Genomic DNA, 115,343 nt, shown 5'->3' with positions numbered 1-115,343 from the left:
AATGGACAACAGACGCTCACGCTCGATCAGCGCCTCTCGCACAAGGCGGAACTCGTAATATTCCAGATAGCGCAGCCCGCCATGGATCAGCTTTGTACTGGCTGACGAGGTGTGACTTGCCAGGTCATCCTGCTCGACCAGCAGGACCCGCGCGCCGCGACCGGCGGCATCACGTGCGATGCCGCAACCATTCACCCCGCCGCCCACGACCAGCAGATCGTAAGGCACGGAGCGGAGATTGGCAGAGGCGGCTTCATTCATCGACGACATAAGACTCTCCCGTCATTGTTGTTCGCATACGAACATCATGACGAAAATTGCGGCCCAAAGCGAGCAGGACCGAACCAATGCGCGCAACATAACATGGATATGTTTTAATAGAAACACATAAACAGCATCAACCCGTGGTGATGTGACGGTTATATGTGAAGAGCGAAGGCGCGCGAATGAAAACGCGCAGAAGCGCGCGCCGTCACCCCGGTTTTTCAGGGATTCGCGATATGCAGAGCCACGTTTTCAGCCTTCATCCGCGCCAGGAATGCAGGCGGCGGCATCCGGTCCGTGACGAAATCGTCGATGTCGGACAGGTCGCCGACCCGTCCCATGGGATGACGGGCGAATTTCGTATTGTCGGACAGAAGAATGACACGACGCGAATTGCGGATGATCGTCCGCGCGCACATGACTTCATCCATGTCGAAATCAAGCAGCGTGCCGTCCTCGTCGATGCCGCTGATGCCGATGATGCCGAAATCGGCGCGATAGGTCTCAAGAGACTCGATCGTACTCGCCCCGACGATGCCTCCGTCATGCGGCCTCACGAAACCGCCCGCGATGATGGTCCTGAAATCCGTGCGTCCTGAAACGATGGCGGCGACATGGAGATTGTTGGTCACCACACGCAACTCCCGCCGACCGGTCAGCGCGCGCGCGAAGGATTCGGTCGTGGTGCCAATGTTGATGAAGAGGGTCGAACGATCGGGAATCAGCGAGGCCGCGACCTGCCCGATCGCATCCTTGGCATGCTGGTTGAGAACCTGGCGCTCCGTATAGGCGATATTTTCGACCGATGACGGCAGGCTCGCTCCGCCATGATGGCGCGCCAGATAACCCTGATCCGCAAGCTGGTTGACGTCGCGACGGATGGTCTGGACCGCGACGCCGATCTGCTGCGCCATGTCTTCGTTGGAAGCGTATCCGCGTTCCTGAAGATGCGCGAGAATCTGGCGATGGCGCGGCGTCGCGGGGGGCGGAAGTGCGGACATCCGCCAGTGATGACGGTCAGCGGGAGAGAAATCAATCTCCCGCTGAGGGTTGGCTGATCAACGCGCCTTGATATTGGGGCTGATCATCGTGCGGGGATCGACGAATTTGTCGAAATCCTCGCCGGAAATCGCATTCAGCTTGAGCGCGGCCTCACGCAGCGTCGTGTCATGGTCCATCGCGTAATGCGCGACCTTCGACGCCAGATCATAGCCGATCTTCGGCGCCAGAGCAGTAACCAGCATCACGGACTCAGCCACGTAACGCTCGATGCGCTTGAGGTTGGGCTTTGCGCCTTCGAGCATGAATTTGCGGAAATTATCGCAGCCGTCATGAATGAGCGTGAGGCTCTGGGTGATGTTGTGGATCATGAGCGGCTTGTAGACGTTCATCTCCAAAATCCCGCTGGCGCCCCCGAAGCCGACCGCAACGTCGTTGGCCATGATCTGGATCGCCAGCATGGACAGGGCTTCGGCCTGGGTGGGATTGACCTTGCCCGGCATGATGGACGAACCCGGCTCGTTTTCCGGCAGGTGCAGTTCGGCGAGACCGGCGCGTGGACCACATCCCAGAAGACGGATGTCATTGGCGATCTTGTAGAGCGCGTTGGCCACCGTTCGCAGGGCACCCGACAGGTGCACCAGCGCGTCGTGGCTGCCCTGCAGGGCGAATTTATTGGTCCCGCTCACGAAAGGCAACTTGGTCAGGCGGGCGATTTCCGCGGCCGCGCGTGTCGCGAAATGCGCGTCGGCATTGATGCCGGTGCCGATGGCGGTGCCGCCGAGCGCCAGCGGATACAGCCCGTCGCGGGCGGCTTCGAGACGCGCGACGTTCTCGTGGATCAGCCCGGCATAGCCGTGGAATTCCTGACCGAGCGTCATCGGCGTCGCATCCTGCATGTGCGTGCGGCCGATCTTGACGATGTCCTTCCACTCTTCCGCCTTGGCATCCAGAGCCGCCGCGAGCCTGCGCAGGGCGGGCAGCGCGAAGCGTTCGGCGCTCAGGGCGGCCGCGATATACATGCCTGTCGGGAAGGCGTCGTTCGAAGACTGCGACATGTTCACATGATCGTTCGGGTGCACCGGCTTCTTGCTGCCAAGCGGCTCACCCGCGATCTGCGACGCCCGGTTCGCGATCACTTCGTTGACGTTCATGTTGAACTGCGTGCCCGAACCCGTCATCCACACATGCAGGGGGAACATGTCCGCATGCTGACCGGCGAGAATTTCGTCCGCAGCCTGCAGGATGAGCTTGTACTGGACCTCGCCCAGACGCCCGCTCTGAAAATTGGCTTCCGCCGACGCACGCTTGATCATCGTCATGGACTCGATCATCTCGCGCGGCATCAGTTCCTTGCCGATGCTGAAATAATGCAGCGAACGCTCCGTCTGAGCCCCCCAGAGCTTGTCAGCCGGCACCTGGATTTCGCCCATCCCGTCGGTTTCGGTACGCATTTCCGTCATGTTGCTTTCCTCCGGGCGGGCGACGAAGCCTCACCCCTTCCTGTAGACCTGATATTGCGGCGTCCAGACGAAGCGATCGATGAGACGACGCAGGTCGCCATCCTCGAACGCTTCGCAAACGCCTTCCGCACGCGCCTGTCGCGCGGTCGCCTCGGCGACGGCGATCGCGACTTCGCGCATGTCCGTAAGCGGCGGCAGCAGATTGCCGTCAGGGTCGTTATTGGCCGGAGAGACCTCCGCAAGACCCTTCGCCGCCGCGATGATCATCCCGTCGGTGATGCGCGTCGCGCCACAGGCGAGAACGCCCAGACCGACACCGGGGAAGATGTAGGAGTTGTTGGTCATGTCCACACGACGTGTACGACCGTCATGCTTGACTGGTGGGAACGGGCTGCCTGTGCTCACGAGAACACGCCCGTCCGTCCATGCCACGAGATCGCGCGGCGTCGCTTCCGCATGCGAAGTCGGGTTGGACAGGGGAAGAACAATCGGCCGCTCGCAATGGGCCGCCATATCCCGAACGATTTCTTCGGTGAACATGCCGCCGACGCCACAGGCACCTACGAGGACGGTCGGGTGAACCGTGCGGACGACCTCCGCCAGATCGGCTCCCCTGCTGCCTTTCCAGTCCTCGCGCGCAAAACGACGCTGACCCGTGCTGAGTGCGGGGTTGTTCTGTTCCAGCAGGCCGTCCTTGTCGATCATATAGAAGCGCGACCGTGCCTCCGGCTCGGCGGTGCCTTCCGCGATCATCATGGCCAGGAGCAGATCGGCGATGCCGACCCCAGCCGAGCCACCGCCCAGCAGGACGATGACGTGGTCGCTGATCTTTGCCCCGCTCAGGATATTGGCCGCCAGGATCGTACCGGCGGTTACGGCCGCCGTACCCTGAATGTCATCGTTGTAAGCGCAGATTTCCGTGCGGTAGCGCTCAAGGATGGGCGCCGCGTTTTTGGCCGCGAAATCTTCCCAGTGCAGAAGAATATTCGGCCAGCGCTTTCCAACAGCGCGCACGAAATGCTCTATGAACGCGTCATATTCCGCGCCCTCGACCCGCTTGTGCTTCCAGCCAATATAATTCGAACTGGCGAGCAGTTCTTCATTGTTCGTGCCGACATCGAGCGTGATCGGGAGTGTCTGATGAGGCGCGATGCCTGCGCAGGCCGTGTAAAGCGAGAGCTTTCCGATCGGAATGCCCATGCCGCCGACACCCTGGTCTCCAAGACCAAGAACACGCTCCCCATCCGTCACAACGATCACGCGCACATCGTTCAGCGCCGGGTCGGAAAGAATCTCCTCAATCCGGTCACGCTCGGGCCATGAGAGAAACAGACCCCGTGGAGCATGCCAGATCTCAGAGAACTTGCGACAGGCCTCACCGATCGTGGGCGTGTAGACGATCGGCAGATATTGCTCGAGATCACGCTCGAGCAATGCGTAGAACAGTGTTTCATTGCTGTCCTGAATGGCACGCATGCGGATATGTCGCGCAAAAGGAGTCGCCAAGCCGTCCAGAAACGCCATGGCCGCATCGACCTGGCGGTCGAGCGTGTCGATATTGCGCGGCAGATACCCATGCAGACCGAACGCGTCACGTTCGGCTTCGGAGAACGCCAGCCCCTTGTTGAGAAGAGAGTCTGCGAGCAGAGCCCTGCCCTGTAGCAGAATGGTGCGTTCTTCCATGATGGATCTCCTTTTGAAGGGCGCGATGAGCCTGACGCCAAACTCCGGCTTCCGATGTCCGACTGATGTCAAGGCATCGTATACCGCTGTCTGGAGCGTGTTAAGCCAGGATCAGCGCACCCTTCGCCCCATCACTCCCGATCGACCTGCAGTTTCTTGATGTTGCCGATCGCCTTGGCGGGATTGAGTCCCTTCGGGCAGGTCTGCGTGCAGTTCATGATCGTACGGCATGCATACATGCTCATCGGGTCCTGGAGTGCCGCGAGACGTTCGGCCGAATGATCGTCACGGCTGTCCATGATCCAGCGATTGGCGGCGAGAAGCGTGGCCGGACCAAGATACTTGTCGCCGTTCCACCAGTAGGACGGACAGGAGGTCGTGCAGCAGAAGCAGAGGATACACTCCCACATGCCGTCGAGCTTCTCACGCTCTTCGATGCTCTGGCGACGCTCCTCGTCCGGCGGCGGCGCCGTATCGGCTTTGAGCCAGGGCTGGATCGCGTTGATCTGCGCATAGGCGCCATTGAGGTTCGGCACGAGATCCTTGACGACCGGCATGTGCGGCAACGGATAGATCTTCACCGCGCCCTGCATGCTGGCGATCGGCTTGAGACAGGCCAGCGTGTTTTCGCCGTCGATATTCATCGCGCACGACCCGCAGATGCCTTCGCGGCAGGAGCGGCGGAACGTCAGCGTCTCATCGACATGGTTCTTGATGTAGAGCAGCGCATCGAGAACCATCGGACCGACCTTTTCGAGATCGAGCTCATAGGTATCGACCGTCGGGTTCTCTTCCTCATCGGGAGACCAGCGATAGACTCTGAATTCCCGTGTCCGGGTGGCGCCTTGAGGCGCCGGATATCTCTTGCCCTCGCGAACCGTGCTGTTGGCGGGCAGGCGGAGTTCAACCATGATGACGCTCCCCAATGACCGGTCGTTCGACCTGGCGGTTGATGTTCAGTCGCTTCGTTCTCATCGGGCGCACTCAGTAAACGCGCTTCTTGGGCGGGAAAACGTCGACGTCCTTCGTCAGCGTGTAGAGATGCACCGGGCGATACTGGAGATGCACGGTTCCATCCGCATCCAGATAGGAGACGGTGTGCTTCATCCACTCCTTGTCGTCGCGATCCGGGAAATCATCATGGGCATGAGCACCGCGTGACTCGTGGCGGGCATTGGCGCTCTCGATCGTCGCCGTGGCATTGGCGAGAAGGTTTTCAAATTCGAGCGCTTCCATGAGATCGCTGTTCCAGATGAGCGAACGATCCTTGACCCCGATCTGCGGTACTTCTTTCCACAGTTCACGGATCTTGTCGCAGCCTTCCTGAAGCGACTTGGTGTTGCGGAACACCGCCGCGTGAGCCTGCATGATGCGCTGGAGACGCTCGCGCAGCTCGGCAACCGTGTATTTGCCGTTCGCGTTCCGAAGACGGTCAAAATTCGCCAGCGTCTTCTCACCCGCATCCTTGGGCAACGCTTCGATCTCGGCGTTCGGATCCACGACCTCGGCGGCGCGCCGCGCGGCGGCACGACCGAAAACGATCAGATCGAGCAGCGAGTTCGTGCCCAGGCGATTCGCGCCATGAACCGACACGCAGGCGGCCTCGCCTACGGCCATCAGCCCGGGAACGACAGCGTTGGGGTCGTCCTTGGTCGGGCGAATGACCTCACCATGAATGTTCGTCGGCACGCCGCCCATGTTGTAATGCACGGTCGGCAGGACAGGCGCGGGCTCTTTCGTGACATCCACACCCGCGAAAATGCGTGAGGTCTCGAGAATACCCGGCAGACGCTCGTGCAGAAGTTCCGGACCCAGATGTTCGAGATGCAGAAGAATATGATCCTTCTTCGGGCCACATCCGCGACCTTCGTTGATCTCGATGGTCATGGCGCGCGAAACGACGTCACGCGATGCAAGATCCTTCGCCGTGGGCGCATAGCGCTCCATGAAGCGCTCACCTTCCGAATTCGTCAGGTAACCACCTTCGCCGCGACAACCTTCGGTCAGCAGGCAACCGGCCGGATAGATACCCGTCGGGTGGAACTGGACGAATTCCATGTCCTGCGTCGGAATGCCCGCCCGCATCGCCAGACCGCCACCGTCGCCCGTGCAGGAATGGGCCGAGGTGCAGCTCAGGAACGCGCGACCGTAGCCACCCGTGGCGAGCACGACCATCTTGGCGTTGAAACGATGGATCGTGCCGTCATCCAGACACCAGGCCATCACGCCGCGACAATGACCTTTTTCATCCATGATGAGGTCAAGCGCGTAGTATTCGACGAAGAATTCGCACTGATGCTTGAGGCACTGCTGATACAGCGTATGAAGAATGGCATGGCCGGTACGGTCGGCGGCGGCGCAGGCACGCGGCACCGGCTCCTTGCCGTAATTGCTCATATGGCCGCCAAACGGGCGCTGATAGATCTTGCCGTCCTCGGTGCGCGAGAAGGGCACGCCGAAATGTTCGAGCTCGCGAACGGCGCTCGTCGCCTCGCGGCACATGAACTCGATGGCGTCCTGATCGCCCAGCCAGTCGGACCCCTTGACGGTGTCATACATATGCCACCGCCAGTTATCCTCGGCCATATTGCCCAGAGAGGCGCCAATACCGCCCTGTGCCGCCACGGTGTGGCTGCGCGTGGGGAAGACCTTGGTGACACAGGCTGTTTTCAGACCGGCCGCGCCCATGCCCAGCGTCGCACGCAGGCCGGAGCCGCCCGCACCGACAACGACCACGTCATAGGCGTGATCGACGATGCGATACTTCTTCGAAAGTGTTTCCGTATCCGTCATGACGAGGATTTTTCCCTAAACGTTCCGATGCGGCCCTCTGGAGGAGCCTACATCTCAGCCGCGGCTGTCCGCCTGCGGACGGTTCTGGAGAATCTTGACGATCGATGCCCCGCCATAGGCCGCGATCAGAAGGCATGCGAAACGGATGCCGAGTTTGATCGCCGTACGGCGCCAGCCACGCGAATAATCCGTCGCAACGACTTCCAGGCCAAGCTGCATGTGACGCGCGGCGAGCAGGATCATCCCCGCAAGCGGTGCCGCGTTATGCGGCTTGGCAGCCCAGGCCAGAATGGTCTGGCGATCATGCCCTGCCAGTCGCAGGATCTGAACGACGGCCCAGAGTGAGAGCGGCCCCAGAAGCACCGCGCCGATGCGCTCGGCCTCCCAGTGCTCGACACCATCGGACAGACCGCCCCGTCCCTTCGCGCGCGCCAGTGGCGTGCGCATGTCGGTGATATGATTAGCCATGAGAAATTACCCCTGCACCCGAGCTTTGCGGCGGCACCGCGACAGGACGAAGACCGCTCCCAACAGAACGCCCGACAAACCGCCCGTCACCGCAACCGTGATCCGGCCATCTTCGTTGATCTGATGCTTCTCGAAACGATGACCGTCGTCCCAGATCAGATGCCGGATACCGGCAACGAAATGATAGACCGTCGCGACGCCCCAGCCCGCAAGAGCCAGCTTGCCCAACGGATTGTTCACGACACGCTGGGCACGCCCATATTCCTTTGAACCCGCCGCCAGGGAACCCAGCCACGTCACGGCCAGACCAAACCCGACCGCCGACGCCACACCGCTGATGCGGTTGAGAATCGAAAGGGCCATCGACAGACGAAACCGATAGACATCCAGATGCGGAGACATCGGACGTCTCAGGAAATGACCGTCACTGTTGCTGCCGTCATACAGCGCTTCGCGTCCGTCCAAGCTCATAGCCGCCTTCCTGTACGATCATTGCTCACAGTATTCTCCATACCAAACATGGAAATATGAACAATATCGGGTTATTACATTTAACTTTAACACATTCAGATCATTATAAGTATCAAAGTCTTATTACATTTTATCAATTCTTAAAACGATCTGGTGATTATTTAAACTATGCCGAATTTCGATTTGAAGCCATCATCATTACTGAACCATCGTTTCCATGGAAGCCAATTCCCCCGCCAGATCCGGCGCCAGTGAAAGAAGGAAATTGAGAACCGTGCGCCGTCTCAGGCACGCATTCTGCGGTCCCGGATAAACAATGTGAAGATCCAGCTGCGGAATGGTCCACTCCGGCATCAACCGAACCAGTCGTCCGGACTTCAACTCGCGACTGACGGAGAACTCAGGCATGAGCCCGACTCCCATGCCTTCCACGAGTGCCCGGTGAACGACTTCGCTGTTGTTGGTCGCAAACGAACTGTGCATGGGCAGACAGATCTGCTGATTGCCCTTCCTGAAGGTCCAGTCCGGCTCCTGTGAGCCGTATGTATAGACGATCGGCGAAAGGCCGATCAGATCGTTCGGATGTGTCGGAACCGGATGCGTTTCGAGAAAGCCGGGCGATGCGACCAGAACACGGTCGACATCCGCGAGATGGCGCGTGATCGTCGAGCCCGACTGACACATGCCCACGCGGATCGCGAGATCGATCCCGTCCTTGACGATGTCGCCGAAGCAGTCCGAAACCACGAGTTCGACCGATAGTTCAGGATGCTGCTTCAGAAGCGTGTCCAGATGCGACGTCAGATACAGACCGAAGGCCGTCGGCGTAGCCAGGCGAATGTGCCCGTAAACCCGCGACTGCCGCTGGCTGAGGGCGAGATGCGCGTCTTCCAGCATCGAGTGAATGTTGTGGGCATGTTCGAGAAGCGTGCGACCGTCATCCGTCAATGCGAGGCAGCGCGTCGTCCGACTGAAGAGCCGAACGCCATAATGGTTCTCAAGAAGCAGGATCTGCCGGGAAATCGTCGGCTGACTGACATGCAGTTCACGGGAGACCACTGAAAAGGAGCCCGTTTCCGCAACCCTGATAAAACTGCGTATAGCGCTTAGAAGGTCCATGGAACTTGCTGACAACCCGGTCTTCAAAGGAGACCCCTTCATAGCGCCTGTTAGGGTGTCATGTGGGCACTGCTCAAAAACGTGAACATCATCACACATCGTGTGATCACCCGAATCTCCTGCTTTCTGGCCTTTTTTGCCGCAAATGGAGCGCAGATCAAATAACGTTGAGAGATCATATGAGCCGGACCCGGACTCGCCTAGCGCGTCAAAGACACGGGAACGTGAATATTTGGCGTTCATCTGGCGCGTCCGGGTCACGATTCAATCAGCGCAGATGCTGCACGATGGCGTCGGTCAGGTCTTTCGTGCCTGCCTGGCCACCGAGATCGCGCGTGCGCACGCCCGCGCCGAATGCGCCGTCAATGCCAGCCTGGACACGGTCCGCAAGATCCTTGCGACCGATATGCTGGAGCATGAGACCCGCTGCCATCAGCAGAGCCACGGGATTGGCCACGCCCTTGCCGGCGATGTCGGGAGCCGAGCCATGAACGGCTTCGAAAATCGCGGCCTTCTCGCCGATATTCGCGCCCGGCGCCATGCCCAGGCCGCCGATGAGGCCTGCGATCTGGTCGGACAGGATGTCGCCGAACAGGTTCGTCGTCACGATGACGTCGAACTGATAGGGGTTCATCACAAGCTGCATGGCGCAGGCATCGACGATGCGCTCGTCCATGGCGATGCGGCCTTCATACTGCTTGGCGACTTCGCGTCCTTCCTCGAGGAACAGACCCGTCAGCAGCTTGAGGATATTCGCCTTGTGGACGATCGTGACCTTCTTGCGGTTGTTCTTGACCGCGTATTCGAAGGCGTAGGTGACGATGCGGCGGGCTTCCTTGCGGGAGTTGTAGCCCGTCGAGATCGCGATGCCCTTCGGATCGCCGTCGGCCGGAATGTAGTGCTCCAGAGCCGCGTAATACCCTTCGAGGTTCTCGCGGAAGAGGACGAGGTCGATATCCTCGTAGCGCCCGCCGGGGACCAGGGTGCGAGCCGGACGCAGATTGGCGAACAGTTCGAATTCCTTGCGGAGCGTCACGTTGATCGACTTGAAGCCGCCGCCGACCGGCGTGGTCAGCGGCCCCTTGAGCGCGAGACCCGTCTTGCGGATGCTCTCGATCGTCGCCTTCGGGAGCGGGTCGCCGCTAGCGTCTACCGCGGCCATGCCCGCAAGCTGATGATCCCATTCGAAGGGCGCTTCGACTTCCTTCAGGATGCGGACGACCGCTTCGCTGATTTCGGGGCCGATACCGTCGCCGGGGATCAGTGTTGCCGGAATTTTCTGGGACATCGTTCTTGTCTCCTTCGTTATGCAGTGACGGACACGCGACCGTCAGATGTGAATCGCGCGACCATCGGCGTCGAGAGCGGCTTCCTTCACCGCCTCGCTCAGCGTCGGATGCGCATGACAGGTCCGCGCCACGTCTTCCGCGCTGGCGCCGAATTCGAGCGCCATCGTCAGTTCCGCGATGAGGGTGCCCGCATCGGGGCCGATGATATGGGCGCCGAGCAGCTTGTCGGTTTTCTTGTCCGCGAGGACTTTCACAAAGCCATCCGTGCAGCCCATCGCCCGCGCGCGACCATTGGCCGTAAACGGGAACTTGCCGACCTTGTACTCCGCGCCCTCGGCCTTGAGGTCTTCCTCGGTCTTGCCCACGCCCGCCACTTCCGGCCAGGTATAGACGACACCGGGAATGGCGCCGTAATTCACGTGACCCGCCTGACCCGCAAGGATCTCGGCCAGGGCCACGCCTTCTTCCTCCGCCTTGTGCGCGAGCATCGGCCCCGCGATCACGTCGCCGATGGCATAGAGGCCCGCGACGTTCGTGGCGTAATGCTCGTCCACCTTCACGCGGCCACGCTCGTCAAGCGCCACGCCGATCTCTTCGAGACCGAGGCTCTTGCTGACGGCCCGACGACCGACGCAGACGAGGACGATGTCGGTCTCGATCACTTCCGTGCCGCTGCCATCCACCTTCTCGATCGTCACATTGACGCCCGATGCGGTTTTCTCGACCTTGGTGACCTTGTGGCTGAGCTTGAACTTGAAGCCCTGCTTGGCGAGGATCTTCTGGAAGGTCTTGGCGACCTCGCCATCCATGCCCGGTGCGATACGATCGAAGAACTCGACGACCGTCACGGCGGCGCCAAGACGCCCCCACACGCTGCCCAGTTCAAGACCGATCACGCCGCCGCCGATGACGAGGAGGCGCTTGGGGATCGCCGGGAGTTCAAGCGCGCCCGTCGAACTGACGATCACCTTTTCATCGATCTCGACACCCGGCAGGGGCGAGCTTTCGCTGCCGCTGGCGACGATGATGTGCTTGGCCTTGTAGCTCTTGCCCGCGACGTCGATCGTATAGGGCGCCGTAACCTTGCCGAAGCCCTTGAGCCAGGTCACGCCGTTCTTCTTGAAGAGGAACTCGATGCCCTTGGTATTGGCGTCGACCACGCCCTGCTTGTTCGCCTGCATCTTGGCCAGATCGACCTTGATGCCCTCGATGATGATGCCTTCACGGGCGAAATCATGCGCCGCACCGTGATAGTCCTCGGTGCTCTGCAACAGGGCCTTGGAGGGGATGCAGCCCACGTTGAGGCATGTGCCGCCCAGCGTCTCGCGCTTTTCGACGCAGGCGACCTTGAAGCCGAGCTGGGCCGCGCGGATAGCGCAGACATAGCCGCCCGGACCGGCGCCAATGACGATCACGTCGAAATCCGTGTCCGACGGAGCATCGGCCGCAACCGGCGCGCTCTTGGGCGCTTCGGCCGCAGGCGGCGCGGTCGATGCCGAAGCTGCCGGAGCAGGAGCGGCGGCCTTGGCCGTCGCGGGCTTCGAGGGCGCGCCCTTGCCTTCCCCGACGGTGGTCAGGACGGTGCCGATCTGGACTTCCTCGCCTTCCGGCACGAGATGCGGACCGAGAACGCCGGCCGACGGCGCGGATACGCCGACATTGACCTTGTCCGTTTCGAGTTCCGCGACCGCCTCGTCGGCGGCGACCGCCTCGCCCGGCTGCTTGAGCCAGCGCGACACGACCGCGGAGGTGACGCTCTCTCCGAGCGCGGGAACCTTGATTTCAACAGCCACTGTGGCTTCCCCTTTCCTATGTGGCTTCAGGCTCGCAGGCCCGAAGCCATCTCGGACATTCAGGTCAGATGTTCAGCAGGAGGCGACGCGGGTCTTCCACGGCGTCCTTGACGCGGACCAGGAAGCTGACGGCTTCCTTCCCGTCGATGATGCGGTGATCGTAGGACAGCGCGATATACATCATCGGCCGGATCACGACCTGACCATCCACGGCGACCGGACGCTGCACGATGTTGTGCATGCCCAGGATCGCCGATTGCGGCGGGTTGATGATCGGCGTGGACATCAGGGAGCCGTAGATGCCGCCATTGGTGATGCTGAACGTGCCGCCCGACAGGTCATCGAGCTTGAGAGCACCGTCGCGCGCCTTGCGGCCCAGTCCGCTGATGGACTTCTCGATTTCGGCGTAGCCCATATCCTGAATGTCGCGCACCACCGGCACGACCAGACCGTTCGGACCGCCGACCGCAATGCCCATGTTCACGAACGGACGATAGATGATGTCCTGTCCGTCGATCTCGGCATTGACAGCCGGGAATTCCTGAAGGGCGGAGACGCAGGCCCGGGCGAAGATCGACATGAAGCCGAGCTTTACGCCATGCTTCTTCTCGAACGCGTCCTTGTATTCCGAACGCATCTTCATCGCGGCCGACATGTCGACTTCGTTGAAGGTCGTCAGGATCGCGGCCGTATTCTGCGCTTCCTTCAGGCGGTTCGCGATTGTTGAACGCAGACGCGTCATGCGCACACGCTCTTCACGCGGATCGTCCTTGCGCGGCGACTTCGGCGCGGCCTTGGCGACCGACGGCTTCGGTCCGGTCTCGATGAACGAAAGGACGTCGCCCTTGGTGATGCGACCATCCTTCCCAGAACCCGAGCCGACATCTTCCGCCTGGATGCCGTTTTCCTTCAGCATTTTGGATGCCGAGGGGAACGGAGCCACTCCGGCTGAGGGCGCGGACTTCGTTGCCGGAGCCGGAGCGGCGGCAGCGACAGGCGCCGGAGCGGGCGCTGCGGGCTTCGATGCGGGTTTGGACGCTCCGGCCTTGCCGGGCTCAACCGTCGCCAGAACCGCGCCAACCGCGACTTCGGTTCCCTCGGCGACCTTATGGTCTTCCAGAACTCCGTCAGTCGGTGCACCGACTTCAACGGAAACCTTGTCGGTTTCGAGTTCGACAACCGGTTCATCGGCCTTCACGGCGTCACCCACCTGCTTGAGCCAGCGTGCAACAGTCGCCGTAACGACACTTTCGCCCAGCGTGGGCACCTTGATCTCGACGGACATTTAACTCCCTCGCCTTATTCTCGGTCTGACGTGTTCTTGCTTTTTCGCGAACGATTTATCAGTTGACTGTCAGAGCCGCCTGCACCAGCGCGGACTGCTGGGCAGCGTGATCCTTGGCACTGCCCGTCGCCGGGCTGGCCGCCGCCGGACGCCCGGCATAGGCCGGCCATTCAGACGCGCGACCCGACTGACGGAGCACCTTTTCGAGGCGGCGGTCAACGAACTGCCAGCCGCCCATATTCTCCGGCTCTTCCTGACACCACACGAGCTGCGCGTTCGGGTAGCGCTTGAGCACCGCCGCGATCGCCTGGTCCGGGAACGGATAGAGCTGTTCGAGGCGCACGATCGCCACATCCTCGATCTTCTTCTCGCGGCGCGCGGTCAGCAGGTCGTAATAAACCTTGCCCGAGCACATCACGACACGTTTCACCCCGGCGGCCTCGATCGGATCGATCTCGTCGATCACGGGCCTGAACGTGGTTCCCGGCCCCATCTCGTCGAGCGTGCTGACGGCCAGCTTGGCGCGCAGCAGGGATTTTGGAGACATGTTGATCAGCGGCTTGCGGAAGTCCCGCACGAGCTGACGGCGCAGGGCGTGGAAATAGTTGGCCGGGGTCGTCAGGTTGCAGATGATCATGTTGTCTTCGGCGCACATCTGGAGGTAACGCTCCAGACGGGCCGAGGAGTGCTCTGGCCCCTGCCCTTCGTAGCCGTGCGGCAGCAACATCACGAGCCCGGTCGTCCGAAGCCACTTCGTCTCGCCCGAAGCGATGAACTGATCGACGATGACCTGAGCGCCATTGGCGAAGTCGCCGAACTGCGCTTCCCACAGCACCAGGGATTTCGGATCGGCCATCGTGTAGCCGTATTCGTAACCCAGCACCGCGAATTCGGAGAGGAGCGAGTTGTAGATCTCGATCTTCGCCTGGCCGTCCGCGATGTGATTGAGCGGCGTGTAGGGCTGCTGCGTGGTCTGATCCAGCAGGACGGCATGACGATGACTGAACGTGCCGCGCTGGACGTCCTCGCCCGAGAGACGGACGTGATGTCCGCCTTCCATCAACGTGCCGAAGGCCAGGGCCTCGCCCATCGCCCAGTCGAAGCCTTCGCCCGTGTCCAGCATGGCCTTCTTGGCCTCGAGCTGGCGTGCGATTTTCGGATTGAGGTCGAAATCGGCCGGGACCGTATGAAGGGCCGCGCCGACTTTCCGCAGCAGCGCCAGATCCACGCCGGTGACGACTTCCTTGGCGAGATCCTCGGACGTCATTGCGCGAAGCCCGGACCAGCTACGCTCGAACCAGTCCGCCTTGTTGGGCTTGTAGGTTTTCGCGACGTCGAAAGCCTTGTCGAGCGAGGCGTGAAAAGCGTCCCATTCCGCGGCCGAATCTTCGGCGCTCACCACGTTTTGCGCCGCCAGTTTCGCGGCATAGAGCGTCCGGCAGGATTCATGGGCGCGAATGGCCTTGTACATCACCGGCTGGGTGAATGCGGGCTCATCGGACTCGTTGTGACCGAAGCGACGATAGCAGACGATATCGAGCACGACATCGCTGCCAAAGGTCTGGCGATAATCCGAAGCCAGTCGTGCGAAGAAGACGACCGCTTCGGGGTCGTCACCATCGACGTGGAAAATCGGCGCCTGGACCGACTTGGCGACGTCCGTTCCGTAGATGCCGGAATGGCCGTTGACCGGATTCGTCGTGAAACCGATCTGGTTGTTGACGATGACGTGAACGGTGCCGCCCGTGCGATAGCCTTCGAGCTGACTCATCGACAGGGTTTCGTAAACGACGCCCTGACCCGCGAAGGCCGCGTCGCCATGCAGCATAATGCCGAGAACCGAGTGACGGCCCTCGACATCTCCCGTGAGATCCTGACGGGCGCGCACCTTGCCCGCGATCACCGGATCGACGGCTTCTAGATGAGAGGGGTTGGGCTGGAGCGAGATGTGAACCGCATGCCCGGCCAGCTCGACATCCGTCGATGTGCCGAGATGGTATTTCACGTCGCCCGAACCCTGAACATTGTCAGGCTTGAAGCTGACGCCACCGAATTCGCTGAAGATGTTGACGAACGGCTTGCGCACGATATTGGCCAGCGTGTTGAGACGCCCGCGATGCGGCATGCCGATCGCCACCTCGTTCACGCCGCGCCGCGCCGCTTCCCCGATGATCGCATGAAGCGCGGGGATGGCGACCTCGCCGCCCTCGAGACCGAAGCGCTTCATGCCGACATAGCGCTTCTGGCAGAAGGACTCGAAGCCCTCGGCTTCCGTCAGATATTTGAGGATGGTCTTTTTTTCGTCGGCCCCGGCCCAGCTGTCACAATCGGCCGTTTCCACGCGCTCGCGTATCCAAGTGCGCCGTGCGGTATCGACGATATGCGTGAACTCGATCCCCGCGGGGCCGCAATAGACCTTGCGCAGGGCGGTGACGATCTCCGACACCGTCGCGGTCTCGCGACCGAGCAGATCGGCCAGCAGCTTGCCGATATAGATGGGTCGGCTGAGATCTGCGGGGGTGAAGCCGTATGTCGCGGGATCAAGTTCCGGACGGGCGGGACGGTTCTGGAGACCGAGCGGGTCGAGTTTCGCTTCAAGATGCCCATGCGTGCGAAAAGCGCGAATCAGCAGGATGGCGCGCAGTGTATCTTCGGCCGCGGCCGTGGCGTCGCCCCCGATCGCGGCCTTCGCCGGCTTGACGGTATCTTTTTCGAGCGGCTTGACGCCAAGCTCGATCCCCGAGCCATCCTTCGCCCATTCGGCTCCGGCCGTGTCGGCCAGAATGGCGCGCTCCTCGTCGCCGAGAACCTCGAACAGGCTGGCGAAACTGGGGTCGACACTCCTGGGGTCCAGTGACCAGCGCTTATAACAATCCGCCAGAAAGGCGGCGTTACCGCCGCTCAGGGCTGTGGCAAGCACATCAACGCCCATCGATCCTCTCCTCTTCCCGCATGCAGCGCCTCTCGAACCCGATCGGCGGACCGGTCGCGGGCGCTATATATCGTCTGCATTGCTTCTGGGGCACACTCTTGCTCCGGCCATCGCGAAAGCACAGCCACATTTCGAGTATAAATCTTATTCAGGACCGGAGGGGGACAAACGCGAGAGCTTCACCCAAGATGTCGAACACAGGCTCGTCTGCTCGTAAGAGGAGTCACGTCCAGCAGCTGACGCAGAGATTGGAGATCAGCACGCCATGGGTACCAACAACACAGAGGGCGACGTTTTCACCCTCTCCACGCCTTCCGGCAAAGAACTGTCTTTTCCGCACGTCAAAGCCTCGGTGGGGCCGGGCGGGATCGACATCCGCAAACTTTATGCGGAAACGGAGCTGGTTGCCTACGATCCGGGCTTCGGTGACACGGGATCCTGTGAAAGCAAGATCACCTTCATCGACGGTGACAAAGGCATCCTTCTCTATCGGGGTTACCCGATCGAACAGCTTTCCGAAAATGCGACATTTCCGGAAGTGTCCTACCTTCTTCTGAACGGCGAGCTTCCCAATGCGGAACAGCTTGAGACGTTCAACGGTGACCTCAGGAAGCACACGATGCTTCATGAACAGATCCGTAACTTCTTCAACGGCTTCCGCCGTGACGCCCATCCGATGGCGATGCTCTGTGGCACGGTGGGAGCGCTTTCCGCTTTCTATCATGACGGCCTGGACATCACGAAGCCGGAAGATCGGGAGCTTTCCGCGATCCGTCTGATCGCGAAAATTCCGACGATCGCCGCCTGGGCGCACAGCTACTCGCAAGGATCGCCGTTCGTCTATCCGCGTAACGATCTCGGCTTCGCGGAGAATTTCCTCTACATGCTGTTCGCGCTGCCGTCGGATCCGACCTACAAGGTCAATCCGATCCTCGCCCGCGCGATGGACCGCATTCTCACGCTCCACGCCGATCACGAGCAGAACGCCTCGACCTCGACGGTGCGTCTCGCGGGTTCGACGGGCGCGAATCCGTTCGCCTGCATCGCCTCGGGCATCGCGGCCCTCTGGGGACCCGCCCATGGCGGCGCCAACGAGGCCGTTCTGAAGATGCTCGCCCAGATCGGCGACGTGAAGAACATTCCCGCCTTCATCCAGAAGGTGAAGAACAAGGAAGACGGTGTGAAGCTCATGGGCTTCGGACACCGCGTCTACAAGAATTTCGACCCACGCGCCAAGATCATGCAGCAGACCTGCAAGGAAGTGCTGGGCGAACTCGGAATCAAGGATGAGCCGCTGCTCGAACTGGCTGTCGAGCTGGAGCGGATCGCCCTTGAGGATGACTATTTCGTGTCGCGCAAGCTCTACCCGAATGTCGATTTCTATTCGGGCATCATTCTCAAGGCGATGGGCATTCCGACCAGCATGTTCACCGTCCTTTTCGCTGTCGCCCGCACGGTTGGCTGGGTATCGCAGTGGAAAGAGATGATCGAGCAGCCGGGCCAGCGCATCAGCCGCCCACGGCAAATTTACACCGGCGCACCGAAACGCGATTTCGTGCCCGTCGGCAAGCGCGGCTAAGCAGAATAGCATTCAGGAAGACCAAAAGGGGGTATTCATGAAATCGGTTGGACATGACAAACTGAAGACCGGTAAGGTCCTCGAGGTGGACGGCAAGCCGTACCATTATTTCTCGCTGCCTGAAGCCGGCAAGCACCTGGGCGATATCTCCCGGCTGCCCGTCAGTCTGAAGGTTCTGCTCGAAAACGTGCTGCGTTTCGAAGACGGCTCCAGCTACACCACCGTCGACGCCCAGGCCGTCGCGGACTGGGTGAAGGCCGGACATTCCTCCAAGGAAGTTCCCTTCAAGCCCTCGCGCATCCTCATGCAGGACTTCACGGGCGTTCCCGCGGTCGTCGATCTCGCCGCCATGCGCGACGGTATCGTCAACCTCAAGGGCGACCCGGAAAAGGTGAATCCGCTGGTTCCCGTCGATCTCGTCATCGACCACTCGGTCATGGTGGACGTCGCCGGTCGTGCGGATGCCCTGGAGAAGAACGTCGAGATCGAGTTCGAGCGCAACGGCGAGCGCTACGCGTTCCTGCGCTGGGGCCAGAGCGCGTTCGAGAACTTCCGCGTGGTTCCGCCGGGTGCCGGCATCTGCCATCAGGTGAACCTCGAATATCTCGCCCAGGCCGTGTGGACCGCCACGGTCAATGGCAAGGAATACGCCTATCCCGACACGCTGTTCGGCACGGACAGCCACACGACCATGGTCAACGGCCTGGGCGTTCTGGGCTGGGGCGTGGGCGGCATCGAGGCCGAGGCCGCCATGCTCGGCCAGCCGATCGCGATGCTCATCCCCGATGTCATCGGCGTGCGTCTCGAAGGCAAGCTGCCGGAAGGCGCGACCGCGACCGATCTCGTGCTGACCATCACGCAGATCCTGCGCGCTGAAGGCGTCGTCGGGAAGTTCGTCGAGTTCTTCGGGCCCGCCCTCGACCACCTGCCGGTGGCCGACCGTTCGACGATCGCCAACATGGCGCCCGAATACGGCGCGACCTGCGGCTTCTTCCCCGTCGACAAGCTGACGCTCGAATATCTGCACCAGACGGGACGCGACGAACATCGCATCAAGCTGGTCGAAGCCTATCTGCGCGCTCAGGGCATGTTCCGCGAGTCGCATACGGCCGAGCCGATCTTCACGAAGACCCTCTCCCTCGACCTCTCCACGATCGTCCCGTCTCTCGCCGGTCCGAAGCGTCCGCAGGATCGCGTCGATCTGACCGCGGCGGCTCCCGAATTCGAGAAGGTTCTGACCGGTGGCCTCGGCGTGAAGCCGGAAGACGTGCACAAGACCGGCAAGGTCGCGGGCACCGACTACGCCCTGACCCACGGCGACGTGGTGATCGCGGCCATCACGTCCTGCACCAACACGTCGAACCCGGCCGTTCTGGTCGCGGCTGGCCTCGTGGCCCGCAAGGCCCGTGCGCTCGGCCTCAAGCCGAAGCCCTGGGTGAAGACCTCGCTGGCCCCCGGCTCGCAGGTCGTCACGGACTATCTCGACCGCGCCAAGCTGTCGGAAGACCTCGACGCGCTGGGCTTCGAGACGGTGGGCTACGGTTGCACGACCTGTATCGGCAACTCCGGTCCGCTGCCCGATCACATCGTCGACGCCATCGAGAACAACAATCTCGTCGCGACGTCGGTCCTGTCGGGCAACCGTAACTTCGAAGGCCGCATCTCGCCGAACGTGCGCGCGAACTATCTCGCGAGCCCGCCGCTGGTGGTCGCCTATTCGATCCTCGGCACGATGCGCAAGGACATCACCAAGGAGCCGCTGGGTAAGGGCAAGGACGGCAAGGACGTCTTCCTGCGCGACATCTGGCCGACCAACAAGGAAGTCGCGGACCTCGTCGGTTCCTCGCTGACCCGCGAGAGCTTCGTCGAGCGTTACAGCCACATCACCGAGGGAACCCGCCAGTGGCAGGAACTCGACGTGGCGACCGGCACACGCCGCTTCGACTGGTCCGACAAGTCCACCTACATCCATCAGCCCCCCTATTTCGAAGGGCTGAAGATGGAACTGGAGCCCACGAAGGACATCGAGAACGCCCGCATCCTGGCGCTTCTCGGGGACAACATCACGACCGACCACATCTCTCCGGCCGGCGCCATCAAGCCGTCCTCACCGGGGGGACGCTTCCTTGAGGAGCATGGCGTCGCGCCGAAGGACTTCAACTCCTACGGTTCGCGTCGTGGCAACGATCTCGTGATGGTGCGCGGCACGTTCGCCAACATCCGCATCCGCAACGAGATGGTTCCGGGCACGGAAGGCGGCTTCTCCAAGCACCTGCCGAACGGCGAAGTCGCGGCGATCTATGACGTGGCCGAGCAGTATCAGTCCGAAGGCACGCCCCTGGTCGTGATCGGCGGCAAGGAATACGGCATGGGTTCGTCGCGCGACTGGGCGGCGAAGGGCACGAAGCTTCTGGGCATCAAGGTGGTCATCGCCGAGAGCTTCGAGCGTATTCACCGCTCGAACCTGGTCGGGATGGGCGTCCTGCCGCTGACCTTCCCCGAAGGCGTGAACCGCAAGACCCTCAAGCTGGACGGAACCGAGATCATCTCGATTTCCGGCCTGACCGACATCTCGCCGCGCATGGACGTGACGATGTCGATCAAGCGCGCCGACGGCTCCGTCGAGACCGTGAAGATGCTCTGCCGCATCGATACGATCGACGAAGTCGCCTATTACAAGAATGGCGGCATCCTGCCCTACGTCCTGCGTGGGATGACGGCGGCCTGAGGAGGCGCACACATCATGGAAAAGCGTATTCGCAACGCCGCGCTCGCCAGAAAAGTGGTGAGCGCCCATGAGGCCGCAAGCTACATCTCCGACGGCATGACCGTCGGGATGAGCGGCTTCACAGGATCGGGCTATCCCAAGGCCGTGCCGATCGCTCTCGCCGAGCAGATCGCGGCGGCGCACGCCAAGGGCGACCCGTTCAAGATCCGTGTCCTGACGGGCGCGTCGACCGGCCCCGAGCTGGACGGCGAACTCGCCAAGGTCAACGGCATGAGCTATCGCACGCCGTTCAATACGGACCCGACCTGCCGCAACCATATCAACAGCGGTGAAACCGATTTTATCGACATCGGGCTGGGACAGGTCGCACAATACGCCGAACAGGGCGTTCTGGGCGACATGGACGTCGCCGTCATCGAAGTGTCGGCCATCAACGAGGACGGCACGCTCGTTCCTTCGTCGTCGGTCGGCAACAACAAGACGTGGCTGGAGCAGGCCAAGAAGGTCATCATCGAGGTCAGCCACTGGCAGAGCATCGACCTCGACGGCATCCATGACATTTATTACGACTACGGTTCACCGCCCTCGCGCGGGCCGATCCCGCTGTCCAAAGCGGGAGACATCATCGGCAGGCCGTACCTCGAATGCGATCCCTCCAAGATCGTGGCCGTGGTCGAATCCGATCATCCGGACCGGAACGCACCGTTCAAGGCACCCGATGAAGGCGCGAAGCACATCGCAGGCTACGTGCTCGACTTCCTTCAGCATGAAGTGAAAAAAGGCCGTCTGCCGCCTTCGCTCCTGCCCCTTCAGTCCGGTGTCGGCAACGTCGCCAACGCCGTTCTGGCCGGGATGCTGGATGCGCCGTTCGAGGGCATGACGGCGTTCACCGAAGTCATTCAGGACGGCATGCTCGACCTGCTCGACAACGGAAAGCTCTCGGTCGCCTCGGCCACGGCGTTTTCGCTCAGCCCCGAAGCCGCCGAGCGCATCAACGACAACATGGCGCGCTACCGTGGCCGCCTGATCCTGCGTCCGCAGGAAATCAGCAACCATGTCGGTCTGATCCGTCGCCTGGGTTGCATCGCGATGAACAGTCTCATCGAATGCGACATTTTCGGCGCGGTGAACTCCACGCATGTCATGGGCTCGCGCATGATGAACGGGATTGGCGGATCGGGCGATTTCGCGCGCAATGCCTATATCTCGATCTTCGTGACCCCCTCGACAGCCAAGGACGGGAAGATTTCGTCGATCGTGCCCCATGCGTCGCATGTCGATCACATGGCGCAGGACAACGATATTCTCGTGACCGAGCAGGGCCTCGCGGATCTGCGCGGGCTCTCGCCGCGCCAGCGTGCGAAAAGCATCATCGCCAACTGCGTGCATCCTGACTACAAGCCCCTGCTCGAAGATTATTACGAACGGGCGCTGAAATCGTCCTATGGGCTCCAGTCGCCCATGATTCTGAACGAAGCGCTGTCGTTCCATCAGCGTTTCGTCGAAACCGGCAGCATGCTACCGGGCTGAGACTGAAGGCGGCCTGGCGGAATCCAGGTCGCCTTTTTCGTATCTGACCAACGCGACGGCTCCGGGTGGACGTGTGACGAACAAGACCGCACAGTCATCCCGAACCGTTGTCCTTATTTAGCGGAATCCCAGCCATGTCCTCCACTGCGCAAGACCGTCCCGATGTCGTCCTGATCGGCGCCGGCGTCATGAGCGCGACGTTCGCAGCGCTGCTGCGGTCGCTCGATCCTTCCCTGTCGATCGTCGCGTTCGAGACTCTCGACGCCTGCGGACTGGAAAGCTCGCAGGCGTGGAACAATGCGGGCACTGGACATGCCGGAAACTGCGAACTCAACTACACCACCCAGAAGCCGGACGGCACCGTCGATATCTCCAAGGCGCTCGACGTCAATGCCCAGTTCGACCTCTCTCGCAATCTGTGGACCTATCTCGTGCGCCAGGGCTGGATCGAAGATCCGGCCTCCTTCATTCGCCTCTGCCCCCATATGAGCCTCGTCTGGGGTGCGAAAGATGTCGCCTTCCTCAAGGCCCGTCATGCGGCGATGTCCTCCCACCCCGCTTTCGCGGGTATGGAATACTCCGAAGACCCGGCCACCATCGCTCGATGGGCGCCCCTGACCATGCAGGGCCGCAATCCGGACCAGCAGGTCGCGGCAACGCACTATGCCGGTGGTACGGATGTGGATTTCGGGGCGCTCACGCGGGCACTTTTCGGCCATATGGAAACGACCGGACAGGTCACGACCTTCTACAATCACAAGGTCACCGGCATTCATCGCGAGGCCGACCAGCGCTGGCGGATCGCGGCGCGCGGCCAGAATGGTACCGCGCCGGTTTCCGTCTCGGCGCGCTTCGTGTTCATCGGTGCGGGCGGGGCGGCGCTCGAGATGTTGCAGGCCGCGAATATTCCCGAAGCCCAGGCCTATGCGGGCTTTCCCGTCAGCGGCCAGTGGCTGCGATGCGACGACCCTGCCGTCGTCAGCCAGCACCGGGCCAAGGTGTACGGCAAGGCCGCCGTCGGCTCACCGCCCATGTCGGTCCCTCACCTCGATACGCGTATCATCGGTGGCAACTCCCATCTCCTGTTCGGCCCCTATGCCGGTTTCAGCACGAAATTTCTCAAGACCGGTTCATGGACGGATTTCTACCGCTCCCTGACTCTCAAGAATCTCATGCCCACGCTCCAGGTCGCGGAAGACAATTTTTCTCTGGTCAAATATCTGGTGCAGCAGGTTACGCAGAGCAGCGGCAAGCGCTTTTCCTCGCTGCTGGATTTCTATCCCAAGGCTCATCAGGATGGGTGGAAACTCTCGGTCGCCGGACAGCGCGTGCAGATCATCAAACCGAACGAGCAACATCGCGGCACGCTGAAATTCGGCACCGAGCTCGTGAAAAGCGCCGACAAATCCCTAGTGGCGCTCCTGGGAGCCTCACCGGGCGCTTCGGTTGCGGCCGCCGTAGCCCTTCAGGTCATCGAAACCTGTTTCGCCGACCGCATGAGCGATCCGGCCTGGCAGGCGCGCCTGCATGAGATCTTCCCGATCTACGGCGTCGATCTGAAGTCGGACGCGGAAGCCCTGATCGCCAACCGCAAGGAAACGGGCGCGGTCCTCAAAATCTGAAGGCATCCCTGTCGATGCAGGGCGTATCCTCCAATCAGCGGATAGTATCTCCGTTTGAAATATCCGCTTAAGGGAAAGCAGTCCAACCGCTTTGGAGCGCCCAGTCGACATGAGCGGCCATTTTTAAGTAGGCCCTGATGATCGAGAGATTATACCATATTTCTAATTATTGGGCCGTCGAACTGCGTTAGAGTCAACGTGCCTAGGAAATAGTCATGCTCAAAGACTCTGGTAATGGCGAGACAAAGCTGCAAGCGATGTCCTACGTTTTTCTGTGTATTTTGCAAAGGCTTGATGAGGCACAGCCCGGTCTCATAGCGGACGTCCTGGGGGGCGTAAGAGCGGATCGGGAGGCTTCACTTGCACAATCTCCCGCCGCCCTGCCAATTTTCGACGAAGCTATAAAGTTTCTGGAGCGCGCCAATCAGCAGAATGGGACTTAGCACCCTTGCTATATCGCATGATCGAGCATCAGCATTAGCCAGGCTCTCTCTGCCGGGCCGACCGCATACTTCTGGCTCTCGTCGCCTACGGTGGCCTGAGGTGGATAAGGTCCGCTTTCGGAACTTACAAAAGCAAGGTTGAATAGCCGGGTTGTAAGCGAAACCCGAATCCCACACTGAGACACGACCCGTCAGCGATGCGTCTTGACAAACAGGTCGCCGCGCCCAATCGTTACGATATGATACTTTTCCACGGCGCGCACCCATGACTGCTCTTTCCGTCAGCCATATCTCCAAAAGCTTTGGAAGCAAGCTGGCTGTTGACGATCTGAGTTTCTCCGTCGCGGAAGGGGAAACGTTCGGTTTCCTCGGCGGCAACGGCGCGGGCAAGACAACCTCGCTGCGCATGATGCTGGACATCATCCCTCCCGATCGCGGCGAGATCCGCGTTCTCGGCCGACCGGCGGCGCGCGAAAACGCCACGCAGATCGGCTTCCTGCCGGAAGAGCGCGGTCTTTACCGCAACATGACGGCGCTCGACACGCTGATCTATTTCGGTCGTCTCAAGGGACTTTCGGGCACGGATGCACGATCGCGCGGCCTGGCACTTCTCGAACGTTTCGGCCTGTCGGGCGAAGCCAGGAAAAACATCGCAAGCTTCTCGAAGGGAATGGCCCAGAAGGTGCAGATCGCAACGGCGCTGATCAACCGTCCACGCCTGCTGATGCTCGATGAGCCCTTCTCCGGTCTGGACCCCATCAACCAGGCGCTTCTGGAAGACGAAATCCTCCGCGCCTCGCGTGAGGGCGCGGCGGTCCTGTTCTCGACCCATATCATGCAACATGCCGAACGTCTCTGCGATCGTCTGCTGATTCTCGTGAAAGGTCGCAAACGGTTTGAAGGCACGCTGTCCGAGGCGCTGGCAGGCGTGTCGGGAAACGTCACGCTGTCCTGCCGCGCCGACCCGACGGCGCTCGCGGACGTGGCGGAAGCCCATATAGCGGTTTCCGAACATGCGTCCGACCCGGAATGGAAGCCCTGGTCCGTCGCCCTGAAGCCCGGCCGCACAGCTGCGGATCTTCTGGAGACGTGCACGCGGGAAGGTTTTGCCCTGCGGAGCTTCGAACTGCCGCGTCCGACGCTCCATGACGCGTTTATTGCCATTGCGGGCACAACCTCTGCCTCCGGTCCGGAGTATCCGGCATGAAAATTCCCCGCCTGAACTGGCGTCATGTGCTGCTGGTGGCATCCCGCGACTTCCGTCAGACCCTGCGCACCCGAAGCTTCTGGCTCACTGTCTTTCTCATGCCCATGCTGCCGGTCGTCGGTGGTCTCGCGGGGAGCCGACTGGCCGGAGACAGCGAACGCGAGAAAATCGTCGTCATCGATCCTGACGGCCATATGGAGCCCCGTCTTGCCGCCGCGTTGCATCGCGTGGCGCCGGACATCGACGTCACACCCGCGCCCGAGGCGCTGACGAAGCTCCAGACGGAAGCTCTCGACGACGCCTTCAGATCCTACATCGCACCTCCCAGAGAGGACCCGCATCCACCCAAAGGCTACGTGATTGCCGTTCCTCGAAACTTTCCCAATGACGTTCATGTACGGATCTGGGTGAGCCACAATCCCGGCCATACCATCATCACGACCATCAACGACGTGATGTCGACGGGCATGCGGGACGCGGCCATGACCCAGGCCGGTCTTTCACCAGCGGAAGCGGCCCGCATCAACGCGCTGGAACCGACCCTCTCGACGCGTATGCCGAAACACGGCCTGTCGGATGCGACGCTCGCGAAAATCGCGCCGACGGCTCTCGCCTATATCCTCATGCTGGCGGTCATCATGAGCGCGCAATGGTTGCTTCAGGCGATGGTGGAGGAGCGCTCCGGCAAGCTTCTGGAAGCTCTACTGGCCTGCATCACCCCTGACGAACTGCTTTGCGGCAAGCTGATTGCGACGCTGGAAGCCCTCGTCGTGCTGTTTGCCGCCTGGATTGGCGCGGGACTGCTGGCCGCCGCCATTTTATGCCCCCATCTCGGGCTGTCCTTCACCCAGATCGTGGCCCCGCTCACCTCGCTGCGCATGCTGATCGGCGCGCCCTTTTTCCTGCTGACCGGATCGGCCGCCCTTGCATTGATATGCCTCGCCATCGGGGCGCAATGCGAAACGCTGCGAGAAGCGCAGGGCATGATGATGCCCGTCATTTTCGTGCTCATGTTGCCCGTTCAGATGCTTCTCCAGATGCAGGTCGCGGGCACGGCGACCCAGGCGGTCGCTTTCGCACGGTGGGTGCCGATCTGGACGCCCTTCCTCGACCTTCCCGCGCTCAGCACCCAGGCCGATTGGAGCATTTTCGCTCAGGGCGGACTGCTTCTCGGCTTCTGCATCCTGGAGGCCGTCGTGCTGACACGCGTCTTCCGACACGCTCTGCTGCGGAATGACACGGGATCAAAATGGGGATCACTTGTAGCGGCGTTGCTGGGTCAGAAAGATCGCGCTTTGTAAAGGGGACGCGAGAACCTGACCGTTGCGGCATTGTCGTCTGGTGCGACGTGAGAGAAACACCACGCGTGAGAGACAAGTACGACAGTTTCAACTGCGGGGACGTTTTGACGGCATTTGTGATGATCCGCCTGACCTACCTGGTCCGCGACGGCTTTGAGGCAGGATGAAGAGGAAACGTCGGGCGGCGGGGGATGCGCGGATGGAGCTTTGTTGAAAATGGGTCGCAATTCCGTCATTCGAATTGAAGGACCAAGGAACTGACGCGGAAGAATGGCCTCCTGGAGCGAAAAATTCGGACTTTTGTTTCAGAAGCATAGAAACAAACTGGAAGCTTCCGTCACCAGACGATCCGTGCCGGGAGCCTCCGCCGCCGATCTGGCGATGGACGCCTTCACCCGTATCTACGTCGCAGGACCTAGCGCAACATCCGACGATCAGTGCGGATGCTCTATGTCGTCGCGCGTAATGCGGCTTACGATGCCCACCGTCACAATCAGGTCGTCGTGGCGTCCGCCGACACAATGGCGAGTCTTTACGGGGGCGCTGATCAGTGTGATCCCGAGAGATACGCGTCCGCGCGCGAAACGCTCGGGGTCGTCGATCAGGCTCTTTCGACTCTGAGTCCGCGATGCCGGGAAATATTCACCCTGCGTCGTGTTCACGGTCTGTCTTCCACCGTTATCGGCAACCGGTTCGGTATTTCACAAAGCGCTGTGGAAAAAATGTGGCCAGAGCGCTCCGCGCCTGTCAGAACGCAGTTGAGAACAAGTCATAACTGAAGAATTACCGTCGGTCGTTTTATGCAATCATGCACTTGCAATGGACGCGAACGGCCGGCGAGGCGTCATATATGACATCGTCTCGACAGCCCACTGAACGTCAGAAGGACGACGCCGCTCTCTGGGTCGCGAAACTGTCAGATCCGCATGTCACTATTGTGGAGCGGCAGGCCTTCCAAGCATGGCTTGACGAGATCCCCGTCATCATGGCGAAGCATTTTTTACTGTGCGGCATGATGAACGCAATCCGTTTTCCGTAATCGCTCACGGCTTCGATATTCAGGACGTCGGGACCGAATTCGATGTTTTGCAACGGAGTGACGGGATCCGTGTGTTTGTAAGCCAGGGCGCTGTGGATGTCAGTCGACATGGCGAGGCTGTCACGCCGACGCTACATGTCGGCGACGAGGTGATTCTTTCTGACGATAAGTCACGGACACTGGGGACAGATGTGCCGGATATCGCACTTGCCTGGACATCGGGGCGCCTCGTTGTGGAAAATACGTCTCTGGCCGCCTTTTCGGACCAACTGCAACGTTATAGCCGACGGAAAATCGTGGTTGCCCGTATGCTTCGTCCGCGTCCGATATCCGGGACGTTTCCGCTCACAGATCCGGACGGCGCTCTGACCACCGCGGCCGCTTCCATTGGCGCGCATGTCATTTTCCTCGGCCCCTGGCTTGCCATCGTGCATTGACGGTCCCGATAGGGTCAGGTTGATAAAATTAACCAAAACAATCCCATAGAGCATTTTCGGTTTAAAAAAGGCTCGCCTTCAAAAAGGGTTTGATAATTCTTCGCATTCGCAGATGCGGAAAAACCTCTCTCGCCCGTTTTGGAAAGTAGGAGAGGGCATGCCGCCCCCTGATTACGGGAACAAGCGAGAGAGCTTAGATGCGCCGTCAAAAAGGGTTTTTCTGTCGCAAGAACGCGCTGAGCAGCATCACGGCGTTGGCTTGTCTGGCGGGTCTTGAAGTTGTCTGTTCGCATCGAGCCAGCGGCGCATCGGTCACGCAGTCCTACCGCTTTAACGTTCCTGCCAGTTCTTTGGCCGTCGCGATCGCGCGGATCGGAAGCGCGAGCGGAGCAAAGATCGCATACTCATTTTCCTTGCCGCCGAATATTGTCAGCCGTCCAGTCACTGGATCGCTGACAACGGAAGCCGCGCTTCAGCAGGCTCTCGCGGGATCTGGCGTCGGGTTTGTTGCAGGTCCCGACGGTTCCTTTCTGCTGACCGCGCCCTCTCATTCCGCCATCGTCCTTGGCCCTATTCGCGTGCGGGGTAATCTGCCTCTGTCGCCTGGCGGCAATCTCCGCAGCCCCAGCGGCGATTCCGTGGCTCGTCGCCTGAATCCCCCAACGACCATCGGCTCCAAGGACCCCGTGAGTCTCCGAGAAATTCCGCAGTCGGTAACTGTCATCACGCAGGATGAAATCCAGACCCGCAATATGCTGACCGTCGATGACGTGATACAGGCCACGCCCGGTATGACGATCGCCGTAGTCAATCCAAATGATACTATGTATTCCGCGAGAGGTTTCCCCCTGACAGCCATTCAATTGGATGGTGTGCCGACGGTCATTCCCGCAGCAGGTCAGAGACGAAGCCCTGCCCTCCTCCCGCCCCTCCCTCTCATGTCACGTCTCGTCGCGGGCATTCCAGAAAGCCTGCCTTACGCCGGGAAGACGCTCCACCTTCTCCACGGCTTCATCCAGCTCCTTGACATTGACTGCGGTGGGGAAGAGCGTCAGTTCGATCTCCATCTCATCCGAACCCAGCGGATGGCTGTCCACCTGGCGAACCGGGAAGCCGGTATCGTCGAGGATGCCGAGAATATCCTCCCGAATGTCCGCGTTCAGATTACGCGCGCAGATCACGTACACCACATATAGAGCTTCGCTGCTTTCTTCGCTGAACGGGCGGCGATTGATCTGATTGACCAGTGGACGCAGAAGGGTATTGCTGGCGACGACGAAGAGGGCGCCGAGCACGGCCTCACCCAGTAAGCCAGCCCCCGAGCAAGCGCCGACCGCCCCAGATCCCCACAACGTCGCCGCCGTGTTAAGGCCGGAAACACTGGCCCCTTCCTTCATGATCGCACCCGCGCCAAGGAAGCCGATCCCTGAGACGACATAGGCGACGACGGCGATCGGCGTTTGCGAACCATGGTCGATTTCAAACAGGCGCGCGCCCAGCGACACGAAAATGGCCGCGCCGACGGAAACCAGCGTATTTGTCCGCAACCCGGCGGTGCGTTGGCGCAACTGCCGCTCGACACCGATCAGAGCGCCGAGGATAAAGGCTGTCAAAAGCTCGACAAACGTCGTTGCGAGCGACGCCAGACTGCTGAAATGAAGATCAAGGATCAAATCGGGACTCCTGAACAGATCGGCCCCGTCCATTTGGACACTAACCGGCTGAACCGGAGAATATAGAACTTTTTCATCGCAGTCGTGGCGCGACCTGCGCCCATTCATCGTCCCTCATGTCATGCGGGTAACGTTTCATGTCGACCTTGGCACGCGCTCTCAGGCGAGTGAGACGCCGCTCAACGTCAAGGCCAAAAGACGGCTTCACGCTCAAGAAACGAAAGGTGGCAGGACACGCCCCTGGTAAGCACGCGCCCTGCTCTGCGCCCTGAACTCAGCGCGAGGAAGCCACACACGCCACCGCAGCGAACCGCATCAGGCGCTGCCTGATTTCCTCCAGTTCCTCGCCGCTCTCGAGACGCGGCGCGCAGTAAGTCGGCGGTGCGGTTACCGCATCGGGGTAGAGACCGGCATATTCATGCGCGTTGAAGAACATGCCGCGAGAGCCATCATCGATGAAAGTCTCGGAAAGGGCCCCTTCGGCGAAAATCACGTCATGCGTCTCGAGTTCGAGATGCAGGTAGGAAATCGCCCCGACGGAGCGCGCCTGCGTGATGCCCTCGCCGTTCACGAGACACCCAGCCGGGATGAGCTTGCCGTCCACATACATCGCGTGAAGTGGCGAGACCGTGAGATCGCGCTTTGGCAGACCGTTCCCAAGCGAACCCGCCTCGAACGTCACCGGCAGGATATCCCTCCGTCCCGCGACGAAGCAACCGTCATAGGAACGGCGCCCGATCCATTTCAGATCACGCAGTTGACCGCCCATTGTTCGCAGGCGATCGCCAATTACCAGATCCTCGATGCGCACCTCACCGCGCTCCGTCTCGATCAGGGTGCCCGGGCAATAACAGGGCGTGCTGTCCAGAACAACCGTGACGCCGCCGTAAGACGCAGGATCGATGTTGAAATAGAGACCCGAATAATCTCCAGCGAGATCGATATCATAAGACTGCCCGTCATCGGCGACGGTCAGAATATCGGTCGTCGCATCGAAAGAAACGGCTGTCGTGGCATCAACGCTAAGACCCGTCAGAACAAGTTCCGCGCCAGTTTCGAGGTGCATGGCCTTCACACCCCCCGTATCAGTCATAAGCACGACGCCGCCGGATTGAATCGTGGCATCCACCAAGCCGGCGCCAGCACTGATAATGGCGGAACCTCGACTTTCGATCATGGAAGCGCTCGCCACGCCGCCGGAAGCGATCATTTCCTGACCGCGTATTCCGAATGTCGCAGAAAGGCTGACGCCACCGGAATCCACATGCTGTGCGGCTGATACAAACATCGCGTCGGACGAAATACCGCCGGAAAACACATGTTCCAGTCCCGCAATGCCGGAAATGGTCGTTCCGACGGCTCGGCCCCCCGCGTAGATATTTTCAGACCCCAGAGAGTAAAGCGTGGTTACGGTACCGTCGATTTTGGTGTCACGCGTCGTGCCGCCGGAAAGAACATAGATGGCATCTCCGATGACGGTTGAAAGACCGCTTGCGTCCGCGCCGACGACATCGCCTCCGACACCGTCATGATAGACGACCACACCGGTGGAAATGACCCCGCCACCGGAAAGAACCGTTCCGTTGACATGATTATCGCCCAGATCAACAAGATAGCCGCCGGATTCAATCGTGGTGCCGCTAACGAAAGAGCCGGACGACGCAATCAGGAAGCCGCCGGACTCAATGTCAGTCAAAAAGGCCCCGCCTCTCCCGGAGACAAAAACGCCACCGCCCGACTCAACCAGTGCGCTTTCCAGAAGAGACCCGCCACTCACCCACACTTCACCACCGAGTTGCACGTCGGTATCAAGGGCCGCGCCACCAGCGGCGAGCGATTGATGAGAGCTCATCGTGAGCGTCGTGTGATGCGCGACAGCTTCAGCAACAACTCGCTGATTGTTACCCGCTCCGCCGGTCAGACCGCTCACGACCGTATCGTATGAAACGCCGTTGGAATAAAGAGACTGCGTGCCGCCAATCACGACAGTGCCGTAAGCCACACCGGAGGCGCCCACGGCTTCTGTCGGGACGTAATGTCCGCTTCCCTTGACGATCGAGCCGGACGTCACACCGCCCTCGATCACCTGCATCTGTGCGCCGCCGCTCAAAACGATACCGGAACCCGCACCTTCCATAAGCAGGAAGTCGCTGAAACGCCCGCTGGCGACAACATCGACTGCCGTTGCACCGGACAGAACATCCAGTTCCGCGTTTGCTCCGATCGTACCGGAAGAAATAACGCCGCCGGACTGAACTTCCGTCAGCATGCCGGCTGCCACTGTCGCGTTAAGCAGCACGCCACTATCGAGCACCTCGATCAGGCCCGAACCATTTTCGACGAGATTTTCCGCTACGCCGGAATAATAGCTGGGACCGTTATGCGCCACGAAAACGCCTGTGGAGACAACGAGACCACCTCCATTGTCAGTGTCAGACACCGTACCACCCGCATCCACGACGATACCACCTGATGCAACTTCGACACCCGAAACGATCGAGCCGATCCTGGCGATAATAGCGGCACCCGATGAGACGACATCCGTCTGCGCAACCGAACCACTCTCGAAAATACCAATCGCACCAGATGTGAATGTCGCGCTCGAAACCACCGCGTAAAAACCGGCATCCAGCTGGCCACCACTCGTGACAGTCCCACCGACGATGGCACCGTCCGAGACACTCACGACACCAGCGTCTCTCGTGCCGGATGCAGACCCATGGCTGATGAGCATGGTGCCCCCCGATGCCACGACGGTGTTTGCCGCCCACCCACCGTCAATGATCACCTGTGACCCTGTAGCCTGCACCGTTGCGTAGTAAGACGATCCGCCGGAAACGGTTTCGAGGCTGCTGCGTCCGATGATGGTACCGCTGTCCACGCCACCCGAACGCACTTCCATCGACGCGAAGGCGACGAGCGCCGTCGCACTCGCCACGCCACCACTTTCGACATCGAATTTTCCGAGCAGGTTGACCGCCGCCGAGAGACTTTCCCCGCCGTTATCGACGATCTCCTCACCCCCACGCATGATAGCGTCCCCGGACGCAACGCCGCCATCGAAAATGGAAACGGCGGCTCCGCTACCGACCGTCGCAGAGAGTAGAAGGCCATCCCGCATCACGATGGCGTCGGCGTCCGTCAAATTCTGACCGCTCGTCGTATCCGACGCATAGGTCGTTTCAGATGAGACGATGAGCACCCCGGAGGACACCACGTGACCACCAGAGAGAACTGTATCGCTGATAGTCGCCCCTTCGACGGCAACGATATAGGCACCGCTCGAAACGATGCTCCCCGCGGCACTACCACCTATCACCAGTCCGAGCGCGCCGGTCTCCAACGTCACGCCTGACGTCACCGCTCCACTCGACACCACAACCGTTCCAGAGGATTCAACAACGCCGCCCGACGCAAGGCCGCCGCTCAGCATCAGTTCGCCGTCGGCCTTTATATACGCACCGTCGACCTCACCATGAGCGCGCACAAGAATTGTGCCGCCGGAAGCCACGACAGCGTCCTGAGCCCGGCCTCCGTAGTTGATTTCCAGCAAACCGCCGTTCTGTACCGTTGTCGTGGACACCACGCCTCCGGCGTCGACATACACTTCGCCTTCGATGGCGCCGTTCCTCGCCAGACCGCCGGACATGACGAATTCAGCAGCACCCGCGCTGACGAATCCGGAAACGTCCAGACCGCCATTCTCGATCATTTCCAGGCCGCCTGGGGCAATCGTTCCCGACGAAACTACACCGCCTGATAGGACAATGAGGGTCTGCCCCGAGCCAACAAACATACCAGACGATACGACACCAGAACTTACGACATCAGCACACATGGAACGAATCTCACATGATTTCGAGTTAGAAAGACTGTGATGAAAACAGTATATTATTTCTATTAAAACACGCTCTCTCTAAAGAACGATAAAGACGATTGCCTCTCAGGCAGAGTGAAAAACATGATCAAATCTTCAACAGAACAACAATCCTTATGGATATTCCCGCGATGCAACATTAATTATACGGAACGTTTATTGCAAATAAAACTCTAAAGCGGTGCAATACATAAGACGCATCAAATCTCGTCGAACCCTAACAGACCCTAAAATCGTCAGAATATAATCTGAAAATGGATATTTTTGGATGAAAACAATCTTAACAAATACAGTCTATATTCAGACAATTAGAGAAAAATACATTATGCCGCTCGAATACCTCAGTCTGGACACCTTAGACCACGATCAGAAAAGACCCAATTCCCCTCATTATTCACGTTTAAGTAAGCATAGCACATATGGAACTCAATACTTTCGCGTCAGGGATGTGGTTGCATTTCTTATAATGCATTAATTTTCTGTATCTCACACGTCATCATCTCACAATAAAGATTCACGGCACACTACGTTAAGTTTTCGTAACATGAAAATATCGAAAACATATCGTTCTGAATGATGACAAAAATTCACGCCCAGCACACTCAGATGAACGGTCTCGATCACTGTTTTTCATAGACTTATTGAGGAATGCATCTTTTTCACGCCGACTCGCCAGGCATCATATATGTTCCGATATAGGAATGGGAACGACAATTATGTATGAACGACACTGACCAGACCAATCCTCACGGTCGCCCGAATGCGATCGAAATATCCGTCAAATACATGGAGAGCGTCCGGATGGTGAATGACATGATCAGGTCGAACGACCAGGACTTCGAACCGCCGGATCGGGTCTGTATCCGATCAGAACGGAACAATGCTTCAAGCCGAACGCCGCGCCGCTTCAGACCAGCAAGACGATATTCAACATCCCTCTGATGCTCAAACCACGAAAAGAAGAAATTATGGGGAGTGACCCAAATTCTGGGAAGTTCCGAACACTCCGTATAAAGGAGGCTCACCAGCCTAGGCGATCCAGGGCGGAGACAGGCGCCTGAAGAGGCTCCCATCCCCGTGTCTGAGCCCGTGTCAGCCTGGCGTTCGCGTCATAATGATGAACGGTCGGCAGGATTTTCTGGACCTGAAGCCCCCCGATCGCCGCGAGAAGCTGGGCTTCGGCGACGATCGTATCGTGCCGGCTCGCCGCGAGATCGACCTGCGCCGAACGCAGGTTTTGATCGGCGTAAAGAACATCCGTCGTGCTTCTCAGACCATAGCCATATTCGAGCTGGTAGCCCTTCAGCGTTGTCTGGCCGGAACGAACCTGCGCTTCGCCCGCGCTGATCTCCTGCTTGCCGTTTTCCACCGCACGCCAGTTGGTCGTCACGGCCTGAATGGCGGTCCGGCGGGCCAGTTCGACATTCTGCCGGGCCAGCTCGTCCTTCTCGCGCGCCTGCCGGATCTGCGAATTATAAAGATCGCCATTATAGAGCGGCTGAACCAGCGATACGGTACCCGCAAGCTGCTCGCCATACTGACTGCCGTGAAAAGGAGATGCGGGACCGATCGTTCCGAACGTGCCCTGCACCTGAATTTGCGGCCCCCACTGCGATCGCGCCGTGTCGATGTCCGCTTCCGTGGCCGCTTTGGTTTCGCGCATCTGTTCCAGTTGAGGGCTCATCGCGGACGCCATGCCGACGGCCTCGTTGATGGACGCCGGGAGCCCCGGAAGCCCCGTCGGCATCACCAGATTCCTGGGCTCCGTTCCGATAACCGCCTGGAACGTGGCCACCGACGCCGCAAGCGTCGCACGCGCCTGCGCCAGCGCCACCTCCGCCGAACGCCGCCGCGTCTCGGCCTGCTCGACATCCGTGCGCGTCACCTGCTCGGAAGGGATTCCGCCGAGATTGTAACGTGACGTCGTGATCTTGACCTGCTCCGCCAGCATGCCGAGATCGGCCTTCCGGACATCGAGAATATACCGGTCTCGCAGGACATCCATATAGGCGGTGATCGCCTGCGTAAAAACCTGCGCTTCCGTCAGGCGCAACGCATGTCCCTCGGCCCGCGAACGCGCATCGGCGGCGCGCACGGTGTTGGCCGTATGTCCGAAGGAATAAAGTGTCTGTTTCGCATACAGATAACCTTCAGCGGAATTGGACGTCACCGAACCCAGCCCATAGGCGGAACTATAGGGGCCCTGCTGGTAATTCGCATCCATATTCATGGAAATCGTCGGTCGCCACGCGCTGCGCGCCTGCGCGGAGTTTTCCGTAACCGCCCGCTGATTCGCCTGTTCTCCCAGCAAAGTGGGATTTTTGCTGTAAGCCAGAGCAAGCGCCTCCTGAAGCGACTGGGCCGATGTGCTCCCCGGCATGGCGGCTACCGCCAGCGCGGCGAAAAGAATGGCTGTTTTCATCGTCGAAATCATTCCAGTGGCGAGAATGTCCGGCATGAGAGTCCACGCGGAACGTTGCTCGAAAGAATCAAAAAAAGGCGTGCGCGCCATCATGGAACTTTCGCCTCAGGGAGAGCCGAGCGCGACGGAAGGTGCACTCCATGCCCCTTTGCGAGCCTGAAGAAGCGTCGTTACGACCGCGAGCATCGCGACCGTCAGAGCCGTCCCCAGGAAATAAAAGGGCGATAGACTGATCCGCTGGTCAAAACCGGCGAGCCAGACACGCATCGCCCACCACGCGACCGGCCACGCCAGGCAGTTCGCCAGAAGCACGGGTCGCAGGAACTGGAACACGAGAAGGCGCATCACCTGCCCCGCCGTCGCGCCGAGAACCTTGCGCACGCCGATCTCGAACAGGCGTCTCTGCACGTTGAACGCGGCGATGCCGTAGAGACCGACGCAGGAAATGAAAAGCGTCAGAAGAGAGGCGATGATCATCAGCGTCCCGCGCTGCTGCTCCGGCCTGGTATCGTCGCCGACGATCTCCTCGACGCTCCGAAGATTCAGGGTTGCCTCGGGGAACACCTGTTTCCACACGACCGCCACGGCGTCACGCACGGCATTTTCCGGCGCGTGATCGAAACGTATGGACAGAACGCCATGGCCGATGGGTCCGGAAACCGCATAATAGAGAGCAGGCGCCACGACCGAACGGCTATCCCTGAGGCGCATGTCCGCCACCACGCCGATCACGGTCTGCGCCGTCTTTCCCTGAAGGAAGATCGGCTGTCCCAGGGCGCTGGCCGCATCGGGAAAGCCCAGGGCGCGGACGGCGGCTTCGTTGAGAACGACGTTATGCGCGCCGAAACTGAAATCGGATGCCCCGAAATTCGCGTCGAACGGCGCGATCGGCATCGGACGGCTGTCGTGATCGGTCCCTGCATCGAACAGACGTCCCGCCACCAGATGCGCGCCGAACACCGGAAGCGCCGACGGACGGGTTCCGATCACACCGACAAACACGGAGGTCTGGCGTCCGGGGCGTTTCGCATCATAGGACAGACCGGCGGAACCACCGCCGGGCGCGTCATCGGAAAGCGTGACATCCGCGATGCCCGGCACGCCACGCAGGGCATCCACGAGACGCTGCTGACGCTGCCGACTGGACGGATCGTCCGGAAGGATGTCGACCAGAAGGCCGGACTGGCGAAATCCGCGATCCATCGTCTGAAGCAGATGCGTCTGACGCCAGATCACCACCGTGCAGATCGTCAACGCGATGGCGAAGGCGAACTGGATGACGACCAGCCCTTCCCGCAGGCGGCTCCCGAGACGGCTGCTCCCCGGCAGGCGCGCGGAAGCCAGCACAGCCGCTGGCCGGAACCGCGACAGAAGCCAGGAGGGATACGCGCCCGCGCAGGCCCCGCCGATGATCGCCGCCAGCAGGAGAAGCGGCAGCGCGAATGAGAAATCAAGCCTGACGGGCCAGCCGCTCAAGGTCGCGATCCACGGCAGGGCGAGCTCCGTCGGTACGAGCGCCAGGCAGGCCGCCAGCAACGCCAGCCCGATCGCCTCTCCCGTAAACGACAGGGCAAGCATGCGCGGCGTGGCGCCAAGCACCTTGCGCATGGCCACGTCCCGCGCCCGCGTCGCCGCGAGCGCCGTGGAGAGATTGACGAAATTGATCAGCCCCGCGAGAAGCGCCAGAACGCCGATGACGCCAACGATGATCGGCAGGCGTTCGTCCGTGCCGCCCCAGCCGATCGTCGCATCGAAGAAATGTACGTCATCAAGCGGCCGCGCCTGGACGACATAGGGCCGCGCCTCGTCAGCCGACAGCCCCGCCGCGTGGCGCTGGACCAGCCCCTTGAGAAGTGTGGGCAACTGCGCCGCGACGGACGGCGAAAGACGGACCCAGACTTCGGTGTCGTTCATCTGCCAGAGATTGTAGCCGTGAAGCGCCTCGGACGAGGACGGCACGATCACATCGAAATACGGCGTCGTGTTCGACGGCATATCTTTCAGAACGGCGGTGACATGCACCTGCCGACGCTGCCCTTTCTGACTGATTTCGAACGTCCGGCCGAGAATGCCGTGGTCGGTGCCAAAAAATCGACGCGCCAAACTCTGCGTCAGGACGACGCCATCTGGAACCAGCGCCCGCGCGCGTTCACCTTCGATCAGGGGCAGTTCGAAAACGTCAAAGAAATGCGCATCCGTGCGCGCGATGGTCAGATCCGTCGCGACGCCGTGAACGAGCACCGTGGCGTTGGAAAAACCGCGCGGAATGGCCGTGGCGCGCCAGTCCGGATGTTCAGCCCGCACCGCGTCCAGCAGACGGATGCTGGAGACGGAGGCTTCATGATCGCGGTAGGCGTCGAGGCGATAGATGTTCCCGGCATCCGGAATCCAGCGATTGAAACTGAACTCGTAGCGCACGATCAAAGCGAGCGTGAGGAACGTGGCCATGCCAAGCGCCATGCCAAGAACGTTCAGCGCCGTGAAAAGGCGACGTCGCATGATGCCGCGCCAGAAGGCGAGAGCAATATGACCAAGCATGGGCGTTACTCCGCGCGCAGGGCACGCGCGGGTTCGGCGCGTGCGAGGGAAAGCGTCTGACCGATGACCGTGCATGCCGCAATCAGCAGGGCGCTCGCGCAGGCCATGAGAAACAGCGAGGACGTCAGGGGAATGCGTTCGTCAAAGGCCGACAGCCACGCGCGCATCGCCATCCACGCGACCGGACAGGCCAGCAGGCAGGCGATCACGACAGGCCGCAGGAAATCTCCGAGCAGCAGGACGATGATCTGCCGCCCCGTCGCGCCAAGCGTCTTGCGAATACCGATTTCATGCACGCGCCGCGCCGCCGAAAACGAAGCGAGGCCGTAGAGGCCGAGGCAGGCGATGACCAGAGCCGCCGCCGCGCCGAACGAAAACAGGCGGCCGCGTTTTTCGTCGCCGCTGTAATAGGTCGCCATGCGGTCGTCGGCGGCCACGAAATCTCCCGGCTGATCGGGTTCCAGCGCCCGCCATGCACGGTTGAGACGTTCGGCCATGACAGCCCGGGTCACGCCCGCATAGCGCACGGCCGGAATGGGATCGTCGAAAGGCGCCGCCGTCAGGGCATTGAAATAGGTGATCTGCGGCTTGACCGGGTCGCGCGGCGACAGAAAACGGATGTCATCCGTCACGCCGACGATGCGCGCTTTGACCTCCTCCGTGCTGACGATCTTGTCCAGGGCGTCTGCCGGCGAGGCAAACCCGAACGCCGCCACAGCCTTCGCATTGATGACGACATTATAGGTCGTCACCCCGGCCTTGATGCTCGCTTTGGACACGCCTTCGTCCTGCCCGCGCGCCGGATCGAACCACCGCCCGGCCAGCAGACGCGGTCGATAGGCTTCGAAATAACCCGCGCCCACACGGTCGCCAAGCAGTTGAACCTCGAGCATGCCGTGCGGGCTGGCCCAGCTATAGGTGCTGTTGTGGAGGCTGGGCGCGTGGGGTTCGAGTTCGCCAAACCCCGCGGCCGTCACGCCGGGCACGGCGCGCAGGGCATCGAGCATGCGCCGCTGCCTCGCGATATCTTCAGTCCGGAGCTGATTGCCGATCAGCAGTCCCGATTTCGCGTAACCCTGATCGGCGTTGCGCAAAAAAGCGGTCTGCCGAGAAATGACGAGCGTGCAGATGACGATGCAGATCGCAATCGCGAATTGCGCGGCGACGAGAACGTTCCGGAGCCGGGCCGCATTCCGCCCGCCAGACGGCATCCGCGTCGCCGCGAGAACGGCGGCGGGCCGGTAACCCGACAGGACGGTGGCGGGATAGAAACCGGCCGCGAACGTGCAGACCGGCACGAGACCCCCGAGAACAGGCAGAACGAAGCGATAATCGACCCGGACCGCCTCGCCCATCAGGCTCGCGACTTCAGGCATGAGCAGTTCGCACAGGGCGAGACCGAGGATCGCGGAGACGACGATCAGGACACACGCCTCGCCCATGAACTGAACGAAAAGCTGCTGGCGGGACGCTCCAAGCGTCTTGCGCACGGCCACTTCCCGCGCCCGCAGCACCGCACGCGCCGAGGCGAGATTGATGGCGTTCGCACAGGCGAGCCCCAGCGCCAGAAGACCGATCAGGCCGATGCTGTTGACCACGTTACGGTCCGCGCCATCCTCGATATCCTGCACGCCCATATCGTGAAACCGGGTCGTGGTGAGCGGGTGGAGGGAAAAGCCCAGCGTCTTTTCCGGGTTCGCACCCCATGCGATCGGGTCGTTATCCGGGCCAGCCGCCCGGCGCGCCACGAAATCGCGCAGCCGCCCATTGATGTCAGCAATGTCCGCCTGCTGGTTCACGCGCAGATAGGTCTCGCCGCAACTGCTGCCCCAGCGAAGGAAACACGAGCGGTTTTTTTCCTCCTGCGGTGAAATGCGAATGAGGATTTCGGCGTCGTCGCGGAGGAAACTCGGCCCGTCAGGCAACTTCAGGACACCCGTGATGGTGTAGAGGGATTTCGTTCCGGCCCGGTTCATCTCGATCGTGCGTCCCACCACGTCAACCGAGCCGAACAGCGTCATCGCCGTGCGCTGGGAAAGGATGGCGGCATCGGGCCGCGCCAGGGCATCCGCGCTATTGCCGTTCAGAAGCGGCAAGGCGAACACGTTGAAAAAAGAAGGATCGGTCGCATAACCGTCAAAAGCCGTATCATGGCCGTCGCGCGTGACGCGGAGCGTCGTCCCGACGAGCCGCACAGCGTCATGGATCTGCGGGAAATCCTGTCGCAGGAACGGCAGGGCATGGAACGTCGTATCCGCGCTTTCGCTCGGCGCGGTTCCAGGCTCGGTGACATGTTCGTCGATCCGCACGATATGGGCGACATCCGGGATCGTCGCGTTATAGCTGTATTCATAGCGAACCAGCAGGGCGAGGATCAGGAACACGCCAATGCCGAGACCCAGACCGAGCACGTTCAGCGCGACATAAAGCGGATGCCGACGCGCCTGACGCACCACGCTGCGAAGGATCGTTGGAAGCATGACGTTCACTCCGCTCTCAGGGCGCGGGCCGGTTCGGCCCGCGCGACGCGCAGGGTCTGGAAAAGGACGGTGAGCGCCGCAACGAGCGCGGCCGTGACCACAACACCGACGAAATAAGCGGGGGAAAGCGCGATCCGCGCATCGAAGCCCGAAAGCCAGCTTCTCATCGCCATCCAGGCGAGCACGCAGCCGATGACGCCCGCACCCAGCACGGGCCGCAGGAACTGTCCCATCAACAGGCCCAGAACGCGTCCCGTCGTGGCCCCCAGCGTCTTGCGGATGCCAACCTCGAACATGCGGCGCGCCACCGTGAACGACGACAGCGCATACATTCCCATAAGGGCTATGAAGATCGCAACGCCCGCCCCCATCGCGAGAAGCTGGCCATGTTTCTCGTCGTCGCGATAATCCTCCGACAGAAGGTCCGTCGCCCGCAGCGGCCTGAACGCGACATCGGGCGCCATGCGGTGCCAGATCGTACGCAAGTCGCCTTCCACCTCGCGTTCCGAGCGCCCTTCGAAACGAACACCCGCACTCATGAAACGAACAGGCTGGCCGGTATGGAAATAAACCGAAGGCCGCACAGCGTCGCGCGCCGATCCGAGTCGCACGTCGTTGACGACGCCGACCACCCGAAAGATCGTCGAACGTCCATGCTCCTTACGGAAAACCTGCCCGAGCGCGGCCTGCGGCGTCACAAACCCCAAGGCCCGGGCACCGCTTTCGTCGATCACTACGGAATGCTCGGCGCTTTCGTGGAGCCGGTCGTCCTCGCCATGCACGTCGTCGAACATGCGCCCGGCGAGGAGGCGAAGGCCGAACAGGGCGAAATAATCACGCCCGGTGTCCTGCCACTGCATGTAAGCATGCTGTTCCGGCGCTCCGACCGGCGCGAAATAATCGGTGGTAGAGAAACCATTACCACCGGGCATGGAATAGAAATCGGATACGGCTGTCACACCTCGCACACGCCGGAACTCATCCATCAGGGCCACGCGCGCCGAGGGCGTTCCCACGTCGTCGATGACAGGCGTGAAGAGCAGGCCATTCCGCTGAAATCCCCGGTCGAGATCGCGCACGAAAGCGGACTGGCGCAAAACCACCAGGGCCGAGACACTGAGTCCGATCGCGAAACTGAACTGCACGATGACGAGCATGAGACGGAGGCGGCTCCCCATGCGCCCCATATTCGGCATGCGCGATCCCGCGAGCACTCTGGCGGGATCATAAGCCGAGAGCCACACAGCAGGATACGCGCCCGCCAGCACACCCACGAGCACGATAAGCGTCAGCATGCCCGATAGCACCAGCGGATAGGACACCGTGGCCCCCCAGCCTCCAAGCGCGTTGATCGCCGGAAGAGCCACTTCGACGAGCGCCAGCGCCGGGACGGCAGCACACCCTGCCAGGAGTATGGCCTCGCCGAGAAATTGCACGACGAGATCGCGACGCGACGCGCCGAGCGTCTTGCGCATCGCGACTTCACGCGCCCTCAACAGGCCGCGCGCCGTCGAGAGGTTGACCGTGTTGATGACGGCGGAAAGCAGCGCCAGCAGGCCGATCAACCCGAGCGCGAGGACCGCGTTGCGGCTTGCGGTGCTATCGCCGATTTCGCCATCGAGGAAATGCAGGGACGGCAGCGCGCGCAGGCGCAGATCCCGCAGCGCACCGGCTTTCCTGACCTCCTCGGGCGTGTGGGCCGCGATAAACCCGGCCATTCCAGCCTGGATGCCTCGCGCCTCGGACGGATTATCGACATGCAGGAAGAGATAGCCCCCCACCATCCCCCACTGGGTGAACACCTCCGAGCCGAGCATGGGGGAATCCAGAGGAATCAGCATCTCGGGCTGGAGGGTCGTATTGGCGGGAAGTGCGCGCAGGACACCTGTGACGAGCAGGTCGGTCTTATGTCCGTCGTGATCGACCGTCAGCTTCTGGCCGACGGCATCCGTGGTATGGAAATAGGCGCGCGCTTTCTCCTCGGAGAGAATGATCTGGCCCGGTCGGGACAGGGCCGTGCGCGCATCGCCATACAGGAGCGGATAAGGAAGGGTCTGGAGAAAGTCTGGATCGACAAAGGTCGCATCCACGGAGAGTACGTCCGACGCCGTGATGACGGTCACGGCGGCAGGCCGCGCTCGCGTCATGTGCGAAATGCCGGGAAAAGCCGCCTTCAGAGGGTCGAAAAGGGCGAAGGGCGCCTGCGAGCGTTCGCTGGGCCTGCCGCCGATCATTTCCACTTCGCCCAGACGATAGATGTTGTCCGCGTCCGGTATCCACTGGTCGTAACTGAACTCGTAGCGCACGATCAGCCCGAGCGTCACACAGGTCGCGAGGCCGAGCGCCAGGCCGATGACGTTGATCACGGTATAGAGCCGGTGCCTGCGCATCTGGCGCAGGAAAGCCGCGACGATCATGGAAACATTCATGGCGTTCACTCCGCTCTCAGAGCGCGGGACGGCTCGGCGCGCGCCAGGCCGATCGTGCGGCCGAAAACCGTCAGCGCGCAGAGAGCCGCAGCCAGTAGCGTGGTGAGGACGAAATACAGGGGTGTCAGTGCGATCCGGTTTTCAAAACCCGCGAGCCAGGTGCGCGCAAACACCCATGCCAGCGGCCAGGCTATGAGGCTTGCGTAGAGGACGGGGCGCAAAAACTGGGCCAGCATAAGGCGCATGATCTGCCCTGTCGTGGCGCCCAGTGTCTTGCGAATGCCAACCTCATGCATCCGGCGCTCGGCGTTGAAGGCCGCGAGCCCGTAAAGGCCGAGACAGGCGATGGCGATGGCGACGCCCGCGCCGATGGCGAACAGCTTCCCGCGCGCGACATCCTCGCGGGTCGCCTCGTCGATCATGGACGTCATGGCGATCGGTGCGAAAGGAAAGCCCTGCATGAGGGTCGGCCATTCGGTGCGAAGCTGAGACAGCACCCCAGGCAGCGCACCATGAGCGGTCCGCATGGCAATCACGACGCCGCCAAAACGGCTATCGTGAAGAATATAGACGGTTGGCGAGGGTGCGAAATGCCCATTGATATCAGTGACGTCAGCCACGACGCCGATAATGGTTTTCAGGTCCTCGGGCTGATTTCCGGAACTGAAGGTCTGCCCGACCGCCGATCGAGCATCCCGGAAGCCCAGCCTGTGAGCCGCCGTCAGATTGATCACGATATTACGGGCGATCTGGTGACGCTCCGAGCGCTCCACGTCCTCTCCCCGTCTGAAATCCGGTAGGCGCCCGGCCAGAAGGGGGATGCCATAGGTCTGAAAAAATCCGCCGTCGACCGATGAGGCCGTCACAATGAACGAAGCATCGGACTTCCCGACGGGCGCGATGGTCCGCACCTCATGCGCGCCATCCAGCCAGCCGGCCGAAGCGCTGGCCGCCTCCACGCCCGGCATCGCGCGCAGGCGATCCAGAATCTCCGGCGCGCGATTGTCTGTCTCATCATGCCGATCCGTCGAAAGCAGGAGCAGGTCGCGCACATTCATGCCACGCGAAATATCGCGCAGATGCAGAGCCTGGGCATTCACGACGAGCGTGCAGATGCCGACCGTCGTTGCAAAGACGAACTGGCTGCCTACGAGAACCATGCGCAGGCGCGAACCGAAGCGTCCCTGCGCGGGCATCCGGGACGCCGCCAGAACGGGAGCCGGTGCAAATGACGACAGGAGAAACGCCGGATAGGCCCCTGCCGCGCCGCCGAGAAACAGGACGACCCCAAACAGGACCGGCAGACTCCATCGATAATCGATTTCGACCGGCCAGCCGGAGAGGGACGCCATGAACGGCACGGCAAGTTCGGTCAGAGCCAGTCCGAGTAGCCCCGCGAAAAACGCAAGAACCTGCGCTTCGCCGAGAAAACGCATGATCAGCCGTCCCCTTGAAGCTCCCAGAACCTTGCGAACGGCGATCTCCCGCGCGCGGCCGAGTGCCTGCGCCGTGGCCAGATTGACGTAATTCAGAGCGGCCGCGAGTACCGCCAGGCCGCCGATGATGGCCAGAGCGACGATCGCCCCCCGGCTCGATCCGTCGGCGGCACGACCTTCCCTGTCGAAACGGGTGGCTTGCAGCGGGTCGAGAATGAGTTTCGTCCCGCTGGCAAAATTACCCGTCCCTTTCTGACCAGAGAGCGAGGTTGTGAAAACATCATGCGCCGTGGAAGAAAAGGAGGAGACGTCCCCAGGATGCGGCAGAACGACATAGGTTTCGGCGCAGAAATAGCCCCATTGTTCGGCGCAGGGCCGCTCGGCGGCCACTTCCGGCAGGGGAAGGACAAACTCCGACTGAATTTTCGTGTTGGAGGGATGCGGGGCGAGGACACCGGTGACAACGTAATTGCGCGTATGGCCTTCACGCCTGACGGTAAGTATTTTTCCCATCGCCGACGTGCCACCGAAATATTTTCGCGCCATGCTGTCCGACAGGACGATGTTCGACGTTCCCCGCAAAGCGGTGTCTCCGTCCCCGTTCTGAAATCCGAGGCGGAAAACATCGAAAAAGGACGGATCGGCGAAAGTGACGACCTCTTCCTGACCCGTGTGCGACCCGTCGATGGCCACATTGGCCTTCGCGGCTTCCAGCCGCGCGGCGACAAGGCCGGGGATCCGCGCCTTCACACCCGGCAAGAGCAGGGGCGTCAGGGACTCCGCGTGCATGGTGCTTCCGTTGAGGCGGATATCCGCCTGAAGCTGGTAGATTGACGAGGCCCCCGGGTACCATCGTTCCCACCCCAGTTCGTAACGCGCGACCAGAGCGAGTGTCAGGAACGTCGCGATACCGAGCGCCAGTCCGATCACGTTCAGCGCCGTGTAAAGGCGGTAACGGGTCACGAGACGCCAGAAATCCGAGAAAAGCGAGGGCATATCCGGTCCTTTCCTGCGCCACGGCGTCAGATGGCGTTACGCACCGAAACGACGATCTGGCCGTCGAGCATGTCCACGCGGCGTTTGGCAAGATCCGCATGGCTCGGAGAATGCGTGACCATGATGATCGTCGCGCCCTCGTCGTTCAGGCCCTGAAGAATATCCATGACCTGCGCGCCGTTTTCGGTATCGAGATTACCCGTCGGCTCGTCGGCGAGGATCAGGCGCGGCTGTCCGACGATCGCGCGTGCGATGGCGGCGCGCTGCTGCTGACCGCCCGAAAGCTGCGACGGATAATGACGCGCGCGATGTCCGATGCTGACGCGGTCCATGGCCTGGGCGACGCGCTCGCGACGCTCGCTTTTGGGCATGTTCCGATAGATCAGCGCGAGTTCGATGTTCTCCTCGATCGTGAGTTCGTCAATGAGGTTGAAGCTCTGGAAAACATAGCCGAGATTTTCCCGCCGGAACGCGGCCAGCGCGGCTTCGTTGAGTTTGGTCAGATCCTGCTCGCCGAAGATATAGGCGCCGTGCGTCGGTCGGTCGATCGTGCCCAGAATATTGAGCAGCGTGGATTTTCCGCATCCCGACGGCCCCATGATCGCGACGAATTCGCCGCTGCCGATCCCGAGTTCGATATCGTGCAGCGCGGTCGTCTCGACTTCGTCGGAGCGGTACAGGCGCTGAATGTGGTTGAGTTCGATCAGCATGGAACAGGATCTTTCACGGGGCGTCAGTGGATGGAGAGATGATTGAAATTCTTGAAGGAATTGTAAGACGAGACGATCACCCGATCCCCGTCGTGCAGACCGCCGGTGATCTCCACCTGTTCGGGGTTGCGCCGGCCCGAAACGATCGTCACGCGGTCCGCCGCCCGTCCATCCGCCGTCGCGACGAATGCGGACGATCCGCCACTGGCTTCAAGCCACGCTCCATTCGGTAGCACCAGAGCGGTATGCGTTTCGCCGAGCGTGATGCGGACATCGACGCTCTCGCCGCGTCGCAGGCCCTTCGGCGGCTCACGATCGAAGGTCAGTTCGGCGCGGAATTGCCCGTTCGTGACCTGCGGATGCACGCGCGCCACCGTCATGGGAATTTTCACGTCCCCGATATCGGCCTGCGCGCGTTCTCCGATAGCCACCCGCCCGAGATAGAATTCATCGATATCGGCGTCGAGACGATATTTCCCCTCGCTGTCGATCTGGCCGATCTTGTCGCCCGCCTTGAGCGACTGGCCGGGCTGCGGATCGAAATTGGTCAGACGGCCGTCAAGCGGCGAACGCAGGATCAGCGCGTTGAGGCTGTCTTCCACGACAGCCAGATTGTTGCGCAGGCGTTGCGCTTCCTGATCGATTTCCTCGCCCTGCTTTTCGGCGACGGCGACATCCAGCTTGTGGGCCTCGGTGAGGCGCTTGACGCTGCGGGCGTAATAATCCGCTTCGTCACGGAAGCTGCGCAGATTAGCGTCGGATTCAAATCCCTGCCCCTGAAGCTGGCCGTGGATTTCAAGTTCGCGCTGGGCCTTCAGCAGATTATAGCGCGCCTCGCCCAGCTGGCTTTCCTCGGCGGTGCGACTCTGCTGGAGCGTGAGACGTTGCGCGCTGACGGCGCCAAGCTGGCTGGCAATCTGGGCTTCGCGCGAGGTGACGTCGAGCTGAAGCTGAGGGTTGGTCAGGCGAACAAGAACATCCCCCTTGGCCACCAGCGCGCCGTCATGGGCGACAACCTCCAGCACCTCGCCACCTTGGATGGCATCCACGAAGGTGACGTTGAGCGGCGCGACCGTCGCTCTCACCGGAAGATAATCCAGAAACGGGGCCGACCGTACCGTTTCGATCGTCACCTGATCTTTCTGGACGGAGAGCGTTCCCGACGCCGGAACCATTTTCCAGATGACGCATGCCAGCAGGATGAACGCCGCGGGGCCACCGAAGCGCAGCGCGCGCCGCCGGATGAGCGTGGCGCGCGACAGCGCGACAGCGCGATCCATGCCGGAACCGGAAATCTGGCGTCCCGCGGGGGGCAGGGTGGCGGGTTGGGTAACGGGTCTGTCCATCGTCTGTCTTCCTCACTGGAAAACAGTGTATGATATTTTCACTAGAATTTATCTTATTGAAAAATATAGATGTTTTTTCGGAATACCTCTCACTCCGTCCGTGTTCGATCACAGTGTCCGGAAACGGACACCACAGGCTCGGCTGTCAATCCCTTTCTGATCCAAATCGCAATGATTTACGGCGCCCGTCCATGACCGATTCGCCTTCCGGCCCGACCCTTCTCTTCGTCGACGACGACATCGATATCCAGTCCGCCGCGCGGCTGCTTCTCACCCGACGGGGTTTTCATGTCCTGGCCGCCCATAACGCGCCGGAAGCCCTCACGCGGATCACCGCGCAGAACGTCGATCTCGTCCTTCTCGACCTGAACTACGCGCCCGGCGCCACGAGCGGCGCGGAGGGACTGGCGCTGCTCAAGGAGCTTCTGGCCCTGCGACCGCACGTTCCGGTCATCGTCGTGACGGGTCACAGTGGCGTATCGATCGCGGTCGCCGCCATTCGCGCCGGAGCGGCGGATTTCGTCATGAAGCCGTGGAGCAACGAACGCCTGATCACGCTTTTGCAGAACACCCTCCAGAACCGTCGCGGCGCGCCTTCGGAAATCCACGGTGAGCAGCCGTTTCTTTGCGGCTCCGATTTCATGCGGCGACTTCTCGAAAAAGCGGATCGCGTGGCGACGACGCGCGCCCATATCCTCATTTCCGGCCCGACCGGCACAGGCAAAAGCCTTCTGGCCCGTCGCATATGCGCCCATGCAACTGACGACGTTTCGTCCCTCTCCATCGATGGTGAAAGCTGCGAGGCACTCCCGCAGGGCGGCGACGTCTGGGTGATCGATGGCATCGAGCGCCTGACACCCCCCTTGCAGCGCGCCCTCGCCGATCGGCTGGACAGCGCCACCGCGCCGCGCATCATCGCCCTTACCGGCAGCATCGAGAGCGACCCGACGAAGTTTCATCCCGCCCTGCAACTGCACATCGGCACCATCCATATCGCCCTGCCGCCGCTTGAGGGGCGCGAGGAGGATATCGTCGCCCTCGCCAGACATTTCCTGCGGTATTTTGCCGCCAGACATGGCTATCCGGAGCCGGCTCTCGACGACGATCATCTCTCGGCTCTGGCCGCCCGCCCCTGGCCGCAGAACGTGCGCGAGCTGCGTCAGGTCATGGAGCGGTTCGTCCTGAGGGACGAAGTCAACGATACCGCCGCGCTGGTTCCCGGGACATTGTCTCCCGGCACGCTGGTACCCGGTACGCTGGCACCCGGCACGCTGGAAGATGCCGAGCGAAGTCTCATCGAGACGACGTTGCGCAGACATGGCTTCAACGTCACCCGCGCGGCGCGCGAGCTTGGATTGACCCGTCCGGCCCTTTACCGACGCATGGCGCGTCACGGTCTCTGATGCGTCCGGTCTGGCAGACGGCCCCCGCTCTTTCGATGATCGTCGTGGCGTCGATGCTCGCTCCGTCCGCCTTCCGGCACGATTATTACGCCACGACCACGCTGCTTTTGCTGGCGATCGCGACTTCGAGCGCGGGCATCCTGTGGCGTTTCAGCGAGCTTGCACGTCGGCAGAAGCGGATTGAAGTCTCGAACGTGCGCCCGGCAGACCGGGAAAAATATCGTAACCGGGCGCTCCTCGACCACGCGCCTGTGCCCCTGCTCTACCAGACGGGTGACGGCGCTTTTCATGCGGCCAATCGCGCGGCACGCCGCCTGTTTCGCACGGAAGACCGACTGCGCGACCCGCCCCGCTCCCTGAACGATGCCGTCATGGCGGGGCTCGATCCGGAGCGCCGGGTGCTGCGCCTCGCCACCGACAGTGCGATCCCGCGATCCTATGCGCTTTCAACCGCCAGCGGGTCGGGCATCGGCGGAATCGCGCAATTCATCGCGCTGACGGACATCGATGCCGAACTCAACGCCGCGAATGCCGAAGCGCTTCGGGAAATGCTCCAGATTCTCAGCCATGAAATCATGAATTCCCTGACGCCGGTCATTTCTCTGGCGGAAACGGCTCACGATCTCGCGCAAGCCGCCTCCGACGAAGAAACCCGCAACGTCGTTATCGGCGCCCTCGACACAATTCTGCGCCGCGCCAAGGGACTGAATCGTTTCATTCAGGGGTATCGCCGTCTGGCCAGACTACCCTCCCCGGAACGACAGCGCATCAGCCTCGATGAAATATTCCAGAACGCGTCAGGCCTTTTCGAAGCGCGCTGGGGCGCGCGGGTCATGCTCGAGATCGATCAGCCGACCACACGGATCATGATGCGGATCGACCCCGTGCAACTCGAGCACGCCCTCATGAACCTCCTCAACAATGCGGCCGAGGCCGCCCTGACGGGAACCGCCGCACAGGCGCATGTCTGGCTCCATGGAGACGGCTCGTCGTCTGGCCTTCACATCGCTGTGCGGGACAATGGCGACGGCATCGCTCCGGAACACCACGAAACGATTTTTCGCCCCTTTTTCTCCCTGAAGGCGGGAGGAAACGGCATCGGGCTCAGTCTCGCCCGCCAGATCGTTCTGGCGCATGGAGGAACCCTGACGCTGGATGCGCCCATGCCGGACCGGCCGTGGCGCACGTCCTTTTCCATGCGGTTGTAAAATCCCGTCGATCACGGCGCCGGAAATCGCCCTGTGCGTTCTTCATCCGAACCGCCGAAGCCCATCCGGGCCAATTTTCCCCGCCGTTTCGCATCACCCACCCTTTCGCATCAAAAGAGGGATGCGGCGGCCATCTACTCCTCCATATCGTTAAAGCGGGCCGAGACGTCGCCCGTAGTGCCGATCGCCCCCGTCGCAAAAGCCAGGCTCGCCGCGGCGGCAAGAGCCGCGTGATAGGCGTCCGACTGGCTGATCCGGGCCTGCGCCAGTCCATTGGCGGCGATCGTCGCCTGCGTGACCGAACCGGCGCCCGAGCGATACGCGCTCCAGGCCGCCTGGAAACTCGTTTCACTGGCGGCAACGAGGGCCGACGCCGTGGCGAAGGCCGTATAGGCGGTGTGAAGGGCGTTCTGCGCGGCCACGACCTGACGGACGGATTCATCGATGGTCTGCCGCAACGTCGCATGGGCGGCGTCCGCCCGGTTCTCGGCCTGTTTCAGGAGCGCGCTCCGCAACCCGCCGTCGAAGACCGGCACGGTGATGCCTCCGAGGATGAGGCTGCTGAAGCGGTCCGACGACAGATTCAAGGTCGGGCTGGAGTTCTGGCCGATGCCGGGTACGGAAGAGAGGGCGAGATTGCCGGTACTGTAGGCCACGTTGCCCGTAACGAAGACTTTGGGCAGAAAGTCGCTATGCGCGGCCTGGACGTTCGCGGTGGCCGCCCGGACGTTCGCATAAGCCGCCAGCACATCGGGTCGCCGCGCGACCGCCTGCCGGACCAGCCTGTCCGTGAGGCGCAGATCACCGTCATTCAGCGGACGTCCGGATACGGAAGCCGTCCGCAAATGCGTCAGAGGCGAGAGGCCCGCGGTGGTCATGAGGGCCAGGTTGCTGTCCTCGATTTCGCCTTCGCCCTGAACCACCCGCAACGCGCCCTGCGCCGTCATCTGCCGGGCCTGGGCTGCGTCCTGCACCGTCCCGTGGCCGTGGCGCAGACGCTCTTCCGCCGCCGCTTCCACCTTGCGGGAATCAGCCAGCGCCGCGCGTTCGAGCGCCAGACGCGCCACGGCGGCAGCATGCCGATAGAACGCGATGGACACCTCATAGATGACTTTCTGATGGGCCCCATTGAACAGAACGTTGCTCGCGATCTGCGCCTGTTGCGCCGCGTTGATCCGGGCTTCACGGTTTCCGAAATCGAAGAGCAGCCACTGAATGCCGAGCGTCTGGACCTCGCCGGTACCGGATTGTCCGCCGGACCGGTTGTTCAGATGATCACTGATCGCCTTCAGCCCGGCATTGATCTGCGATTCCAGCGAACCGGCTCCGTTGATCCGCACGCTGTTGCCGTTCTGGTTGCTGGACGTATAACCGCCCACGACCGACGCCGTGAGAGTCGGCAGGTAACTCGATCGCGCGATGCCCACTGCCAGCGCGGCATCCCGCGCGGCATCCCATGCGCGCCGTGTCGTCGGATTCGAAGTCTCGGCGAGGTCGATCAGTTCGAGCAGATCGTAATCATGGTCCGGTCGCACCTCCGATGCCGGAGGACGAGGGCGGAGTTCCTGGTTGGCGGGCAGTTCAAATCCCGCAGGCAGTCGCAAGCCTGGTGACATCTTTTCAGGCGTCGCACGGCCCGGCAGCAAGACTCCGTTGGCGGCGACATGGGGCTTCCAAGGCTGGTCCGGACGGGCGGGTGCGGTCTGCAGGGCGTCGGTGGCGCAACCGGAGAGGAGGAGCGTCAGTGACGCCGCGAAGGTCCAGGCTCTCATCGGGGCAGAGCTTCCAGCGCTTCGAGGGCTACCGCCCTGTGTCTTCCAGGTTCCGACATGAGCGTTCCGATATCCGCCGAGGCCTGCTTCACGAGAGAGGCGTAGATTCCCAGATCGGTCATTTCCGCGCGCAGATGATGCGGCTCCATCTGCGCGAAGCCGATGCTGCGCTCCGCGTCATCAACCGCGTGCAGGGCTGCACCCACGCGACACGTGCGCTGTCGCAGCCCGACCGCATCCGTCAGGGCGCGCAAGGCCGCCCGCACCTGCCGCAGCCTGCCGGGAATGTCCCCATAGGCGCTGACCGGCCAGAAGCTCGTGAACATCGCATAGGTGATGAGATTTCCGGCGATGATCCCGACCATGCGGTCTCTTGCGGTTTCCATGTCGGTGACCGGCCCGTAATCCTTGAGCATGGTCAGGAAGAACGCCAGACCGATCTGAAGACCGGCATAGGAGATGCGCGCATCGCCAGCTTTGACCCACGCGGCCAGAAGGGTCGTCGCCGCCACGAGTCCCAGAAATCCCGTCACGTCGTGCAGATGGGGAACGATGAAGACGATCGACACGATCGCGATCAGACCGCCCGTCACCGCACCGGCGATGCGCAGTGAGAGCTTGGCGATCATTTCCCCCATCGTCGCCTGGGCCACGATGAAACAGGTGATGATGATGGTGTGGATGCCGCTCCAGTCGGTGATCTTGAAACAGAAATAGGCCAGCATCACCGATGCCGTTCCCTTAACGGCATAGCGGACGTGAACAGGATTGCTGAACGCATCGGGGGCGAAGAACCCCGAGGGTTTCTCGCCGGGATCTTTTGCCGGTGTGTCGGGAAGAGGCTCGGTCAAATGACGCATGAGATCCGAGATGACGGACAGCTTCCCTTCATCCGCAACACTCGGCGGCGCAATGGGCTGCGGACAATCCCCGGCGTCGAAAATATCCGCGGCTTCGTCGAGGAGGCGCGCCAGTTCGACGGAAATCGGGTCAGCCGCCTGACGTTCGTTGCAGTCATCCATGGCGACGACGAGGATGGCGACGCTTGATCGGGCCGCCTGGGCCAGGCGGGCCAGGTCTTCAGGTTGCCAGAGCTTTTCTTTGGCGGCCAGCGCGGCATATTTCAGCATCGCGGCATCGCCGTCTCCAGCCAGGGCCGCCGCCTGCTCGCGATCCGAACCGGGCGCGTCCCGGAGCAGCCGGGCGCTGATCCGCAGACGGGCCGCGATGTCGTGACAAAGCAGTGTTCGGGGCGACGGGCAGATCAGCAGGCCCAGCCCGATGAGGACGGCGCCCGGAATCAGCAGAAACAGGGTGACGTAGAGCAAGGCACGGGTGATGATTTCCCCGGACGGCACATCGTCAATGGCGATCAGGCCGTACACCACGACCAGCCCCAGAAGATAGGCAAGCGGCTTCAGCTTGCTGGCCGACCCCAGGAAGAAGAAGCCGAACGACAGGACCGCGACGGAGGCCGCCAGAAGCGGCGGATTGTCGAGCGTCAGGTAGACGAGCGCGAACAGCAGCGCGACGAGCACGCCGATCAGAAGACTCAGCGCGACCCCGGCCGCCACGTTCGTCACCCGATCCTTCTGCCAGACCGCGAGCGTCACCACCGCAAGCACCGCCTGATCCGGCACCTGCCAGATCTCGCCGATCAGGGCGACGAGCGTGCATGCCGCCGTGATGCGCAGGGCATACCCCAGACGCCCTGGCGTGCGTGCGTCGAGCAGATGGGCGATCCGACGCAGGCTGGTGTCGCGCAGCGCATAGGGAACGAGACTGGTCGTCATGGGCTCAGCGGCACGCCGGGCCACTTCCCACCGCGATGCTGGTCGTCGCGCCCACGCGCAGCAGATCCGGATGCTGATGGTCGAGTTCGACGCGGACGGGGAAGCGCTGGGCGACATGCACCCAGTCCATCTCACGCGCGACGATCGGCAGACCGCGCGCGAGATCCGCTGAATCGAGAGAGGCGACGCCCCGGCCGATGCTGCGCACCACGCCCTGGATCGGCGTGTGCCGGTCGATCATCGAATAGACCGTCGCACAGTCTCCGATCCGGATCGTGTGGAGATCGTTCTCGCGGAAATTCCCCACGGCATACCACTGGTCGTCGGCAATGAGCGTGAACAGGGCCTGTGAAGGCGCGAGGATCTCGCCTGTTTTGACATGTAGGCTCGTGACGTAGCCATCCTGGCTCGCGTAAACCGTGGTCTGTTCCAGCTCGTAGCGCGCATGATCCAGCGCTGCGTGCGCCGCGTCCCGGGCCGCGAGGGAACTGTTCAGGTCGCCGACGGCGATCTGCGCCGCCGCGCTCGCCTGTTGCGCCTGCACGAGCGCCGTTTCGGCGTTATGAAGCGCCGTCTGCGCCGTGTCGTATTCCTGGAGCGGAATGTAATGGCTGGCGGAAAGCGGACGCAGGCGATCGACCGTTCGCGCGGCCAGATCCCGGTCCGCCCTCGCCCGCAGGACGCCTTGCGACGCGGCGACCACATTCGCTTCCTTGACGCCGACGGCCCGCTGCTGGTTGGCGACTTCGGCCTCGGCCAAAGCGAGATTGGCGGCGGCCTGGGCGACGACGAGTTCGTAAGGGCGGGGATCGAGCCTGTACAGCAGATCGCCGCGCCTGACATGCTGGTTGAGATCGACCCGCAGATCGATCAGCCGACCGCCGACGGTGGACGCCACGTGAACGACCTCGGCGTCGAGGCTCCCGTCATCCGTCGAAGGATGGGCATGGTCGACCCGCGCCACGTGGACGCCATAGAGGATCGCAACGCCGATGCAGACGATGGCAATGATTTTTCCAACGGGGCGACGGCGCGCCGTGCTGACCTTGTCCATACGTCAGGGACCGAAAACGACGGACCAGAGCACCAGGGCGATGACCGTCCCGGCCGCGAGATAGGTAAACAGCCGGAAGGACAGGATCGCATCAAGACCGCACAGGATGCAAAGGAACCGGATGAGGACGGCGGCGACCACGCCCACGAGCGCACATAGCAGCCAGCCAGGGAAATAGGCGCCAAAGAGCGGGATCACAGGAGCCTGGGTACAGCCGCCGAGCGCGAAAGCCGGAGCGATCCCCGCAGCGCGTCCGAGCACGTGGGGCTTTCCGGCCCGTATGGACATCATTGCGCGCCACCGTTTGAAGATTCGACCATGACAGGCACCGTATCCGTCCTCTTCAAGAGAAACACGCTCTTGTTCTGCCGGAATTTACGACATGACGGTCACCGGGAGATGGCGACATCTCGCACGGCTCTTTCGAGCGCGCAAGATATCGACGCCCGGCGCGTCAAGGCTCGCGGGGCTTACAAGCAAAACCCGGCCATATCTCAGCGCCGTTTTCCGCCGACCGGCGTTCGCCCCACCCTTCCGGCTCAGCCGCCGGATGCTCGACGCAGGGGCGCCATGAAATCCGCAAGACCGCCATCCAGAGCGCGCTGGAAACTGGCCAGGGTTTCCTCACCGACATAATGCTCCATGCCCTCGGCGTCGATGAGCACACTCTCCTCGCTGATCCCGAGCGCCCGCAGAAACGCCTCGACGATCCTATGACGCGCACGCGTGTCATCCGCCAGCCTTTGCCCGGCCTCGGTGAGAAACGCGCCGCGATAGGGCTTCTGCGTCACCAGACCTTCGGACACCAGACGGGCCAGCATCTTGGCCACAGTCGGCTGTGAAACACCGAGACGCGCCGCGATATCGACCTGCCGCGCTTCCTGCCCTTCCGCGAGGAGGTCGGAAATCAGTTCCACGTAATCTTCAACGAGCACATTGCTGCGCGCCACGCGATTGGCCCTGAAACTTTCGGACTGAGCCTGGGCGTCGGGCATACGAACGGACCATTTCTCTGGACGCAAAAGGGAAGGATCCTTTTCTGGGACACAGTATTCTGATGCGAATAAATCATTCCTCCCGTTAGGACCAGCGCTCCGTCACGCATTTTTGTGTGTGCTTATGAGTATAGCCTATTGCATACTTTCCCGGGAGCGGCTTGTATGACTCCATCATGCCCGACGCATACAGGCGCCCCTCCGAACCTGAAATATTGTCGCACGACGATGTCGCGGCACGCCCGTCGGCTTCGGAGCCTCACGCGGCAAGGCGCAGTCTGCCGGACGTGTTTGCGAGTGTCACCGTTCCCAAGGACGGCACGCCCTGGATCCGACGTTTCCTCGCCTATGTCGGGCCGGGTTACATGGTGTCCGTCGGCTATATGGACCCCGGTAACTGGGCGACGGATCTGCAAGGCGGAGCGCAGTTCGGGTACACGCTGCTTTCCGTCATCCTCATCTCCAACCTGATGGCCATTCTGCTTCAGGCGCTTTCCGCCAGGCTTGGCATCGCCACGGGCCAGGATCTCGCACAGGCCTGCCGCAGCCATTTCCCGCCCGTCCTCAACTATGTCCTGTGGTTTGCGTGCGAACTCGCCATCATCGCGTGCGATCTGGCGGAAGTGATCGGCACCGCCGTGGCGCTCCAGCTGCTGTTCCATATCCCGCTCATGGAAGGCGCCATCATTTCGAGCCTCGACGCGCTGATCGTGCTCTTCCTCATGAACCGGGGTTTCCGCTACCTGGAAGCGTTCATCATCGGGCTTCTGAGCGTGATCGCCCTGTGTTTTGGCGTGCAACTTGTAGCCGCAGCCCCACCACTCGCGGGCATTCTGCACGGTCTGGTGCCGTCCGCCGAGATCGTGACCAACAGTCACATGCTCTACATCGCCATCGGCATCATCGGGGCCACGGTCATGCCCCATAATCTCTATCTGCATTCCTCCATCGTGCAGACGCGCGCTTTCGAGCGCAACGAAAGCGGAAAGCGCGAAGCCATAAGATGGGCGACATGGGACAGCACGATCGCGCTCATGCTCGCCCTTTTCATCAATGCCGCCATTCTCATCGTCGCGGCAGCAGCGTTCCACATGACCGGTCATCAGGACGTCGCGGAAATCGAGGATGCCTACCGTCTGCTCTCGCCCGTCCTTGGACTTGGAATCGCCTCGACCCTGTTTGCGCTCGCCCTGCTGGCGGCGGGCACGAATTCCACCGTCACGGGCACGCTTGCCGGTCAGATCGTGATGGAGGGCTTTCTGGACCTGCACCTGCCACACTGGGCGCGCCGCCTGATTACGCGCGGCCTCGCCATTCTGCCCGTGATCGTCGTGACGGGGCTGTACGGCGACAGGGGCGTAGGTCAACTGCTCATGGCCAGTCAGGTCATTCTGTCCATGCAACTGCCATTTGCCGTCATCCCCCTGATCATGTTCGTGTCCAACCGGAACACCATGGGGCCGTTTACGATCCCGCGTCCCCTCGTCGCCCTGTCCTGGGGCGTCGCGGGGATCATCCTGATCCTGAATTTCAAGTTGCTTTACGACAGTTTCGCGGCCTGAAGCGTATCCGTCCGATCTCCGTCATCCTCTGAACCGGCGCATCGTCGCCGGCGCATCATCGACAGCATCAGCCTGTCGGCGCGCATACCCAGGTATAGCAAATGCTATGTAAGTTTGTAGGTTCGTTTTCATCATCTTCCGCGCGTGGCCCTCAGCATCGCGTTGCTCTCTTATGCGCAACAGTCATCATGAGCGGCTTCGTATGCGATCCTGTATGGGCTGACGGCCGATTGAGCGCATCCTCGCCGCCTCAGAAGAAGGCGCCAGATAAAAATGCGGCTCATCCCGCCAGGACGACCGAGGCGACAACGCACGCCACGGAAACGATGACGGTCGTGGGCCATCTCGATCAGGAGCGGGGCCGTATTTTCCCAAGCCTCGGGGCCGTCTCCTACGGCATCGACCAGCGCCAGATCCAGGCGACGCCCCAGGGCGAGAACGCGGCCTTCAACCAGATTATGCTCCGCATGCCGGGGGTCGTGCTCGACAGTTACGGAGAGGTGCATGTGCGCGGCGAACATGGCGGGCTGACCTATCGCGTTAACGGCGTGCTCCTGCCCGAAGGACTGAACGGCTTCGGGCAGGAACTCGACACCCGCATCATCCAGTCCGTCGATCTCCTGACGGGTACCCTCCCCGCCCAGTTCGGCTTCCGCACAGCCGGTGTCGTCGACGTCAACACGAAAACGGGCGATACGCTGAAGCACAATCAGCTTTCCCTTTACGGCGGCAGCTACGGCACCTTCGCGCCGTCACTCCAGCTTGGTGGTCACAAAGGCAATTTCGAGTATTTCACGACGCTGTCCTATAATCGCAATCATATCGGCATCGAGAACCCGACCGACTCCTTCCGTCCCGTTCACGACCTGACGGAACAGGAAAAGGCGTTCGGATATTTTTCATGGCGTCTGGATGACACAAGCCGCGTGACGCTGCTGACGAGCGCTTCTTACGCGGACTTCCAGCTTCCCAATACCCCGGATCTGGACCCGATCTACCCTCTCGCCCAAACCCGTTGGGACGATCCGTCCGTGCAGTCGCGCCTGCTCGATGACAGCCAGACGGAACAGAACTATTACGCGGTAGCCTCGTATCAGCGCAGCGCCGAGACAGTGAATTTTCAGTTCTCTCCCTATTTCCGCTATGGACGCATCGATTACAGCCCCGATCCGATCCGCGACCTCGTCTTTCAGGGCGTGGCGGAACACGAAGTCAATGATTTCACGACCGGGGGCGCCCAGTTCGATCTCTCATGGGACGTCGCGCCGCATCACGTGATCCGTGCCGGTCTTCTCGGCCAGTATACGTCCGAGCGCCTCGACACCAACTCGCTCGCCTTTCCCACGAACGAGAACGACGTTGCACTCTCCGACATCCCGCAACGGATCATCGACAATACCGGCAACTGGTCCGTCGAGGCGGGGGCCTATCTGCAGGACGAATACAGAATCACACATAATCTGACTTTCAATTACGGCATCCGCTACGACCGTTTCGCGTCATCTTTCGATCATGAAGGCCAACTCAGCCCGAGGGCGAATATCGTGTGGAAACCCTCGCGCACGACGACGCTGCATCTCGGTTACTCGCGTTATTTCGCGCCGCCCTCGCCCCAATATATTTACCCGTCCACCCTGGCGAAATTCGCAGGCACCACCAACGCACCCGCCAGCGCGTACGGTGACGCCACGAAGGTGGAGACGTCCAACTATGTCGATATCGGCGTTCTCCAGCATGTCACGCCCGACTTCCAGATCACCGTCGATGCCTTTTCCAAATGGGCGCATAACCTGACGGACCTTGGTCAGTTCGGGCGCGCCGTCATTCTCGCCCCGTTCAGCTATCGCCGCGGCCATGTGTTCGGCTCCGAACTCGGCATGTCATGGCGCCATGGTCCCTGGTCCGCCTTCGGCAATTTCTCCTACGTCAAAACCGGCGCCCGTGACATCAATTCGGCGCAGTATCAATTCGATCAGGCCGAACTCGATTACATCCGCCGTCATGACATCCAGCTGGATCACCAGGGGGAATACACCGCGAGCGCGGGCGGCTCATGGCGCGACAAGCACCATATGGCCTATATCGATTTCATCTATGGAAACGGCCTGCGCAGCGGCTTCGCCAATCTCGAAAAAGAACCGCAATACGGCATTTTCAACATCGGCTATCAATATACGTTCACGAAAATTCCGGTGGGACACGACCTCCGCCTTCGGACCGATGTCGTGAATCTGTTCGACAGGCATTACCAGCTTCGCAACGGCAGCGGCGTTGGCATCTATCAGGCCCAGTACGGCCAGAGACGCGGCATCTATGCCTCGCTCGTCTCGGATTTTTAAACTTGCAGCGCCCGGAAACGGGGGAGTGTCTCAGTTTGAAATTCTGTTTCGCCGTCTAATTAGTCATTCATCATTTACCAGCCCGCTGATGACCCGTCGAAGCAGGTCAAGCAGTCGCTCATGATCTTCTGTCGATAGATGAAGATGACTTCTGGCATTGAGCGACGCAACAGCCGCAGCAATGTCTGGCAGTTTTTTTGCCGCTGAAGGGGTCAGCGAGATCAATGTACTGCGCCGATCATTTGGGTCTGGACTGCGCTGGACCAGCCCGTCCCGCTCCATACGTGAGAGGGTCTTGGCCATGGTGGACTGCTCAACCGCAGCAAGGCGAACCAGTTCACGCTGCGGTTGAGGTTCTCCATCGGCAAGAGCGAAAAACACAGGCAGTTGTCCGGACATGAGACCAAAAGGTCGCAACGCATCGTCCATCTCACGAGCGAAGAGCCGAGCCGCCCAGTTGACCATATAACCAAGGGATTGTTCGCGGGACTGCCATTTATATGGCTTGCTATCTTTATTCATGGCTCGCTATATAAGTCTCTCGAATCCATTCATGCAAGGACAATCCTATGCAAAGGCTTCTTCGCCGCATCCATCCTCTGCTGGGAGGATTGGCCATTTTATGCATAGCCTGTTTCATGGTCGGCACCATCGTTGCAGAACTATCTGGAAACCCGCTGACGATTGCAGCAACCAAACATACAATTCTGTGGGGACTGATTGTTCTCATCCCTTGTCTCGCTTTTACGGGTTTGTCTGGTTACCAGATCGCTGGAAAAGCACCGCGAGGTTTAGCACTCACGAAATTCAAACGCATGCGGGTTATCGGAATCAACGGACTCTGTATTCTTGTTCCCTGCGCATTCTTTCTTGCATTCCGAGCCTCTGAATTAAAATTAGACTGGCTGTTTTATGGTGTGCAGCTTCTCGAGCTCCTGACAGGCTCAATCAACCTGCTGTTTCTTGGAATGAATTTTCGCGACGGACTACGAATGTCCCGATCACGATAAAAACAAGATAGATGCCTGGAGTCTGTCGCTATCGCTTCAGAATGTGACATTCCTCTATCCGACCTCAAAGCGGATGTTTCAGCCCGAGCCCCTGCCAAAAGCGGGCGACAAATTCTATGCCGCTTCGTTTGGGAACGATCTCCGGGACGATGAGTTAGCACTTCGGAAAAAGATATCCGGCGAACAGGCAGGCCGCGCGCCATGACGTGCTCCCAAGGCCCTGCCGCTCCCGCCACTGGGACAGAGCCACGACCTGCCCGTCTTGGCCGGGACGTCGGCCCGCCCCGGAATTAAACCCGAAGAGAGGCTGCAATGAGCGCTTACAAAACCCTCAACCCCGCGACCGGCAAGACGGAAAAAACCTTTCCCTCGCTTAGCGACCGGGACATGTATGCCAAGCTGGACAAGGCCCATGGCCTGTGGCGTGACGACTGGCAGCATCGTTCCTTCGCCGATCGCAGCAGGATCGTGAAGGGCGCCGCCGACGCGCTGCTCCGCGACAAGGAAAAGCACGCCCGCATCATCACCACCGACATGGGTAAGGTGCTGTCCGAAGCCGTGCGGGAGATTGAACTGACGGCTGCCATCCTCACTTATTATGCCGAGAATGCCGAGGAATTCCTGGCACCCAGGGAACTGCCCGTCGAAAAGGGCAAGGCGAAGCTGATCAACCAGCCGCTGGGCGTGATCTACTGCGTGGAGCCCTGGAACTTTCCTTATTATCAGCTGGCCCGCGTGGCCGCCCCCAACCTCATGGCGGGCAACACCGTCATGGTCAAACACGCCGAGAGCGTTCCGCAATGCGCGCTGGCGTTCGAAGCCCTGTTCCGCGATGCCGGAGCGCCGGAAGGCGCCTATACCAACCTTTTCATTTCCAATGATCAGTCGGAGAAACTGATCGAAAAGCCCGAAATCCGGGGCGTAGCCCTGACGGGCAGCGAAAGGGCGGGAAGCGCTGTCGCCGCGCAGGCTGGCAAGGCACTCAAAAAGAGCACGATGGAATTGGGCGGCACCGACGCTTTCATTGTGCTTGAGGACGCCGATCTCGACAAGGTCATGCAATGTGCCGTCACGGGTCGCATGGGCAATAACGGTCAGGTCTGCACGGCTGCCAAGCGCATGATCGTGCATGAGAGCCTCGCCGATACGTTCATCGAAAGGCTCAAGGCAGAGATCAGCAAGTTCCGCTACGGCGATCCGCTCGATCCCAACGTGACGCATGGTCCGATGAGCAGCGAAGGGGCATTGAAGCGGGCTCTTGAGCAGGTCGACCGTGCGGTCAAGGGCGGCGCCAAGCTGGTGGGCGGGAAAAAGCTCGAGCGGGAAGGCTTTTTTATGGAAGCCGGAATCCTGACCAACGTTACCCGGGACAATCCTCTCTTTTACGAGGAAATTTTTGGTCCGGTCGCGACCATTCATCGGGTGAAGAGTGAGGATGAAGCCATCGCGCTGGCCAATGACTCGCCCTACGGACTTGGCGGCTCGGTCTACACGCGGGATATCGAACGCGGTCTACGCGTCGCCGAGAAGGTGGAGACCGGCATGATGTATGTGAACATGGTCACGGCCACCCAGCCCGATCTGCCGTTCGGCGGCATCAAGAACTCGGGTTACGGTCGTGAACTTTCCAGCCTCGGGATCGAGGAATTCGTGAACCGGAAGCTGATCCGGGTCGCATGACGCGCCCGTAGGGTCCAGTGCGTGGAAAACCCGCCGGAGCTTTCGCTTCGGCGGGTTTCTTTCGATCAGAAGTTCCGTCCGACCTGGGCGAACACATAACGTCCGATGATTTCTTCCGAATACATCGACAGCGCGGTGTTGCTCGAACCGTCGGGCACGAAGGGCGGCTTTTTGTCGAGGATGTTGTTCACCCCGACCTGGAACTGCCAGTCATGTGTGTTGTAATTCACCGTCACGTCATGAGAGAAAATACCCGGCACCTTGCAGTACGAGTAGACCTTGCAGCTTAGATCGTTCGAACCGTCATTAAAGCGCATGCCACCGGTATAGCTCATCATGTATGTCAGGCTGAAGTTTCTGTGGCTCCAGGTCGCCGTGGCGTAGTCGCGGACGCGCGGCATGCCGTTACCGCCCTGGTAAAACAGACGTCCGGCATAGTTATACCAGCTTCCGCCCGGCTCGTTCTGCTGGAGAAACCCGACGAGCTGCTGGAAGTTGTTGCTCAGCGTCAGGCTGTCTTGATGCGTCAGGCGGATGCGGTAGTTCAGGTCGAAATCGATACCGTTGGTCCGCAATCCACCGGCATTGGAATAGGTGTCGTTGACCTGAGTCAACTGCCCGGAACTGCTCCGCTGCGCGATGTTGCTACACCACGCCGTGTTCGTTCCCGTGTAGCAGCTGTCGGCGATGTACTGAACCGGCAGCGTCGTGATCATGTTCTTGATCGTGTAGTGCCAGTACTCGACCGATGCCGTGAGGTTCGGAATCCAGCGCGGCGTGAGGACCGTGCCAAAAGTATAGGTGCGGGCTTCTTCCGGCTTCAGGGCGGCGTTGCCACCGATGAGCGTCGGAATCTGGCTGGAGTTCGCATTGACGAACGTCGCGGTATTCACACCCTGCTTGGCGCAGGTCGCGACGACCATCGCGCTCATCGAGCCATAGCTGGCGGCCTGGGCGCAGGGATCGTTGCCCGGGTTGTAGCTGATCTGGTGACCGCCATAGAGTTCGGTCATGGTCGGCGCCCGCAGCGATGTCCCGAGCGTGGCACGGAAACGAATGTCGCGGGTCGGGGCCCAGTTGATGCTGCCCTTCCAGTTATAGGCGTTCCCGAAGGTGCTGTAACCCGACCAGCGTCCCTGACCGTCGATGGTCAGATCGTGCGCGAACGGCACATCATGCAAAAGGGGCAGATTGCCCTCGATATAGGCTTCCGTGACGTTATATCCGCCACCCGTATAGGTGGCGCCGCCGCCAAGGTCACCGTTCGCGGCCAGCGCGTCCGGCGTATAGCTGGCCTGTTCGCTGCGATGCTCGAGGCCCATGGCCATCCCGAAATCACCGCCGCCCTGCCAGGGCAGATGAGCAACGTGGTTATTGTGAACGCGGGCATTGAAGTCGCGCATCTGGTAGGTGCTGTGATCGTTCTGCGTGTAGCGCAGGTAGTCCGCCTGCGCCGAAGTCGGCTTGCCGAAGGGATTGGTCAGCGAGCAACCCGCGGAAGCCTGACAGATGGACGGGTTATAGACGACCGCGCTGTTCGCATCTGTCGGATCGACCTGTTCGGCGCCGAGTTCCTGAAAATAATGGGCGTAGTTCGTCATGTTCTCGGTCGAGAGCTTCGCCAGCGTCTGACCGTAAGACATGGATACGTCATATTTCCAGTCGCCGACGATGTCGCCTTTCGCGCCGCCCGTATACTGCCACTGATCGAAAGCCTCCTCGTATTTACGCTGGCCCAGATCCTGGAAGCGGCGATACATGGACACATCTTCACCCCAGATGTTGTAGGGGCTGCCCGACGGCAGAATAATTGACGACGGCAGTGTCGAAGGATAGGTCGCACCCGTAACCGGGTTTCCCGCGAGCGTATTCATCGCGTCTTTATGGGTGTAGCGGATCGAAGAATAGAGATCGACGTGCCTGTCGATCTCGTAATGCATGTCACCACTGAGAACAGCCTGCTGCAACGAGTTCGTCAGCAACTGGTCCTGGGCGAAATTATAACGATCCGAGGACGAGAAATTATGGAACGCATCCGCGCTGCCGCCGCCCGTGCCATTGCTGACCAAGTTCAAGTTCGTGCCGAGCACGCGGGTATTTGGACCCACCGAACTCCCGATGACCGGTGTCGCGCCGATTTCGGCATCGGAGTTCCACGGGTTGGCGGCCCAGTCGCGTGTCTTCTGCTTGATGCCCGAAGACGTCATATACGAACCGAAGAGCGTGATGTTGCCTTTGCCGTGATCGAAATCGAAGCCCTTGTAACCCGCGACCTTGCCCATCTGGCCATCACCATGATCGGTGATGCCGCCGCGGATCATGATGTTGCCCTTGGTCGTATTGTGGCGCAGCTTGATGTTGATCACGCCGGAAACAGCGTCCGCGCCATATAGCTCGGAACCACCGTCCTTAAGGATTTCGACGGATTCGACCTGGTCCGTGGGAATCGAGTTGAGATCCACGCACTGCGAACCGCTGCCGAAGGTCGGAACCTGACGCTTGCCATCCACCAGAACCAGCACACGCGAGGGGCCAAGGTTACGGATGTCCGTGCAGGACATGCCCAGGCCGCCGTTGGTGTTGGTGTTATTGGTGCCGCTGGAGCCGATCGACGGCAACCGCAGCAGATAGTCACCAAGCGTTACCGCTGAAGTCGACGTGATCTGCTTGGCCGTGATCGTCTGCACCGGATTGGCGTTGGAATCCGCACGCGATGCAAGCGCCGAGCCCGTCACGATAATGGACTCCTCCGCCGAATGCGGTCGGGCGAGAACCCGACGGCGCGCGGCTGTCGACGTGGCGCTGGCCGTCGCAGACGTGCCTGCCGCCGTCGAGGTCGGCGCGACCTTCACGGAGGCGCTCGCCGACAATGCTTTGGCCGTTGCGACATGGGCCGCCGATTTGGCGCGATGACTCGTCTGCTTCCTGGCGACCGTCTCTGCCGAAGCCGTGGCGAACACCGCGCAAACCAGTCCCAGGGACGTCGAAACTGCAAGAGCGTGCCTGTGCGCTTTTTTCATGTGAGCTTAAACCTCAATCAAGTACCCTATATATCGTATACATATCGGGATCGGAGGACGGAATACCTGTTACGTAACGGTCTGACGTCGACATGATCCTGAAGGAGCCCGCCTCATCGAAACCACGACCGGAATATTTCTTTTTTATGACAAGAACTTAGATCAGAGCCCGGATCAGATGTCCGGCCTCATCCAGTCAAAATCGACACGCGGAAACGCACGGTCTGGCAGCTTCCGTCTTCGATATTCACGCCATATGTTGCCGATAAAACACAATTTTTCCCACTCACGGCCTCTGGCAAAGCTGCCCTGAAACCCGAGGGAAAGCGGAGGTGTAACCGGATGTCACGCGGCCCGCTTTCCGGTTACGCCAGAGGGTCTTCGATTTGCTTTATGGACTCGCCGCCATGCCAATCCATGGACACATCTCCCCATCGCGTCGGGATACCCTTGATGCGGATGGACCTGCCCGAAACCGGGAGCCGGTGAAGAGGCGCACGCGCATGATGCAGAATGTCAGCCCATCATCCTTGTGAGCCAGCGCTCATTTCAGGATGCGTTCATCCCGCTCGCTGTCGTCTCCACCCTTTCGTTTCCCGATATTTTATACCCTGCATAAGAAGAATGCTGGAATTATACACAATGACGCGAGGGCTTCGTTACATAGATGTTCGCATTGGCGAACACTTATGTATAAAGGAAGACGAACACAGAAAAGAGACGCGGAATACTCATGAACGCCCAGACGGGGAAAATTCAGCCGCTGATCGTCAGAACAATCAGCGACCAGCTCTACGGAATTCTCCGTGAACAAATTCTGAGCGGCGCTCTCGCGGCGGATCAGCCGATCCGCCAGGATGCGCTGGCAGCCGAACTCAACATCAGCAAGATACCTCTGCGCGAGACGCTCGCGCGTCTGGAGCAGGACGGCCTCGTCGTCGCTCATGCCAAGCGCGGTTTCACGGTCGCCACGCTCTCGACCGACGAGGCCGAGGAGGTGTTTGAACTCCGTATGCGGCTGGAACCTGAAGCCGCCGCGCGTTCAGCTCTCGTCGCCACGGTCGAAGATCATAAAGCCGCGAAAAAAAGCCTTGCCGAACTGGAAGCCGCCATCAGGCAGGAAGGCCAGGATCACAGTCTCTACAACCGGCTTTTCCACCTCTCGCTGATCCAGCCAGGCGCCGGCAGGCTAACCTGTCACCTGCTCGAGACGGTCAATGTGATCGCCGATCGCTACGTGCGCCTGCATCTCAATACGCAGGGCCGGGACAAGCGCGCGTCGGAGGAGCATCGTCAACTGCTCAAGGCATGGATCGATCGCGACTCGGAACGCGTGGAAACCCTTCTGAAACATCATATCAGCGACACCCTGCACGACCTCCGCAACCAACTCGGCACCGGAAATCGTTGAGTTCCGTCATGCGCGCAGCATCTCAAGTTCCGCGCGCGACATCCTTTTGAAGGCAACGGGAGCGCATGTCCTGATGTGAACGGCCGTTGGCCGATACGATCCGCATAGAAGAGCATGAACTCCCTATCCCGACGACCGTACCATCACGCGGCAACCGTACGCCTCTAGGAACGATACGATATAATAACGCTATCGACGGTGTCGTTCAGGCCGATCAGACCACCTGGAAGCCGTGGCAGAAAACATCTTCCGGGTCGATCCAGATCGTATTGAAACCGGTCGAAACCGCACTCCCCTCGATCAGGGGCACGATCGCCGGAATGGGACCGTTCCCCGACGGAAGTTCCACCGCCGATTCCACCGTTCCGATAAAACGGCTGTGGATATAGCTGTCATGCGTGAAGCGATCGCCGACCTTCAGGACGCCTTTATGCACCAGATGAGCCAGGCGCGCGGAGGTGCCCGTACCACACGGGCTGCGATCGATGGCGTGATCACCATAAAACACGGCATTACGGCCGCCATCGCGCGTCGTGTCGCGGTCGGCCCAAAGGACATGGCTCACGCCATTGATGGACGCGTCCACCGGATGGACCGGATGGAATTTCGCGCGTACGGCCTCGCGCACAAGCGGACTGAATTCGAGGATACGCTGCGCGCCCAGATCGTCGAGCCCCGTATAGGCGCCCTGAGGTTCGACAATCGCGTAGTAATTGCCCCCATAGGACACATCGACCGTCAGCGGGCCAAGGCCGGGCACGTCAATCTCCACCCCCGTCGCCGCGACATAAGCCGGAACATTGCGAATCTGCACGGATATGACCCGCCCCGCCTCCTCGCGATAGGCGATATCGATGAGTCCGGCAGGCACTTCCAGCTTGAGACGGCCCTTTTCGCGGGGGACCAGAAGCCCATGCTCAAGCGCGAATGTCACCAGGCCGATCGTGCCGTGACCACACATCGGCAGGCAGCCGCTCGTCTCGATAAAAAGGATGCCGCCATCGGTATCATCGCGCGTCGGCGGATAGATGAAACCACCCGACATCATGTTGTGTCCCCGCGGCTCGAAACACAGGCCGGTCCGGATCCAGTCGAAACGATCGAGAAAATCGAGGCGACGTTCGCCCATCGTGCGACCGCGCAGAAGAGGCAACCCACCCGCGACCAGCCGGACCGGATTTCCAGCGGTATGACCATCGATGCAAAAAAACGTATGCCGCATGAAATTGAGTTCCCGGTTCAGCATGATGTGCGACGGGGAGAATGGGAGGCATGACGACCCGCGCGCCTTGTCCTCCCCCCGCTATTCGTCTATCGTATACGTACCATAGTCACCGCGAGCTTGAAAAGCATCCCGTGAGCCAGCTGCCATCCTTTCCCCCCCGCATTTCCGCCCGGACGTACGCCGAACGCATCGAGGCGGCGCGCGCATCGCTGATTGCCAGTGGCCTGGACGCGCTTCTCGTCAGCGCCGGCGACAGCCTGCGCTATTTTACCGGTCTTGCCTGGGGCGGAACCGAGCGCCTCGTCGCCGTGGTGATCCCGGCTTCTGGCGCGGCCTATATGATATGTCCGCATTTCGAGCTGGGGTCTTTGGCGGAATCGATCAAGCTGCAACTGGACGTGCGTTCCTGGGAAGAGGATGCCTCTCCGTTTTTGCTCGCCATGGACGGTTTCGCGGATCGCAGTCACGTGGCGCTGGATCGTGACCTCACGCTGCGCATTGCGACCAGTCTGCGGAATGCCCGCCCCGGCATCACGTTCACGGACGATCCGGGGATCGTCGACACCTTGCGTGCGTGCAAGTCCGCCGAGGAAATCGCCCTCATCCGCCACGCCATGGCGATCACGCTCCAGGTGCAGAAAGACGCATGGGAATTCCTGCACCCCGGCGTCCGGGCCAGCGAGGTGATCCGCTTCATCGACACGCGGCACCGCGCACTGGGCGCCGATAACGGCTCGTGGTTCTGCGCCGTCCAGTTCGGCCCCGCAACGGCCTTTCCGCACGGTCTTCCCGGCGATCAGCTTCTGGCCGAAAACGATCTGGTTCTCGTCGATACCGGTTGCTGCCTCGATGGCTACCACTCCGACATCACAAGAACCTATGCCTTCGGCACGCCCGACCCCGAACATGAGCGCATCTGGGCCATCGAAAAGGAAGCCCAGCTTGCGGCCTTCGACGCGGCCCGGCCCGGTGTGCCCTGCGAGGCCGTAGATGCCGCCGCGCGCGCTGTCCTCGAAAAGCACGACCTCGGACCGGGCTATACGTTGCCCGGCCTGCCGCATCGAACCGGACATGGAATCGGATTGTCGATCCATGAATTTCCGTATCTCGTACGCGGCAACACGATGCCGCTGGAGAGCGGCAACTGCTGCTCGAACGAACCGATGATCGTGGTGCCCGGCCGGTTCGGCATTCGTCTCGAGGATCATTTTCACATCACACCGACCGGTGCGCGCTGGTTCACGGAACCGTCGCACAGTATCACGAAGCCCTTTGGCTAAAGACGTCATGTCTGCTTCCCGCCCAAACAGCACGTCTCCGATGCCGGGTTCCGATGCTCGCCTCGACCGGCTGCGCGCCCATCTCCGCGAACACGGGGTCGACGGGTTCCTGCTTCCCCGCGGTGACGAACATCTGGGTGAATATGTCCCTGCCTGCGCCGAGCGTCTGGCGTGGCTGACAGGTTTTACCGGAAGCGCGGGTTTCGCGGTCGTCCTGCCAGACGAGGCCCTCGTTTTTTCGGATGGCCGCTATCAGGTGCAGATGGACCAGCAGCTCGATCCGGCTGTCTGGTCGACAGCGCATATGTATGAAACGCCAGGCCCCACATGGCTGGCGCACCATGCCGCGGGCCGCGCCATCGGCTACGACCCCCGCACCATCAGCGAAACGGAGCTTGCCGCCTACGCTCAGGCCGGATGCCGCATGGTCGCGCTTGCGTGCAATCCGATCGACGCGATCTGGCCCGATCGTCCGGCTGCTCCTGATACGACCGTCGAGTCCCTGCCCGTCACCTATACCGGCACGGATAGTCGGACCCGCACGGCGCTTGTCACCGCCATTCTCGACCGCGACGGCCAGGATGACGCGATCCTGCCCGACCCGACCGCCATCGCGTGGATGCTGAATATCCGCGCCCGCGATCTCGAATTCCTCCCCGTTCCGCTGTCCTTTGCCATCGTTTCGCGCAGCGGCAGTGTGCAGTTGTTCATCGAACCGTCGCGCGTGCCCTCCCATGTGGCTGATATTCTTGGCCCCGACGTCGATATTCGCCCCCCTTCGGAACTGGAAGCCGGACTGCGCGCCCTGAAGGGCCAGACCGTGCGCCTCGATCCGGCCCGAAGCGCGGCGTGGTTCTGGCAGTGCCTGCGCGACGCGGGGGCAAATCCGGTCGCGGGAACGGACCCCTGCCTCGAACCGCGCGCCCGCAAGACGGAGACAGAGCGCGAGGGCATGCGTCGCGCCCATCATCTGGACGGCATCGCGCTGTGCCGCTTCCTGTTCTGGCTGGAGCAGAACGGCATCGGGCGCACGGAGACAGAGGTTGCGGATCACCTGCTGTCACTGCGCCTCGCCAGCGAAGCATGCACGGGGCCGAGTTTCGCGACCATCGCCGCCGCCGGTCCGAATGCTGCGATCATGCATTACGCCCCGCGCCGGACGGACTGCGCGACGCTTGAAAGCGGCACGTTTTTCCTGATCGACAGCGGCGGGCAATATCGTTGCGGCACCACGGACGTGACGCGCACGATCTGGCTCGGCGACGGCGCGCCTCCGGCGGCTTGGCGCGATCACTACACGCGCGTTCTGAAAGGTCTGATCGGCCTGAGCCGCGCGATTTTCCCCAAAGGAACTCACGGCTATCGGCTCGACCCGCTCGCCCGTCTGCCGCTATGGGACGCGCATCTCGATTTCGACCATGGCGCGGGCCACGGGCTGGGAAGCTATCTCAGCGTCCATGAATGGCCGCTGGGATTCACGCGTCGCCCGGTGCTCGACGCCATCGAGGAACATATGATCCTCACCAACGAGCCCGGCTATTACGCCCCGAATTCGCATGGCATCCGCCTGGAGAACGCCATGGAAGTCCGACGCCATGACGCGGAAGGCCGGTTCCTGAATTTCGAGACCATCACACTCGCCCCGATCGACCGCCGGGGCATCGAACCCTCCCTGCTGAACTCCGAAGAAAGAGCCTGGCTCGACGCGTTTCATGCGCATGTTGAAGCCATGATCGCGCCGTCCCTACCCCCCGCCGAGCGGGACTGGCTCATCCGGGCCTGCGCGCCGCTATGACATCGGCCATCATCATCGGCGGCGGTGTCATCGGGCGCGCCTGTGCCCTGAGCCTGCTCGACCGGGGCTGCGCCGTCACTCTCGTCGCCGACGCCGATCCGGCACCCGCCTCATGGGGCAATGCGGGACATATCGCCACCGAACAGGTCACGCCGCTGGCCGAATGGGCCACGATCAAACGGCTTGCCACCGACCTCTTTCCGCGCGGTCCCGTAGCGCTGGACTGGCGGCGACCCGGCATCTGGCTGCCATGGTCGCTGCGTTTCCTGCGCGCTTGCGCGGCGAACGGCCTGCGCCGGGTTTCGCCCGGGGAAACCACGCTGAGAGACCTTCTGTCGGATGCGCTGCCCGCATGGGAACGCCTCGCACAGCGGCTGGGTCAGCCGGAACTGCTCGACAAGCGCGGAATCGTAAAGCTCTTCGAGAAGGATGACGCGCCCATCCGTGCCGCCCGGATGATCGGGACGGATTGGGGAACGGCCAGGGCCTGCTGGATCGAACCCGCCGAGCGGGCGTTGATTAACGCCCGGTTCCGCGCACCCATCCGCGAAGCCGTGCACTTCCCCGGCACTGCCCATGTGACCGATCCGCGTCTCGTGCTCGACGGATTGCTCGCCAGCCTGATCGCTGCGGGAGGCCAACATCATACGGGCTACGTCACCGGCATCGAAACGCATGGCGACGGCGTGCGGGTCCGGACCGACGCTGGCGTCCTTGAGGCCGATCGCGTCATCGTGGCGGGCGGTGTGCGATCCGGTCTGCTGCTGCCGGACCTCGCCCTGCCGATGATCGCCGAGCGTGGCTATCACGTCGAGTGGGACCACAATGGCGAGTGGACCGGTCCCAACGTGGTCTTCGAGGACCGCGCGGTCGTCGTCACGCGGTTCGGCTCCCGTCTGCGCGCCACGTCGTTCGTCGAATTCTCCGCCTTCGATGCCCCGCCGGACCCGCGCAAGTGGGAACATCTCGAACGCCACGTCCGGGAAATGGGACTGCCCGTGCATGGTCCGTTCGCCCGATGGCATGGCGCGCGTCCGACGCTGCCTGATTATCTTCCGGCACTCGGCGCGCTGCCGGATCAACCTCATGTGTTCGCAGTCTGCGGGCATAATCATCTTGGCCTGACGCTGGCCGCCACGACCGCCGAGCGCCTCACGCGCCATATGCTGGACGGCGCGCCCCTGCCACACACCCTGCGTCCGGGCCGTTTCAGCAAAAACCTTCGCTGCATGTCCTTCCCCCGGAGAAACGTTTCATGACAACAACGTCCCTGACTGGCGCCCTTCTCATCGGCGCGCGCGACGTGACGCGCGACACCACGTTCGTCGCCCGGCGCGCCGTGGACGGCTCGGCGCTCGACATCGCGTTTTCATGCGCGACGCCGGATGATATCCGCAACGCCTGCGCGCTCGCCGACGCCGCCTTCGACACCTATCGCCACACCTCCCTCAGCGCGCGCGCCACGTTCCTCGACGCCGTTGCCACGGAAATCGAGGCGCTGGGCGAGCCGCTGATCGAGCGCGCCCATGCTGAAAGCGGCCTGCCGGTCGCGCGCCTCACGGGAGAGCGCGGTCGCACGATGGGGCAGTTGCGCATGTTCGCAAGCCTGCTGCGCGAAGGGCGCTGCATGGATCCGCGCATCGACCCCGCTCTGCCGGACCGCAAGCCGATGTCGCGTCCCGACCTGCGCCAGATCCGCATGGCCGTCGGACCGGTCGCCGTGTTCGGCGCCAGCAATTTCCCCCTGGCCTTCTCGGCGGCTGGGGGCGACACGGCCTCCGCGCTGGCGGCAGGCTGCCCCGTCGTCGTTCGCGCCCATCCGGCGCATCCCGGCACGAGCGAACTGATGGGTCGGGCCATCCGGGCCGCCATCACGCGCTGCACCCTGCCGGAAGGCGTGTTCTCGTTAATCGGCGGCCCCGACTACGCCATCGGCGCAACACTGGTTCAGGACCCGGCCATCATGGCGGTCGGCTATACCGGCTCCCGTCAGGGGGGGCTTGCGCTCGGCAAGATCGCGGCCGCGCGCCCCGTGCCGGTGCCGGTCTATGCCGAGATGAGCAGCATCAATCCGGTCTACCTCCTGCCCGCCGCGCTGAAAGCCGATGCCGAAACGCTTGGCGCATCCTTCGTCGTCTCACTCACGATGGGTGCGGGTCAGTTCTGCACCAATCCCGGCCTGATCCTCGGCGTGGCCGGTCCGGATTTCGACCGGTTCGTAGCGGCAGCGAAAGCCGCCCTCGAAACGGCACCGGCGCCGACCATGCTGACTTCCGGCATCCGCAGCGCCTACGAGGCCGGAGTCGAACGTCTCGCGGCACGTCCCGGCATCAGGGCGCTCGGGCGTGGACCACGCGGAGAAGATTCGGCGTGTCAGGCCGCCCTGTTCGAAACAGACGCGACGACCTTCGCCGCGGACCCTGTCATGAAAGAGGAGATTTTCGGCTCCTGTTCGCTCATCGTGGCCTGTCCTGACATCGCAACCCTGCGTACACTGACCGAAGCGCTCGAAGGCCAGTTGACCGCGACGCTGCACATGAAGGAAGCCGACCTCGAGGACGCTCGCGGCCTGCTGCCGGTTCTTGAGCGCAAGGTCGGCCGCATTCTCGCCAACGCGTGGCCGACGGGTGTCGAAGTCTGTAGCGCGATGGTGCATGGCGGTCCGTTCCCGGCGACGTCCGATCCTCGCACGACATCGGTCGGCACGGGCGCCATCGAGCGTTTCCTGCGTCCCGTCTGCTACCAGGACATCCCTCAGGCGCTGCTGCCTGTCGGACTGCGCGACGGTAACCAGCCTCCCGCATAAATCAGGCGGTCTGGCGGGGAGGCAAACTCCATCATTTTCGACACGCGGACATTTTCCGGTTTTCGGAGGCTCTACTTTCGTATACGATAGACGAAAATATGGCTTCCAGCAACGGGACGTCCCGTCTGCCAGAGCCATGCCCCAGGAGAGTGAACATGAAGTGGTCTGGCGTATTTCCCGCAGCGACGACGCAGTTTGCCGAAGATCTGTCGGTGGACATCAAGGCGACGCAGACGGTCCTCGACAACCTGATCCATGACGGCGTGCATGGCCTGGTCATCATGGGCACATGCGGCGAAAACAATTCGCTGGAACCCGACGAGAAAATCCGCGTGCTCGAAGCCGCCGTCGAAGTCACGGCCGGGCGCGTTCCGGTCATGGTGGGCGTGTCCGAACTGACGACCCCGCGCGCCGTGCGGTTCGCCAGGGACGCGGCCCGCATCGGCGCGGATGCGCTGATGGTTCTGCCCGCCATGGTCTATGTGCCGAAACCCGCCGAGCTTGAATATCACCTCCGCGCCGTCGCCGATGCCAGCGACCTGCCGATCATGCTGTACAACAATCCGGCGGCCTATCGCGTCAACATCGAACTCGACGTGCTCGGTCGTCTGGCGGATGTCCCGACGATCAGGGCGATCAAGGAAAGCTCGTCCGATACGCGTCGATACACGGACGTCTATAATGCGTTCGGCGACCGTTTCGTTCTGATGGCGGGTCTGGACGATGTCGCGTTTGAGGGCCTGCTGCTTGGCGCGGAAGGCTGGATTTCCGGCCTGACCAGTGCGTTCCCGCGTGAATCGGTGGCCCTCGTCGAGGCGATCGATCGCGGCGATCTCGAAACGGCGCGCCGCATCTATCGCTGGTTCCTGCCGCTTCTGCACCTCGATGCCGAGCATGATCTGGTGCAGTCGATCAAGCTGTCCGAGCAGATCATGGGTCGCGGCAGCGAGCGTGTGCGTCTGCCCCGTCTGCCGCTGGCCGGAGCGCGACGCGACGAAGTCACGCGCATGGTCGAGGTCGCCGCCGCCAACCGCCCGATCTGATGCCGGGGCCGCAACGGACGGTTTCAGCTTTACGCCGCCGCGCGGGCACCGTTGGGCAGTCGGGCGCGCGCTGCGATCGAGGCGGACGAGCCCGTGCGCGATCTCGCTTTCCACACGCTTCCTTCCGGTCGGCTGATGGGCGTGACGCTCCCCGATCAGCGCCGGAACATTTTACCTTGGGTGAAACACTCTCCGAGCAAGGCAGGCCCGAAAGCTTTCAGCAAGATACAAGACGAGAGAGTCAGGTTCGTTTTTTTTTGATATGACGTTTCATAGCCATTCGAGGCCCCTTCAATACGGAGCACGACCCATCGATATGATACGTCAACCTGTTCGAACCCTCATCGTGACCGCCACCATGCTCAGCCTGACAAGATGTGGTTATTTCGATTCCCGGGCCGCCCATAAGGCGCAGATGTCGATGATCGGCATGACGTCCTACGATCTCCAGGCCTGCGCAGGCATTCCGGCGTCAGTCAAACAACTCAACGACACCACACAGCTCTATCAATACTCCGGCACACACACGACGCCGAGCTGGAGCGGCTCGACACTGATCCCGATCGCGGATGTCAGCACCGTGTTGCAGCAGGTGGTCGGCGGCGGTGGCACGACCTGCACGGCCATCATCCGTCTCGACCACGACCGCGTCTCCGAAGTGCATTATGCCGGCGATAACGACGAAGTGATCGGCACCGATGGCATCTGCTCCATCATTACGCGTGGCTGCTCGCGTCAGCCGGAATCCACGATGAAGAAGGTCAATGGCGGTCCGTTCGGGCCTGTTTCCGCCTTCTCCAGTCCCAAGACGCCGAACCAGAGCACGGACTCCACCTACTCCAAACAGGCTGGCAGCGTCATTCCCAACCCGGACCCGAAATCGGATCAGCCCATCATCGTACCACGGACGCAGTAACGACGTCTCGCGACTGCGCGGAGGTCAATCGTGCTGGGCGCCGGCTGCGATCGCCTGTTTCATGAGGGCGATCGCCGTCGGCAGTCCCACCATGATGGCCTCGCCGATCAGGAAGTGGCCGATATTGAGTTCGGTCAGACCAGGAATGGCGGCGACCGCGCCAACATTGGCGTAGGTCAGGCCATGACCCGCATGCAGTTCGAGCTTTGCGGTCAGGGCGGCCTGTCCCCCACGCTTCAGGCGACCAAGTTCGTGCCCACCCGGATCTTCCGCGTAAGCGCCGGTATGAAGTTCGACCACCTGCGCACCAATCCGCGCCGCGGCTTCGATCTGTTCCGGATCGGGATCGACGAACAAAGACACGCGGATACCGGCCTCGCGCAGTCGCGCAACCTTGCGTTCGAGATCTCCGGCCTGCCCGATCACGTTCAGCCCCCCTTCCGTCGTGACCTCCTGACGCCGTTCGGGCACGATGCAGCAGGCATGCGGCCGCAGGGTGCAGGCCAGCCCGACCATCTCATCCGTCGCGGCCATTTCGAAATTCAGGGGCACGGAGAGTTCATGACGCAGACGCGCCAGATCGTCGTCGCGGATATGCCGCCGGTCTTCACGCAGATGCGCCGTAATACCGTCCGCCCCATGGGCCTGCGCCAGCAGCGCCGCCGCCACGGGGTCGGGATGAAGACCACCCCGCGCATTACGCACGGTCGCCACGTGATCGACGTTCACGCCGAGCCGGATCATGCTTTCGCTTCCTTCTGATAGGCGCGGCGATGCGCGCTCATCTTGCGCGCCATCCGCAAGGCGGCGATGAGGCTGGATACGTCCGCAATGTTCCTGCCCGCGATATCGAACGCCGTGCCGTGGTCCGGCGAGGTCCGCACGATCGGCAGGCCGAGCGTCGCGTTGACACCCGACGCCATGTCCAGCGTCTTGAGCGGGATCAACGCCTGATCGTGATACATGCATAGAGCCGCGTCATAACGCTCGCGCGCCGCCTCGGTGAACATCGTGTCCGGCGGCAGCGGACCGAACGCGTCGATCCCCTGAGCCTGAAGCGCCGCGATGGCCGGAGCGATGATGTCGCGCTCCTCGTCACCCATGAGCCCGTTTTCACCAGCGTGCGGATTGAGGCCGGCGACGGCAAGACGGGGCGCTTCCAGTCCAAAATCCTGCCGCAACGACGCGGCCGTGATCTGCCCCACGCGCACGATCCGCTCCGTCGTGAGCGTCTCCAGCACGCGCCGCAGACTGACATGCACCGTGACGGGTACCACCTTCAGACGGGGCGAAGCCAGCATCATGACCTCCTCGCCCGGCGTGCCGCAGAGTTCCGCGAGGAACTCGGTATGACCCGGATGGCGAAACCCCGCCTGACGCAGGACATGCTTGCTGATCGGGTTCGTCACAACCGCCGAGGCCGCGCCCGCGAGCGTCAGTTCCGTGGCCAGCGTGATCGAGGCCACGACCGCCGCGCCATTGACCGGGTCGGGCTTTCCCGGCGTGACCGCCTCCGCGAGAGGAACCGGCAGGACGGGAAGCGCGCGCGCGAAAAGCGGCTGATCCGCCTCACGGATATCGGCCAGGACTTCGTAGGGGATCTGGTCCCCCAGCAAAACGGGATCGCCGATCCAGACGAAGGGAATGGCATGGGTCTCCCACGCCTTGATCGTCAGTTCGGGACCGATCCCGGCGGGATCGCCCATGGTCAGCGCTGGCAGGGGCATCATCGGCAAGGCCTCCTTCGGAATGAGCGTGACGCTCCGGGTTCTGGACGCTGGTTCAGCCCTGCGCCAGCGCCGCCAGCACACGGACCCAGGAACGGATGCCGCGATGGAAGGACTCGACGCCATACTGCTCGTTCGGAGAATGGATCCGATCATCGGACTGCGCAAAACCCACGAGCAGAGAGTCGATCCCGAGCGCTTCCTTGATTTCGGCCACGACCGGAATCGAACCGCCAGACCCGATGGCGACGGCAGGGACACCCCATTCCTGTGTCAACGCGCCAAGTGCCGGCGCGAGATAAGGTCCGTCCGCCGGGACGGCAAAGCCCGTGGAAGCCCCATGGGGCGCGAAATGAATCTTCGCGTCCGGCGGAAGCATCTCTTTTACGCGGGTGCGAAAGGCGTCACGGATCGCAAGCGGGTCTTGTCCCGGCACGAGACGGAAGGAAATCTTGGCCATCGCCCTGGCCGGAAGAACGGTCTTGAAGCCGTCATCCTCATAGCCGCCGGAGATGCCGTTGATCTCGAAGGTCGGGCGCATCCAGATCTGCTCGATCGCCGAATAGCCTGTTTCGCCAGCGGCCAGAGACAGGCCGACCGGCCCAAGCGTTTCGGCATCGTCGGGATAAAGGCCGCGCCACTGCGCCCGCACGGCGTCCGGCGCATCGACGATGCCATCATAGAAGCCCGGAAGCGTCACGCGGCCGTTCTCGTCGCGGATCGTGGCGAGGATCTTGCACAAAACCTCGATCGGGTTCCGGGCGGCATTGCCGTACATGCCTGAGTGAAGATCATGGGTCGCACATTCGATGACCACCTCCTCACCCACCAGACCGCGCAGCCCGGTCGTAATCGCGGGCGTCGTGCGGTTGGGCATGTTGGTGTCGCAGATGAGGGCGACATCGGCATGAAGTTCGGCGGCGTTCGCCTTGAGGAACGGCAGAAGATTGATACCCCCGCTTTCCTCTTCGCCCTCGATCAGAACCGAGACGTTCAGCGGCAGAGCGCCGGTCACGGACTTCCAGGCGCGACAGGCCTCGATGAACGTCATGAGCTGCCCCTTGTCGTCCGAAGCGCCGCGCGCGACGATCACCTTCCGGCCATCGGCTTCCGTCACCAGCCTGGGATCGAACGGGTCGCTATGCCACAGGGCCAGGGGATCGGTCGGCTGCACGTCATAATGACCGTAGAACAGGACATGCGGCCCCTGCGCATTCTCCTGATGACCGACGACCATCGGATGGCCGGGCGTTTCCGCCACCCGCGAGGCAAAACCAAGAGAGGCCAGATCCTCCCGCAGCCATTCGGCGGCCGTCCGGCAATCCGACGCATGGCGGGGCTGGGCGGAAATGCTGGGAATACGCAGCAGGGCGAAAAGACGCTCCAGGCTCCGAGGCAACGACGCATCGGCCTGCGCGAGCACCTGATTGAGCGTATCGGTCATGTGAGTCTTCCTGCTGTTTGAACGTCGGCCCTCGCCATCCGTCATGTCGGGCGGCTTGCAGACCGGACATCAGGCGCGCCGGACCTCGACGCCTACGTTGCTGACGATCTGCCGAATGCGTGCTGCGAATCCACCGGGATCCGCCGCCTTGCGAACGGCCTGCCGCGCGCCGTCAGAGAGGCGTCGCCACAGATCCGCATCTTCATAAAGCCGCAGCACGGCTTCCGCAAACTCCTGCGGGATGCCTGGATCCGCGACGAGGCACGAGACGTTGCTTTCCCATCCAAGCTGCGCCGCGAGGTCGCGACCGATGACGGCTGGCAGACCGAAACCCGCAGCACGAACAACTTCATAGGGCAACCCGGCCGAAACCCGCGACGGCGCCACCATCACCCGAGACTTCGCATACAGAATGGACAGATCGCGCGCGGACACGATGGGATCCACGCGCGGATAGTAAGACAGTCCCAGAAGGTCGACCCCGTCCGCCCTGAAACCTGCGATACGAAGCGTCGCACCCTCAGGCAGAACACGATCCAGCATTGGCATGGAGTGGCGCACGAACAGATCAAGTCCGTCATGTACGGCGTCTCCAGGTCCGTACAGGGGCAACGCATGCAGCAGCCCGCTTCGCCCCTCAAATGTGGGAACATTGACTGGCTCCGCGGCGGACATGCCAAGCGTGAGAGGTTCAACCCCTGACGCATAACGAATGAACGCCGCATCCTCGTTCTGGAGAGCGAGCACGCTTTGGCAAAGCCAGTCGTCGCCGATGTCGGCCTGCAGATCGGTGAGAAGCCGGGAACGGTCGTCGAGACCACCGATCAGCCGACGCCGATGCCCCTCGATCGCGCCCATCCGTCCGACATCAAGGACCATGTTGGCCTGCGGCAGACCCGACGCCATCCGATGGATATCGACCTGGACGCGGCGCAACGTTCTGTGTCCGGCAAACCAGATACAGTCGAAAACGTCGGCCCGCTCATGCAGGAAATCCGGCAAACCCGCGTGGAAGCGATGGCGTATCACTTCGACGGTGAGCGGGAAGTCCGCGACGAGGGGCGCCGTCGGACCGATCACCTCATCCAGCGAGTAGACCGTGACGCACAAACCGGCACGCGCCATCGCCGCGATGATGTCGCCATCACGCGCGAACATGCCCCCCAGATGAGGTGCGGGCAGCCGCTCGCAGAGAAAAAGGACGTGCGATCCCTTCGATGCCCAACGCGCGCGTTCCCGCATACTGTCCACACCCAACGGATGCGACCCGAGCAAACGGCGAAAACGGTCGCGCAAGGCCGCCGAGACGGAAGACGCCGAGGTCGCCGAAGATGACCGGGACGGACCGTAAGCCAGAAATCCCGGCTCGTATCGCACCTGCGCGCCCCGTTCCGTGACCAGCAGACACAAGGCGACCATCAAGGCCGCCCATTCCGTAAGGGAAGCGGGAAGATCGGCGTTCCGGACGAGGTCGGCATCGAGCAGCAGCGGCGCATTTCCGCCACCGTGGCACGCGCGCGCGAAGCCGATTTCCGAGGCGAACGGTTCCAGCCCATAGCCGCAACGCTCGACCGTCCCGTCCCGAAACACCGAAATACCCGCTTCGATCACTGTGCCTTCGCCGCCGACCAGCTGGCCCGCGACGGCACCGACGTGACGTTGCCGAAGCGTATCCAGCGCGGCGTCCAGCGCGCCATAGGACAGTCTTACGCCGGGCTCCAGAAGCAGGACGGGGCCGGTTTTTCCTTCGAGCGCCGCATCGATGCAAGCCTTCAGCGTATTGGTGCGCCGACACGATACATAGCGCATCCCCCGCACGAACGGGTGCAGTTCCGCCTTCAGGTCCACCGAGCCGCAATTCAGAACCGTCACGGCGATCCGTGCGGAAGTGCTGCCGTGAAGAGCCACCAGCGTCGCGATGACGGGCAGGAACGTATCACGCACCGGCAGGACGACCGTAACATCATATTCCTGATGGGCGTGGAAATGGATTGGTGTACGCGCGAGCACCGGAAGCATCGTTCGTGTGTGCTCGGCGACCAGGAAGGTCGTCTGAGCGTCCGATAGCGGTACCGCGGGCACAGTGGTGCTCGCGTCGGTCTGGCGGAGCGTGTCCGCGATCCAGCACGCAAACGCATCGGGGAAACGCCCGTCCGCGACGGGAATCCGCACGTCCGATCGGGCTGCATAGGCGCCGAGGTCCAACCCCTCGCACGGGCGACGGCCTTCGTGGACGCCATGAGCCATGAAATGCGCGAAGCCATTACGGAACGTGCCCTGCCGCACCGTTCCCGCGACGTCCGGATAGGTCGCGAGATAGAAGGCCTCGCTAAAATAGGGATTGGGATCAAAAGCTTCCGGCGCGGCATTCGTCAGATAATGATGGAGCAGATTGACATAATGCCCTTCATCCACGGCAGCGGAAGCCGCCGGATAGGTGCGGCCATACCATTCCGGATCGAAATACCAGCTTGTTCGCAGTGAGGCCGCCGGCCCCGCTTCCAGAAAGAAGCGATAGCCGCCGTAATGCCCGTCATGAGCGAGGCGCGCCTCTTCGCACGAAACCCTGAAAACGCCCGGGTCGAAAAATGGGTGCGCGGAGCGTCCGTCCTCGTCGCCGATGGCGAGGTAGTGGTCATATCCGTTCGCGTATCCCGCCCGCTGCACCGCCGTCAGCGTCAGGTCAGGATTACGTCGGAAATAATGCCCCTCCGAAAAGAGCCAGTGCGGATCGCGACGAGCAAAACCACTCTCGCGATAATGCATGAAGCCCGTCCCGAATATGCCAAGTCCGATCCCTGCTCTCACATCGGCATTGACGCTGACATACCATGCCTCATCGAAGAGGCGATTCGGCGCGAATTCCATGCCTTCGGCCCGCCAGAAGTCTTCCAGCGCCGCGTCGGTCAGGGAGCCGTCAGTGGCGGCTTCCAGACGCTCGCGATAACGCTCACGAAACCAGGGCGCATCCATGATCGCCCATTGGGGCGTGTACCCGTCGTCGGGTTGCGATGCCTCCGGGACGTAGGCATTTTCCATCAGAAAATCCGAACTGAAGAGCGACGGAACCGCATGAGGTTCAGGCGCGCGCACGCCGCGAATGCCACAAGGCGACAAAATCGACCGGCTGGATATTGGCAACGGGGAAACCGGCCTCCCGCACCAGTGTCAGCAGGAGGGAACGCGCGGCGGGGAAAATCATGCGCGGCGCATCGATCAGCAGCAGAGTTTCCAGGTTCTCCTGCTGCCCCGGTGCCACGCGAAACAACCCGGCATAAGAAATGTCCGCTTCATAGACCGAGACTGGCGCCGCAGCCGCATCGGAACCCGGCGTCACATGCCCCTGAGCGCGCATGACCAGCGTGACCTCGAAGTCAGGCTGGTTTTCCGCGAGCTGGCGGGCGGAAACATCCACCACAAGCCGGACATTTGGCGGAGTTCCATTGACAAGGGCAAAAACGGCTGGCGTGTTGGCAACGGTCAGCGCCGCGGAACGCACGTATTGGTTGCCGACGACCAGCGCTGGTTGCGCCTGATGCGCGGCGCCCCCGATCGAATCAGTGCCGGATTGTCTGGAACTCAATATTTCATACTCCCGAGAGCCGTGTTTCGAAACGTGAAAAGCATTCGCGCCAGAATGACTGAAGTAGATCCATTATCTGTCATGGTCGCCGACACTTGACCAGTCCGTATTATTCGGAAACGCGTCCCCGGAGAAGCCCCAACGCCGGAAGAGGACGCCAGGAGCGCGGAAGTTCGGCGCGGGCGATCTTGCGGATCGTGTAGGCCGGAAGGGGCTGCGCTTCGCCGATCAGAAAACGTGCATAGGCCACCACCTGCTGCATGCGCCAGGCAAGGTCCGCACGCGCCGCATCCTGCGTTGCATGGACATCGGCGATCCGGGTCCGGCGTCCCTGCCGTGCGATGACGGCCCATAATGTATCGGTCTGAGGCAGAGGAGGCCGAAAGGCGATGATCTCGCTCACGTGACGATACTCCCCGATCTCCGCACGGGCTTCGTGCGTTAAGCGTTCAGCTTGCCGATGAACGACATGGGCTGTAAAGCCGAACAGGCTCGACAGCGCATCAATATCCTTCAACAGATCACGAGGTTTTTCATGCTGCGGCTCCTTATTATTGTTCTGTTCCTGGTGGTGCTGATCGTTTTCGCGCTAAGCAACCCGGATCCCGCCACATTGTGGGTCGTGTCTTATGGCTGGCAACTGGCGCTGGGCGTCTTCACACTCGGCGTCGGCGTTGCGAGTTTCGTCGTGGGGGCGTTCGTAATGTGGGTCGGCGAGTTGCGCCAGCGAACCCGTGCGCGACACGCCGAGAACGAGGTCCGCAAGAAAGACGTCGAGATTTCGTCGCTGCAGCAGCGCCTCATTCAGGCGACAGCGCCGACGACGACAGCTTCGTCACATGGCCAGGCGTTGCCAGTCTCCGGTCCTCAGGGCTGAGCCATGCGTCACACCCGCCTCATCGCTGCCCTCGACACACAAAGCGTCGAACAGGCGCTCTCCTGGGCACGGATGCTGGATGGACAGGTCGACGCCATCAAGCTCGGTCTGGAGTTTACCTATGCGTGCGGCCTGGACGCCGTCAGACAGGTCGCGCATGACCGGGCTCTGTTCCTCGACCTCAAACTGCATGACATTCCCAATACGGTTGCCAAGGGATTGAGCAGTCTCGCGCCCCTCGGCGCCTCGATGCTGACCATCCACGCCTCCGGGGGCCGTGCCATGATCGAAGCCGCCCGCGCGGCTCTGGAACAGACAACACTCGCTGCCGCACACCGTCCCCTTCTTCTGGCCGTCACAGTCCTGACGAGTCTCGACGAGCCGGGACTACGCGAAACCGGCGTGAACGCGACACCGCGCGAGCAGGTTCTGCACCTTGGCAGGCTGGCAATGGCATCGGGGGCGGACGGACTGGTCTGTTCGGCGGAAGAGATCGCTCCCTTGCGTGACGCGCTCGGAGACGCGCCGGTTCTCGTCGTACCCGGAATCCGTCCCGCGGGCAGCAGCGCGGACGACCAGAAACGCATCATGACCCCAGCGCAGGCTACCAGAGCTGGAGCCAACTGGATCGTCGTGGGGCGTCCAATCACCCGCGCCGGCGATCCGGCCGCTGCGGCCGCCGCCATTCAGGACGAACTGCGCAGTGCCTGAAAACTGGCCCTGCCTTGCGGACAGACCCGGCGTCAAAATATGCGGTCTGAATGACGATGCCAGCGTGCAGACCTCCATTGAGGCCGGGGCGGACTGGCTCGGCTTCGTCTTCTTCGAACGCTCCCCACGCCACCTCGCCCTGGATGAGGCCAGACGGCTGACCCGACGGGCCGAAGCGCTGAAGGGGCGCCGGGTAGGTCTTTTCGTGAAACCTCTGGACGATGAGATCGCGCGAGTCCTTGATGTCGCGGAACTCGACATTCTCCAGATTTACGACATACCGGAACGGGCCGAAACGCTCCGGGCACGGTTTGCGCGCCCTGTCTGGCTGTCCTGCGGAATCTCGGCCCGCGACGACCTGCCTCAAATCACACGTCTTGACGGGCTGATCATAGAAGCCAGACCGGATGACCATGCTGCGCGCCCCGGCGGGAACGGACAGTCGTTTGACTGGTCTCTCACGGCGGGATGGTCGTCACCCGCTCCCTGGCTGCTTGCTGGAGGTCTCAGTCCCGAGAACGTCGCAACCGCGCTCGCAGCCTCCGGCGCCCGTGCCGTCGACGTGTCCTCGGGCGTGGAGAGCGCGCCGGGAAAAAAATCCCCGGAGCTGATCAGAAAGTTCATTAAGGCCGCGAGAGGCTATTGCCTTCCCCTACGGAATTGATATGTTCCGCCCCGCTCTGCGGAGAGATGGCCGAGCGGCTTAAGGCGCACGCTTGGAAAGCGTGTGTGCGTTAATAGCGTACCGTGGGTTCGAATCCCACTCTCTCCGCCACGACCTGCTCTCACCCCGTCTCATTCTGTCTCAAAACCCTTGCTTTCTGTGGGGTTTCCGACATTCTGATGTCTCATTCGTTCTCACTTTGTCTCATCCTGTCTCGTTTTGGACCGGGTATACAGCGGGTATAATTTGACAAGAAACCGGGTAGAGCAGAATGCTTACGGACTCGCAGGTTCGCGCGGCCAAGCCGAAAGACAAGCCTTACAAACTGGCGGACGCGGGAGGCTTGTATCTCCAGGTCACTCCTTCCGAAGGCAAGCACTGGCGCTGGCGGTATGAGCGGGGCGGCAAGGAAAAGACATACACCATCGGATCATACCCGGATGTGCGCCTGCCCGATGCCCGGTCCGAACGGGACGAAGCGCGCAAAGCGTTGAAGGCCGGGCGCGACCCATCGCGGGAAAAGAAGCTCCTGCACGCAGTCAGCAAGATTAACCCGGATCAGACATTTTTCGCCACCGCGCGAAATTGGTTCGACCAGAGAAAGCCTCTCTAGACGGCCCGGCATGCGGACGACGTGTGGCGGAGCCTGGAACGCGACGTGTTCCCACCGCTCGGCGAAATGCCCGTCAACTGTCGGTGGCAAAAAAGTTTGATGAAAGCCGGAAATATATAACACAATATTATCAATGTGTTATCACGACGAATAATGAAAAAGTTTGATGGATGGTAGCATTCAGATCGTAAAAATATCAGATCGAGCATTTAGAGCGTCAGGCACCACGAACAGAAAAAGTCCTTGTTTTTCGTGGTGTTACGAAATTTTTTATTAATGTCACTGCCAGTGAGGTCACCCCTCAAGGCGGAATGTCACGTTCCGCCTTGAGGATAGAAAACGCAATTGCGTGTCCCATTTAGATACGCGGAATACGATCCTGAGAATCAGTGATTAGCTTTTTGCAGGATTTGATCATATCTGGCTCCATTATGATGGCCATTAGATCGAGCATATCTTTTTTATTTATCCGTTCTCTGGAAGAATTTGGCATTTCACTAGATGCTCTTATATATAAAGCAACCATAGATCTTCTGAAGGATTCAAATATAAGCATAAGAATGGAAAACGGGAGCGGAATTCCAGCATCTTCTTGATACTCAAGATTCATTTTATCTGTAAATCCAGATGAAATATTATATATTATATCGTCCGCCTTTTTATCTACTGATCCTATATGAACAATATTTTTGCTTTCATCATCATTTGGTATTTCGCCTTCACCAAGCAAAACCCAATTTATATCAATTCCCATGCGCCCCATTTTTTGAAGCGCATCTGCGCCAGGCAAGCGAGAGCCTGATAGATAATCTTGAAGCGTCCGATAGGGAATAGCCGCCCTCTTGGAGAATTCTCGGAGTGACCATCTTGCGGCGTCGTCACTTTGTTGCTGGGGAAGAAGCGATATTGCGTGCCTCAAGCGTAAGTCGATGCCGTTTATTGCACTTTTCTCTTCCATGGCACGCAATCCTGCACTATGTATGTTCGTATGGAACATGCCTATAGCACAGAACCTGCGCAATTGCACGTCGAGCCGGGAGAGAACCTGCTGGCGGCCGTGAGAGCTTCGTTTGTGAGGCGTGGAACATCACTTAGCGCGTGGTGCGCCACACATGGCGTTTACCGACAAAATGCGCGCGACTGTCTACTAGGAAAATGGAACGGCCCTCGCGCCATCAAACTCCGGGATAGACTCACGGCTACTTTGAGAGAAGAAAGATAAGCGCAATTGCACATCATTACGTGCTGGCGTTGTCTTTGCGCGGTCTTCCACTCGGGAATGGAGAGTATTTTCCCCTCTCAAGCAGAGGTGTTCGGCTCTTTCTGGTTCGTACAGGTTACGTCATTAGAAATATTCCAACAGGAACGGGTAATGGGGTCGCCGTGGAATGGGCGTCTCTTCCTGAAGAGACCCAGATTGCTCTCATTCAGCGCAGCCACGGCATAAACCCCGAGGACGGTCCGGACGAAGCAGCATGGACGGCCTATGGCCGGAAGTCGGTCGTCGTTCAGGCTGACGCTGAACGGGCTTTCGCCGCGATGGTTCAGTTCGAGCAGTTGCTCGCAGACGGTCTCACCATCGGGGAGGCAACCGCCCAGGTCTGCCGTGAGACAGGCCGGAGCCGCCCCACCATCGAGCGGATGCGCGCGAAGATCAGGGATGTCTCCCGCGCGAACTGGCTCCCGGCCCTGTCCGGAAAATACGAGGGATGTGGGCGGCATCGCACCGATACGTCGGACGAGGCATGGACTTACTTCCTCTCCATTCTGAAGGAGAGTGCCGCGAGATATACGGTCGCCACCGCCTATCGGGACACCGCGAAACTCGCGGAATTGCGGGGATACCCATGGCCCAGCTACTCCACGATTCTCGGTCGATGGAAAGAAATCCCCGCCGGGGAGCGAGCTCTTATCAAAAGCGGCATACGAGCCCATGCTAAGACCATTCCGCCTATGGTGCGCACCATCGCTCACCTTCAGGCTATGCAGATCGTCAATCTTGACGGTCGGCAGGCGGATTTCTTTGTCCGCTGGAACGACGGCACAGTCAGCCGTCCGATTGTTATTGCGATCCAGGACGTCCATAGCCGCATGATGCTGGGATGGCGCTTCGCCAAGACCGAAGACTCCGACACCACCAAGGCGGTCATCCTGGATGTTATCGACCGCTATGGCATCTTTGATGAACTGCGGACTGACAATGGGCGTGCATTCACCAGCAAAAAGATCGCGGGCGGTGCAGGACATAGGTTCCGAGGGAAGAAAACAGCGAGCAATACAGAAGAAATACGCGGCATCCTCGCCTGGATCGGATGTAAGTTCGGCACATCCAAGCCCGCGCACGGTCAGTCGAAGCCAATCGAGCGTGGTTTCCGTGACGTCGCAGAACAGATTGACGCCCGTTTTGAGTTCAAAGGCGCTTATTGCGGCCATCGTCCGGACGCGAAGCCGGAAGACTTCACGGGAGCGCCAATCGCCATTGATGATGCGGAGGCGATCTATAACCGTGAATTGCGGGAACACAACGAACGTGCAGGTCGCCGGACGGAAATGGGCAAGGGTAAAAAGTCCTTTGAAACGGTCTTTAACGAGAGTTTCAAGCACCGTATCCGCAAATGCCTGACAGCCGCCCAGCGCCGTTATTTCCTTTATGACAGAGCGCTTCTGAAGCCCAACAAGGATACAGGAGCTTTAAAAAGCAAGGGGTTCACATGGTGGTCCCGTGATCATCAGGACGTCCTGCTTCAAAACAGTCACCGCAAGGTCGCGGTTCTGTTTGATCCCAGCGATCGGAGCAAGCCAGTCATGGTGCTCGATACGGACGGCAATCTTCTGGTCGAGGCCCTTCCATGCCTGGAAAAAGGCCGTTTCGACGATACTAAAGATGCGCGGCAGGTTGCGAGAGCTAATGCTCAGATCAAAAAGGCAGATCAGAAGGCGCTTAAGGCACGCGGTCTGAAGACGATGACCGAACTCGCCGCCATTCAGAAGCGTGTCCACGCCAGCAAGCCGCTGCCGGTAGAGCCGGTATCAGAAATCAACGTCACAGCCCCCGTATTTGGTGCGCCCGGCCCGAAGCCGAAGACCGCGCCCAAAGCGAAAGGGGGCACTGTCGCTCGTTTCGAGCCGCAGCGTGACGGCTTCGAATCTTCGATCTCCCGTGGTCTCGACATGCTTGAGCGGGCGCGGAAGGCAAGACGGGCCTGAGAATGCTGGAACATTCCCAGGCCCCTAACACGGGCATTGCTGCCCTACGAACGAGGAACACGATGGCAGAAAACACCGAGAGCCCCAAGCCTGATGTCGCCGACATCCGCGCTCGGGTCAATCAGATCATTGAGGAACGCGCATTCAGAAAGGCGCTGGTGGCGCGTGAGTCTGGCATCAGCAGTGCCGCGCTTTCTCGGTTTCTCATGGATCGTTACGATGGAGACAATGTTCCGGCGATCCTGACGATCGGACATGAATTTGTCGATACAACCTCTTCGGGGCGTATCATGACTGGACTGCGCTTCACTCAGGCGACGAGAAGCCTTGTCATGATTCACGGCGAACCGGGTGTCGGGAAAACCATCACCCTGAAGGAATACAAGCAGAAAGGGGCCAGCGTCTGGCTGGTAACGATGTCGCCCGACACATCCAGCAAGGTGCCGATGTTGCAGGAGATCGGGATCACTCTCGGCTTGCCGGTCAAAGGCGGGGCGGCGGACATCCGTCGTGCCATTGTGGCGCGCGTCGTCAAAACAGGCGGCATTCTCCTGGTGGATGAAGCCCAACATCTTGACAAAGGCGCAATTGAGGAACTTCGACGCATCTTTGACGAGGGGGAAATCGGCCTTGTCGTATGCGGAAATGCCAATCTGAAGGCAAAGGTGGAAACATCAGATAATTTCAACAGCCGCATTGGTATGAAGGTCAGGCTTACGCGACCTTCCCAATCCGACGTATCGAAGCTGTCCGCCCAATACGACCTCGTCGATCCAGACGCCCTCGACTTCCTCTCCGGTATCGCACAGTTGCCCGGCGGCCTTCGTTGCGTCGTCAAGACTATTCAGCTTGCTCTCATGTCGGCGGTTGGAAACGGAACATCTTTGTCTCAACAGGACCTTGCAAGCGCCTGGTCTACCCTCGCTCTGGAGGACTGACGCCATGAATACGACGCCACTATTCAATGCCGAAACCGAGGCCATGAAACTTGGTTTCATGCTCTTCGGAACCCTTCATCTACTCCAGGAAGCCCTTGAGAGCCTACGGCAGCCGGATGATATGATGAAGCTTGTTGAAGCTGCTTGCGAAAATGTGTCAGTGGCGCACGCTCGCCTGGGAGCATTGCGGGACTCTCTCAATGAGTTGGATCGTGCCGCGCAAGGCTAAGCCACTGGCTCCGGCGAAGGTCCGGCTCGTTCAGGTGGCGCGCAAGCGTCTCGACCTGGACGAGGACACCTACCGGCTCGTCCTGATGCGGACGGCCGGTGTCGCCAGCGCACGCGACCTCTCCTCAGACGGCTTCCGCCGCGTGATGGACGAATTCGGCCGCCTCGGCTTCCAGAGCGACAGCAACCGACGGAATTTCGGCGATCGTCCAGGCTTCGCGACTACCGGGCAGGTCGCCGCGATCCGTCGCCAGTGGCACTTATATAGCGAGGGCACTGGAACCGAAGCCCAACTGGGCAAATGGCTGGAACGGACGTTCAAGGTTTCGGCTCTCCGTTTCCTGCCGGAAGATGAAGCCCGGAAAGCGCTGATCGCCCTCAAACAGATGGTCGCTCGCGGAACGCCCGTAGAGGACATCTGATGCCTCGGACGCATGTTGGTATGCCCAACGCAACTGTGCGCCGCGTAGACCCGTTTTAAAGCGTTTTATTCGCGTTTTAAAAATCAGCGCGGCTCTTCACATCGTTCGGGCACTGCTGCGGGAGAGCCGGGCGTAGAAGAAAGCCCATAGAGCAACCACCCGGTGCAATCTGTCACCGTTAAATGCTGATGACAGATGTCCCATGCTTTGCGGCATGACTTCTCTTCCCGACTCCCTTGATGGCAGCGACTATAAAGATTGTTGCACTGGCCCCAATCTGGAATGGCTCGTGGAGAACTGCGGCCCCTCTGACGTCGCTCATTTTCTGGAGAAATTCGCGGGCACGCGCATCTACATTCCAACGACCCTGAACCTCTCAGAGAAAAACGATAGCTGCGCGGTAAGGCTCATCAAGTCCTTGGGCTGGCGTTCGGCTGCCATGATTGTGGAAGGTGGGGCTGGAATGACGTGGTGCGTCCCTTTCAGTCGAACATGGCGTGTCCACCACTATCATGCCCAGGGTCTATCCAACGACGAGATTGCCCGGAAAGTCGGTTGCCATCGCCGAACGGTCTCTCGCGCTCTCTCGCGATCCAAAAATGACGAAAAACGAACGTCAATGCTCCTGGAGGAAAAATCCTGATGAGCGAACACCACCTATGCCTTGCGCTCCATACGGCGCAGGGCAGCAATGTGCCCGAGTGGGTTCATTTGGTTCCGGCTGGCACCTTCAAGGGTGAAACCGGGCCTTCCTTCTCGTTGAACGACGCCAACGAAGTTGTCGCTCGCTCTATGCCCCCTGGTGGTCGAAGCCTGCCACTCGACTACAATCATGCCCTCTATCATGCCGCCAAAAACGGTGGGCAGGCACCTGCCGCAGGCTGGATTGACCGTATGGAAGCGCGTCCGGACGGCATCTGGGGGCATGTAGAGTGGACCCCGCAGGGGCGGAGTGACGTGGCAGAAAAGCGATATCGCTTCATTTCTCCTGTCGTTGAGCACGATGTCGATGGAGACATTAAAAAAATCCTCAATGCCGCGCTCACCAATACGCCCAACCTCACGAATCTGGTCGCGCTTAATACGGCAACGACATTTGTGGACGGTGAGACGGCCCCTACCGACCTTGAGCAGTTCACCCAGGACGTTCTGAGGACGATGCAGCTTCCGCTCGATACCACGCGCGAAGTGATCCTTGAAAAACTGCGAAAAATCATGGTTTCGAAACATACGGCGGACCCGACGAAGTTCGTGCCGGTCGAGATGTTCCAGTCTCTGATGAGCCAGTATAACCGTCAGAATTCTGGTGTACCGCAGGAAGTCGCGGAAAAGCTGGTTCACCAGGCCATGCTTGGACACCAACTGCTGCCGTTCATGAAGGACTGGGCCATCAGTCTCTGCACTCAGAATTATGCGGCCTTTCAGGATTTCATTGAAGGCGCGGGAGAACCGATCAACTCGCATCTCTCCATCCTGGCGGAGCCAAACTACAGCATTCGCATGCGGCGCAAGACCAGCGAGCAAAGCCTTCCTGACAATGACGTGCTCAACAGCATGGGAATCTCGCCGGAAGATGTCCGGAAATACGGAGTGTAAAATGAATATCAATCAATCTAACATTGATGCGTTTTTTGTTGGTCTTAGCACGGCATTCAATAAGTCCCTCGCTACGGCACCAAGTTATTACAAAGATATTTCCATGGTTATTCCCAGCGCTACCCGTGTGCAAGGATATGCTTGGCTGAACAATATTCCTCGCATCCGCGAATGGATTGGTTCTCGCAGTCTCAATCAGCTTGGGAGCCAGGGTTTCCAGGTCGAAAACAAAACATGGGAAAGCACCATTGCTATCAAACGCGAGGAAATAGAGGATGACCAGCATGGTATCTATACGCCAATATTCGAGGAAATGGCCCAGGCTGCTGTAGCGCATCGGGATGAGTTGATCTTCAAGCTGCTAGGCGAAGAGTTCGTCCAGAAATGTTATGATGGGCAGAATTTTTTCGATACTGAGCACCCCGTGAATATGGACAATGCTTCTTTGCAGAAGACATGCTCCAATGTTTTCGGGTCGGGAAACTGTGCCCCATGGTTCCTTCTAGATTGTAGTCGGCCTATTCGTCCGCTGCTGTTTCAGGCACGACGTCCAGCGACTCTTGTTGCGAAAACCAATCTCCGAGACGACAATGTCTTTTTTAACAACCAGTTTCTCTACGGTGTCGATGCTCGATATAACGTCGGATATGGTCTATGGCAGACTGCTTTTGCCTGCACAGACCCTCTGACGCCATATAATTATGCCGTTGTTCGTGCTGCCATGATGAGCCAAACATCGGACACGGGCCGCCCTCTTGGCATTCGTCCCACTCATCTTGTGACCACACCGGGCAATGAACATGCCGCATTGAGGATACTACGTTCCGAGATGATTGCGGCAACCACCAATGAATGGGCCGGATCGGCAGTACCGATCATCACGCAATTCCTTCTTGAAGCCAGCAACGCAACTCCAGTGTGGAACGCAGCGGCTGACTTTATCTTGAGCCAAGCCACCTATGGGTCAGGATATGTCACAACAGCAAATGGCCAGCCACCGAGCGCGTCGGGAGGAGCATGAGAATATGAGCGGGAAGATGACGCACAACCCGCTATCTCCACCACGCCTTGAGACGGCGAAGCGCATTGTTCATCAAGGGCATCTGAAGGGCCTGGAACTGAGCAAGGGTAAGGCCATACAGATGTCGGAAGCCTTGTGGCGCAATGCACAGCGCGACAAGGCTTTCCGACTGGCGCTCGTTCGTCTGATGATCGCTACCTCACAGGTCGCGACAGTTTCGTTGTCCGAAGCGAAGGCTGTCGTGGATCAGGGGGACGCTGAGCATGGACCGCACAGCGGGGTCACGATGACACCGGCCATTCTTGCCGAACATAATCCGCTGAGTGAGGCCAAGGTCCATGCGGCGCGCGAGGTCTTCGCGTCCGCGATGCTCCGGGCAGCCGAAGCAAAGAATGGAGATGTGGACGCTTCACGTCAGCTTGTCTGGGCATGGGCGCGGCAGGACGCCGAACTCGAAACAGCCATGGTCCGGCTTGGATGCATGGGGATCAATCTGATCTGGGTTGTTTTGCCTGATCCGGTGGGCAACCCCGAAACCTTGCATTGAGGCGACGCGCCGGAGGGGCCTGCCGGGAACCCCTCATAGCGATCCCGTCCCCGAGGGGACGGTCCTACGGCAGGCAGAATAACACCGTGTCGCAGCGCGTCTTTGCAAATTATAGCACTTTTCAGTGCGTCATATAGTAAAATCGCAAAAGTGCCATCGGTTATGGCTCCTACGACAGGCGATATGATATCATGGAAAAATTTCCGAAAAATATAGCGGATTTCCTCTTGGAAATGATCACCATTCCATTCATCACATATTCAGCGATGGCTGGCGCAGTGAGGATCAAATTTGGACGTGATACCAATCTGACAGCCGCAGATATCGCGACTTTTCTTGGAACAGCCAAAAAAGGCGCGCCATATCTGCACCAACTACGCCGTGACCGCGAACTGGCGGACTGGCTGCGTCGAAATCAGACACTTGGATCGCTCGATCAGATACGAGACGCATGCGTCGACCAGTTCGGCGTGTCACGCATTCCGTCCAGATCAACGGTCGCCGCTTTCCTCAAGAGCGAGGGACGCAAACGGCGTCTTGAAGAGCGCGATTTCTTCAGTGACAAACCACAAGTCGCGGAATGGCTTCGTGAAGAATATAAAGAACATAAGACCGTTGATCTTCGCAATCTATGCCGGGAAAAATTTGGCAAGGAACTTACGCCCAGCTACGAGACCTTGCGGCGGTTTTTATGTCGCCTGCAAGGCACCAGCAGAGTGCGCCGTCACGGAATATGGATCGACGCGGAGTTGAGTGCCTGGCTGATCGAGAATGCTCCCCTCCTTCGAGGAGCTGACCTGCATACCGAGGCCGTTAAGCATTTTGGGCCGGATAGGGTGGGAAACCTGTCCGCAGTCAGGCACTTCCTTGCGTCACAGCAGAATAAAAATCTGACCCGATACAAGTCTCGTAAGCAAGTCGAAGAAGGATTGAAAATCTTTCGAGCAAAGCCAAGCGCGCCCCAAATCAAATAAGGCAGTTGGACAGGCCCTTCAAATCCCACGACGTCTCACGCAATCCCGCATCAATCATTGCTATCGTCACCATCAAACATTCTGGATACCTACAGTGGACCAGAGCAGCGGTTCGAGATCGGGTTCCAGCCTTGTGTCGGTCAGCGTGGCTGACAGGGCGTCGAAGATATCGGCAACCGCGCCCTCGATCTGGCTGGCGTCGGGCAAGGACCTCGGGTCCGGCTCATCCTCGAAGGGACGGTGGCCGTAAAGCTGGAGTTCCGCCAGCACATGGGCGGTTGAAGAGGTGGCGTGGGCGGGTTCGAAATCGTCCTGTGTGCGGGTCATGGGTCTGTCCTCCGGTTCTGGCCGCGCCACTCGCGGCCTTTCCGGGGGCGGATAGCGGCAGACGAAGGCCGGGCCCGAACCGCGCAACGCGCGGCCGGAACGCAGTGGAGGATGGCAGGAAGACGGCTATTTTGTTTCGCGATGCAAAGCGCGGACGCAGTCCCGCGCGGCGGAAAATAGCCGGCTCCGCCATTGCAGGGCCGGCCTGACTGACGCCCGCTCCCCTTCCTGAAAGGCTGCGGGCGCGCCCTATCCGGAAAACGGGACAGCCCCGCGCCACACGGGAAAGAAGATGACCCTCACACCCTCTTCCCGGCTCGCTTCAGTGCGTGACGGGCTGCAGAAACCGCGCCACGTCCTGCGGGGCAAGCTGGGGATGCAGGATTGCCCGCATCGCCCCACGCCCGAGATAACGCAGATCATCGTTGAAATCCGCCAGACGTGGTGACAGCACGAGGCACTCGATCCCGGCCTCCTGCGTCCGGGCCATCAGGGTCGCTACCGCATGGTCTCCGGCCGGGTCGTCATCGCGCAGCACGTAGAGGCGGCGCAGCGTCGGCGGAAACGCCATGGCGGCGAGATGCACCGAGGACAGGCCGGCGGCGAGCGGCAGATCGGGCATGACCTCCCGGAGCGACAGCACCGTCTCGATCCCTTCGCCTGCCGCCAGAACGTCGGACACCGGGCCAAAGCGCACGGCATTGCCAAGCAGGTCGCCCATGGCCCGGCGGGGGATTTCGACAGGGGCCTTGCCGCGCCCGTCCCGCGCCAGTCAGATACAATGCATACCGGTCAACGTGCCGTCGAGGTCGGTGACGACCGCGATTAGCGTGGGCCTGGTCTGGGTCGGAGCGACAGCGGGATCCTGAAAATTAGCGTGACAGTTCCATGGCAGAGAGAAGTGCCTCTGCATGAATTTCGAGCGTATCCAGACATGGTATCGAGAGTGTGACACCGTCAAACAGAAGCGGCAGTTCTGTACAGCCGAGAACAACGGCATCTATGTCGGATGCAACTGTCATTCTCTGAATGATGTTCAGAAACTCGGTCTGCGTTGCCGGTTTGACTATTCCATGTTCCAGTTCGGTCGATATTTTTTCCACCACGAAATCGAAATCATGTCCTGTGGGGATCACCACGTCTATTCCGACTTCCCTGAACGGTTTCTTGAAGAAATCCTCTTCCATGGTGAAACGGGTGCCCAGCAGGCCTAACTTTTTCAAACCCTGCTTTTTTGCTTCATCGCGGGTTGTTTCGATAATGCTGACAAGCGGCACAGACGAGTGTTCGCGCAAGGCATCAAAAACAATATGAGGCGTATTCCCCGTAAGCGACACGATCTCGCAGCCCGCTGCTACCAGATTATTGATGCCGCCCACGAGATAACGCGTTAACCCATCATAATCTCTGTCCGAGCAATATTTTAGAACATTGAAAACATTCAGGCTTTCTATCGTCAGATTAGGAAAAAACTCCTTTCCAACCTGCTTATTGGCTCCATAAACAATTTTCTTGTAATAAATGAGTGTGGATTCTGGACCTGTTCCACCAATTAAGCCAAGTTTTTTCATATCCACCTCTCCCAATACCCAGATTTCCGCATCAGAATGCAGAATGTCAGCCCGTTATCGTAACGCGTGGCTTTCGGTCACTCAAGATTGACCTGTGTCGGCATAAACACAAAACACTCTGGGCCACCCGATCAAAAATCATGCCGCTTTTTCGAAACAGGATGTTTTTACGCCTCGCATTTTACCTTCAGTCCCTGGAAGGGTTTATCTGTGGGTAAGTAATATGGCGACTGCTATCAATAATCGCAGATTCAGTGAGGTGCGCGGGAACGGCATCCGTCATGGACATGATATGAAAGACTGTCACCCCGTGGGCCAGGAGATAGTCAGTAACGATGCGCCTGTGACAGCGCCACCAGAGCACTTCCGCGCACATGATCGCAACAGTCGCCTGCTGTCCCGCCTCGATAAGCCGGACGAGACCTCGGTGAAACTCTTCCCCAAGCGCATAATCAGCATAATTATGAAAACTCTGGACACGCCAGAATGCGTTGGTCTCCGCAGGCACCGTCTTCGACCGTGGCCGTCGTCCACCAAGCTCTGGGAAATGACTATATCCGATCCCCTGTGTCGCCAGTTCCGGCTGGAGACTGGTGCCATCATAGTCGCGATTACGTCGGGAATACGGAAAAGCCCTCACATCCGCGATCAGTGTCACGCCATAATGACGCAAAAGCGCTATAAAATCAGATAGCGCAAGCGTGGAATGCCCAATGGTGTAGAATGGATGGCAAGAAGATGAGCTTGCCTCCCCTGCGCGGTTCACATTGGATACGGAGTTTTCCATGCCGTCACAAACTTTCCAGATCGGAGATATCGTATCCTGGAACTCGGAAGCGGGATACGTCAGTGGACGGATCAGAGCCATTCATACGGAGCCCTTTCTGGTCAACGGCTATCAGCATCACGCGACGGCAGAACACCCTCAATATGAAATAGAAAGCCTTAAAACCAGCCATATCGCCTTTCACAAAGGCACGGCCCTGACCCTTGCAGAGTGACTGGATCCTCTCCTGAGTCAGCATGATGACTGCGCCGCAATATCCATCAAAGCAGAGACCGCCGGATTGGCTGAGGCAATCGGAGCACAGAGCACCACATCCAGCGTCGGGGCGGTTCTTAAAGGTTTGGAGACAAGGTTCTCATCAAGCATACTGCACAGGGATTCCGGAATAAGTGCGACCCCCAGTCCCTCTGCTACAAGTTTTATGATCGTATGTTGCAGCCTGGGGTCCAGGACAAAATTGGGGGAAATCCCACCAGCCGCAAAATAACTGGCAATTGCTGACCGAAGCGTCGGGGCGACAGACGTGGGTGTCGCAATAAGCCTCTCATGACAGAGATCGTCCGGCCCAATCATTCTTTTATTGGCGCACGCATGATCTGCTCTCATGATCATTCGTAATTTTTCTCTTGCCAGATGGATTGTCCGTAAATGCGGAGAATAGCCGGGAGCGAACGTCACTGCGGCATCCAGTTTTCCTGCCACCAGCATGTCATCAATTTCCGTGGGTGTCCGTTCTTCCAGAACAAGTCGCACATCAGGTCTGATCTCGGAATAGCGCTGCACAAGTCGCGGTACAACACTGTGGGCCGCGTGCATCATAAATCCAAATCGCAACTCGCCCTTCATTCCGCTCGCCACCAGCCTGACATCCCGACAGGCGGCATCAAACTGTGAAATGACTGTGCGACAATCGTCCAGAAAGTATTTTCCGGCTGGCGTGAGCGTGACGTGTCGCGAATTTCTTTCAAACAGCTTAACACCCAGTTTCTGTTCGATCAGGGCGATCTGACGACTGAACGGCGGCTGGGTCATATGCAACAATTTAGCCGCCCGACCAAAATGGAGCGTTTCCGCGAGCGCCATGAAATAATGCATATGCCGCGTGTCCATCTGATACCTTCAAAGTATTGGTTAAGCCGGAACTGCGCATTGGATTATATCAATAAGCTCGCATAGTGTCACACGCTCTGAAGACCCTCCGAGCCGCCTGATGTTCACTAATATTCTGATTGTTCTGCCAATTTTCGCGCTCATCCTGACGGGATGGATCGCCCGCAAGACTGGGGCACTTGGTCCCAACGCGACACGGGAAGTCAATCGCCTGGTGGTCTATCTGGCACTGCCCGCAGTGCTGTTTGACATCGTGGCCAATGCGAAACTGGCCGACATCTGGGAGCCCGGGTTTACCCTGGCGTTTGCTGGGGGCTGCTTCATCATATTCGGTGCGACCCTTTGGTGGAGAGTTTCTTCAGGTCATGCTCTTGCTGACGCCGCGATTGATGGCCTCAACGCCAGCTATGCCAATACGGGATTTGTCGGGTTTCCTCTTGTTCTATCCCTCGTTGGTGACAGAGGCATGGCGCCAACGCTCGTTGCGACACTTGTGACTGTCTGCGCCCTTTTTGCGACCGCGATCACCCTGATCGAAGCCGGCCTCCAGACCGAAACCCGCCGCCGCGACATTGTCAGGAAAACCCTGTTTTCCCTTGCAAAAAATCCGTTGCTGGTTGCGCCAGTCCTCGGTGCGCTCGTGATGCTCTCCGGCAGCCATCTGCCTGGCCCAGTGCATATGTTTCTCAAGCTTCTGGGGGGAGCCGCCTCCCCTTGCGCCCTGATTGCACTGGGGCTGTTTCTTGCCGGCACGACATCCAGAACAGGTTCCCCGGCAGCATCGACTGTCGGGGTTTTCGTTCTTCTGAAACTGATCGGACAGCCACTGATGACATGGCTGATCGCGGCCTTCCTGCTGAAACTCCCCTCAGAGACAACGCATATCGCGGTTCTTCTCGCTGCCCTCCCCACTGGCACGGGTTCTTTTATGCTTGCGGAATTCTACGACCGGGAGGCGGCCCTGACCGGGCGGATTGTGCTCATCTCAACCGTGCTCTCGATCGCAACCATTTCGCTCTATCTTGCAATCGCAGGCACCTGATGGGCACAAAAACGCGGAGATCTTTTTGGCGCCGACCGCCAACACCGATCCTGCCGGAAGAACAGAATGACTCAGAAGAGATTGACGTCCCGCTGCGGGTGATGTCTATTTATGAAGACGGCAATGGACTCTGCCTGACTTCATCCTGAAGTCGAACCGCCCTTAGGGCTGATGACTCCTACCTCGCCACAACGGTGGCATATGAGGGAGGAGTGCGTTCAGAGTCATGCGTCATTTTTCGGTTATACAGACTTCGATCATTGCGGCCCTGCTGTCAGTCCTGCGCTGGACCGCTTTTCTTCTGCCGATGGCCGCCTGTGTTGGCACATTATGCGCAGTCTTCCTGTGGGCGCTCGATCACGTCACCGAATACCGTTTCACCCACCCTGGCCTGCTCTGGTTTCTGCCCCTTGCCGGCGTTGCCGTCGGTCTGGCCTATCACTGGTTCGGACGCTCCGCCGAAGGCGGTAACAATCTGATTGTCGATCAGATCCATGAGCCCGGCGGGGGTGTGCCCCTGCGTATGGCCCCGCTGGTTCTGGTCGCCACCGTCGTCAGCCATCTGTTCGGCGCATCCGTTGGACGCGAAGGAACGGCCGTCCAGATCGGTGGCAGCATCGCGTCCGGTTTCGCCCGCCTGTTCCGCCTTGATGATAATGCGGTGCGCATCATCCTGATGGCCGGGATTGCCGCAGGGTTTGGCGCGGTATTCGGAACTCCGGTTGCCGGCGCCGTCTTCGCGATGGAAGTCCTGAGCATTGGCAGGATCGACTATCGCGCTCTTGTCCCGGTCGCAGCCGCTTCAATCACGGCAGACATGGTGTGCCATGCCTGGGGGATCCATCATGTTCCCTACAAGGTTGCCTTTGCAGGCTCCCCTGATCTGTTCGGCGAGACCTTCCATACCAACCCACTGCTTCTGCTCAAAGTCGGCATGGCCTCTGTCTGCTTCGGGCTGGCCAGCCTGCTGTTTGCGGAATCGGTGCATCGTCTGAGCCCGATTTTTCGCAGACTGTGTCCTGTTCCCTGGCTGCGCCCAGCCATTGGGGGCATCCTGACCATCCTGCTCGTCTTTATTGTCGGGACACGGGATTATCTCGGGCTTGGCGTCATCGCGGCCACGCCCGACGGGGCCTCAATCATGAATTTCTTTCATTCAGGCGATTACACATGGAGCTGGCTGTGGAAACTCGTTTTCACGGTCGCCGCTCTCTCGACCGGCTTCAAGGGCGGAGAAGTGACGCCCCTTTTCTTCATCGGCGCAGGGCTGGGCCATACGCTCTCGACGGTTCTGGGTCTGCCGACCGATCTCCTTGCAGCCGTCGGTTTCGTGGCCGTCTTTGCAGGCGCGGCCAACACCCCCCTCGCCTGCACCTTCATGGGCGTTGAGCTGTTTGGCGCAACAAACGTCATCTACATCGCGACCGGCTGCTTCATTGCCTATCTCTGCTCCGGGCATTCCGGGATTTATCTCTCCCAGCGCATCAGCGTGCCAAAAACGGCTCACCCTCACATCACCGCGGGCATGGCGCTGCGGCAGGCGCGCGCACTCATCGGACAGTCCGCACCTCACACCAATGAACAGCCATCATCCGACACACCAACCAGAACCGGGGCATAAGACAATGAATGAAGCATCCATAATGCAGACGGAACCAGCGGGCATTCTCCGGATCTTCATGACATCCGGATCACGTGCGCACAACGGAAGTGGCAAGACCTTCTCAGGTCTGTTCCAGCGCAGACCGCTCTATCGCGATATCATTCATGCCGCCAGAGCCGCGGGCTTCACCTGTTCAAATGCCCATTTCGCCCATTACGGCTTCTGGAAGGGTGGCGCGATCCAGCAGACCCTAGGGGAAATCCCCAACACGCTCCTGTCGGTTTATGTCGATATTCTCGGCAGCCAGGACCAGTTGAAAGCCTTCTGCCTTTCCCATGAGACGCTCCTGAAAAAGACTGCTCTCTATTTCAAACCGGCTGAAGCTTGGCATTTCGGCGATCAGCAGGCGCTCTGACGCGAAGTCATGACAATTTCCAAGTGATTATCAGAGAGGTAAGCCATGCGTATTCTTGCCATACTCGACCGCATCGAGACGTCAGTTTTCACCCTTGAGACCGCAGGCGAACTGGCCACGCGTCTTGGTCATCCGCCGATCAGGGTTCTGCACCCCGCGCTTCAGGACAATCCCGATTATCAGACTCCCGATGAAGGGATGCCCAGTCCGGAAGAAGAGAGACGGTTTGCGCAGACGGTCTCCGCGAAAGCCGATGCGCTGCGCAATGCCTTTCACACATGGCAAGCGACCCTGTCCGACACACAGGCTGCCGAATGGATCGAAATCGCGGGGGATGTCCGCAAGACCGTCGCACGCGAAGCGATGAACGCGGACATCACCGTTCTCAGTCGTCCCCGTTCCTCCGACCCCGAGGAGGTGGCGCAGGCCTTCAGTGGAGCGCTGTATGATGCGCACGCTACAGTGGTCGTGGCTCCGTTGCAGCACCATGACAGCGTCGGCGCCCATCCTGTCATCGCCTGGCATCAGTCTCCAGCGCTGGATCAGGCCATTACCGCCGCTCAGCCTTTTCTGGAGCGGGCGTCCCGTGTCAGCATCGTGATAGGCGAAGACAGGCCCAATGAGGTTGCGGAACCCGCCATTGCGGAAGAACTCCGCCAGAAAGGCGTGGAGGTTGTCATTGATCGCTTTGTCATTGCGTCGTCGGACGTGGGCGAGGAAATCCGCCAGCACGCCCTGAAGGCAGGGGGCGATCTGCTGGTCATGGGGGCCTACAGCCGCCCCCACTTCATTGAGTGGCTGTTTGGCGGGCCGACGCAGGACATCCTGTCACACGCAACGCTCCCAATCCTGACCCACCATTGATCGCCAGCCAGAGGGTGAGACGGATCGTATCATGATACCCAATATTCTGCCGACGTTCCTGATTGCACTGGGAGGTGCCGGGGGCACGCTGCTCCGCTACTGGGTCGGTCTGGCCACGACCCGATGGAGCAACACCCTTCCCTGGGGCACGATCCTGATCAACTTCAGCGGTTCGTTCGCGATCGCCCTGTTCGCAGCACTGTCCGCGACTGGCGGACGACTACACGTCTCCGATACAGCACGACTTGTATTCATGGTCGGCATCTGCGGCGGCTACACCACCTTCTCCTCCTTCAGCCTCCAGACGGTCGATCTGCTCCAGAACGGACACCCCGGCAGGGCCTGCCTGAATGTCGGTATTTCCATCGTCCTTGGCATGAGCGCCATTTTTCTGGGATTTTTGAGCGCGCAGGCGCTCAATCAGGCGTATCACCATGTTCAGGCATCATGATCCGGCATCACGCTGCCGGGCCGCCATAACCACTCTGGCCGCTTCAACGAAGCCTCGCCCACCAGGCCCGACAGTGATCCAGTTTGGCGGCTGAGGAATCTGGTCCAGAAAACGGGAAACCGTGCTGACACCGACAGAATGCCGAAAGAATGCGAACATGGGCGCATCATTCGTTGAATCACCCGTGTAAAGAACCGCGTCAGGATCGGTGCTGATATCGAGATCATAATGTTCCAGAAGAATGCGTCGTGACATCGACAGTTTATCGTACTCGCCGATCCATCCGAGAACCCACAAATTATTGACCGTTATGTTCAGGGAGGCCGCCTTCAATGCTGCAAGAATGGCGTCTCTTTCTGCGGGATCGTGCGGCTGTGAAAACGCAAGACTGGTCTGTCGAAAGGGTTGATCATCAGCGAAAGTCGCAAAAGGTAACACCTGTTTTATGTTTTGTCCGATATCAGACAACTCTCTTTCGATACTCAGGCGACGCTGTTCTTCATGCCAGAAATATCGTTCAACACCATGCCCCTGTGATGCCCTTCGGAAAAATAACCCGCCATTCTCGCCGATGACCCCATCTATCGGCCACATACGGGCCATCTGGTCACACCACCCCGCAGGTGCCGCTGTCACCGGAATGACTTTCACGCCGGCAGTCTGAAGCTGTTCAAGCGCTGCATATGTCTCCGAGGAGAGCCGACCATTATATGTCAGGGTCTCGTCCATATCCGTGAGAACAAAACGCACGGTCCGGAATATTGAAATATCCGCGTCTTCAAGTGGCTGCACTTTATCAATCCTGAACTGTGGAACCTGTTTTCTGAATTCCTGGCGTCGTCAAAATTGGGGCTGATCTTCGGTATCTACTATGTCAAGTGTTCATCATTCTGTATCACGCGGGGAAAACGATGACCCACACCCCTTCCCGGCCCACCTCAGTGCGCGACGGGTTGCAGGAACCGCGCCACGTCCTGCGGGGCAAGCTGGGGATGCAGGATTGCCCGCATCGCCCCACGCCCGAGATAGCGCAGATCATCGTTGAAATCCGCCAGACGCGGTGACAGCACGAGGCACTCGATCCCGGTCTCCTGCGTCCGGGTCATCAGGGTCGCCGCCGCATGGCCTCCGGCCGGGTCGTCATCGCGCAGCACGTAGAGGCGACGCAGCATCGGCGGAAACGTCATGCCGGCGAGATTCGCCGAGGACAGGCAGGCGCCCAGCGGCAGATCGGGCAGAACCTGGCGCAGCGACAGCACCGTCTCGATGCCTTCCCCGGCGGCGAGCACGTCAGACGCGACTCCGAAGTGCACGGCATGACCGAGCAGACCGCCCAGAGCGCGGCGCGGATGATCGACCGGGGCTTTGCCACGCCCGTCCGCCGCCAGCCAGGTGCGATGCACTCCAGTCAGAGTGCCATCGAGGTCCGTGACGGCGGCGATCATCGCAGGCCAAGTCTCGGTCGGCCTGTCCTCGTCCGGGCGATAATAGCAATACGGATGGAAGCGCAGGGCTCCGGTTCCGTGCAAAAGCGTCATGTCGCGTCTGTGGAGATACGCTTCTACGGACGTGCCCATGATCGGCCCGGACATGGCCCAGAGCCGTCGAGCCGCTTCGGAAGAACTGGCCGGTGATCGTTCCTGCGTGGGGCGATCCCTTGAAGAAGGTGCCGGGTCAGGGCGAGGCAAGCTGAGGAAGGCGCGCGCCTCGTCGGCGACGTCGCGGAAATCCACCAGGTCGAGGCTTTCGCGGATCACGTCGAGCAGGTCGCCATGCTCGCCGGACTGCGCGTCCGTCCATTTTCCGGCCCTGCCATTGGCGGTGTCGTGCAGCCGGACGAACAGCGACCGGCCGGGCGCATTCCGCACGTCGCCGACCGGCCAGTAATTGCCGTGACGGCGACCAGCGGACAGATACCGACGGCACACCGCCTCTGCGTTCTCCGCCAGACGGCGGGCGAGATCGCCCGCATCATTTCCGGCCATCGGCCTGCCCTCCTGTATCGGGATCGCCTCCGTCCAGGGCAATCGCCAGCCAGCGATCGGTGGTCATCCATGACATCGTCCTGCGTCTGCCAAGGTCAAGCAGATGCGCGCCACCGCTGAAGGCGCCGATCCGGGGACGTGAGGCCGTATTGGCCCACTAGAATCCCCATCGGCCCCGCAGCCGGAATGTTCGCGCACAGCGTAGCACGAATTCCACCACCTGATGCGGATCGCCGGTCACGTCATCGCGCATCCAGAGTTTCGTGCCGCCATATTCAGGCACGATCGACAGAACAAAACCGTCAGACGGTGGATCTTCCGCCGCCAGTTCGTCGATGAATTCATTGTAGAGGTCGAGCGCCTTTGCGGCGTTCTCCACCGTGCCCACGTCGAGCACGCAGGAAAAATACGTGAAGAAATCAGCCATCGGAATAACTCCCGAAACGAAAAAGCCCGGCGCAGTGGCCGGGCTCGTAAAAACGTATTGGCGGAAAAACAGAGAAGCGGCTTTCAGGACGCACGCTCCATCAACCGGCGGGCCTTCTCCTCCAGATCCAGCCTCGTGTCCTGATTGGCCTTCGTCCGTGCCAGTGCCGTGATCTCCTGCACGAAATCGAACACGCTCTCGGGCTTGTGCCCTTCCTCGTGCAGCACGGTTTCGATGACCTTGGTGGTTTCCGATTTCGAGAACCCACGTCGACGCAAGAAACTTTGCCGATCGTCATCAGTTCTGACTACCAGCGCCCGACGCGAAGCCTGGATACCGGAAACAAACGAGGCCGGGCTGGCCGTGGCGAAATTCCGTAGCGCTGGTGTGGCCTGATGCACGAAACGCGATGCGGCGAACTTGCTATGTCGGATCGTGATCTGTTCGAAATTCTCCACGCCCCACAGCATGCGATTCTGACACACTCCGCGCAGGTAAAAAGACGCAATACCCAGGCTTTTACTTCCGACTTCGGAATTCCAGGCATAAAAACCCCTGAAATAGAGATCGGGGTCGCCGTTGGGCAAACGGCCAGCTTCAATCGGGTGTGTATCGTCGACCAAAAACAGGAATACATCGCGATCTGATGCGTAGAGCGTCGTCGTCTCCTTCGTGATGTCCACATAGGGATTATGGGTCATGGTCGCCCAGTCGATCATACCGGGCACCTTCCAGTTGGTATCGCCTGTGCCGTCACCGGCAATTTTCCGCACCGCACCGACCAGTTCATGGTCCCAGATGCGGCCGTAATCGGGACCGGTGACCGCGCGCAGTTCGACTCGTCCGTCTTCGGTCTCCAGTGTTTTCACCAGTTCGGCCCGGTGTGACAGCAGCCCGTGCTGGAGATTGATCGCCGCCAGTGGAGCCGGAAGGTTACGCAGATAGGATGAAGGTGCCCCGACAAGGCTGCACATCTGGCCGAACGACCAGTGAGTCGGTGCGATCGGCTCACTCTGGCCCGGCACGGTCAGGGTGAGGCGCTCGGCATTGTCGCGGGATGCTTCCACGCGGATGGCGCGGCTTTCCACCGTGCGGGCGGTGGCGCGCTCGGCACGGGCAAGTGTGGCTGCGTGCAGGTCGGACAGGGACAGATAACGCTCGTCATCGGGGCGGGAGAACCATTCGGACGAGACGCGAGCGTTCCGTTCGCCACGTGACGGGTCGATACGGAAGCCGCCGGAAGTGGCACCACGGGACGCGGGAGACAGGATGGTGGTCATGGTAAACTCTCCTCTTATGCCGGTTATTCGGCACAAAAAGGCGAAGCCGCCCTCTCCCTCTTTCCGGGGAGCCGGACATAAAAAAAGCGGCTTCCGGGCACCGGAAGCCGCTGTCTCACAATTCCAAAACCCATCGTTTTATTCGGCGGCAATGGCCTCCATATCCCCGCCTGCCGTCACTGTTTCAACCTGTGTCTGATCATCCAGCACAGCCGTCCGCAACGCTTCGGGCAACCAGCCCGAACCCTCCAGCAATTGCTCGGCCTCGCGGGCCATGTCGGGCTTCTTCAGGTGGGCAATACGGTTAGCCGCCTCATTGCCACGTGCATCCCGCACGGCCTGCAGGATGCGCGCCTTGGTCACCCGGCCGAGATAGTTCTCGACCGTGGGCTGCCAGCCCGCCTCGACCAGATCGAGGCTGAGCGCAGTGGCAAGCCGGTCGGCGCGGACCAGCCGCCCCCTGACGCTGCGTGCCAGAGACGGACCATACGAGGGCATGCGCTCATAAAGTGCATTGACCCCGAAGGACAGGCAGTGCGCCAGCAGGGCCATCCGACTGACCTCATCCAGCCCGTCGATCCAGCGCCACAGTGCATCCTCGTTTTCTGGCAGATCGTGCTTCCAGCCCTCGTTGCGCTGGCGCAGCGCATGGGCTGGCGCACTGCCCGGCATGTCGGGGGAATGCACCGGTAGCGAGATTTCCCGGACATAGGCTTCAAGGCATTCAGCACCCGGTGTCTGCCAGTAAACATCGCGCACCAGCGTATGCAGGAACTCAGTCAGGGCAATGTGCGGATTGCTGGCGAACGCATCCCGCAGGGCCAGCGTGCGCCACGCCGTCAGTTCGGTGAGAAGCCGGTCGGGCAACGGTTTGATCCCGTCTTCTTCCTCAGGCTCAACGTCGGGAGAAATGCTGTTGCCCTCCCCGCCCGTATCGCCGCCATCATCAGCAATACGTTCATCCCGCCCATCATACGCAGCATGATCGTATCCGCCGGCATCATCGACCTCCTCCGGCTCGGCAGGCATGTCCTCGGGCAGCACGAAGCCCCGTTCCACCTGCAATGTGCCATCGCTGGCGAGGCTGACGAAGGCGCCGGCCCGCGCCATGTCGGCAGGATCGAACGCCAGGGGCCGTTCCTCCAGGGCAAGAATTGCCTGTTCAATCCCGCCCAGCCGTGCGTCGACCTCGTCAGGGTATTCATCGGCCTGGGCGTATTCCGCCTCGATAGTTTCCTGCTCGGCACGCAGGGCTTCGAGACGGGCGGTTTCTTCATCAGAGAGTGGCACTTCCGTGCCATCAATTTCCGCGAAATGCCGTGTGTGCCCCCATGGAAACGACAGGGCTGTCTCGACCCATTTCCAGCCCTCGGCGCGGATATCCTCAGTAGCTGTATGCAGCTTTTCCATGACCAGCCGGTCCAGAAGGGCGGGATCCTGCAGCCAGCCGCCGTCGTCGGCTTCGAACAGGTCGCGCATGATGTGACCACCGGCTGCGATATAGACGTCCAGCCCCACGAAACGGGCGCGCGCGTCCGAGGCCCGCACAGTCTTTTCCGTCAGCATGCGGCGAATGACATAGGGTTCACGGTTATGGCTCTGGGCCACGATGTCCCAGACCTGTTCCTGCCGGGCATGGTCATCGCTGATGGAAAAGGCCATCAACTGCTCCAGATTCATGCCATCCTGCTCATAGATATCGAGCAGTTTGTCGGACACGGTCATCAGCCGCAGACGCTGTTTGACCACGGCGGATGTGACGAAGAACGCGGCGGCGATTTCCTCCTCGGACATGCCTTTTTCCAGCATGTCACGAAAAGCTCGGAACTGATCCAGCGGATGCAGCGCCACACGCTGGACGTTCTCGGCCAGGGAATCATCCTCGGCAAGAATGGCCGCCGATCCGGCCTCGCGCACGACGCACGGTACGGGTGCAGTCTTGTTGAGCTTTTTCTGTTTCACCAGCAGTTCGAGGGCACGGAAGCGCCGTCCGCCAGCGGGCACTTCATAGCTGCCGGTTTCGACACCAGCATCATCAAGGACGGGACGGACATTCAGGCCCTGCAGCAGCCCGCGACGCTCGATATCGCGGGCCAGTTCGTCAATCGACAGGCCGGCCTTCACGCGCCGCACGTTGGATTGCGACAGCACCAGCCTGTTGAACGGGATGTCGCGGGACGAACTCAGGCTGATTTTGGGAATAGCGGTCGCCATGGCGAAAACTCCATGACGGGCGGACAGGAGACTCTCCCCTACCCTCTTAACCCGTCACGAAAATCCGCGCAGCCCTCTGACTCTAACGGTGATACCCAAGCCAGTAAGCTCCGGCCTTTCCCGGTAAAAAAATTGATTGGAATGGCTATCAATCAATAGCTGAATGGGTAATCTTAGGCAGTAGTCGATGGGTCCATATATCCGCTGATAATGAGCATTTTATGCAGGGCTGGTCTTATCTTCGAGGAGTGTTTTATCTATAAATTATAGTCCACAAACATTCCAGAAGAAACACATTTAAAGAGTCTTAAGAAATTGACAGACAACGTGAGCCTTGCCGTTTGGTGCAAACCGAAAACCTCCGGCGCATCTTCGAAAATAGAAGCGCATTTCAATTATTGGTATTTAAATGGGGACAATTCATTCAAAAGGAATGACCAAAATCCTGTGAATGATATAATAGAAATAGGAATTATGGTTGATAACCCAGAAGATATTGAATGTATTAGAATATTTTTGCCCATGAGAGTTGACATAAATTCTATTTCAGACTGCTCATCTTATTTCAGCAGATCTGACATATCTCAAGGAATATTCAACGAGCCGCTTCAAGGGTCTGGTCCCTCCACATCTGGACCAAAGTGCATTCAACTCTCAAGAAACGATCAATCTGTCTTCGCGAGGGTTATGGTGTTTGCGACAGATAATCAAAATATTTCATCTGAACACCTTAATCTTTCACATCAACAAAATGGAACGTTGTTATCCATTGAGGATGCAATTCTCAGTGACGCGAGGACATTATTTACAGATGAAATCCCCACTTACTTTAGATTGCGAGTATCAGTCGGTGAGGGAGAAAACAATCCAATAGTACGCGCGGTGCCAAAATTAGATAAGTTTCTCCAAAGTAGCTACGATGAAATCGAATACCTCGATTTTCGCGTAAATGAAGCGCGAACTCTTCCAGATCTCCTTGAAGGCCAAATGCGACGAGAAAATGGGGGTGCCATCAAAATGCGAGTCGTAGCATTTTTAACTGCTATCCCGATGCAATCCGATATCTCAGTTGCGAATACTCCCTCACATAAAATGAGACTATTAGAACACAATCAATGGAATACTTATATCGTAGGCGGTATCCCGGAAGGGATGATGGTTTATCATTGGAAACGAGAGGAAGCGCCTGTCAATATGCAAACCGCTTTGCCCCCTGTGCCGACAGAAATTAGCGATTTTACGGCGTTTGTGAAATTAACTACTCATCGATGCAGTCGACGAGTATGGTTGATTTATCTGGGTATTGCGTTTGCACTCGGAATTGGGGGCAATATCGCGGCTAATTATGCGCAAAAGGGCATCGATGACGGAGTGATATATATATCGAACTTACGGCACAAGGATACGTTGACCAAGACAGGATCTGTGACGCCTCCCTTTGAGAAAGAAGGCAATAGAGACGTGATCAGAACCACGGAGAATGTAAGGAACGGAGGATGAAAGTTTCGTCCATGTCCAGAATGTATTTTGACCGGAATAGTAAGCCCAAAGATAGCGAAATTATGATGCGACCGCTCGAAGCCGAAGCTCTGAGCTTTCTTTTGCCCCTTTCGACTGACTATCCAGGTATCGAACAATGGTTTTCGACGAAAGTCGTGCCAGGCCTGAGAGATGAATCAAGGACGCTTTTGCGGGTTGAAAGGCAAGGCGAACTGGTGGGGCTTGGCATTGCAAAAAAGGAACACAACGAGCGCAAAATTTGCACTGTAAGAGTGGCACCATCTCACGTGGGACGTGGCATAGGCGTCCGGATTTTTGATAGCCTTCTAAAGTGGCTTGATGAAGATAGGCCACTTTTAACCGTAAATGACAATAAACTTCCCATGTTTGAAAGAATATTCGATTACTATGGATTCAATCTCACTTCGCATATAAAGGGACTATACTTGCCGTCATCAGTAGAATTGGGATTTAATGAGTGTAAATCAAAAAATAAAAACCAAATACTAAGAAATAAATCGTTTTTCGTCCAAACGGCGGATGGCTGATGCCAAGTCATAATTTATTGATGCATTGTCAATTACCAGAGGAACGTGAAGATTACTGACGTAAGAGCGAACGGTTCGTTGCTCTTCCAGTCGTTCAGCCTCGATTTGATCAACTGTGCGGTTAGGACGAACCCTTTCCGCATTTTCTCTCCTTTGTTTTACAACAATGGCATCGGCTTCAAGTAAAATAAATCCATCTGGCTTAAGGTCTTTAATAGTTTCCAGAGGAACCTCTACTAAACCTTTGTCATTATCGATAATCGCGTGGCAATCTAATAACATAATTTTATAAGGAAAAGATTCCCTTAGAGCCATTACGGCAGAGGGAAGCACCTCTTGATTCGATTTAATTGATTCTGAATCCGTAGTCCGCAATGCTTCTATAGCGGTTCTATGGGCCCGCTGCATGATGGCACTAGCTCGATCATAGAAGTATGTAGGGTTACTTTTCACAAAAGCCTCGCAAGCCGTAGTTTTACCTACTCCTGAAATGCCAAAGACCATAATCAGAGGGGCACGCTTCGTACTCATATCAAATTCCACTGCTGCTGACGCCGAATTTCCTTACCATATCCCGTAATGTACATGTAGGACTGGGGCGGCGTAAAATCTTCGATGATATCGCTTGGCACTATTGGTTCATCAAAAATACGCAGTTCACCAATTTTCAAAGCATATCCTTTTTCACGCCCATCAAAATAGGCGTCAAAAAAATCCTTACTAATGCCGGATCCTTGCGCTGTTGATTCCCATAACCGCTCTGGTTCATCTTCAAAAATTTCTTCGATGTCGAATTCGCCAACAATCTTTCCCACTGGCATTGTAGAATAAATAACAACAGTCGTTATATTTTTCCGTGCAAATATTTTCCTCCGAAATTCAAATTTCTTTATCCCTTTCATAATATTTTTGACGTGAACCGGATTAATTGATAACAAGACGCGCATTAATTTTCCCCATATCGAGAATTTTTAGAAGTTGGTTACGGGTTAAAGAGCGCAAATCCCACCGAGGTTGTACTGACATAATATCATCATCGATTAGGGTACCCCGCGTTGTACGACGGTTAAACGCAGCATTATAAGTCATTTTCGCTACACTTAACCGCTTTCTCTTAGTAAAAATATCTCGCAACTCCAATTCAGAAAATACGCTTCGCGGTTTAGTGTAAGCCAGAAAGGCCTCCACATTCGGAAACTCTTTTTTCGTTTTAACTTCTTCTACGATGCAGACCGAAGAGACGACAGATCTGAAGTATGCTTGTCCAGGCCGATCAGTGGTTCGGTAAAAAATCACAACATCACCCGGTGACATTCTCTGTAATGGCAAGCCAGATATATACACCTTGTGAATTGTATTACTATGCGACACATCTTGGACAATCTCTTGTGCCTCATTTCGTAGTATAGAATCTGGTAACAGACGCGTATGATACGCCGGATAAATTGCCAGCAACCAATATGAATGACCGACAATGTGTACAAAAGGATAATCTTTCAAGCGATCACCCGTAAAATCGGTCAGGGACCGAGTCAGTACGATCTCGGTGCCGTTATCGGTCGTCTTAGTAGCACTTTGCTGGAAACCGTATCGCTTGAAAAGCGTAATAAGACTATCGTGCACTTCAAATACTGTAACATAAATACTTTCAGCATTTTGATCTAAAGCTGTATCAAATACTTTTTTGATAACTCTTTCGCCTAGTTTTGTACCTTTCGCGACAATCTTTAGCGTCCCGACCTTTAACCATTTCTTTGCTGGCAATGGTGGCACCACATCATTGACCGCACCATTTTCCCGTTTCAGATAAATCATCCCGCTAAGCTCTTTACCGTCATCGACGACGTAAAGATCTTCATCCGCTTTGCGAGAGAACCACTCGGGAAATTCTCGGTAGCCCTTTTTTAAACTATCAAAAAAGGGATCTTCGATCGACAAATTACGAAATTTCGTAAGACGCAGACGTCTCGACATTTTGCCCTCCACAAGAGCCGTCAAGCGACTCTAATAGCGGCTCATTACCGTTGAATCGTTCTTCAGCTCTCCTGTCAATAGTCGATGTCCGACCTAATTTCCTTAACTAGACTAGAGAGCTACCCGTAAGTCTCAGTTTTCGAATATGCGGGCACTCAGTGGGGGTTAGTTCCAACACTTCCTCCCCAGACGACATGCGAGGACGTCTCCTAAACGTATCTTCCTCGTGCGGTTGTCGAACCTTGTAAGCCCTACCATAACGACCAGAGGCCACTCCTCCTAACCCCGCAGTTAGAAAATTCATGATCGCTGATATCGTGAAGCGCCTGTGTCCCTAGTCTGCTTTGTAGCGCTATTGTTCTCATTCAGCCTGAATGAGCGCCACCAACTGGCCTGTGATCCGATCAAACTGATCTGTCTCTATCGTCCCGGCTCGCTCCCGTTCCGCGTCGATAAGCGCCCCAGCAATTGTGCAGAGATCTGCAGCAAGTGTCTCCGCCTTCCTCCCAGAAGCGACATGCTGACGTTCAAGAAACGTCGTTACCACTGCACAGAGTTCGCTCATGACCCGGCGCTGGTCAGTCTTGAGAGGCAGTTTCGCTTCAATTTCATCCAAGCGCGAGGCGAGAAGCGGACGCTCCCGGTCAACCTGAACTGCGGCGAGAATCAGAGAGCGTAATCCATCACGCAATGACTGGCGACACGCAGTCACCAGCGCCGAGGCCACGGCATGCACCAGCCTTTCTCGCACCTGACGACTCAGGGCCGCGATGACCTCGTCCCTGCCTGGGAAATACTGGTAAAGGCTGGCGATTCCAACACCGGCACGCTCCGCAATTGCGTTAGTGCTGCAGGACTTTCCTTCTTCCAGAAGCAGAGCAGTCGCTTCCAGGATGACGTCCACAGTCGCTCGCGAACGTGCCTGACGCGGCCATTTCCGTGGAGCCAGAGCGAGGTCGGTATCCTCGGTGAAAATGCGAGTAACGCCGGCACAAACCGACGGATTATTTTTATCTGCATCCAGTCTTGTCTGCGGAGTTACCATGACCGATCACCTCTTTCGTCCACAATTCACACCAGCTATCCAGCGGGTTCTTGAACGTCTCTATTCCGAGACCATTGAACAGGATCCCTTTCGACGTGCAGAAGCGCAGTCCGCAGGACTGAACCATGATGGAGAACACGAATTTTATCCGGCCATGGCTGGGGCCAGAATGCCAGTCACACCTGAGTTTGGCGCCCTGCTTTATGTGCTGGCACGCAGCAGCGGCGCCCGACATATTGTTGAGTTTGGCACGTCGTTCGGGGTTTCAACACTCTTCCTGGCAGTCGCCCTAAGAGATAACGGCGGCGGGCGGCTGGTGACAACAGAGTTTGTCCCGCAGAAAGCCGCAAGCGCAGCAGCCAATCTGCACGAGGCCGGGCTGGCTGATCTGGTGGATATCCGCATCGGAGATGCCATGACTACGCTTGCCCGAGATGTGCCGCAGCCAATCGACCTGATCCTGCTTGATGCCTCGAAAGGGCTCTATCTGGATATCCTTCGCCTGCTCGAACCGGGTCTAAGACAACGAGGCCTCGTCGTGAGCGATCGCGCCGATCTTGATGGGGGCGATGGCGGCCGCGCCGGTGCTTATCTGGCCTATCTGAGCAACCCGGCGAACGGATATCGTATGGCGTCGATCACAACTGAAGCTCTTGGCCAGAACTTTGCTCACGACATTGCGGTTCGAGTCTGACCGGACTGCCTAAAGAACCTCGCTCCCACGTTCACGCACACGTGAAATCAGCCCAACCTACGCTGCGCTTTCACTCCCATTTGCATCCTATACGCATCCTGCGCGCGGAGCAGAAACGCAAAAGGCCGCCCATTGGGCGGCCTAAGCGTTTGATATTAAACGGAAATTTTGGTTGCGGGGATAGGATTTGAACCTATGACCTTCAGGTTATGAGCCTGACGAGCTACCGGGCTGCTCCACCCCGCGACATTGGTTTTCAGGGTGGATCAGGGGACCTGGCGGCGACCTAC

92 protein-coding genes, 2 tRNA genes, 6 pseudogenes and 1 riboswitch (1 of these 101 running past the window's edge) are annotated in these 115,343 nt (G+C 59.9%); of the genes and pseudogenes, 48 read left to right on the top strand and 52 right to left on the bottom strand.

Annotated features, from left to right (window positions below):
* From glpD to PWM43_RS00420, 13 genes are all read right to left on the bottom strand, one after another.
* Positions 1 to 270: the beginning of a glycerol-3-phosphate dehydrogenase gene (glpD, locus tag PWM43_RS00480; RefSeq protein WP_289840613.1), read on the bottom strand. It extends 1,302 nt beyond the left edge of the window; 270 of the gene's 1,572 nt are visible here — the first part of the coding sequence; its start codon is at positions 268 to 270; its stop codon lies beyond the left edge, outside the window.
* Between the two features lie 215 nt (positions 271 to 485).
* Positions 486 to 1,265, bottom strand: coding sequence for a DeoR/GlpR family DNA-binding transcription regulator (locus PWM43_RS00475; protein WP_289840612.1), 780 nt, complete (start codon positions 1,263 to 1,265; stop codon positions 486 to 488).
* 57 nt (positions 1,266 to 1,322) lie between these two features.
* Positions 1,323 to 2,726 (bottom strand): class II fumarate hydratase, encoded by a 1,404-nt coding sequence (locus PWM43_RS00470; RefSeq protein WP_289840611.1) that lies wholly within the window; start codon positions 2,724 to 2,726, stop codon positions 1,323 to 1,325.
* 30 nt (positions 2,727 to 2,756) lie between these two features.
* Positions 2,757 to 4,409: an NAD-dependent malic enzyme gene (locus PWM43_RS00465; RefSeq protein ID WP_289840610.1), complete on the bottom strand. Its 1,653-nt coding sequence runs from the start codon at positions 4,407 to 4,409 to the stop codon at positions 2,757 to 2,759.
* A 131-nt stretch (positions 4,410 to 4,540) separates the two neighbouring features.
* Positions 4,541 to 5,320, bottom strand: coding sequence for a succinate dehydrogenase iron-sulfur subunit (locus PWM43_RS00460; RefSeq protein ID WP_289840609.1), 780 nt, complete (start codon positions 5,318 to 5,320; stop codon positions 4,541 to 4,543).
* Between the two features lie 73 nt (positions 5,321 to 5,393).
* Positions 5,394 to 7,202 carry a succinate dehydrogenase flavoprotein subunit gene (sdhA, locus tag PWM43_RS00455; RefSeq protein ID WP_289840608.1) on the bottom strand — a complete coding sequence of 603 codons (1,809 nt, stop codon included), beginning with the start codon at positions 7,200 to 7,202 and terminating at the stop codon, positions 5,394 to 5,396.
* Positions 7,203 to 7,256: 54 nt separating this feature from the next.
* Positions 7,257 to 7,670, bottom strand: coding sequence for a succinate dehydrogenase, hydrophobic membrane anchor protein (sdhD, locus tag PWM43_RS00450; RefSeq protein ID WP_289840607.1), 414 nt, complete (start codon positions 7,668 to 7,670; stop codon positions 7,257 to 7,259).
* A gap of 6 nt (positions 7,671 to 7,676) precedes the next feature.
* A complete protein-coding gene (gene sdhC / locus PWM43_RS00445) occupies positions 7,677 to 8,141 on the bottom strand; it encodes a succinate dehydrogenase, cytochrome b556 subunit (RefSeq protein WP_289840606.1) in 465 nt (154 codons plus the stop codon).
* A gap of 198 nt (positions 8,142 to 8,339) precedes the next feature.
* The gene (locus PWM43_RS00440) at positions 8,340 to 9,260 is read right to left on the bottom strand and encodes a LysR family transcriptional regulator (RefSeq protein ID WP_289840605.1); all 921 of its coding nucleotides are present in this window, start codon (positions 9,258 to 9,260) and stop codon (positions 8,340 to 8,342) included.
* Between the two features lie 268 nt (positions 9,261 to 9,528).
* Positions 9,529 to 10,548, bottom strand: a complete 1,020-nt coding sequence (locus PWM43_RS00435; RefSeq protein ID WP_289840604.1) for an isocitrate/isopropylmalate dehydrogenase family protein — start codon at positions 10,546 to 10,548, stop codon at positions 9,529 to 9,531.
* 42 nt (positions 10,549 to 10,590) lie between these two features.
* The gene (gene lpdA / locus PWM43_RS00430) at positions 10,591 to 12,342 is read right to left on the bottom strand and encodes a dihydrolipoyl dehydrogenase (RefSeq protein WP_289840603.1); all 1,752 of its coding nucleotides are present in this window, start codon (positions 12,340 to 12,342) and stop codon (positions 10,591 to 10,593) included.
* A 64-nt stretch (positions 12,343 to 12,406) separates the two neighbouring features.
* Positions 12,407 to 13,627 (bottom strand): 2-oxoglutarate dehydrogenase complex dihydrolipoyllysine-residue succinyltransferase, encoded by a 1,221-nt coding sequence (gene odhB, locus PWM43_RS00425; RefSeq protein ID WP_289840602.1) that lies wholly within the window; start codon positions 13,625 to 13,627, stop codon positions 12,407 to 12,409.
* A gap of 58 nt (positions 13,628 to 13,685) precedes the next feature.
* Positions 13,686 to 16,559 carry a 2-oxoglutarate dehydrogenase E1 component gene (locus PWM43_RS00420; RefSeq protein ID WP_289840601.1) on the bottom strand — a complete coding sequence of 958 codons (2,874 nt, stop codon included), beginning with the start codon at positions 16,557 to 16,559 and terminating at the stop codon, positions 13,686 to 13,688.
* A 265-nt stretch (positions 16,560 to 16,824) separates the two neighbouring features.
* Here PWM43_RS00420 and PWM43_RS00415 point away from each other — a divergent pair, with 265 nt between their 5' ends.
* The 11 genes and pseudogenes from PWM43_RS00415 to PWM43_RS15395 all read left to right on the top strand — a co-directional run.
* Positions 16,825 to 18,138: a citrate synthase gene (locus PWM43_RS00415; protein ID WP_289840600.1), complete on the top strand. Its 1,314-nt coding sequence runs from the start codon at positions 16,825 to 16,827 to the stop codon at positions 18,136 to 18,138.
* Between the two features lie 37 nt (positions 18,139 to 18,175).
* Entirely contained in the window at positions 18,176 to 20,866 is a 2,691-nt protein-coding gene (gene acnA / locus PWM43_RS00410; protein ID WP_289840599.1) for an aconitate hydratase AcnA, read from the top strand.
* Positions 20,867 to 20,881: 15 nt separating this feature from the next.
* Positions 20,882 to 22,396, top strand: coding sequence for an acetyl-CoA hydrolase/transferase family protein (locus PWM43_RS00405; RefSeq protein WP_289840598.1), 1,515 nt, complete (start codon positions 20,882 to 20,884; stop codon positions 22,394 to 22,396).
* Positions 22,397 to 22,530: 134 nt separating this feature from the next.
* Positions 22,531 to 24,018: a malate dehydrogenase (quinone) gene (gene mqo, locus PWM43_RS00400; protein ID WP_289840597.1), complete on the top strand. Its 1,488-nt coding sequence runs from the start codon at positions 22,531 to 22,533 to the stop codon at positions 24,016 to 24,018.
* A 215-nt stretch (positions 24,019 to 24,233) separates the two neighbouring features.
* Positions 24,234 to 24,461: a hypothetical protein gene (locus tag PWM43_RS00395; RefSeq protein ID WP_289840596.1), complete on the top strand. Its 228-nt coding sequence runs from the start codon at positions 24,234 to 24,236 to the stop codon at positions 24,459 to 24,461.
* A gap of 265 nt (positions 24,462 to 24,726) precedes the next feature.
* Positions 24,727 to 25,668 carry an ABC transporter ATP-binding protein gene (locus tag PWM43_RS00390; RefSeq protein WP_289840595.1) on the top strand — a complete coding sequence of 314 codons (942 nt, stop codon included), beginning with the start codon at positions 24,727 to 24,729 and terminating at the stop codon, positions 25,666 to 25,668.
* On the top strand, positions 25,665 to 26,969 hold the full coding sequence (locus PWM43_RS00385; protein ID WP_289840594.1) for an ABC transporter permease: 1,305 nt from the start codon (positions 25,665 to 25,667) through the stop codon (positions 26,967 to 26,969). The genes PWM43_RS00390 and PWM43_RS00385 overlap by 4 nt, the downstream gene beginning before the upstream one ends.
* A 443-nt stretch (positions 26,970 to 27,412) precedes the next feature.
* Positions 27,413 to 27,748, top strand: coding sequence for an RNA polymerase sigma factor (locus tag PWM43_RS15405; RefSeq protein WP_289843549.1), 336 nt, complete (start codon positions 27,413 to 27,415; stop codon positions 27,746 to 27,748).
* A gap of 29 nt (positions 27,749 to 27,777) precedes the next feature.
* On the top strand, positions 27,778 to 28,008 hold the full coding sequence (locus PWM43_RS15400; protein ID WP_394355998.1) for a FecR/PupR family sigma factor regulator: 231 nt from the start codon (positions 27,778 to 27,780) through the stop codon (positions 28,006 to 28,008).
* Positions 27,966 to 28,445: pseudogene (locus PWM43_RS00375) on the top strand (FecR family protein); the annotation flags it as partial. The gene PWM43_RS15400 and the pseudogene PWM43_RS00375, both read left to right, overlap by 43 nt.
* Before the next feature lie 197 nt (positions 28,446 to 28,642).
* Positions 28,643 to 29,320: pseudogene (locus PWM43_RS15395) on the top strand (TonB-dependent receptor plug domain-containing protein); the annotation flags it as partial.
* 66 nt (positions 29,321 to 29,386) lie between these two features.
* On the opposite strand, the gene PWM43_RS00370 reads toward PWM43_RS15395, so the two are convergent.
* From PWM43_RS00370 to PWM43_RS00330, 9 genes are all read right to left on the bottom strand, one after another.
* Positions 29,387 to 30,118, bottom strand: coding sequence for an MgtC/SapB family protein (locus PWM43_RS00370; protein ID WP_289840592.1), 732 nt, complete (start codon positions 30,116 to 30,118; stop codon positions 29,387 to 29,389).
* Positions 30,119 to 30,392: 274 nt separating this feature from the next.
* Positions 30,393 to 33,830 carry a Hint domain-containing protein gene (locus tag PWM43_RS00365; RefSeq protein WP_289840591.1) on the bottom strand — a complete coding sequence of 1,146 codons (3,438 nt, stop codon included), beginning with the start codon at positions 33,828 to 33,830 and terminating at the stop codon, positions 30,393 to 30,395.
* A gap of 1,186 nt (positions 33,831 to 35,016) precedes the next feature.
* Entirely contained in the window at positions 35,017 to 36,417 is a 1,401-nt protein-coding gene (locus PWM43_RS00360) for a TolC family outer membrane protein (RefSeq protein ID WP_289840590.1), read from the bottom strand.
* A 105-nt stretch (positions 36,418 to 36,522) separates the two neighbouring features.
* Entirely contained in the window at positions 36,523 to 38,955 is a 2,433-nt protein-coding gene (locus PWM43_RS00355; RefSeq protein WP_289840589.1) for an ABC transporter permease, read from the bottom strand.
* Positions 38,956 to 38,960: 5 nt separating this feature from the next.
* Positions 38,961 to 41,435 carry an ABC transporter permease gene (locus PWM43_RS00350; protein ID WP_289840588.1) on the bottom strand — a complete coding sequence of 825 codons (2,475 nt, stop codon included), beginning with the start codon at positions 41,433 to 41,435 and terminating at the stop codon, positions 38,961 to 38,963.
* 5 nt (positions 41,436 to 41,440) lie between these two features.
* Positions 41,441 to 43,864, bottom strand: coding sequence for an ABC transporter permease (locus tag PWM43_RS00345; RefSeq protein WP_289840587.1), 2,424 nt, complete (start codon positions 43,862 to 43,864; stop codon positions 41,441 to 41,443).
* Positions 43,865 to 43,869: 5 nt separating this feature from the next.
* Entirely contained in the window at positions 43,870 to 46,296 is a 2,427-nt protein-coding gene (locus PWM43_RS00340) for an ABC transporter permease (RefSeq protein WP_289840586.1), read from the bottom strand.
* Between the two features lie 26 nt (positions 46,297 to 46,322).
* Positions 46,323 to 47,006 (bottom strand): ABC transporter ATP-binding protein, encoded by a 684-nt coding sequence (locus PWM43_RS00335; protein WP_289840585.1) that lies wholly within the window; start codon positions 47,004 to 47,006, stop codon positions 46,323 to 46,325.
* Between the two features lie 23 nt (positions 47,007 to 47,029).
* Positions 47,030 to 48,352 carry an efflux RND transporter periplasmic adaptor subunit gene (locus PWM43_RS00330; protein ID WP_289840584.1) on the bottom strand — a complete coding sequence of 441 codons (1,323 nt, stop codon included), beginning with the start codon at positions 48,350 to 48,352 and terminating at the stop codon, positions 47,030 to 47,032.
* Positions 48,353 to 48,543: 191 nt separating this feature from the next.
* Between PWM43_RS00330 and PWM43_RS00325 the strand changes: the two genes are divergently transcribed.
* Positions 48,544 to 49,755, top strand: coding sequence for a sigma-54-dependent transcriptional regulator (locus tag PWM43_RS00325; RefSeq protein ID WP_289840583.1), 1,212 nt, complete (start codon positions 48,544 to 48,546; stop codon positions 49,753 to 49,755).
* On the top strand, positions 49,755 to 50,963 hold the full coding sequence (locus PWM43_RS00320) for a sensor histidine kinase (protein WP_289840582.1): 1,209 nt from the start codon (positions 49,755 to 49,757) through the stop codon (positions 50,961 to 50,963). Before PWM43_RS00325 ends, PWM43_RS00320 begins: the two co-directional genes overlap by 1 nt.
* 134 nt (positions 50,964 to 51,097) lie before the next feature.
* Here the strand turns inward: PWM43_RS00320 and PWM43_RS00315 are convergent, their stop codons facing one another.
* The 5 genes from PWM43_RS00315 to mntR all read right to left on the bottom strand — a co-directional run bounded on the left by PWM43_RS00315 (position 51,098) and on the right by mntR (position 56,577).
* The gene (locus PWM43_RS00315; RefSeq protein WP_289840581.1) at positions 51,098 to 52,735 is read right to left on the bottom strand and encodes a TolC family protein; all 1,638 of its coding nucleotides are present in this window, start codon (positions 52,733 to 52,735) and stop codon (positions 51,098 to 51,100) included.
* A complete protein-coding gene (locus PWM43_RS00310; RefSeq protein ID WP_289840580.1) occupies positions 52,732 to 54,528 on the bottom strand; it encodes an FUSC family protein in 1,797 nt (598 codons plus the stop codon). The genes PWM43_RS00315 and PWM43_RS00310 overlap by 4 nt, the downstream gene beginning before the upstream one ends.
* A 4-nt stretch (positions 54,529 to 54,532) precedes the next feature.
* Positions 54,533 to 55,582 (bottom strand): multidrug transporter subunit MdtN, encoded by a 1,050-nt coding sequence (mdtN, locus tag PWM43_RS00305; RefSeq protein WP_289840579.1) that lies wholly within the window; start codon positions 55,580 to 55,582, stop codon positions 54,533 to 54,535.
* Positions 55,583 to 55,585: 3 nt separating this feature from the next.
* Complete coding sequence (locus tag PWM43_RS00300) at positions 55,586 to 55,843, bottom strand: hypothetical protein (RefSeq protein WP_289840578.1); 258 nt, start codon at positions 55,841 to 55,843, stop codon at positions 55,586 to 55,588.
* Between the two features lie 278 nt (positions 55,844 to 56,121).
* Positions 56,122 to 56,577 (bottom strand): manganese-binding transcriptional regulator MntR, encoded by a 456-nt coding sequence (gene mntR, locus PWM43_RS00295; protein WP_289840577.1) that lies wholly within the window; start codon positions 56,575 to 56,577, stop codon positions 56,122 to 56,124.
* A gap of 176 nt (positions 56,578 to 56,753) precedes the next feature.
* Here mntR and PWM43_RS00290 point away from each other — a divergent pair, with 176 nt between their 5' ends.
* Both PWM43_RS00290 and PWM43_RS00285 read left to right on the top strand, forming a co-directional pair.
* Entirely contained in the window at positions 56,754 to 58,139 is a 1,386-nt protein-coding gene (locus PWM43_RS00290; protein ID WP_289840576.1) for an Nramp family divalent metal transporter, read from the top strand.
* A 188-nt stretch (positions 58,140 to 58,327) separates the two neighbouring features.
* Positions 58,328 to 60,478 (top strand): TonB-dependent receptor, encoded by a 2,151-nt coding sequence (locus tag PWM43_RS00285; RefSeq protein ID WP_289840575.1) that lies wholly within the window; start codon positions 58,328 to 58,330, stop codon positions 60,476 to 60,478.
* A 63-nt stretch (positions 60,479 to 60,541) separates the two neighbouring features.
* On the opposite strand, the gene PWM43_RS00280 is transcribed toward PWM43_RS00285, so the two are convergent.
* Positions 60,542 to 61,000, bottom strand: coding sequence for a MarR family winged helix-turn-helix transcriptional regulator (locus PWM43_RS00280; protein WP_289840574.1), 459 nt, complete (start codon positions 60,998 to 61,000; stop codon positions 60,542 to 60,544).
* A 47-nt stretch (positions 61,001 to 61,047) separates the two neighbouring features.
* Between PWM43_RS00280 and PWM43_RS00275 the strand changes: the two genes are divergently transcribed.
* Together PWM43_RS00275 and PWM43_RS00270 are read left to right on the top strand one after the other, a co-directional pair.
* Positions 61,048 to 61,488 (top strand): hypothetical protein, encoded by a 441-nt coding sequence (locus tag PWM43_RS00275; RefSeq protein ID WP_289840573.1) that lies wholly within the window; start codon positions 61,048 to 61,050, stop codon positions 61,486 to 61,488.
* Between the two features lie 312 nt (positions 61,489 to 61,800).
* On the top strand, positions 61,801 to 63,168 hold the full coding sequence (locus tag PWM43_RS00270) for an NAD-dependent succinate-semialdehyde dehydrogenase (protein ID WP_289840572.1): 1,368 nt from the start codon (positions 61,801 to 61,803) through the stop codon (positions 63,166 to 63,168).
* 65 nt (positions 63,169 to 63,233) lie between these two features.
* Here PWM43_RS00270 and PWM43_RS00265 read toward each other — a convergent pair whose 3' ends face one another.
* Positions 63,234 to 66,188: a TonB-dependent receptor plug domain-containing protein gene (locus PWM43_RS00265; RefSeq protein ID WP_289840571.1), complete on the bottom strand. Its 2,955-nt coding sequence runs from the start codon at positions 66,186 to 66,188 to the stop codon at positions 63,234 to 63,236.
* Between the two features lie 733 nt (positions 66,189 to 66,921).
* Here PWM43_RS00265 and PWM43_RS00260 point away from each other — a divergent pair.
* Entirely contained in the window at positions 66,922 to 67,599 is a 678-nt protein-coding gene (locus PWM43_RS00260) for a GntR family transcriptional regulator (RefSeq protein ID WP_289840570.1), read from the top strand.
* 214 nt (positions 67,600 to 67,813) lie between these two features.
* Here the strand turns inward: PWM43_RS00260 and PWM43_RS00255 are convergent, their stop codons facing one another.
* Complete coding sequence (locus tag PWM43_RS00255) at positions 67,814 to 68,821, bottom strand: 4-hydroxyproline epimerase (protein ID WP_289840569.1); 1,008 nt, start codon at positions 68,819 to 68,821, stop codon at positions 67,814 to 67,816.
* Between the two features lie 134 nt (positions 68,822 to 68,955).
* Here PWM43_RS00255 and PWM43_RS00250 point away from each other — a divergent pair, with 134 nt between their 5' ends.
* From PWM43_RS00250 to PWM43_RS00225, 6 genes are all read left to right on the top strand, one after another.
* The gene (locus PWM43_RS00250; RefSeq protein WP_289840568.1) at positions 68,956 to 70,104 is read left to right on the top strand and encodes a M24 family metallopeptidase; all 1,149 of its coding nucleotides are present in this window, start codon (positions 68,956 to 68,958) and stop codon (positions 70,102 to 70,104) included.
* Positions 70,105 to 70,111: 7 nt separating this feature from the next.
* The gene (locus PWM43_RS00245) at positions 70,112 to 71,899 is read left to right on the top strand and encodes an aminopeptidase P family protein (RefSeq protein WP_289840567.1); all 1,788 of its coding nucleotides are present in this window, start codon (positions 70,112 to 70,114) and stop codon (positions 71,897 to 71,899) included.
* The gene (locus tag PWM43_RS00240) at positions 71,896 to 73,158 is read left to right on the top strand and encodes an NAD(P)/FAD-dependent oxidoreductase (protein WP_289840566.1); all 1,263 of its coding nucleotides are present in this window, start codon (positions 71,896 to 71,898) and stop codon (positions 73,156 to 73,158) included. The genes PWM43_RS00245 and PWM43_RS00240 overlap by 4 nt, the downstream gene beginning before the upstream one ends.
* Positions 73,155 to 74,705, top strand: a complete 1,551-nt coding sequence (locus PWM43_RS00235) for an aldehyde dehydrogenase (NADP(+)) (protein WP_289840565.1) — start codon at positions 73,155 to 73,157, stop codon at positions 74,703 to 74,705. The genes PWM43_RS00240 and PWM43_RS00235 overlap by 4 nt, the downstream gene beginning before the upstream one ends.
* A 155-nt stretch (positions 74,706 to 74,860) precedes the next feature.
* Positions 74,861 to 75,748, top strand: coding sequence for a dihydrodipicolinate synthase family protein (locus PWM43_RS00230; RefSeq protein WP_289840564.1), 888 nt, complete (start codon positions 74,861 to 74,863; stop codon positions 75,746 to 75,748).
* Positions 75,749 to 76,064: 316 nt separating this feature from the next.
* A complete protein-coding gene (locus PWM43_RS00225; RefSeq protein WP_289840563.1) occupies positions 76,065 to 76,664 on the top strand; it encodes a hypothetical protein in 600 nt (199 codons plus the stop codon).
* 24 nt (positions 76,665 to 76,688) lie between these two features.
* Here the strand turns inward: PWM43_RS00225 and PWM43_RS00220 are convergent, their stop codons facing one another.
* The 6 genes from PWM43_RS00220 to PWM43_RS00195 all read right to left on the bottom strand — a co-directional run bounded on the left by PWM43_RS00220 (position 76,689) and on the right by PWM43_RS00195 (position 83,935).
* A complete protein-coding gene (locus PWM43_RS00220; RefSeq protein WP_289840562.1) occupies positions 76,689 to 77,408 on the bottom strand; it encodes a pyridoxine 5'-phosphate synthase in 720 nt (239 codons plus the stop codon).
* Positions 77,405 to 78,385, bottom strand: coding sequence for a 4-hydroxythreonine-4-phosphate dehydrogenase PdxA (pdxA, locus tag PWM43_RS00215; RefSeq protein WP_289841131.1), 981 nt, complete (start codon positions 78,383 to 78,385; stop codon positions 77,405 to 77,407). The genes PWM43_RS00220 and pdxA overlap by 4 nt, the downstream gene beginning before the upstream one ends.
* Before the next feature lie 61 nt (positions 78,386 to 78,446).
* Positions 78,447 to 79,835, bottom strand: coding sequence for a M20/M25/M40 family metallo-hydrolase (locus tag PWM43_RS00210; protein ID WP_289840561.1), 1,389 nt, complete (start codon positions 79,833 to 79,835; stop codon positions 78,447 to 78,449).
* Positions 79,836 to 79,904: 69 nt separating this feature from the next.
* Positions 79,905 to 82,874, bottom strand: coding sequence for a glycosyltransferase (locus PWM43_RS00205; protein WP_289840560.1), 2,970 nt, complete (start codon positions 82,872 to 82,874; stop codon positions 79,905 to 79,907).
* Positions 82,875 to 82,914: 40 nt separating this feature from the next.
* Positions 82,915 to 83,418 (bottom strand): protein-export chaperone SecB, encoded by a 504-nt coding sequence (locus PWM43_RS00200; protein WP_289840559.1) that lies wholly within the window; start codon positions 83,416 to 83,418, stop codon positions 82,915 to 82,917.
* Positions 83,419 to 83,527: 109 nt separating this feature from the next.
* A complete protein-coding gene (locus PWM43_RS00195) occupies positions 83,528 to 83,935 on the bottom strand; it encodes a hypothetical protein (RefSeq protein WP_317134974.1) in 408 nt (135 codons plus the stop codon).
* Between the two features lie 18 nt (positions 83,936 to 83,953).
* Here PWM43_RS00195 and PWM43_RS00190 point away from each other — a divergent pair, with 18 nt between their 5' ends.
* From PWM43_RS00190 to PWM43_RS00170, 5 genes are all read left to right on the top strand, one after another.
* On the top strand, positions 83,954 to 84,295 hold the full coding sequence (locus tag PWM43_RS00190; RefSeq protein WP_289840558.1) for a LapA family protein: 342 nt from the start codon (positions 83,954 to 83,956) through the stop codon (positions 84,293 to 84,295).
* Between the two features lie 3 nt (positions 84,296 to 84,298).
* Positions 84,299 to 85,006 carry an orotidine-5'-phosphate decarboxylase gene (gene pyrF / locus PWM43_RS00185; protein WP_289840557.1) on the top strand — a complete coding sequence of 236 codons (708 nt, stop codon included), beginning with the start codon at positions 84,299 to 84,301 and terminating at the stop codon, positions 85,004 to 85,006.
* Entirely contained in the window at positions 84,999 to 85,670 is a 672-nt protein-coding gene (locus tag PWM43_RS00180) for a phosphoribosylanthranilate isomerase (RefSeq protein ID WP_289840556.1), read from the top strand. Before pyrF ends, PWM43_RS00180 begins: the two co-directional genes overlap by 8 nt.
* Positions 85,671 to 85,690: 20 nt before the next feature.
* Positions 85,691 to 85,781, top strand: a tRNA-Ser gene (locus tag PWM43_RS00175).
* 160 nt (positions 85,782 to 85,941) lie between these two features.
* Entirely contained in the window at positions 85,942 to 86,283 is a 342-nt protein-coding gene (locus tag PWM43_RS00170) for an Arm DNA-binding domain-containing protein (protein ID WP_289840555.1), read from the top strand.
* A 358-nt stretch (positions 86,284 to 86,641) separates the two neighbouring features.
* On the opposite strand, the gene PWM43_RS00165 is transcribed toward PWM43_RS00170, so the two are convergent.
* The gene (locus tag PWM43_RS00165) at positions 86,642 to 87,241 is read right to left on the bottom strand and encodes a helix-turn-helix domain-containing protein (protein WP_289840554.1); all 600 of its coding nucleotides are present in this window, start codon (positions 87,239 to 87,241) and stop codon (positions 86,642 to 86,644) included.
* Positions 87,242 to 87,822: 581 nt separating this feature from the next.
* Here PWM43_RS00165 and PWM43_RS15390 point away from each other — a divergent pair.
* From PWM43_RS15390 to PWM43_RS00125, 10 genes and pseudogenes are all read left to right on the top strand, one after another.
* Positions 87,823 to 88,236, top strand: a pseudogene (locus PWM43_RS15390) (DNA-binding domain-containing protein); the annotation flags it as partial.
* Positions 88,237 to 89,490 carry a transposase domain-containing protein gene (locus PWM43_RS00160; protein WP_289840553.1) on the top strand — a complete coding sequence of 418 codons (1,254 nt, stop codon included), beginning with the start codon at positions 88,237 to 88,239 and terminating at the stop codon, positions 89,488 to 89,490.
* A gap of 2 nt (positions 89,491 to 89,492) precedes the next feature.
* Positions 89,493 to 90,428 (top strand): AAA family ATPase, encoded by a 936-nt coding sequence (locus PWM43_RS00155; RefSeq protein WP_289840552.1) that lies wholly within the window; start codon positions 89,493 to 89,495, stop codon positions 90,426 to 90,428.
* Positions 90,429 to 90,432: 4 nt separating this feature from the next.
* Positions 90,433 to 90,657 (top strand): hypothetical protein, encoded by a 225-nt coding sequence (locus PWM43_RS00150; RefSeq protein ID WP_289840551.1) that lies wholly within the window; start codon positions 90,433 to 90,435, stop codon positions 90,655 to 90,657.
* Positions 90,641 to 91,078: a regulatory protein GemA gene (locus tag PWM43_RS00145; RefSeq protein WP_289840550.1), complete on the top strand. Its 438-nt coding sequence runs from the start codon at positions 90,641 to 90,643 to the stop codon at positions 91,076 to 91,078. Before PWM43_RS00150 ends, PWM43_RS00145 begins: the two co-directional genes overlap by 17 nt.
* 202 nt (positions 91,079 to 91,280) lie before the next feature.
* Positions 91,281 to 91,721 (top strand): helix-turn-helix domain-containing protein, encoded by a 441-nt coding sequence (locus PWM43_RS15385; RefSeq protein ID WP_394355996.1) that lies wholly within the window; start codon positions 91,281 to 91,283, stop codon positions 91,719 to 91,721.
* Complete coding sequence (locus PWM43_RS00140; protein ID WP_289840549.1) at positions 91,721 to 92,674, top strand: phage protease; 954 nt, start codon at positions 91,721 to 91,723, stop codon at positions 92,672 to 92,674. The genes PWM43_RS15385 and PWM43_RS00140 overlap by 1 nt, the downstream gene beginning before the upstream one ends.
* A gap of 1 nt (position 92,675) precedes the next feature.
* Entirely contained in the window at positions 92,676 to 93,695 is a 1,020-nt protein-coding gene (locus tag PWM43_RS00135) for a Mu-like prophage major head subunit gpT family protein (RefSeq protein WP_289840548.1), read from the top strand.
* A 4-nt stretch (positions 93,696 to 93,699) separates the two neighbouring features.
* Complete coding sequence (locus PWM43_RS00130) at positions 93,700 to 94,242, top strand: hypothetical protein (protein ID WP_289840547.1); 543 nt, start codon at positions 93,700 to 93,702, stop codon at positions 94,240 to 94,242.
* Between the two features lie 191 nt (positions 94,243 to 94,433).
* Positions 94,434 to 95,216 (top strand): hypothetical protein, encoded by a 783-nt coding sequence (locus PWM43_RS00125; RefSeq protein ID WP_289840546.1) that lies wholly within the window; start codon positions 94,434 to 94,436, stop codon positions 95,214 to 95,216.
* A gap of 84 nt (positions 95,217 to 95,300) precedes the next feature.
* On the opposite strand, the pseudogene PWM43_RS00120 reads toward PWM43_RS00125, so the two are convergent.
* The 4 genes and pseudogenes from PWM43_RS00120 to PWM43_RS00105 all read right to left on the bottom strand — a co-directional run.
* A pseudogene (locus tag PWM43_RS00120) lies at positions 95,301 to 95,543 on the bottom strand (hypothetical protein); the annotation flags it as partial.
* A 322-nt stretch (positions 95,544 to 95,865) separates the two neighbouring features.
* Positions 95,866 to 96,396 (bottom strand): annotated as a pseudogene (locus PWM43_RS00115) (toprim domain-containing protein); the annotation flags it as partial.
* Between the two features lie 19 nt (positions 96,397 to 96,415).
* A complete protein-coding gene (locus PWM43_RS00110) occupies positions 96,416 to 97,114 on the bottom strand; it encodes an aspartate/glutamate racemase family protein (protein ID WP_289840545.1) in 699 nt (232 codons plus the stop codon).
* A gap of 187 nt (positions 97,115 to 97,301) precedes the next feature.
* Positions 97,302 to 97,901 carry a DUF488 domain-containing protein gene (locus tag PWM43_RS00105; RefSeq protein ID WP_289840544.1) on the bottom strand — a complete coding sequence of 200 codons (600 nt, stop codon included), beginning with the start codon at positions 97,899 to 97,901 and terminating at the stop codon, positions 97,302 to 97,304.
* Here PWM43_RS00105 and PWM43_RS00100 point away from each other — a divergent pair.
* Entirely contained in the window at positions 97,900 to 98,115 is a 216-nt protein-coding gene (locus PWM43_RS00100) for a hypervirulence associated TUDOR domain-containing protein (protein ID WP_126621481.1), read from the top strand. The genes PWM43_RS00105 and PWM43_RS00100 overlap by 2 nt on opposite strands.
* Positions 98,116 to 98,132: 17 nt before the next feature.
* Here PWM43_RS00100 and PWM43_RS00095 read toward each other — a convergent pair whose 3' ends face one another.
* Complete coding sequence (locus tag PWM43_RS00095; protein WP_289840543.1) at positions 98,133 to 99,011, bottom strand: LysR family transcriptional regulator; 879 nt, start codon at positions 99,009 to 99,011, stop codon at positions 98,133 to 98,135.
* A gap of 100 nt (positions 99,012 to 99,111) precedes the next feature.
* Between PWM43_RS00095 and PWM43_RS00090 the strand changes: the two genes are divergently transcribed.
* The 5 genes from PWM43_RS00090 (at position 99,112) to crcB (ending at position 103,386) form a co-directional block, all read left to right on the top strand.
* On the top strand, positions 99,112 to 100,053 hold the full coding sequence (locus tag PWM43_RS00090) for an AEC family transporter (protein WP_289840542.1): 942 nt from the start codon (positions 99,112 to 99,114) through the stop codon (positions 100,051 to 100,053).
* Between the two features lie 110 nt (positions 100,054 to 100,163).
* Positions 100,164 to 100,241: riboswitch (Fluoride riboswitch) on the top strand.
* Positions 100,242 to 100,279: 38 nt separating this feature from the next.
* Positions 100,280 to 101,674 (top strand): voltage-gated chloride channel family protein, encoded by a 1,395-nt coding sequence (locus PWM43_RS00085; protein ID WP_289840541.1) that lies wholly within the window; start codon positions 100,280 to 100,282, stop codon positions 101,672 to 101,674.
* A gap of 22 nt (positions 101,675 to 101,696) precedes the next feature.
* The gene (locus PWM43_RS00080; RefSeq protein WP_289840540.1) at positions 101,697 to 102,071 is read left to right on the top strand and encodes a hypothetical protein; all 375 of its coding nucleotides are present in this window, start codon (positions 101,697 to 101,699) and stop codon (positions 102,069 to 102,071) included.
* A 45-nt stretch (positions 102,072 to 102,116) separates the two neighbouring features.
* Complete coding sequence (locus PWM43_RS00075; RefSeq protein WP_289840539.1) at positions 102,117 to 102,935, top strand: universal stress protein; 819 nt, start codon at positions 102,117 to 102,119, stop codon at positions 102,933 to 102,935.
* Between the two features lie 31 nt (positions 102,936 to 102,966).
* Positions 102,967 to 103,386 (top strand): fluoride efflux transporter CrcB, encoded by a 420-nt coding sequence (gene crcB, locus PWM43_RS00070; protein WP_289840538.1) that lies wholly within the window; start codon positions 102,967 to 102,969, stop codon positions 103,384 to 103,386.
* Here crcB and PWM43_RS00065 read toward each other — a convergent pair.
* The 5 genes and pseudogenes from PWM43_RS00065 to PWM43_RS00045 form a co-directional block, all read right to left on the bottom strand.
* Positions 103,381 to 104,178: an HAD-IIB family hydrolase gene (locus tag PWM43_RS00065; RefSeq protein ID WP_289840537.1), complete on the bottom strand. Its 798-nt coding sequence runs from the start codon at positions 104,176 to 104,178 to the stop codon at positions 103,381 to 103,383. The two genes, crcB and PWM43_RS00065, sit on opposite strands and share 6 nt — an antisense overlap.
* A 146-nt stretch (positions 104,179 to 104,324) precedes the next feature.
* Positions 104,325 to 105,371 (bottom strand): DUF7146 domain-containing protein, encoded by a 1,047-nt coding sequence (locus PWM43_RS00060; protein ID WP_289840536.1) that lies wholly within the window; start codon positions 105,369 to 105,371, stop codon positions 104,325 to 104,327.
* Positions 105,358 to 105,798, bottom strand: a pseudogene (locus tag PWM43_RS00055) (hypothetical protein). Before PWM43_RS00055 ends, PWM43_RS00060 begins: the two are co-directional and overlap by 14 nt.
* Positions 105,799 to 105,881: 83 nt before the next feature.
* Positions 105,882 to 107,078, bottom strand: a complete 1,197-nt coding sequence (locus PWM43_RS00050; protein WP_289840535.1) for a DUF932 domain-containing protein — start codon at positions 107,076 to 107,078, stop codon at positions 105,882 to 105,884.
* Between the two features lie 138 nt (positions 107,079 to 107,216).
* Entirely contained in the window at positions 107,217 to 109,292 is a 2,076-nt protein-coding gene (locus tag PWM43_RS00045) for a ParB/RepB/Spo0J family partition protein (protein ID WP_289840534.1), read from the bottom strand.
* A 327-nt stretch (positions 109,293 to 109,619) separates the two neighbouring features.
* Between PWM43_RS00045 and PWM43_RS00040 the strand changes: the two genes are divergently transcribed.
* Together PWM43_RS00040 and PWM43_RS00035 are read left to right on the top strand one after the other, a co-directional pair.
* On the top strand, positions 109,620 to 110,792 hold the full coding sequence (locus tag PWM43_RS00040) for a hypothetical protein (RefSeq protein ID WP_289840533.1): 1,173 nt from the start codon (positions 109,620 to 109,622) through the stop codon (positions 110,790 to 110,792).
* Positions 110,789 to 111,340: a GNAT family N-acetyltransferase gene (locus PWM43_RS00035; RefSeq protein ID WP_289840532.1), complete on the top strand. Its 552-nt coding sequence runs from the start codon at positions 110,789 to 110,791 to the stop codon at positions 111,338 to 111,340. Before PWM43_RS00040 ends, PWM43_RS00035 begins: the two co-directional genes overlap by 4 nt.
* Here the strand turns inward: PWM43_RS00035 and PWM43_RS00030 are convergent.
* From PWM43_RS00030 to PWM43_RS00015, 4 genes are all read right to left on the bottom strand, one after another.
* Entirely contained in the window at positions 111,299 to 111,871 is a 573-nt protein-coding gene (locus PWM43_RS00030) for an ATP-binding protein (protein ID WP_289840531.1), read from the bottom strand. The genes PWM43_RS00035 and PWM43_RS00030 overlap by 42 nt on opposite strands.
* Entirely contained in the window at positions 111,868 to 112,287 is a 420-nt protein-coding gene (locus PWM43_RS00025) for a hypothetical protein (protein WP_289840530.1), read from the bottom strand. The genes PWM43_RS00030 and PWM43_RS00025 overlap by 4 nt, the downstream gene beginning before the upstream one ends.
* Positions 112,265 to 113,314 (bottom strand): N-acetyltransferase, encoded by a 1,050-nt coding sequence (locus PWM43_RS00020; protein ID WP_289840529.1) that lies wholly within the window; start codon positions 113,312 to 113,314, stop codon positions 112,265 to 112,267. Before PWM43_RS00020 ends, PWM43_RS00025 begins: the two co-directional genes overlap by 23 nt.
* A 361-nt stretch (positions 113,315 to 113,675) precedes the next feature.
* Entirely contained in the window at positions 113,676 to 114,359 is a 684-nt protein-coding gene (locus PWM43_RS00015; protein ID WP_289840528.1) for a TetR/AcrR family transcriptional regulator, read from the bottom strand.
* Here PWM43_RS00015 and PWM43_RS00010 point away from each other — a divergent pair.
* On the top strand, positions 114,358 to 115,053 hold the full coding sequence (locus PWM43_RS00010; protein WP_289840527.1) for an O-methyltransferase: 696 nt from the start codon (positions 114,358 to 114,360) through the stop codon (positions 115,051 to 115,053). The genes PWM43_RS00015 and PWM43_RS00010 overlap by 2 nt on opposite strands.
* A gap of 169 nt (positions 115,054 to 115,222) precedes the next feature.
* On the opposite strand, the gene PWM43_RS00005 is transcribed toward PWM43_RS00010, so the two are convergent.
* Positions 115,223 to 115,299: transfer RNA gene (locus tag PWM43_RS00005), tRNA-Met, on the bottom strand.
* Positions 115,300 to 115,343 lie beyond the last annotated feature (44 nt).

Source organism: Brytella acorum (assembly GCF_029309905.1).
Classification (GTDB): Bacteria; Pseudomonadota; Alphaproteobacteria; order Acetobacterales; family Acetobacteraceae; genus Brytella; species Brytella acorum.
The sequence above is the reverse complement of the archived record's forward strand: the minus strand, read 5'-3'. Positions and strand labels throughout refer to the sequence as shown.

What these genes read in the sequence shown, in the direction of transcription:
- PWM43_RS00475 (WP_289840612.1), bottom strand. Translation starts at nt 1,265, where the DNA reads ATGTCCGCACTTCCGCCCCCCGCGACGCCGCGCCATCGCCAGATTCTC.
- PWM43_RS00470 (WP_289840611.1), bottom strand. Translation starts at nt 2,726, where the DNA reads ATGACGGAAATGCGTACCGAAACCGACGGGATGGGCGAAATCCAGGTG.
- PWM43_RS00465 (WP_289840610.1), bottom strand. Translation starts at nt 4,409, where the DNA reads ATGGAAGAACGCACCATTCTGCTACAGGGCAGGGCTCTGCTCGCAGAC.
- PWM43_RS00460 (WP_289840609.1), bottom strand. Translation starts at nt 5,320, where the DNA reads ATGGTTGAACTCCGCCTGCCCGCCAACAGCACGGTTCGCGAGGGCAAG.
- sdhA (WP_289840608.1), bottom strand. Translation starts at nt 7,202, where the DNA reads ATGACGGATACGGAAACACTTTCGAAGAAGTATCGCATCGTCGATCAC.
- sdhD (WP_289840607.1), bottom strand. Translation starts at nt 7,670, where the DNA reads ATGGCTAATCATATCACCGACATGCGCACGCCACTGGCGCGCGCGAAG.
- sdhC (WP_289840606.1), bottom strand. Translation starts at nt 8,141, where the DNA reads ATGAGCTTGGACGGACGCGAAGCGCTGTATGACGGCAGCAACAGTGAC.
- PWM43_RS00440 (WP_289840605.1), bottom strand. Translation starts at nt 9,260, where the DNA reads ATGGACCTTCTAAGCGCTATACGCAGTTTTATCAGGGTTGCGGAAACG.
- PWM43_RS00435 (WP_289840604.1), bottom strand. Translation starts at nt 10,548, where the DNA reads ATGTCCCAGAAAATTCCGGCAACACTGATCCCCGGCGACGGTATCGGC.
- odhB (WP_289840602.1), bottom strand. Translation starts at nt 13,627, where the DNA reads ATGTCCGTCGAGATCAAGGTGCCCACGCTGGGCGAAAGTGTCGTTACG.
- PWM43_RS00420 (WP_289840601.1), bottom strand. Translation starts at nt 16,559, where the DNA reads ATGGGCGTTGATGTGCTTGCCACAGCCCTGAGCGGCGGTAACGCCGCC.
- PWM43_RS00415 (WP_289840600.1), top strand. Translation starts at nt 16,825, where the DNA reads ATGGGTACCAACAACACAGAGGGCGACGTTTTCACCCTCTCCACGCCT.
- acnA (WP_289840599.1), top strand. Translation starts at nt 18,176, where the DNA reads ATGAAATCGGTTGGACATGACAAACTGAAGACCGGTAAGGTCCTCGAG.
- PWM43_RS00405 (WP_289840598.1), top strand. Translation starts at nt 20,882, where the DNA reads ATGGAAAAGCGTATTCGCAACGCCGCGCTCGCCAGAAAAGTGGTGAGC.
- mqo (WP_289840597.1), top strand. Translation starts at nt 22,531, where the DNA reads ATGTCCTCCACTGCGCAAGACCGTCCCGATGTCGTCCTGATCGGCGCC.
- PWM43_RS00395 (WP_289840596.1), top strand. Translation starts at nt 24,234, where the DNA reads ATGCTCAAAGACTCTGGTAATGGCGAGACAAAGCTGCAAGCGATGTCC.
- PWM43_RS00390 (WP_289840595.1), top strand. Translation starts at nt 24,727, where the DNA reads ATGACTGCTCTTTCCGTCAGCCATATCTCCAAAAGCTTTGGAAGCAAG.
- PWM43_RS00385 (WP_289840594.1), top strand. Translation starts at nt 25,665, where the DNA reads ATGAAAATTCCCCGCCTGAACTGGCGTCATGTGCTGCTGGTGGCATCC.
- PWM43_RS15405 (WP_289843549.1), top strand. Translation starts at nt 27,413, where the DNA reads ATGCTCTATGTCGTCGCGCGTAATGCGGCTTACGATGCCCACCGTCAC.
- PWM43_RS15400 (WP_394355998.1), top strand. Translation starts at nt 27,778, where the DNA reads ATGCACTTGCAATGGACGCGAACGGCCGGCGAGGCGTCATATATGACA.
- PWM43_RS00365 (WP_289840591.1), bottom strand. Translation starts at nt 33,830, where the DNA reads ATGATCGAGAATGGCGGTCTGGACGTTTCCGGATTCGTCAGCGCGGGT.
- PWM43_RS00360 (WP_289840590.1), bottom strand. Translation starts at nt 36,417, where the DNA reads ATGAAAACAGCCATTCTTTTCGCCGCGCTGGCGGTAGCCGCCATGCCG.
- PWM43_RS00355 (WP_289840589.1), bottom strand. Translation starts at nt 38,955, where the DNA reads ATGCTTGGTCATATTGCTCTCGCCTTCTGGCGCGGCATCATGCGACGT.
- PWM43_RS00350 (WP_289840588.1), bottom strand. Translation starts at nt 41,435, where the DNA reads ATGCTTCCAACGATCCTTCGCAGCGTGGTGCGTCAGGCGCGTCGGCAT.
- PWM43_RS00345 (WP_289840587.1), bottom strand. Translation starts at nt 43,864, where the DNA reads ATGAATGTTTCCATGATCGTCGCGGCTTTCCTGCGCCAGATGCGCAGG.
- PWM43_RS00340 (WP_289840586.1), bottom strand. Translation starts at nt 46,296, where the DNA reads ATGCCCTCGCTTTTCTCGGATTTCTGGCGTCTCGTGACCCGTTACCGC.
- PWM43_RS00335 (WP_289840585.1), bottom strand. Translation starts at nt 47,006, where the DNA reads ATGCTGATCGAACTCAACCACATTCAGCGCCTGTACCGCTCCGACGAA.
- PWM43_RS00330 (WP_289840584.1), bottom strand. Translation starts at nt 48,352, where the DNA reads ATGGACAGACCCGTTACCCAACCCGCCACCCTGCCCCCCGCGGGACGC.
- PWM43_RS00325 (WP_289840583.1), top strand. Translation starts at nt 48,544, where the DNA reads ATGACCGATTCGCCTTCCGGCCCGACCCTTCTCTTCGTCGACGACGAC.
- PWM43_RS00320 (WP_289840582.1), top strand. Translation starts at nt 49,755, where the DNA reads ATGCGTCCGGTCTGGCAGACGGCCCCCGCTCTTTCGATGATCGTCGTG.
- PWM43_RS00315 (WP_289840581.1), bottom strand. Translation starts at nt 52,735, where the DNA reads ATGAGAGCCTGGACCTTCGCGGCGTCACTGACGCTCCTCCTCTCCGGT.
- PWM43_RS00310 (WP_289840580.1), bottom strand. Translation starts at nt 54,528, where the DNA reads ATGACGACCAGTCTCGTTCCCTATGCGCTGCGCGACACCAGCCTGCGT.
- mdtN (WP_289840579.1), bottom strand. Translation starts at nt 55,582, where the DNA reads ATGGACAAGGTCAGCACGGCGCGCCGTCGCCCCGTTGGAAAAATCATT.
- mntR (WP_289840577.1), bottom strand. Translation starts at nt 56,577, where the DNA reads ATGCCCGACGCCCAGGCTCAGTCCGAAAGTTTCAGGGCCAATCGCGTG.
- PWM43_RS00290 (WP_289840576.1), top strand. Translation starts at nt 56,754, where the DNA reads ATGCCCGACGCATACAGGCGCCCCTCCGAACCTGAAATATTGTCGCAC.
- PWM43_RS00285 (WP_289840575.1), top strand. Translation starts at nt 58,328, where the DNA reads ATGAGCGGCTTCGTATGCGATCCTGTATGGGCTGACGGCCGATTGAGC.
- PWM43_RS00280 (WP_289840574.1), bottom strand. Translation starts at nt 61,000, where the DNA reads ATGAATAAAGATAGCAAGCCATATAAATGGCAGTCCCGCGAACAATCC.
- PWM43_RS00275 (WP_289840573.1), top strand. Translation starts at nt 61,048, where the DNA reads ATGCAAAGGCTTCTTCGCCGCATCCATCCTCTGCTGGGAGGATTGGCC.
- PWM43_RS00270 (WP_289840572.1), top strand. Translation starts at nt 61,801, where the DNA reads ATGAGCGCTTACAAAACCCTCAACCCCGCGACCGGCAAGACGGAAAAA.
- PWM43_RS00265 (WP_289840571.1), bottom strand. Translation starts at nt 66,188, where the DNA reads ATGAAAAAAGCGCACAGGCACGCTCTTGCAGTTTCGACGTCCCTGGGA.
- PWM43_RS00260 (WP_289840570.1), top strand. Translation starts at nt 66,922, where the DNA reads ATGAACGCCCAGACGGGGAAAATTCAGCCGCTGATCGTCAGAACAATC.
- PWM43_RS00255 (WP_289840569.1), bottom strand. Translation starts at nt 68,821, where the DNA reads ATGCGGCATACGTTTTTTTGCATCGATGGTCATACCGCTGGAAATCCG.
- PWM43_RS00245 (WP_289840567.1), top strand. Translation starts at nt 70,112, where the DNA reads ATGTCTGCTTCCCGCCCAAACAGCACGTCTCCGATGCCGGGTTCCGAT.
- PWM43_RS00240 (WP_289840566.1), top strand. Translation starts at nt 71,896, where the DNA reads ATGACATCGGCCATCATCATCGGCGGCGGTGTCATCGGGCGCGCCTGT.
- PWM43_RS00235 (WP_289840565.1), top strand. Translation starts at nt 73,155, where the DNA reads ATGACAACAACGTCCCTGACTGGCGCCCTTCTCATCGGCGCGCGCGAC.
- PWM43_RS00230 (WP_289840564.1), top strand. Translation starts at nt 74,861, where the DNA reads ATGAAGTGGTCTGGCGTATTTCCCGCAGCGACGACGCAGTTTGCCGAA.
- PWM43_RS00225 (WP_289840563.1), top strand. Translation starts at nt 76,065, where the DNA reads ATGATACGTCAACCTGTTCGAACCCTCATCGTGACCGCCACCATGCTC.
- PWM43_RS00220 (WP_289840562.1), bottom strand. Translation starts at nt 77,408, where the DNA reads ATGATCCGGCTCGGCGTGAACGTCGATCACGTGGCGACCGTGCGTAAT.
- PWM43_RS00210 (WP_289840561.1), bottom strand. Translation starts at nt 79,835, where the DNA reads ATGACCGATACGCTCAATCAGGTGCTCGCGCAGGCCGATGCGTCGTTG.
- PWM43_RS00205 (WP_289840560.1), bottom strand. Translation starts at nt 82,874, where the DNA reads ATGGAAAATGCCTACGTCCCGGAGGCATCGCAACCCGACGACGGGTAC.
- PWM43_RS00190 (WP_289840558.1), top strand. Translation starts at nt 83,954, where the DNA reads ATGCTGCGGCTCCTTATTATTGTTCTGTTCCTGGTGGTGCTGATCGTT.
- pyrF (WP_289840557.1), top strand. Translation starts at nt 84,299, where the DNA reads ATGCGTCACACCCGCCTCATCGCTGCCCTCGACACACAAAGCGTCGAA.
- PWM43_RS00170 (WP_289840555.1), top strand. Translation starts at nt 85,942, where the DNA reads ATGCTTACGGACTCGCAGGTTCGCGCGGCCAAGCCGAAAGACAAGCCT.
- PWM43_RS00165 (WP_289840554.1), bottom strand. Translation starts at nt 87,241, where the DNA reads ATGGAAGAGAAAAGTGCAATAAACGGCATCGACTTACGCTTGAGGCAC.
- PWM43_RS00160 (WP_289840553.1), top strand. Translation starts at nt 88,237, where the DNA reads ATGGTGCGCACCATCGCTCACCTTCAGGCTATGCAGATCGTCAATCTT.
- PWM43_RS00155 (WP_289840552.1), top strand. Translation starts at nt 89,493, where the DNA reads ATGCTGGAACATTCCCAGGCCCCTAACACGGGCATTGCTGCCCTACGA.
- PWM43_RS00150 (WP_289840551.1), top strand. Translation starts at nt 90,433, where the DNA reads ATGAATACGACGCCACTATTCAATGCCGAAACCGAGGCCATGAAACTT.
- PWM43_RS15385 (WP_394355996.1), top strand. Translation starts at nt 91,281, where the DNA reads ATGCTTTGCGGCATGACTTCTCTTCCCGACTCCCTTGATGGCAGCGAC.
- PWM43_RS00140 (WP_289840549.1), top strand. Translation starts at nt 91,721, where the DNA reads ATGAGCGAACACCACCTATGCCTTGCGCTCCATACGGCGCAGGGCAGC.
- PWM43_RS00135 (WP_289840548.1), top strand. Translation starts at nt 92,676, where the DNA reads ATGAATATCAATCAATCTAACATTGATGCGTTTTTTGTTGGTCTTAGC.
- PWM43_RS00130 (WP_289840547.1), top strand. Translation starts at nt 93,700, where the DNA reads ATGAGCGGGAAGATGACGCACAACCCGCTATCTCCACCACGCCTTGAG.
- PWM43_RS00125 (WP_289840546.1), top strand. Translation starts at nt 94,434, where the DNA reads ATGGAAAAATTTCCGAAAAATATAGCGGATTTCCTCTTGGAAATGATC.
- PWM43_RS00110 (WP_289840545.1), bottom strand. Translation starts at nt 97,114, where the DNA reads ATGAAAAAACTTGGCTTAATTGGTGGAACAGGTCCAGAATCCACACTC.
- PWM43_RS00100 (WP_126621481.1), top strand. Translation starts at nt 97,900, where the DNA reads ATGCCGTCACAAACTTTCCAGATCGGAGATATCGTATCCTGGAACTCG.
- PWM43_RS00105 (WP_289840544.1), bottom strand. Translation starts at nt 97,901, where the DNA reads ATGGAAAACTCCGTATCCAATGTGAACCGCGCAGGGGAGGCAAGCTCA.
- PWM43_RS00095 (WP_289840543.1), bottom strand. Translation starts at nt 99,011, where the DNA reads ATGGACACGCGGCATATGCATTATTTCATGGCGCTCGCGGAAACGCTC.
- PWM43_RS00090 (WP_289840542.1), top strand. Translation starts at nt 99,112, where the DNA reads ATGTTCACTAATATTCTGATTGTTCTGCCAATTTTCGCGCTCATCCTG.
- PWM43_RS00085 (WP_289840541.1), top strand. Translation starts at nt 100,280, where the DNA reads ATGCGTCATTTTTCGGTTATACAGACTTCGATCATTGCGGCCCTGCTG.
- PWM43_RS00080 (WP_289840540.1), top strand. Translation starts at nt 101,697, where the DNA reads ATGCAGACGGAACCAGCGGGCATTCTCCGGATCTTCATGACATCCGGA.
- PWM43_RS00075 (WP_289840539.1), top strand. Translation starts at nt 102,117, where the DNA reads ATGCGTATTCTTGCCATACTCGACCGCATCGAGACGTCAGTTTTCACC.
- crcB (WP_289840538.1), top strand. Translation starts at nt 102,967, where the DNA reads ATGATACCCAATATTCTGCCGACGTTCCTGATTGCACTGGGAGGTGCC.
- PWM43_RS00060 (WP_289840536.1), bottom strand. Translation starts at nt 105,371, where the DNA reads ATGGCCGGAAATGATGCGGGCGATCTCGCCCGCCGTCTGGCGGAGAAC.
- PWM43_RS00050 (WP_289840535.1), bottom strand. Translation starts at nt 107,078, where the DNA reads ATGACCACCATCCTGTCTCCCGCGTCCCGTGGTGCCACTTCCGGCGGC.
- PWM43_RS00045 (WP_289840534.1), bottom strand. Translation starts at nt 109,292, where the DNA reads ATGGCGACCGCTATTCCCAAAATCAGCCTGAGTTCGTCCCGCGACATC.
- PWM43_RS00035 (WP_289840532.1), top strand. Translation starts at nt 110,789, where the DNA reads ATGAAAGTTTCGTCCATGTCCAGAATGTATTTTGACCGGAATAGTAAG.
- PWM43_RS00030 (WP_289840531.1), bottom strand. Translation starts at nt 111,871, where the DNA reads ATGAGTACGAAGCGTGCCCCTCTGATTATGGTCTTTGGCATTTCAGGA.
- PWM43_RS00025 (WP_289840530.1), bottom strand. Translation starts at nt 112,287, where the DNA reads ATGCGCGTCTTGTTATCAATTAATCCGGTTCACGTCAAAAATATTATG.
- PWM43_RS00020 (WP_289840529.1), bottom strand. Translation starts at nt 113,314, where the DNA reads ATGTCGAGACGTCTGCGTCTTACGAAATTTCGTAATTTGTCGATCGAA.
- PWM43_RS00010 (WP_289840527.1), top strand. Translation starts at nt 114,358, where the DNA reads ATGACCGATCACCTCTTTCGTCCACAATTCACACCAGCTATCCAGCGG.
- PWM43_RS00015 (WP_289840528.1), bottom strand. Translation starts at nt 114,359, where the DNA reads ATGGTAACTCCGCAGACAAGACTGGATGCAGATAAAAATAATCCGTCG.